The sequence below is a fragment of the Pseudomonas sp. G5001 genome (assembly GCF_013385475.1).
Classification (GTDB): Bacteria; Pseudomonadota; Gammaproteobacteria; order Pseudomonadales; family Pseudomonadaceae; genus Aquipseudomonas.
Genome location: NZ_JACAPZ010000049.1, coordinates 57,672 through 173,014, shown reverse-complemented (window position 1 = coordinate 173,014; position 115,343 = coordinate 57,672). Strand labels below are relative to the sequence as shown.

Genomic DNA, 115,343 nt, shown 5'->3' with positions numbered 1-115,343 from the left:
TTCACCATGCCGATCCGCGAGATCTGGGACATGCAGGAGCGCCTGCCACGCCGCAGCGGCAAACGCGCCGATCTGCTGCTGGACAACCCGCGCTTCCGTGCCGGCTATGACTTCCTGCTGCTGCGCGAAAGCGCCGGCGAACAGACCGACGGCCTGGGCGAATGGTGGACCGACTACCAGGACGCCAACGACAGCCAGCGCCGCGAGATGATCAAAGAGCTCAGCAGCAAAGGCGAAACCACCGGCGATGGCCCGAAAAAACGTCGCCGCAGCAGTGGCAGCAAGCGCAAACGCAGCGCTGGCGATTCATCGAGCGCGTCGGGCGAGTAAGCACGTGGAACGTATCTACGTCGGCATGGGCAGCAACCTGGCTGCCCCTGAACAACAATTGCGCGACGCCATCGAGGCCCTCGCGCAATTGCCGGACACCACTCTGGCGGGCGTCTCCGCCTTCTATCAAAGTGATTCCCTGCTCCCGGGCCAGCCGCGCTATACCAATGCGGTCGCGGCCCTGGACAGCGCCCTGGCACCACTGGAACTGCTCGATGCGCTGCAAGCCATCGAGAATGACCAGGGCCGCGAGCGTCTTGAGCGTTGGGGCCCGCGCACCCTGGACCTGGATATCCTGGTGTTTGGCGACCGGCTGATCGACGAGCCGCGCCTGAAGGTGCCGCACTATCAAATGCACCTGCGGGCGTTCGTGCTTTACCCGCTGGCAGAACTGGCCCCGGCCAGCCTGCAACTGGCCGATGGCCGCCTGCTCGGCGACCTGCTGGATGCCTGCCCGTTTGTCGGCCTGGAACGCCTGCCTTCAAACCTGTAGGAGCGAGCTTGCTCGCGAAAAACCTGAGAACACCGCTGGACGCCAGGCTTCCCGCGTCATCATTGACGACCTTCGCGAGCAAGCTCGCTCCTGCATTTACTACGCATCATTTACTGCTGAATCGCATCAGTAACAGCGGTAACACCACCGCCGTAACAATGCGGTAACACATCCAATTGACTTCCAGAGTCCTCCTCACGACTATAGGCGTCCCGCTGCCGCCTACCCGGCGCTAAAGGGCGCAATCCAGGCCTTATAAGCACTGATCCTTAAGAAAGTGCGCCTGTATAAACGAAGACTCACGCGCGTTACTCGCTGTTTCCAAGCGCCTGAATGAGGACCCTTTTCATGCCAAACGTTACCCTGAGCACCTTGCAGAGCCTCAAGCTCAAAGGTGAAAAGATCACCATGCTGACCTGCTACGACGCCACTTTTGCCCAGGCCAGCAGCCAGGCAGGAGTTGAAGTGTTGCTGGTGGGGGACTCCCTGGGCATGGTTCTACAAGGGAATGACAGCACCCTGCCCGTCACCAATGATGAAATCGCTTACCACACGGCCTGCGTCAAGCGCGGCAACGAAGGCGCCTTCATCATTGCCGACCTGCCCTTCATGGCCGATGCCACCATCGAACAGACCCTGACCAACAGTGCTCAACTGATGCGTGCCGGTGCACACATGATCAAGGTTGAAGGTGCCGCCTGGCTCGCCGAGTCGATTCGTTTGCTGGCTGAACGCGGCGTGCCGGTTTGCGCGCACATGGGCCTGACGCCACAGTCGGTGAATATCCTCGGCGGCTACAAGGTACAAGGCCGCGGCGAAGCCCAGGCGCGCCAGATGCGGGCCGATGCCATCGCCCTTGAACAGGCCGGTGCGTGCATGATTCTGCTCGAATGCGTGCCAAGCGAGTTGGCAGCGGAAATCACCCAGGCCGTTAAAGTTCCGGTGATCGGTATCGGCGCCGGTTCTGCCACAGACGGCCAGGTATTGGTACTGCATGACATGCTGGGCCTGTCCCTTACCGGCCGCGTACCCAAGTTCGTGAAGAACTTCATGGCGGGCCAGGACAGTATCCAATCAGCCCTCGCCGCCTACGTCAGCGAAGTCAAAGCCGTCACCTTCCCGGGCGCCGAACACGGATTCTCCGCATGAACACCGTCAAGACCGTGCGCGAACTGCGCGCCGCCGTCACCCATGCCCGCAGCGCGGGCAAACGCATCGGCTTCGTGCCCACCATGGGCAACCTGCACAGCGGCCATGCCACGCTGGTCACCAAGGCTGCGCAACAAGCCGACTTCGTGGTGGCGAGCATTTTCGTCAACCCGCTGCAATTTGGCGCCGGCGAAGACCTGGACAAATACCCGCGCACCCTGGCGGCCGACCAGGAGAAGCTCTTGCAAGCCGGTTGCAACCTGCTGTTCGCCCCGACCGTCGAGGAGATGTACCCCGACGGCATGGCCGGCCAGACTCGCGTCAGCGTGCCGCAACTGTCCGAAGGCCTATGCGGCGCCAGCCGGCCCGGGCATTTTGAAGGCGTGGCCACGGTGGTCAGCAAGCTGTTCAACATGGTCCAGCCGGACCTGGCGATCTTTGGCCAGAAGGACTACCAGCAACTGGCGGTGATTCGCGCCATGGTCCATGACCTGAACATGCCGATCCAGATTATCGGCGAGCCGACCGTGCGCGCCGACGACGGCCTCGCGCTGTCGTCGCGCAATGGTTACCTCACCGACGAGCAGCGCGCGATCGCACCGGTGCTGTACCGCAGCCTCAGCCAGATCGCCGCCGCCATTGAAGCGGGCGACCGCGACTTCGCCAAACTGCGCGCCGCACAGGTCCAGCAGATCGAAGCGGCAGGTTTTCGCATGGACTACCTGGAGGTTCGCCAGGGCCTGCACCTGCGTCCGGCCACCGCCGAAGACAAGGACCTGGTGATCCTGGTCGCCGCCTACCTGGGCGCCACCCGGCTGATCGACAACCTGCATCTGCACCTGAACTGACCCCGCCGCACACCCCGCCTGTTGCACTGCCTGATCGGCCGGTATAAAAAAGTACCGGCCACAGCGCAGACAAAGCCAAGACAGATCGACACGCTAGGTTTAATGTATTCGCCCTACGCTCTTCGTTGGCGTTGACCGGAGCCTGTCATCTTCACAAAGACAGGACATTCCCGGCTTTCAAGTGTCCTAAAAGCAGTCCCAGCAATAAAAAGGAAACCCGCAGCGATGGCGTACTACCGCACTCCTCATGACGTTACCGCTCTGCCCGCCTGGCAAGCGCTCAATCAACATCGCCAAGCCATGCAGGATTTCAGCATGCGCGAAGCCTTTAATGCCGATCCCCAGCGCTTTACCCAGTTCACCTTGAGCAGCTGCGGACTTTTCCTCGATTACTCGAAAAACCTGATCACCAGCGAAACCCGCGACCTGCTGGTAGGCCTGGCCAAGGAAGTCGACCTTCAGGGCGCGATCAAGTCGCTGTTCAACGGCGAGCCGGTCAACTCTTCCGAAGGCCGCCCGGCGCTGCACACCGCACTGCGTCGCCCGGTGGGTGACAAGCTGTCGGTCAACGGCGTGAACATCATGCCGGACGTGCACAAGGTGCTGAACCAGATCACTGACCTGGTCGGCCGCATCCACGACGGCCTGTGGCGTGGCTACACTGAGAAGCCGATCACCGACGTGGTGAACATCGGTATCGGTGGCTCGTTCCTCGGCCCGGAGCTGGTGTCTGAAGCGCTGTTGTCCTACGCCCACAAAGGCGTGCGCTGCCATTACCTGGCGAACATCGACGGCAGCGAGTTCCACGAGCTGACCATGAAGCTGCGCGCCGAGACCACGCTGTTCATCGTCTCGTCAAAATCCTTCAACACCCTCGAAACCCTGAAAAACGCCCAGGCCGCCCGCGCCTGGTACCTGGCCCAGGGTGGCTCGGAAGCCGAGCTGTATCGCCACTTCATCGCCGTATCGAGCAACAACGCGGCGGCCGTGGCCTTCGGTATCCGCGAAGAGAACATTTTCCCGATGTGGGACTGGGTGGGCGGTCGTTACTCGCTGTGGTCGGCCATCGGCCTGCCCATCGCGCTGGCCATCGGCATGTCCAACTTCAAGGAACTGCTGTCCGGCGCCTACACCATGGACCAGCATTTCCAGACCGCTCCATTCGAGGCGAACATGCCGGTGCTGCTCGGCCTGCTGGGCGTGTGGTACGGCAACTTCTGGGGCGCGCAGAGCCACGCAATCCTGCCGTACGATCACTACCTGCGTAACATCACCAAGCACCTGCAACAGCTGGACATGGAATCCAACGGCAAGAGCGTGCGCCAGGACGGTACGCCGGTTTCCACCGACACCGGCCCGGTTATCTGGGGCGGCGTAGGCTGCAACGGCCAGCATGCTTACCACCAACTGCTGCACCAGGGCACCCAACTGATCCCGGCCGACTTCATCGTGCCGATCGTCAGCTTCAACCCGGTTTCCGACCACCATCAGTGGCTGTACGCCAACTGCCTGTCCCAGAGCCAGGCCCTGATGCTCGGCAAGACCCGCGCCGAGGCTGAAGCCGAGCTGCGCGACAAGGGCATGGACGAAGCCGAAGTGCAGAAGCTGGCACCGCACAAGGTGATCCCGGGCAACCGTCCGAGCAACACCATTGTGGTTGAACGCATCAGCCCTCGCCGTCTTGGCGCACTGGTGGCGATGTATGAACACAAAGTGTTCGTGCAAAGCGTCATCTGGGGCATCAACGCGTTCGACCAGTGGGGCGTGGAGCTGGGCAAGGAGCTGGGCAAAGGCGTCTACAACCGCCTGACCGGCACCGAAGAACAGCCTGCGGACGATGCGTCCACCCAGGGGTTGATCAACTACTTCCGCGGCCGTCACCGCGGTTGATGGTATCAGCACTACAATGAGGGTCTGAACCTGCGGGAGCGGACCCTCGTAGGAGCTGGCTTGCCAGCTCCTACGAGGGTCGCAAAGCTCCCCTCTTGTCGCAAAAAACAAGAATAAGGATCCCTCATGTTCGATATCAGCACGTTCCCCACCGCCGATGCCGTCCGCCGGGCTGCGCAACTCAGTCAAGAGGACTACCAGCGCCTCTACCGCCAATCCTTCGAGCAACCCGATACGTTCTGGGCCGAACAGGCCAAGCGTTTTCTCGACTGGACCACGCCCTGGCAGACCGTCCAGAAATCCGACATCAAGACCGGCGCCGCCCAATGGTTTGCCGGAGGCCAACTGAACGTCAGTTACAACTGCATCGACCGTCACCTCGCGCGACGCGCTGATCAGCCGGCCTTCATCTGGGAGGGCGATGATCCTGCGACGTCTTCCAAAATTACCTACCGCCAGCTCCACCAAAACGTCAGCCGCCTGGCCAACGTGCTGAAAAGCCGTGGCGTGAAGAAAGGCGACAGGGTGTGCATCTACATGCCGATGATTCCCGAGGCGGCCTACGCGATGCTGGCCTGTACGCGGATTGGTGCGGTGCATTCGGTGGTGTTTGGCGGATTCTCGCCGGACGCCCTGCGCGACCGCATTCTCGACGCCGATTGCCACACGGTGATCACCGCCGATGAAGGCGTGCGCGGCGGCAAGCCGGTGGCGCTGAAACAGAATGTCGACAAGGCTCTGGCCAGTTGCCCGGGTGTCAGCACGGTACTGGTGGTGCAGCGCACTGGCGCGGCAGTCAATTGGACTGAAGGGCGCGACCTCAAGTATCAACAGGCCCTGGATGCAGCCAGCGACGACTGCCCGCCCGAGCCGATGGATGCGGAAGACCCGCTGTTTATCCTCTACACCTCCGGCAGCACCGGCAAACCCAAAGGTGTGTTGCACACCACCGGCGGTTACCTGCTGCAGGCTGCGATGACCTTCAAGTACGTGCTCGATTACCGCGAAGGCGAAGTGTTCTGGTGCACCGCCGATGTCGGCTGGGTCACCGGCCACAGCTATATCGTGTACGGGCCACTGGCCAATGGTGCGACCTCGCTGATGTTCGAAGGCGTGCCGAGCTACCCGGACAGCTCGCGGTTCTGGCAGGTGATCGACAAACACAAGGTCAACATCTTCTACACCGCGCCGACCGCGTTACGCGCGCTGATGCGGGAAGGCCACGGCCCACTGGAAAACACTTCCCGCGCCAGCCTGCGCCTGCTGGGCAGTGTCGGCGAGCCAATCAACCCGGAAGCGTGGGACTGGTACTTCAATGCCGTGGGCGAACAACGCTGCCCGATTGTCGACACCTGGTGGCAGACCGAAACCGGCGGCATCATGCTCAGCCCGCTGGTCAGCGCCCAGCGCATCAAGCCCGGCTGCGCCACCCAGCCGATGTTTGGCGTGGTGCCGGTGCTGCTCGACGAGCAAGGCAAGGAAATCAGTGGCGCCGGCAGCGGCGTGCTGGCGATCAAATCCAGCTGGCCAGGGCAGATCCGCAGCGTGTACGGCGACCCGCAGCGGATGATCGACACCTATTTCAAACCCTACCCCGGCTACTACTTTACCGGCGACGGCGCGCGGCGCGACGAGGACGGTGACTACTGGATCACCGGCCGCATCGACGACGTGATCAACGTTTCCGGGCACCGCATCGGCACCGCCGAAGTCGAAAGCGCCCTGGTGCTGCATGATCAGGTCGCAGAAGCCGCGGTGGTCGGTTATCCACACGACGTGAAAGGCCAGGGCATCTATGCCTTCGTCACGCCCATGAATGGCGTCGAGCCCGACGACGCGCTGAAAAAGCACCTGCTGGACCTGGTCAGCAAGGAAATCGGCAGCTTCGCCAAGCCCGAGCTGATTCAATGGGCGCCGGCCTTGCCGAAAACCCGCTCAGGCAAGATCATGCGGCGGATCCTGCGCAAGATTGCCTGCAACGAGCTGGACAGCCTGGGAGATACATCCACACTGGCCGACCCGAGCGTGGTGGACGGCCTGATCGACAAGCGCCTCAACCGCTAGGAACCCATGGAATTCATTCGCAGCCGCATCGAAAACCAGCTGATGAGCCTGACCGGCTTGTCGCTGGGCCAACTCGACCTGGAGAACCCCAAGGGCGATCCGGGTCTCTTTGGGCCGAACTCGGTGAGCTGGAAGGTCCATGGCGACTTCAGCAGCATGTTGATCGGCGGCATCAGCGCGTTGATGTTGCAGGCATTGCACCCGCTGGCGTTGGCCGGCGTGTGGGACCACTCGAACTTTCGGCAGGACATGCTGGGGCGGTTACGACGCACCTCGCAGTTCATTTCCGGCACCACGTTTGGTTCGCGGCGTGACGCCGAATGGCTGATCGAGAAAGTGCGCACCATTCACCTGCAAGTGGTCGGCCATGCACCGGACGGCCGACCGTATGCCGCCAGTGATCCCGAGTTGCTGACCTGGGTGCATGTGGCGGAGGTCAGCAACTTTCTCGCGGCCCACCTGCGTTATCGCAACCCGGATTTATCTGCGAGGGATCAAGACCGGTACTACAGCGAAATCGCCCTGGTGGCCGAGCAATTGGGCGCGCGCCATGTGCCGCGTTCGCGCCAGGAAATTTCCGATTACCTTGAGCGTATCCGTCCGCAACTGCTGTGTGACCAGCGCAGCCACGAAGTCCTGCGCCTGCTGCTCAATGCGCCGTCTCCCAGCACCCTGGCCAAGCCGTTTGGCTCGCTGATGATGCAGGCCGGTATCGACCTGCTGCCGGACTGGGCCAGCGACATGCTCGGGCAGAAGCAAAGCCCGATCCAGCGCCAGATGATTCGTGCCGGGGTCAGGCGCAGCGCGCCGTTGTTGCGCTGGGCCATGCGCAATGGTTCGGTGCAGCGGGCCCACAGGCGAATGGGCCTGCTGGAGCCATAACTGTTAAACTCCCGCGCCCCAATTACTCTGCAAGGCGCGCACTATGTCTTCCTTGAATCAGGCGCTGCGCGCCGCCCTCGATCATCGCCAGGACCTGCTCGCCGAGCTGCATGCACAAGGTACCGATTGCTATCGCCTGTTCCACGGCAGCCAGGAAGGCGCCGGCGGCCTGACGATCGACCGCTACGGCCCACAACTGCTGGTGCAGAGTTTTCACCAGTCGCTGGAAAGCGACGACCTGTTGCACCTGCATCAAGCAATCAACCAGCACCTGGGGCTTGAACTGCTGCTGGTCTACAACGACCGCTCCCGGGGCAACTCGCGCATCGACCGTGAAGACACGGTTTACCGTGCCGAGCCCGCAGCCCTGGAAGACCTGGTCGGCCACGAATGGGGCCTCAATTACCGCGTGCGCGGCCGCCATGCCGGGCAAGACCCGCTGTTGTTCCTGGACCTGCGCAACACCCGCGGCTGGGTCAAGGCAAACAGCGCCGGCAAAAGCGTGCTGAACCTGTTTGCCTACACCTGCGGCGTAGGCCTGAGTGCTGCTGCCGGTGGCGCTCGTGAGGTGTGCAACCTGGACTTTGCCGAGGGCAACCTGGCGGTCGGTCGCGAAAACGGTCAACTCAACCCGCAATTGCCGACGATGGAATTCATCCAGTCCGACTACTTCCCGGCAATCCGCCAGCTGGCCGGCCTGCCCATCAGCCAGCGTCGGGGGCAGAAGCTGCCGAGTTACCCGCGCCTGGAGCAGCGTCAATACGATCTGGTACTGCTCGACCCACCCGCCTGGGCCAAGAGCGCCTTCGGCACCGTCGACCTGCTGCGCGACTACCAGAGCCTGCTCAAGCCGGCGCTGCTGGCCACGGCCGACAACGGCGTGCTGATCTGCTGCAACAACCTGGCGAAAGTCGGCATGGACGACTGGCGTGACCAGGTCCTGCGCTGCGCGGAAAAGGCCGGGCGCCCGGTGCGCGACTGGCAGGTCATGACACCCGGCGCAGACTTCCCGTCCCACGACCAGCAACCACCGCTGAAGACCCTGATCCTGCAACTGTAGGACTTGTCCCAAAAGGGTCAGGGCGCAGTAATAAAGGCCCGGCTCTTCGGAACCGTAAACCCGTGCCATACTCCAAGGCACTCTTGATTGACATAGATGGCGTCACATATGCCCAAAGGATTGATTCGCGCCGCTGGCGCCTTGCTGACCGCCCTTGCCCTGTACAGTTTGCTGGGCTTCCTGATTCTCCCCGGTATTGCCCTTCGCGTGGCCAACCAACAGTTGGCCAACTACGCCACGGTGCCGGCGCGTGTCGAGCGTATCGAGCTCAACCCGTTCAGCCTCGAACTGACCGTGTGGGGCCTGAATATCGGTGAGCCGGGCAAGGAGCAAGTGGCCTTTGAACGCCTCTATGCCAACCTGCAGATCGACAGCCTGTGGACCCGCGCCCTGCACCTGGCCGACGTACAACTCGACAAGCCCAAGACCGAGCTGCTGTTCGACAAATCCGGCCAGCTCAACCTGGCGCAGCTGTTCAAACTCCCGGCCAGCGAACCGACACCAACCGATCCGAACGCCAAGCCATTCCCGCTGCGCATCGATAACATCAAGCTGGCAGGCGGCTATGTGCACTTCCAGGATTTGCGCCCGAGCGAGCCGATCGAGTTTCTCTACGACAAACTCGATTTCGAGCTGAAAAACCTCAGCACGCTGCCCGATGACAACGCCGACATGACCCTGGTAGCAGCCGGCCCTGAAGGCGGCCAGATCGACTGGACCGGTAACTTCAGCCTGATCCCGATCGCCTCCGAGGGCAAACTCAAGGTTACCGACGGCAAGATGAAAGTCTGGTGGCCGTATGTGCGTGACGCGGTGCCGCTGGTTCTGGAAGACGGCATCCTCAACTTCAGCACCGACTACAAGCTGAGCCTGGCCAAGGAAACCGAGCTGAACCTGACCAACGTCGCCCTGAGTGTCGCGCCGTTTGCGATCAAGGCACCGGATGGCCGGCCGCTCGCGCGCCTGCAGAAGCTGGACGTCAGCGAAACCACCGTGGACCTGGCCAAACAGCAAGTGATCGTCGGCAAGATCCGCAGTAATAAACTCGAAACCTGGGCCGCCCTTGAAGCCGACGGCCAGTTGGACTGGCAGAAGCTGTTTGCCAGCCAACCGAGCAAACCTGCAACTGCACCCGCAGCCGAGCCAGCCACCGCACCCGCTACCGCCGACTCGCCAAAACCTGCACCGGCAGCGCCGAGCAAGCCTTGGCAAGTGCTGCTCAAGGACGTGCAACTGCGCGACTATCAAGTGCATCTGGCTGACCGCTCGGCCAAACCGGCAGTCGCCCTGGAAGTCGGGCCGCTGAACCTTGACCTGCAGGGTTTCGACAGCCTTAACCAGAGCCCTTTTACCCTCAAGCTCGATACCGGCGTAGGCAAACAAGGCAAGCTCGAGGCGACCGGCCAGGTCAACCTGAGCCCGGTCAGCGCCAAGCTGAAAGTGGACACCAAAGACATCGACCTGCGCGTCGCCCAGTCCTATATCAGCCCATTTATCCGCCTGGAACTGCGTAGCGGCATGCTCGGCAGCAACCTCGACGTGAACCTGAAAAGCACCGCCCCCCTGGCATTCCAGGTGACCGGCCGGGCCCAGGTCGACCAGTTGCACACCCTGGACACCATGAAGACCCGCGACTTCCTCAAGTGGCAGCGCCTGGTGCTGGAAGGCGTGAATTATCAACATGGCGACAGCCTGTCGATCGACAAGGTCAACCTGTTGCAGCCCTATGCGCGCTTCATGATCAACGATGACCGCACCACCAATATCGATGACCTGCTGATCCCGCAGCCGGCCAACAGCCCCGGCAAGTCTGCGGCGAAACCTGCGGCCAGCAAAGAGAAGCCCCTGGGCATTCATATTGGTCAAATTGCGATCAACGACGGCTCGGCCAACTTCGCCGACTTCAGCCTGACCCCGAACTTCGCCACGGCCATCCAGCAGCTCAACGGCCAGATCGGCACCATTGACAGTCGCCAGGCCAAACCGGCGAGCGTCGACGTCAAGGGCAAGGTTGACCGTTATGCACCGGTCACCATCAAGGGCAGCGTGAATCCGTTTGACCCGATGGCCGCACTGGATATCGCCACCAGCTTCAAACGCGTCGAACTGACCACCCTGACGCCATACTCGGGCAAGTTTGCCGGGTTCCGCATCCGCAAGGGTCGGCTCAACCTTGACCTGCATTACGTCATCACCAAGGGCCAGTTGAAGGCCGAAAACAAGGTGGTGGTCGAGCAACTGCAACTGGGTGAGAAGGTCGACAGCGCCGACGCCGTGGACCTGCCGATTCGCCTGGCGATAGCCCTGCTCAAGGACTCCGACGGCAAGATCTCGATCGAACTGCCGGTGACCGGCGACTTGAACAACCCGCAGTTCAGCGTCATGCCGATTGTCTGGCAGACCCTGCGCAACCTGGTAGTGCGTGCGGCCACGGCGCCATTCAAGTTCATTGGCGGCCTGATCAGCGGTGGTGGTGCCCAAGACCTTGGCAACGTGTCGTTTGCCGCAGGCTCGAGCGAGCTGAGCAAGGATTCCCAGTCGGCCCTCGACAGCCTGGCCAAAGCCCTCAAGGAGCGCCCTGCGCTGCGCCTGGAGATCGAAGGCACCGCCGCTGCCAGCAGTGACGGCCCGCTTTTGGCCGCACAACGGCTGGAACGCGAATACCAGTACAACTACTACAAGATCCTCCAGCGCCGTGGCGACAAGGTGCCGGCCCAGGCGTCGCTGCTCGAAGTACCGGAAAAGGAAAAGGCGCCGCTGCTGGAAGGCATCTACCGCACCCGCCTGAAACAACAGCCTCCGGCCGAATGGAAAGACCTGAGCAATGACGAGCGCACCGCCAAGCTGCGGGACGGTGTGATCAAGTTCTGGAGTGGCAGTGACGTGTTGCTGCGCCAACTGGGCCAGGACCGCGCCAGCGCGATCAAGGACTACCTGGTAGACAAGGCGCAGCTGGAAGATGAGCGGGTTTACTTTATCGATGCAAACCTTGGGGAAGCGGAGAAAGATGGTCGGGTGGTAACACCGATGCATCTGGATGCCGAATAAACCGGCACCCGCTGAGTACCTGTGGCGAGGGGGCTTGCCCCCTCGCCACAAGAGCCTCGCTGACCTCCCCACTTTTCTACCCACAATAGAACAGGCCCCGACACAATTGCCGGGGCCTGTAATGACCACATCCGTGTGGTCGGTCGCATGAACCTGTGAGGTGCATTGAGCGGATATCTAACTCGCTCGTGGCCGCCTCCGCCTAGCTCAGGCGATTCGTTAAGCGTTACTCTGCTTTCAGGCCGTCGGCCGATACAGCTTTAACGCCTTTGATTTTCTTGGTGATGTTCACCGCGGTGGTTTTCTGCGCTTCAGTCACTGCGACGGTCGACGACAGGGAAACTACACCTTTGTTGGTTTCGACTTTGATGTCGGTGCCAGGAATACCTTTCTCGGTTACCAGGTCAGCTTTCACTTTGGTGGTGATCCAAGTGTCCGAGGTGGACTCTTTGGCACCAGCAGCTGCGCTTTTGGTTTTGTCGACGTTATCAGCCTTGGTAGCGCCGCCAGCCATCAGGCCGTCAGCCGAAACTGCGGTTACGCCTTTGATTTTCTTGGTGATCGCTACAGCAGTAGCTTTCTGAGCGTCAGAGATAGCAACTGTCGAGGACAGGGAAACCACACCTTTGTTGGTCTCAACCTTAATGTCCGAACCAGGAATACCTTTCTCGGTCAGCAGGTCAGCTTTGACTTTGGTGGTGATCCAGGTATCCGAAGTGGACTCTTTAGCCTTGGTGACTTCACCGGCCGCCAGCGTCATAGGGGCTTGGGAAGTCTGAGCAAAGGCTACGTTAGCACCCATGGCCAGGGTCAGAGCGGTAGCAGTAGCGAGAGCGAACTTCTTCATACGAGTAACTCCTGTTTTATTAAAAGTCTGCAGTACGTAAACCTTGATGCTGCAGCGTTAACAGGGATATTGCAGACAGTGTGCCAACTCGATGCGAACAATTAAATCCTTATAAAACAATACGTTATGAAAACAGGTGATTTTCGGAATCGTGCAACTTGCATGAAGACGAACGTGCCTGCATGCAAGTTGCGGCTTTTGGGGTATGGCTAAACGCCTGATTTCGCGACAGTTTCCCGCAGGCATAAAAAAAGGACTCCGAAGAGTCCTTTTTCAGCTTGCAGCGACGGGGTGATTAAACGCCCGAAGCCTTGGCTGCTGCTACGTCCTTGATGGACAGCTTGATACGGCCGCGGTTGTCCACGTCCAGTACCAGCACTTCCACTTCCTGGCCTTCTTTCAGGATGTCGGTCACTTTCTCAACGCGAGCATCGCTCAGCATGGAGATGTGAACCAGACCGTCCTTGCCCGGCAGGATGTTGACGAATGCGCCGAAGTCGACGATGCGCTCAACCTTACCGACGTAGATCTTGCCGATCTCGGCTTCAGCAGTGATACCCAGGACGCGCTGACGTGCCGCTTCAGCCGCTTCCTTGGTTTCGCCGAAGATCTTGATCGAGCCGTCGTCTTCGATGTCGATCGAAGCCTTGGTCTCTTCACAGATCGCACGAATGGTCGCGCCGCCTTTACCGATAACATCACGGATTTTGTCGGTGTCGATTTTCATCGCGATCATGGTCGGAGCATTTTCCGACAGTTCGGTACGGGACTGGCCAATGATCTGGTTCATCTGACCGAGGATGTTCAGGCGCGCTTCCAGGGCTTGGCCCAGAGCGATTTCCATGATTTCTTCGGTGATGCCCTTGATCTTGATGTCCATCTGCAGCGCGGTAACACCTTTGGCGGTACCGGCTACTTTGAAGTCCATGTCGCCCAGGTGGTCTTCGTCACCCAGGATGTCGGTCAGGATGGCGAACTTCTCGCCTTCTTTAACCAGACCCATGGCGATACCGGCAACCGGTGCCTTCATCGGTACACCGGCATCCATCAGAGCCAGGGAAGCACCGCAGACCGAAGCCATGGAGCTGGAACCGTTGGACTCGGTGATTTCCGACACAACACGAATGGTGTACGGGAACACGTCGGCGGCAGGCAGCATGGCTGCAATCGAACGACGGGCCAGACGGCCGTGACCGATTTCGCGGCGGCCAGCGCCACCCATGCGACCACACTCACCTACCGAGAACGGAGGGAAGTTGTAGTGCAGCATGAACGGGTCTTTTTTCTCGCCTTCCAGGGTGTCCAGCAGCTGTGCGTCACGGGCAGTACCCAGTGTTGCAACAACCAGGGCCTGGGTTTCACCGCGGGTGAACAGGGCCGAACCGTGGGTTTTTGGCAGAACGCCGACTTCGATGTTCAGCGGACGTACGGTGCGGGTGTCGCGGCCGTCGATACGTGGCTTGCCGTTAACGATGTTTTCGCGAACGGTGCGGTATTCGATTTCGCCGAAGGCTGCTTTGACTTCGCTGGAAGAAGGCTGGCCTTCTTCACCGGAAAGCTTGGCAACAACCTGGTCCTTCAGTTCACCCAGGCGAGCGTAACGGTCGGCCTTGATGGTGATGGTGTAGGCGTCGGAGATAGCGGTGCCGAACTCGGAGCGGATAGCGCCCAGCAGTGCGGTAGCTTCTGGCTGAGGAGCCCAGGTCCAGGTTGGCTTGGCAGCTTCAGCGGCCAGCTCCTTGACAGCGTTGATCACAACCTGGAACTCGTCGTGAGCAAACAGTACAGCGCCCAGCATCTGGTCTTCGGTCAGCTCTTTGGCTTCCGATTCAACCATCAACACGGCTTCCGAAGTACCGGCAACGACCATGTCCAGGCTCGAAGCTTTCTGTTGTTCGTAAGTCGGGTTCAGCAGGTAGCCGGTGCTTTCGTGGAATGCAACACGGGCAGCGCCGATCGGGCCATCGAAAGGAATACCGGAGATGGCCAGGGCCGCCGAGGTACCGATCATCGCAGCGATGTCCGGATCGGTCTTCTTGCTGGTGGAAACGACGGTGCAGACAACCTGCACTTCGTTCATGAAGCCTTCTGGGAACAGCGGACGGATCGGACGGTCGATCAGTCGGGAAGTCAGGGTTTCTTTCTCGGAAGGACGGCCTTCACGCTTGAAGAAACCACCAGGGATCTTACCGGCAGCGTAAGTCTTTTCCTGGTAGTGAACGGAAAGAGGGAAGAAGCCTTTGCTTGGGTCAGCGGTCTTGGCGCCTACAACGGTCACCAATACGGTGACGTCGTCGTCAACGGTAACCAGCACTGCACCGGAGGCTTGACGGGCGATACGGCCTGTCTCGAGGGTAACGGTCGACTGACCGAACTGGAATTTTTTGATAACCGGGTTCACGGTGTCCTACCTTCTTTGTGGCTCTTGGGGAACTTGTCTTCTTGCGAAATTCTTGGGCAATGTCGGGAATCGGCCCAACGCCTGTCCAGGGTAAAACGTGTATCCAGATAAAACTTGAGGCTGGAAGCCTGCCATGGGCCAGCGGGAAACCCACTGACACACGACAGCCAACCAACCTCTAGCGCAATCGCTTATTAGCGACGCAGACCCAGGCGACCGATCAGAGTCTGATAACGACCCAGATCCTTGCCTTTCAGGTAGTCCAGCAGCTTACGGCGCTGGTTTACCATGCGGATCAGACCACGACGGGAGTGGTGATCTTTACCGTTGGCCTTGAAGTGACCTTGCAGCTTGTTGATGTTGTGGGTCAGCAGTGCAACTTGCACTTCTGGCGAACCAGTGTCACCAACAGCTTGCTGATAGTCAGCAACGATTTGTGCTTTTTCTTGAACGTCGAGAGCCATGAGGCAATCCTTTTTTCAGGAAACCACCCAAAGGGCAGTTTCAACAGGCCAGGGACAAATCCCTGTATCTAAAAATGAGTAGTGACCATGCCTGCTAACAGCCACCCTCGTTCCAGTTTGAGTAAAAGCTACTGCGCTTTTACCACAAACTGGTTTCGGTCATTCTGACCGAATCAGTCGACGCGGCGCGATGCGCCCGTCTTCGCTCACTTCACCGATACCGATAAAGCGACCGTTGTGATCTTGTACCCGCACCATGCCGAACTTCGGGGCATCCGGTGCACGTACCGGCTGGCCGTTAAGCCAGTAGAACGCGCTGTGCTCCGAGAAGTGCAGCAATGGCCAATCCAGTAAACCGCTGTCCGATGGCATCAGGAAGCGATCAACCGCTTCGTTGCCGCCTTCGGCATGCACTGCTTCCAGCTCTTCCAGCGTGACCGTCTGGGCCAGGGTGAAAGGGCCTGCCTGGGTGCGTCGCAGTTCTGCAACGTATGCGCCACAGCCTAGTTGCTCACCGATATCTTCCACGAGGGTGCGGATATAGGTGCCTTTGCTGCAGTCCACCGCCAACCGGGCAGTGTCGCCTTCAGCGGCGAGCAATTCCAAGCGCGCAATAGTAACAGAACGCGGTTCGCGCTCCACCACTTCCCCTGCACGTGCCAGCTTGTAAAGAGGCTGGCCATCACGCTTGAGAGCCGAGTACATCGGCGGTATCTGACTGATTTGCCCACGAAAAGCAGGTAAGGCAGCTTCGATATCAGCACGACCAACGGTCACCTCGCGAACCTGCAAAACATCACCTTCGGCGTCTGCCGTGGTGGTGGTCTTGCCCAGTTGCATCAGGGTCTCGTAGCCCTTGTCGGAATCGAGCAGGTATTGCGAAAACTTGGTGGCCTCGCCGAAGCACAACGGCAACACGCCGGTGGCCAAGGGGTCGAGGCTGCCGGTGTGCCCTGCCTTCTCGGCATTGAGCAGCCAGCGAACCTTCTGCAACGCCGCATTGGAGGTAAAACCAATGGGCTTGTCGAGCAGAATGATGCCGCTGACATTACGACGGATACGTTTGACCTGAGCCACCGATTACTCCTTGGCGTCTTCAGGCGTGGCGGATTCCGGGTGCTGATTGTCTTCAGCCACGGCCCGCTCGATCAGTGCCGACAGGTGCGCGCCACGCACGACACTTTCGTCGTAGTGGAAGTGCAACTGAGGAACGCTGCGCAGCTTCATTTCACGGGCCAACTGCATGCGCAGGAAGCCTGCGGCAGAGTTGAGCACCTTGATGCTTTGCGCGATTTCTTCGCTACTGTCCTGGCCCATCACGGTGATGAAGATCTTGGCGTGACCAACGTCACGGCTGACTTCAACGGCGGTGATGGTGACCAGGCCAACACGTGGGTCTTTTACTTCACGACGGATCAGCTGTGCCAGCTCACGCTGCATCTGATCGCCGATACGTTGGGTACGGCTGTATTCTTTTGCCATGTCTTGTTACCTGTTGCTGCCACACGGTGAAACCCGTGGGGTCTGAAAGCGGCAAACGCCCGGCCTGACAAAAGCCAGACCGGGCGTTGCGTTTAGAGTCCGGACACAGCGCCAGGCATTTGCATGCCCGGGCGCTGCGTGGCCCTTGAAGTACGCGAGTTAGAGGCTGCGAGCAACCTGGACCTTCTCGTAGACTTCGATCTTGTCACCCGCCTTGACGTCGTTGTAGCTCTTGACGCCAATACCGCATTCCATGCCGGCACGTACTTCGGAAGCGTCATCCTTGAAGCGGCGCAGGGATTCCAGCTCGCCTTCGAAGATAACGATGTCTTCACGCAGTACACGGATTGGACGGTTACGGTGCACAACACCTTCGATAACCATGCAACCGGCGATCGCGCCGAATTTCGGCGAGCGGAACACGTCACGCACCTCGGCCACACCCAGGATGTTCTCCCGGACGTCGCTGCCAAGCATGCCGGTGAGGGCTTTCTTGACGTCTTCGATGATGTCGTAGATGACGTTGTAGTAACGCATGTCCAGGCCTTCCTGCTCGACGATCTTCCGTGCGCCAGCATCGGCACGCACGTTGAAGCCGAACAGTACAGCGTTGGAGGCCAGCGCCAGGTTGGCATCGGATTCGGTGATACCACCGACACCGCCGCCGACCACACGCACTTGCACTTCGTCGTTACCCAGGCCATTCAAGGCGCCGTTCAACGCTTCGAGGGAACCACGAACGTCAGATTTGAGGACGATGTTAAGCGTCTTCTTCTCTGCCTGGCCCATGTTCTCGAAGATGTTTTCCAGCTTGCCGGCGTGAGCACGGGCCAGCTTGACTTCGCGGAACTTGCCTTGACGGAACAGAGCCACTTCACGGGCTTTCTTCTCGTCCGACAGCACGCTCATCTCGTCGCCAGCGTCCGGGGTACCGTCCAGGCCGAGGATCTCGACAGGGATGGAAGGACCGGCTTCCTTGATTGGCTTGCCGTTCTCGTCGAGCATGGCACGTACACGGCCATAGTTCGAACCGACCAGGACCATGTCGCCTTGGCGCAGGGTACCGTCTTGAACCAGAACGGTTGCAACCGGACCACGACCCTTGTCGAGACGCGATTCAACCACAACACCACGACCCGGGGCCGATGGAGTTGCTTTCAGTTCGAGAACTTCGGCTTGCAGCAGGACAGCTTCGAGCAGTTCGTCTACACCGGTACCGACTTTCGCCGAAACCGAGACGAATGGCGTATCACCGCCCCACTCTTCGGAAGTCACGCCGTGAACCGACAGTTCGCTACGGATGCGATCGAGATCGGCGCCCGGCTTGTCGATTTTGTTCACTGCAACAACCAGAGGAACACCAGCGGCTTTAGCGTGCTGGACAGCTTCAATGGTCTGCGGCATTACGCCGTCGTCCGCTGCAACTACCAGGATCACGATGTCAGTCGCCTTGGCACCACGGGCACGCATGGCGGTAAACGCGGCGTGACCAGGGGTGTCGAGGAAGGTGACCATGCCGCGCTCGGTTTCAACGTGGTATGCACCGATGTGCTGGGTGATGCCGCCGGCTTCGCCTGCAGCTACCTTGGCACGACGGATATAGTCGAGCAGCGAGGTCTTACCATGGTCAACGTGGCCCATTACGGTCACGACTGGCGCACGGGAGAACGTCTCGCCTTCAAACTTCAGGGACTCGGCCAGGGAATCTTCCAGGGCGGTGTCGCTGACCAGGGTCACTTTGTGGCCCAGCTCTTCAGCAACCAGTTGGGCAGTTTCCTGGTCCAGTACCTGGTTGATGGTCGCTGGGGTACCCAGTTTGAACATGAACTTGATGATTTCAGCAGCCTTGACCGACATCTGATTGGCGAGATCGCCAACAGTGATGGTCTCGCCGATCTGCACATCACGCACGACAGGGCCGGTTGGGCTCTGGAAACCGTGGGCGTTGCGCTTCTTCAGCTTGGCCTTGCCGCGACCACCGCGACGGAAGCTGTCGCTTTCTTCGTCGGTAGTACGTGGGGCAACGCGTGGCGCTGGCGCCTTCTCTTTGACCGAAGCACGATGTGGAGCGTTTTTGCGCTCACCATCGCCACTGCCACGACGATTGTTATCGTCGGCACGTGGTTTGTCCGGGCGGCGAGGTTCTTCGCGTTTGCGAGCGTCGGCTGCAGGAGCTGGCGCGGCGGCAACCGGAGCGGCCTCACGAACAGCTTCAACAGGCGCGCTAGGCGCAGCAACGGCCTCAGTGTTAGCAGGTTGCGCAGCAGCAGGCTGGCGACGCGCTTCTTCTTCGGCGCGACGCTTGGCTTCTTCTTCAGCCTTCTGACGAGCAGCATTTTCTACTGCGCGACGTTCTTCCAGTTCGCGTTTGCGCTCGGCTTCGATTTCTTCCGGGCTGCGCTGTACGAAGACTTTCTTCTTGCGTACTTCAACGCTGATGCTCTTGCTGCCAGCAACACGCAGGGTGCTGGTGGTTTTGCGCTGCAATGTAATCTTGCGCGGTTCTTCCACTTTCGCCTTGTGGCTGCTCTTCAAGTGAGTCAGCAAAGACTGCTTCTCACTATCGCTCACACCTTCATCGGCGGCGGTGTGCGGCAGACCTGCCTCACGCATCTGCTGCAACAGGCGCTCTACCGGTGTTTTGACCTCATCGGCCAGTTGTTTCACCGTGACTTGCGTCATGCACTTCTCTCCTCAGGCCGCGCCTAATTACTCGAACCAATGGGCTCGGGCGGCCATGATCAACTTGCCGGCACGATCATCGTCAATGCCGTCGATGTCGAGCAGGTCGTCAATAGACTGCTCGGCCAGGTCTTCGCGGGTAATTACGCCGCGCACCGCCAGTTCCATCGCCAAATCCTTGTCCATACCCTCAAGCGAGAGCAGGTCTTCGGCCGGATGGGCGTCTGCCAGCTTTTCCTCAGTAGCGATGGCTTTAGTCAACAAACGATCCTTGGCCCGAGCGCGAAGCTCGTTGACGGTGTCTTCGTCAAAGCCGTCGATGTTGAGCATTTCTTCCAACGGTACGTAGGCAATCTCTTCCAGGCTGGTGAAGCCTTCATCTACCAGCACCTGTGCCAGGTCTTCGTCGACTTCCAGCTCGTCGATGAAGTTGCGCAGGATGTCACCGGTTTCTGCTTGCTGCTTAGCCTGGATGTCCGATTCGGTCATCACGTTCAGGGTCCAGCCGGTCAACTGGCTGGCCAAACGTACGTTCTGACCACCGCGACCGATGGCCTGAGCCAGATTGTCTGCGCCAACGGCGATGTCCATTGCATGGGCATCCTCGTCAACGATAATTGCCGCCACTTCAGCAGGCGACATTGCGTTGATCACAAACTGCGCCGGGTTATCGTCCCACAGGACGATGTCCACACGCTCACCGCCCAATTCGCCCGACACTGCCTGGACGCGCGAACCGCGCATACCAATGCAAGCGCCTTGCGGGTCGATGCGTTTGTCCTTGGAGCGGACCGCGATCTTGGCGCGTGAACCCGGATCGCGGGACGCAGCCATGACTTCGATCAGGCCTTCGGCAATTTCCGGCACTTCGATGCGGAACAGCTCGATCAGCATTTCCGGCGCGGTACGCGACAGGATCAACTGAGGGCCGCGGTTCTCGGTGCGGATTTCCTTGAGCAGCGCACGCAAGCGCACGCCAACCCGGAAAGTTTCGCGGGAAATGATGTCTTCGCGGGCCAGCAACGCTTCAGCGTTGTTACCCAGGTCGACGATCACGTTGTCGCGGGTGACTTTTTTCACGGTGCCGGAGATGATTTCCCCCAAGCGCTCGCGATAAGCGTCAACGACTTGAGCGCGCTCGGCTTCGCGGACCTTCTGCACGATGACTTGCTTGGCAGTCTGTGCAGCGATGCGGCCGAACTCGATGGATTCGATCTTTTCTTCGACGACATCACCGACCTGGGCGCCCGGATGCGTTTCAGCAACCTTGCTCGGCCAGGTTTCGATGGCCGGATCATCAAGATCGGCTTCTTCGACGACCGTCCAGCGACGGAAAGTCTCGTAGGCACCGGTGTGGCGGTTGATTTCCACACGCAGATCAACTTCGTCTTCAAAACGCTTTTTGGTAGCAGTGGCCAGGGCCAGCTCCAGCGCTTCAAAAATCACGTTTGCCGGTACGCCCTTTTCATTGGATACCGACTCAACAACCAGCAGTACTTCTTTGCTCATCGTACGCCTCGCCTTTCGCAAGCCATTGGATCCGCGGGATCCGCGTCTCAGTCAAAACTGGGAATAATGTTGGCCTTGTCGATCATATCGATCGGCAACAGGAACTCATGGTCTTCTACCTGCACCACGACGTCCTGCTCTTCTACACCGCGCAGAAGGCCCTGAAAGTTGCGTCGCCCTTCAAAGGGAGAGCGCAGCTTGATCTTCACTTGTTCACCGGCAAATTTTGCAAACTGATCAATAGTGAACAGTGGGCGTTCCATGCCAGGCGAGGAAACTTCGAGGGTGTATTCAACGGAGATCGGATCTTCAACATCCAGGACACCGCTGATCTGACGGCTGACAATGGCACAATCGTCCACCAGCACGCCGCCCTCTTTATCGATATAAACGCGCAACATTGAGTGGCGACCTTGAGCCGAAAACTCAATACCCCAGCATTCATAGCCTAGGGCCACGACCACCGGGGCCAACAAGGCCTGCAACTCTTCTAGCTTGCTCGACACCTGAACCCCCTCGTGCATGTATGTGCATGCTGTGCAAAATAAAAAAATGGGCGAAACGCCCATCCTTGAAACGCCGTCGAACAGCGGCGTTGAAAGTGTCCAGCTAACAAAAAGCCCCTTAAAAGGGGCTCCGCTAAAACTGGTTGCGGGGGCCGGATTTGAACCGACGACCTTCGGGTTATGAGCCCGACGAGCTACCAGACTGCTCCACCCCGCGACAAAGCTGGGGCGGAAGTATACGACCGATCCCTTACAGGGTCAATGTAACCTTCCACCTACAAGAAAGCCCGCAACAGCGGGCTCTCCTGATAATTGGTACCGAGAAGGGGACTCGAACCCCTACACCCTATGGGCACAACCACCTCAAGGTTGCGTGTCTACCAATTCCACCACCTCGGCAATACAGCGTTTACAACCTTCTTACTTCTGCTCTTGAGCTGGAGGTACGTCAGTCGCTGGAGTAGCCGACTTTTGCTCTTGAAGCACCGGGACATCATCAGAAGCCGGTTTTGCTTTTGGTACTTCCAACACTGCTGGGTTTGGGAGACCTACTTGAGTCAGCACATGAGCTTTCTCTTTAGCAAAGTAACCTAACCCCAAGCTGGTTATGAAGAAACCGGCGGCAAGTATAGCAGTAAACTTACTAAGAAAGGTAGAGGAACCTTGGCTTCCGAACACAGTATTTGAAGCACCTGCCCCGAAAGACGCACCAGCGTCCGCACCTTTACCCTGCTGCAGCAAAACCAGAGCAACTACGCCCAGTGCACCCAGCAGATGAAAAACAACGATGACTGTTTCCAGCATTTTTTCAGTTTCCCGCGGCGCGACAAATCGCACCGAACTCATCTGCATTCAGGGAAGCTCCACCAATGAGCCCCCCATCGATATCCGGCATGCCGAACAGTTCGACCGCATTGGCCGCCTTCACGCTGCCGCCGTATAGAAGCCGCACACCTCGTGCGACCTCAGAATTCTCTGCCGCCAACTGCGCGCGGATGGCTGCGTGCACATCCTGCGCCTGTTGCGGCGAAGCAGTCAGCCCGGTGCCAATGGCCCAGACCGGCTCGTAAGCAATTACTGCATTTGCAAAGGCACCGACTCCCAGCTCCTCGATGATGCTGCCCAGCTGACGCCCGACAACCTCAAGAGTTTTACCGGACTCACGCTGCTCAAGGGTCTCCCCTATGCACAACACCGGAACCAAGCCGCAAGCCTGTGCCGCCGCGAATTTGCGATTGAGTGTCCCATCACGCTCGCCCATGATCTGGCGGCGCTCGGAGTGCCCAACAAGCACCAGGGAGCAACCCGCATCAACCAGCTGACTCGGTGCAATCTCACCGGTCAACGCACCTTGCATGGATTCCACCGCAGAGTTCTGCGCGCCGACCTGGATCGACTTGCCTTTCAAGCCATCAATCACTTGATTGATATACAAGCAAGGCGGGAATACCGCGACATCAACACCGCTAGGCAAGGCCAAATGACGAAGGCCATTGATCAGCTCAGCGACACTGGCGCGGGTACCGTGCATCTTCCAGTTACCAGCTACCATAGTGCGACGCATGCTGTACCTCGTCGGTCAAAGTGGGCGCAGATGTTACCCAACCACATCATCACTGGCAAGCCGAATTCAGGCGCAAACTTCAGTTACCAGTTTTGCCAGCTCTTCGGCATAGCCGCGAACCTGTGTTTCGTCCTCGCCCTCGACCATTACACGCACCAAAGGCTCGGTACCCGACTTGCGCAGCAAGACCCGGCCACGCCCCGCCATGGCGGCAGTCACGCGCTCACTGGCCTCTTTGACAGCTGGATGCTCGATAGGGTTGTCACCGCCTGCAAAGCGCACGTTGAGCAGCACTTGCGGGCACTTGCGCAACGCCTGCCGCGCCTGGGCCAGGCTTTCTTCACGGCGACGCAGCGCCAGCAGCACCTGCAGCGCCGCAATGATCGCATCCCCGGTAGTCGTGTGCTGGAAGCAGACGATATGACCGGAATTTTCGCCACCCACCTGCCAATTACGCTCCAGCAGGTCGGCAATCACGTAGCGGTCACCGACATTGGCGCGCACAAACGGGATCCCCAGATCTGCCAGGGCCAGCTCCAGGCCAAGATTGCTCATCAAGGTACCGACGACGCCGCCTTGCAGCTTGTTACGCTCATGCAGGTCACGGGCGATGATGAACAACAGGTCGTCGCCATCGACGATCGCGCCAGTGTGGTCGACCATCAATACGCGGTCGCCATCACCATCGAACGCGATGCCCAAGTCGGCATGCTCAGCCAGGACAGCCGCCTGCAACTGCCCCATGTGGGTTGAGCCGCAGTTGTCGTTGATGTTCAGGCCGTTCGGCTGCGCCGACAGTACAGTAACGTCTGCGCCAAGCTCCTTGAACACACTCGGTGCGACTTTGTACGTCGCGCCGTGGGCGCAGTCGATGACGACCTTCAACCCGGCAAAATTGGTGCTGCTAGGCACGCTGCTTTTGCAGAATTCGATGTAACGGCCGGAAGCGTCGTTAATCCGCGATACCTTGCCCAGCTTGCTCGATTCGACGACGGTCATCGGCGCATCCAGCAACTCTTCGATCATGTGCTCGATCTCATCCGGCAGCTTGGTGCCCTGGCCCGAGAAGAACTTGATGCCGTTGTCATCGTGGGGATTGTGCGAAGCGCTGATCACGATACCGGCTTCAGCATGAAAGGTACGCGTCAGGTAAGCGATCGCTGGCGTAGGCATCGGCCCCAACAGCATCACATCAGCGCCGGCAGCAGACAGACCTGCCTCCAGCGCAGACTCAAACATATAACCCGAGATACGCGTGTCCTTACCCACCAGGATACGGCAGGCCCCCATGCTGCGGAACGCCATGCCGGCGGCCCAGCCCAGCTTGAGCATGAAATCGGGAGTAATCGGGAATTCGCCGACCCGACCGCGAATGCCATCGGTGCCAAAATACTTTTTAGTCATAAGTGCTCCATCATTCTTATTCGGCTGATTCAACCGCTGCGATCATCCGCACTACATCTATCGTCTCGGCCACGTCATGCACGCGCAAGATGCGCGCACCCTTGACCACGGCAAGTGCCGCAAGCGCCAGGCCGCCATGCAGCCGCTCACCCACCGGACGATTCAACGCCAGACCTATCATGCTCTTGCGCGAAACCCCGACCAACAAGGGGCGACCAAGGGCATGCAGGGATTCCATATGCTTGAACAGGCTTAAATTGTGCTGCAAGGTCTTGGCAAAGCCAAATCCCGGGTCGAGGATTATCCGCTCGGGAGCAATCCCCGCCGCCGCGCATTGAGCCATGCGCTCGGCAAGGAAGCCTTTCACTTCACCGACCAGATTGTCGTAATGCGGGTCGTCCTGCATCGTGCCCGGCTCGCCAAGCATATGCATCAGGCAAACCGGCAGCCCCGTCGCGGCGGCCGCATCCAGAGCGCCATCGCGCTGCAAAGAGCGCACATCGTTGATCAACCCTGCACCCAGCCGCGCAGTTTCGCGCATAACGGCAGGGGTCGAGGTGTCGACAGAGATGATGACGTCCAGCTCTTGATGGATGCGCTCGACAATCGGAGCAACCCGTTCCAGTTCCTCCAGGGGAGAAACTGCGCGCGCGCCGGGCCGGGTTGATTCGCCACCGACGTCAATCAGAGTCGCACCGGCAGCCACCATCGCTTCCGCATGGCGCAACGCAGCATCAAGCTGACTGAAGCGACCACCATCGGAAAAGGAATCAGGGGTTACATTAAGAATGCCCATAACGTGTGTATGGGCCAAATCAAGAACCCGGCTGCCGCAAGGCAACCGGGTCGAGGACAACGCAGAAGTCATTTCAAACCTTAATGGTCAGCAGCCGGGCCGCCGATCGGGGCTTCAGGGCGTTCGTTCTGTACCACTGGCGGCGTGCCGGAAGTACCCGAACCACCTTCCCAATCGCGAGGCTCGCGAGGCGTACGACCGGCCATGATGTCGTCAATCTGCTCGGCATCAATGGTCTCGTACTTCATCAGGGCATCAGCCATGGCGTCGAGCTTGTCGCGATTGTCGGTGAGGATCTGCTTGGCCGTGCCGTAGCACTGGTCAATGATGCTGCGCACCTCGGAGTCGATCAGCTTGGCTGTCTCGCCGGAGAAGCTGGCAGCTTGACCACCACCACCGCGACCCAGGAATACTTCGCCTTCTTCCTCGGCATACATCAAAGGACCGAGTTTCTCCGACAGACCCCACTTGGTCACCATGTTCCGTGCAATCTGGCTGGCACGCATGATGTCGTTGGAGGCACCGGTGGTAACACCATCGAAGCCCAGGGTCATCTCTTCGGCGATCCGGCCGCCATACAGCGAGCAGATCTGGCTGATCAAGGCACGCTTGGAGAGGCTGTAGCGATCCTCTTCCGGCAGGAACATGGTGACGCCCAGCGCCCGGCCACGAGGAATGATCGATACCTTGTAGACCGGGTCATGCTCAGGCACAACGCGACCAACAATGGCGTGACCGGCTTCATGATAAGCGGTGTTCTGCTTCTCTTTCTCGGACATGACCATGGATTTGCGCTCGGCGCCCATCATGATCTTGTCTTTCGCCAGCTCGAACTCCTTCATTTCAACGATGCGCTTGCCGGTACGGGCGGCAAACAGCGACGCCTCGTTCACCAGGTTGGCAAGGTCGGCACCGGAGAAGCCTGGAGTACCACGGGCAATCACGGCCGGAGCCACGTCGTCGCCCATTGGCACTTTGCGCATGTGCACTTTCAGGATCTGCTCACGACCACGGATGTCTGGCAACCCGACAACGACCTGACGGTCAAAACGGCCCGGACGCAGCAAAGCGGGGTCGAGTACGTCTGGACGGTTGGTTGCAGCGATCACGATGATGCCGTCGTTCATTTCAAAGCCGTCCATCTCAACCAGCAACTGGTTAAGCGTCTGCTCACGCTCATCATGACCGCCGCCCATGCCGGCGCCACGATGGCGACCAACGGCGTCGATTTCATCGATGAAGATGATGCACGGAGCGTGCTTCTTGGCCTGTTCGAACATATCGCGAACACGGCTGGCACCTACACCGACGAACATTTCGACGAAGTCGGAACCGGAAATGGTAAAGAAAGGTACTTTGGCTTCGCCGGCAATGGCCTTGGCCAACAGGGTTTTACCGGTACCTGGCGGGCCAACCATCAGCACACCGCGAGGAATACGGCCACCCAGGCGCTGGAACTTGCCCGGATCGCGCAGGAATTCAACCAGTTCGCCCACTTCTTCCTTGGCTTCGTCGCAACCGGCAACGTCAGCCAGGGTGGTTTTCACCTGATCTTCGGAAAGCAGGCGTGCCTTGCTCTTGCCGAAGCTCATCGGCCCGCCCTTGCCTCCCGCACCACCTTGCATCTGGCGCATGAAGAACATGAACACGGCGATAATCACCAGTATCGGGAAGCTGGCCACCAGGAGCTGGGTCCAGATGCTCTGCTGCTCAGGCTGCTTGCCTTCGACAACCACGTGGTTATCCACCAGGTCGCCGATCAGGCCATTGTCCTGGATTGCCGGACGGATGGTCTTGAAGCTGTCGCCATCGTTGCGCTTGCCGGTAATCACGTAGCCATCAACCGCTACGCGCTCGACCTTGCCATCCTTAACTTGCTGGATGAAGTCGGAATAGTTGAGGGTCTGCGGCTCGTTAGGGCTGGAGAAGTTGTTCATCACCGTCACGAGGACAGCCGCGATGATCAACCACAGGATCAGATTCTTTGCCATATCGTTCAATTAACTACCCTCTGAAGCAAGCTCCGCTACTGGCGCGTGCTTCGCATGATATTCACCGGCCTAACTTACTACATTACCTACAACTCTGGCAGGCGCCGTCTGTAACCCTTTGTGAAACTTTGACTACACAATATTCGTAAAGCTTCGTGACGAAAGCGATATAAAAAAACCTATCGCCTCCGTCAAATTTCTCAAAAACGCTCTTCACTGGCAGCGCCTTCAATGCCACGGAAGCCGCGACCCAGCAAATACTGCTCGCGAGACCTGTCCCGGGAAGAGTCAGGCTTGCGTGTCTGTACCTTGTCGAACAGTTTGCGGATGTTCTTGTGATACTCGTCGAAGCCTTCACCCTGGAAGACCTTGACCAGGAAGTCACCACCCGGACGCAGTACCCGTCCTGCCAGGTCCAGTGCCAATTCGCACAAGAACATGGCTCGCGGCATATCAACAGCCGGTAATCCACTCATATTGGGGGCCATATCGGAAATCACAAGGTCTACCTGCGAATTTCCGACGGCCTCAAGGATCTGTGCCAGCACTTCGTCCTGGGTAAAATCGCCGTGAACAAAGGTCACGTCAGGGATGCTGTCCATTTCCAGGATGTCGGAAGCGATCAAACGACCTTGTCCACCAATCAGACGACTGGTCACCTGGGACCAGCCACCCGGGGCGGCACCCAGGTCGATAACGCTCATGCCAGGACGGATCAACTTGTCCTTTTCCTGGATCTCCAGCAGTTTGTAGCTGGCCCGGGAACGGTAGCCATCCTTTTGCGCCATTTTGACGTAAGGGTCGTTGAAATGCTCTTGCAGCCACTTAAGGCTAGTTTTGGAACGGGCCACGGGCCACCTCGAAAATAAAACGGGTCGTGATTAACTGGGCGGTCCCGGACTCGCTCGGGTAAACTGGCCGCCGCTTTTTACAAGATCAGACGCAGGGGTCAGATTATGCCGCTCACTCAAGAGCAGAAGAAACAGTACAAATCCATTGGCCACCATCTGAAACCAGTTTTGATTGTGGCTGACAACGGTTTGACTGAAGGTGTGTTAGCCGAACTTGAACGCGCATTGGGCGATCACGAGCTAATCAAGATCAAGGTCAGCATCCTTGATCGCGAGGCGCGCCTGGCAGCTATTGCAGAACTGTGCAAGGCTGGCAAAGCGGACCTGGTTCAGGTCATCGGCAAGATGGCGCTGCTGTATCGCAAGAACTTCAGCGCCAACAAGCAACTGTCGAACGTACACCGCTTCAAGTGAAACAAGGGTCACGGGCGTGCTTCGCACGCCCTGCCACTCCATCCTGGCGCCGGCTGTACAACCAGCACCAACCCGGAAAACCCTAGCACAAGATAGCTGAACAGCTGCCAGCGCAACGCCTCCGGCAGAAAGATGCGCACCACGCAAAACATTGCGCACGCATACAGCGCCATCAACAGCAGTTGCCCGCGAATATCCCGCCACAGACTCCCCAAGCCTTCGGCCTTGATCAGCACCAGCGCCTGAAGCGTCACGCACGCCGCTGCAAAACCTACCAGCAACGCGCTTAATAATCCGCTGACCTCATCGATCAGCAACGGTGCCAGGCCAATCAGGCCCAGCGCCGGCAGCACACCAATATGTAACAGCCATAGGCCGCCAACCCAAAGCATCTGGGCAAACTGCCAAAGCATGGCGCCCGCACGAAGCGGGCGCCGTCTTTCAGATGTGACGAACTTCGACAATCTCGTACTCGATCACGCCACCAGGCGTCTTGACGGCCACCACGTCACCCTCTTCCTTGGCGATCAAGGCGCGGGCCAGCGGCGAACCGACGGAGATCTTGCCGAGTTTGAAGTCGGCCTCGTCTTCACCCACGATGTGGTACACCACGCTTTCGTCAGTCTCGACGTTGGCGATTTCCACGGTGGTGCCGAAAATCACCTTGCCGGTATGCGGGATGGTCGTGACGTCGATAACCACCGAATTCTGCAGGCGGCCTTCGATGTCACGGATCCGCGCCTCGACCATACCTTGCTGCTCGCGGGCAGCATGGTATTCAGCGTTTTCCTTCAGGTCACCCAATTCCCGGGCCGTACCGATGTCCTGGCTCAGCTTTGGACGGACGACCTTGGTCAGGTGGGCGTGCTCTTCTTCCAGGGCTTTTGCGCCCTGGACGGTCATTGGGTATTTGATCATGCCTTCAATCCTGCGTGTAGATCCTGCAAGCGACGCACGGTTTTTTCAGGACCGAACTTCAGCGCTTCGCAGATAGCTTCGCCAGCAGCAATGGTGGTGGTGCAGTAGATCTTGTGCTGCAAGGCGTTACGACGAATGGAGTAGGAGTCCGCGATCGACTGGCGACCTTCGGTGGTGTTGATGATCAGGGTGACTTCGTCATTCTTGATCATGTCGACCACGTGTGGACGGCCTTCCGTCACCTTGTTCACGCGACGCACTTTCAGGCCGGCAGCCTCGATCAGCTTGGCGGTCCCGGCAGTGGCCACGACTTCGAAGCCCAAGTTGATCAGATCACGGGCCACACCTGCAACCAGTGGCTTGTCATCATCGCGTACGCTGATGAACGCAGTACCGCCGGTCGGCAGCACTTCGCTGGCGCCCATCTGGGCTTTGGCGAATGCTTCACCGAAGGTATCGCCCACGCCCATCACTTCACCGGTGGACTTCATCTCCGGGCCCAGGATCGGGTCCACACCAGGGAATTTGGCGAATGGGAACACCGCCTCTTTCACACTGTAGAAGTTCGGAATGATTTCCTTGGTGAAGCCGATTTCCTTCAAGGTCTTACCGGCCATCACACGGGCAGCAATCATTGCCAGGGAAACACCGATGCACTTGGAAACAAACGGCACGGTACGCGAGGCGCGCGGGTTGACTTCGATGACGTAGATGTCTTCGCCTTGCAGCGCCAACTGTACGTTCATCAGGCCGACCACGCCCAGCTCCAGGGCCATTTTCTTGACCTGTTCGCGCATCTCGTCCTGGATGTGTGCAGGCAGCGAGTATGGCGGCAGCGAGCAAGCGGAGTCACCGGAGTGAACGCCAGCCTGTTCGATGTGCTGCATGATTGCGCCGATCACCACGTCGGTGCCGTCGCAGACCGCATCCACGTCCATCTCGATGGCGCAGTTGAGGAAGTGGTCCAGCAGCACCGGGCTGTCGTTGGACACTTTCACCGCATCACGCAGGTAGCGCTTGAGTTCGTCTTCTTCGTAGACGATTTCCATCGCCCGGCCGCCCAATACGTAGGACGGACGCACCACCAGCGGGTAACCAATCTTGCTGGCTGCACGAATCGCTTCGTCTTCGCTGCGCACAGTGGCGTTTGGCGGCTGACGCAGGTTCAGGCGCTCAACCATCTGCTGGAAGCGCTCACGGTCTTCGGCCCGGTCGATAGCGTCAGGGCTGGTACCGATGATCGGCACGCCAGCAGCTTCGAGTGCGCGAGCCAGTTTCAACGGGGTTTGGCCGCCGTACTGGACGATCACGCCTTTTGGCTTCTCGACACGGCAGATTTCCAGTACGTCTTCCAGCGTTACCGGCTCGAAGTACAGACGGTCGGAAGTGTCGTAGTCAGTAGAAACAGTTTCCGGGTTGCAGTTGACCATGATGGTCTCGTACCCGTCTTCGCGCAGGGCGAGAGCGGCGTGTACGCAGCAATAATCGAACTCGATGCCTTGGCCGATACGGTTTGGACCGCCGCCCAGGATCATGATCTTGTCGCGGCCCGACGGCGCGGCTTCGCACTCTTCCTCGTAGGTGGAGTACATGTATGCGGTGTCGGTGGCGAACTCGGCCGCACAGGTATCAACGCGCTTGTAGACCGGGAAGATGTCCAGCTTGTGGCGATGGGTGCGCAGGTTCTTCTCGGTCACGCCCAGCAGCTTGGCCAGACGCATGTCGGAGAAACCTTTGCGCTTGAGGCGGAACATCAGGTCGCGGTCGATGGAGGACAGACCGAGGGTCTTGACCTTCTCTTCTTCCTTGATCAGATCTTCGATCTGCACCAGGAACCACGGGTCGATCATGTTCATGCCGAAGATGTCTTCGACGGTCATGCCGGCGCGGAAAGCATCGGCCACGTACCAGATACGCTCGGCACCCGGCACGGTCAGCTCGCGCTTGAGCACGCTCATGCTTTCCGGGTTGCTCAGGTCGAGCTTCTCGTCCAGGCCGCAAACGCCCACTTCCAGGCCGCGCAGGGCTTTCTGCAGGGACTCCTGGAAGGTCCGGCCGATGGCCATGACTTCACCGACCGACTTCATCTGAGTGGTCAGGCGGGCGTCGGCTTTCGGGAATTTCTCGAAAGCGAAGCGTGGCAACTTGGTGACGACGTAATCGATCGACGGCTCGAAGGAAGCCGGTGTTGCGCCGCCGGTGATTTCGTTCTGCAGCTCGTCCAGGGTGTAACCGATCGCCAGCTTGGCGGCGATGCGCGCAATCGGGAAGCCGGTAGCTTTCGATGCCAGCGCCGAAGAACGCGATACACGCGGGTTCATCTCGATCACAACCATGCGGCCAGTGTCCGGGCAGATGCCGAACTGGACGTTGGAGCCACCGGTTTCCACACCGATCTCACGCAGCACCGCCAAAGAGGCGTTACGCATGATCTGGTATTCCTTGTCCGTCAGGGTCTGTGCCGGCGCAACGGTGATCGAGTCACCGGTGTGCACGCCCATCGGGTCGAAGTTTTCGATCGAGCAGACGATGATGCAGTTGTCCTTCTTATCGCGGACAACCTCCATCTCATATTCTTTCCAGCCGATCAGGGATTCGTCGATCAGCAGCTCTTTGGTCGGAGACAGGTCCAGGCCGCGGGCGCAGATTTCTTCGAACTCTTCACGGTTGTAAGCGATACCGCCGCCGGTGCCGCCCATGGTGAAGGACGGACGGATGATGCACGGGAAGCCCAGGCGCTCCAGGACCGCGTTGGCCTCTTCCATGCTGTGGGCGATACCAGAACGCGGGCAATCAAGGCCGATGGACTTCATGGCCTTGTCGAAACGCGAACGGTCTTCAGCCTTGTCGATGGTGTCGGCATTGGCGCCGATCATCTCTACGCCGAACTTCTCCAGGACGCCTTCGCGCTCCAGGTCCAGTGCGCAGTTCAGGGCGGTCTGGCCACCCATGGTTGGCAGCAGTGCGTCCGGACGCTCTTTCTCGATGATCTTGGCAACGGTCTGCCACTTGATCGGCTCGATGTAGGTGGCGTCGGCCATGTCCGGGTCGGTCATGATGGTGGCCGGGTTGGAGTTCACCAGGATGACGCGGTAGCCCTCTTCGCGCAGGGCTTTACAGGCCTGGGCGCCGGAGTAGTCGAATTCGCAGGCCTGGCCGATCACGATCGGGCCAGCGCCGAGAATCAGGATGCTTTTTATGTCTGTACGTTTTGGCATGGGTTTGTCACTCAAATCCGCAGGTCAGTCGGCAAGCCGTCTTGAACAATCTTTGAAGAGCCCGAGGGGGCCGCCGGTTTCCCGGGCCGCCCTCAGGCCGCTCAGTTAGCGTCGCTTGGCCATCTCATTGATGAAACGGTCGAACAGCGGCGCTACGTCGTTCGGGCCCGGGCTTGCTTCAGGGTGGCCCTGGAAGCTGAACGCGCTCTTGTCGGTGCGCTCGATACCTTGCAGGGAACCGTCGAACAGCGACTTGTGAATCGCCCGGACGTTGCCCGGCAGCGTCGCTTCATCCACCGCAAAACCGTGGTTCTGGCTGGTGATCATCACGACGCCAGTGTCCAGGTCCTGCACCGGGTGGTTGGCACCGTGGTGGCCGTGCCCCATTTTCAGGGTCTTGGCGCCGGAAGCCAGGGCGAGCAGCTGGTGGCCGAGGCAGATGCCGAACACCGGGATCTCGGTTTCCAGCACTTCCTTGATCGCCTTGATGGCGTAGTCGCAAGGCTCCGGGTCACCCGGGCCGTTGGACAGGAACACGCCGTCCGGCTGCAGGGCCAGTACGTCGTTGGCCGGGGTCTGCGCAGGCACCACGGTCACGCGGCAACCGCGCTCGACCAGCATGCGCAGGATGTTGTGCTTGATACCGTAGTCGTAGGCCACGACGTGGTACGGCAGTTCGGAAGCTTCGATGGTCGCGTGGCTGTCGGTCTTCAAGTCCCAGACGGTGGAGCGCCACTCGTACGTTTCCTTGGTGCTGACGACTTTCGCCAGATCCATGCCTTTCAGGCCAGGGAAACCTTGGGCCGCTGCAATCGCTGCTTCTTCGGAGATGTTGTCACCGGCCATGATGCAGCCGTTCTGCGAGCCTTTTTCACGCAGGATGCGTGTCAGGCGACGCGTATCGATACCGGCGATCGCCACAACGTTGTTGGCTTTCAGGTAATCGGACAGGGACATCGTGTTACGCCAGTTGCTCGCTACCAGTGGCAGGTCACGAATGACCAGGCCAGCCGACCAGACACGATCAGACTCGGCGTCTTCCGGTGTAGTACCGGTGTTGCCGATGTGCGGATAGGTCAGGGTAACGATCTGTTGGGCGTAGGAAGGATCAGTAAGGATTTCCTGATAGCCGGTCATGGCGGTGTTGAACACCACCTCTCCAACGGTCTGACCGTCGGCTCCAATGGCTTCGCCGCGAAAAATGCTGCCATCAGCAAGGGCGAGTATGGCTGGCTTAGTCAAGAAGACCTCCCGTAAATAAAGCCTGAAAGGGCGATCGCAGGTTGTAAAAAAGCGGAGTGACGTATGGACACGTCACCCCGCTTCTTCACTGAATTATTCTGCGCGCTTTTAGTGGACACACTAAAGCTGTAGCTTACAGAAAAAGGCTTTTTTGGTCCACCGCTAATGAGCCTTAAAGGCAGGGGAATGCGACAGGACGTCGCCTAGCGGGTAAAAACGGGGCCTCAGCATATTCCTGAGACCCCGTTTTAGCTACTTCTTAATGCAGGTCCAGCACGTCGCGCATGTCGTACAGGGCCGGCGTACGACCCTCCAGCCACAGCGCCGCACGTACGGCACCCTTGGCGAACGTCATGCGGCTCGAGGCCTTGTGGGTGATCTCAAGACGCTCACCCTCGGTTGCGAACAACACCGTGTGATCGCCCACCACATCACCGCCGCGAACGGTGGCAAAACCGATGGTGTCGTGGGCGCGAGCCCCGGTATGACCTTCACGACCATACACCGCCACCTTCGACAGGTCACGACCCAGGGCATCGGCAATCGCCTCGCCCATACGCAATGCCGTACCGGACGGCGCATCGATCTTGTGCCGGTGATGAGTCTCGATGATCTCGATGTCAGCCTCATCACCCATCACCCGCGCCGCCATGTCGAGCAGCTTCAGCGACAGATTGACGCCGACGCTGAAATTGGCCGCGAACACGATTGGAATATCCTTGCCCGCCTCCACCAGCAGCTGCTTTTGCTCGGCGCTCAGGCCCGTTGTGCCGATCACCATGGCCTTGCCTGCCTTGCGGCAGAACGCCAGGTTTTTCAGCATCACGTCCGGCAGGGTGAAATCGATCAGCACGTCAAACTCGTCGGCAACCTGCTCCAGATTGCCGGACAACGAAACACCGATCCGCCCCAGGGACGCCAACTCACCCGCGTCCGCACCTATCAAGGTGCTGCCGGGACGAACAATCGCCGCCGTCAGCCCGGAGGCCGGCGAGCGCGCCTGCACGGCCTCGACCAGGGTCTTGCCCATGCGCCCGGCAGCGCCCATCACCGCGATACGTCGCATACTCACTTCCTTACAGGTCGCCGAAGAAGCGCTTCACGCCTTCGAACCAGCCGGTGGTTTTTGGCGAATGAGTGTCATCGCCGGCCAGGGAGCTGCGGAACTCTTCCAACAGTTCGCGCTGACGACGCCCCAGGTTCACCGGCGTCTCTACCGCCACACGGCACATCAGGTCGCCAGCACCGCCACCGCGCACCGGCGCAACGCCTTTGCCACGGATACGGAACTGCTTGCCGGTCTGCGTACCCTCAGGGATCTTCAGCTTGACCCGACCGTCCAGCGTCGGAATCTCAAGCTCGCCACCCAGGGCCGCATCGACAAAGCTGATCGGCACTTCACAGAACAAATGCTTGCCGTCGCGCTGGAAGATCGAGTGCTCGCGCACATTGATCACCACGTACAGGTCGCCCGTCGGGCCGCCCTGAGTGCCCGCCTCGCCTTCGCCCGACAGACGAATGCGGTCGCCGGTATCAACACCCGCCGGCACTTTCACCGAGAGGGTCTTGTACTCTTCGACACGCCCCTCGCCGTGGCACGAGTCGCACGGATCGGAAATGATCTTGCCCTGGCCGTGGCAGCGCGGGCAGGTTTGCTGCACCGAGAAGAAGCCTTGCTGCATGCGTACCTGGCCGATACCGCCGCAAGTCGGGCAAGTGATCGGCGAGGAGCCTTTCTTGGCGCCCGAACCGTCGCACGGCTTGCAATTGACCAGCGTCGGAACACGGATATTGACGCTGGTACCGCGCACCGCTTCTTCCAGGTTCAGCTCCAGGGTGTAGCGCAGGTCGCTGCCACGCTGGGCACCGCCACGCTGGCCACCACGGCCGCCGCCAAAGAAGTCGCTGAACACGTCGCCGAAAATATCGGAGAAGTTCTGCCCGCCGAAACCCGCACCGCCGCCACCCATGCTTGGGTCGACACCGGCATGGCCATACTGATCGTAAGCGGCGCGCTTGTTCGGATCACACAGGCATTCGTAGGCCTCATTGGCCTCTTTGAACAGCTCTTCGGATTCTTTGCTATCCGGATTACGGTCCGGGTGGTGCTTCATTGCCAGGCGACGGTAAGCCTTTTTCAGGTCCGCCTCGCTGGAGCCGCGCTCCACACCCAACACTTCGTAATAGTCACGCTTTGCCATAAGTCTTTGCACTCTTAAGGACGTCCGGCAAAACCCTCCTGAGCCTTGCCAAACTCGTTGAGCCCCAATACAGGCCCGGACCCAACTCACGTCAATTCAACGATCCTGGTCGTTACTGCTTTCAACCGGAAACCGGCCAAAAACGCGGTGACTGTCGTCCGGAAAGCAGGAGCATTCCCGATCACACCGCCAGCATCCGAGCGTTGTCGCATGCTGTAAAAATTCGCGTACCCCAGACACGCCAACGCGGGAGCAAGCTCCCGCGCGGCGACATCCTACCAGTCACCGCTTGTGAGCGGTCAACCGGGCGACCAAGTTACTTCTGGTCTTTGACTTCTTCGAACTCGGCATCGACAACGTCGTCGTGCTTGGCTTCAGGTTCTGCCTGGTGTGCAGCACCGTCAGCCGGCTGGCCTTGTTCGGCGTACATTTTCTGAGCCACTGGCGCAGAGACTTTCGACAGCTCTTCAACCTTGGCTTCGATAGCAGCCTTGTCGTCGCCTTTAACGGCGGCTTCCAGGGCAACTACTGCGGCTTCGATTGCAGTTTTCTCTTCAGCAGTCACTTTGTCGCCAGCATCAGCGATCATTTTGCGAGTCGAGTGAACCAGTGCATCACCCTGGTTACGGGCAGCGGCCAGTTCTTCGAACTTGCGGTCTTCGTCAGCATTGGCTTCAGCATCACGGATCATCTGCTGGATTTCTTCCTCGGACAGACCCGAGTTAGCCTTGATAACGATCGACTGAGTCTTGCCGGTGGCCTTGTCTTTGGCGCCTACGTGCAGAATACCGTTGGCGTCGATGTCGAAGGTCACTTCAATTTGCGGCACGCCACGTGGTGCTGGTGGAATCTCGGCCAGGTCGAACTTGCCCAGGGACTTGTTCTGACCGGCTTGCTTACGCTCACCTTGCAGCACGTGAATGGTCACGGCGCCCTGGTTGTCGTCGGCAGTCGAGAACACTTGCGATTTCTTGGTAGGGATCGTGGTGTTTTTCTCGATCAGCGCAGTCATCACGCCGCCCATGGTTTCGATACCCAGGGTCAGCGGGCTTACGTCCAGCAGCAGAACGTCTTTCACGTCGCCGGCCAATACCGCGCCCTGGATGGCAGCACCCATGGCAACTGCTTCGTCCGGGTTCACGTCTTTACGCGCTTCTTTACCGAAGAACTCGGTCACCAGCTTCTGAACCAGTGGCATACGGGTCTGACCGCCCACCAGGATCACGTCGTTGATCGCGCCAACGTCGATACCCGAGTCTTTCAGCGCAATGCGGCAAGGCTCGATGGTGCGTTGAACCAGGTCTTCTACCAGCGCTTCCAGCTTGGCGCGGGAGATTTTCACGTTCAAGTGCTTAGGACCGGTAGCGTCTGCAGTGATGTACGGCAGGTTCACGTCGGTCGAATTGCTCGAAGACAGTTCGATCTTGGCTTTCTCAGCGGCTTCTTTCAGGCGCTGCATGGCCAGCGGGTCACCCTTGAGGTTCATGCCGCTTTCTTTCTTGAATTCGTCAACGAGGTAGTCGATCAGACGAATGTCAAAGTCTTCACCGCCCAGGAACGTGTCACCGTTGGTGGCCAACACTTCGAACTGGTGCTCGCCATCGACTTCAGCGATTTCGATCACGGAAACGTCGAAGGTACCGCCACCCAGGTCGTAAACGATCACAGTGTGGTCGCCCTTGGCCTTGTCCATACCGTAGGCCAGAGCGGCTGCGGTTGGTTCGTTGATGATACGTTTCACGTCCAGGCCAGCAATACGGCCGGCGTCTTTGGTCGCCTGGCGCTGGCTGTCGTTGAAGTAGGCCGGAACGGTGATCACCGCTTCAGTCACGGCTTCACCGAGGTAGTCTTCGGCGGTTTTCTTCATCTTTTTCAAGATTTCAGCCGAGATTTGTGGCGGCGACATTTTCTGGCCGTTCACTTCAACCCAGGCGTCGCCGTTGTCAGCCTTGGCGATTTTGTACGGGACCATCTTGATGTCTTTCTGTACGACTTCTTCGTCGAACTTACGACCGATCAGACGCTTCACCGCGTACAGGGTGTTATGCGGATTGGTCACAGCTTGACGCTTGGCGGACTGGCCCACCAGGATTTCGCCGTCGTTGGCATAAGCCACGATGGACGGAGTGGTGCGTGCGCCTTCGGCGTTTTCAATAACTTTGGATACGCCGTTTTCCAGCACGGAGACGCAGGAGTTGGTAGTCCCCAGGTCGATACCGATAATTTTGCCCATGATTTACTCTCCCGAAACTTAGATTTTTTTGCCGCAGCAGTGGTGGCTAACTGCGGCAGTACTTAAACGCTTGACTTATAGATGGGGCCGTTACGACTTATTTCAAGCCTGCTCATCAATAGAAGGTGCAACCGGTGCAGGAGCCTTGCTCACCACAACCATTGCCGGGCGCAGCAAGCGACCGTTGAGCTGGTAACCCTTCTGGAACACCTTCAATACGCTGTTCGGCTCAAGATCAGCGTTTTCCTGCATCGCCATTGCCTGGTGATGCTCGGCATTGAACGGCTCGCCGCCTTGCGGATCGATGGCTTCCAGCTGATAACGCTTCAGGGTGTCCTGGAACATTTTCAGAGTCAGTTCGATCCCTTCGCGCATTGGGCGGATGTTTTCGTCGTCCGGATTGGACAGCTCAAGGCCACGCTCCAGGCTGTCGATGATCGGCAACAGATCACCGGCAAATTTTTCCAGGGCGAATTTGTGAGCTTTTTCTACATCCTGCTCGGCGCGGCGGCGGACGTTCTGCAGATCAGCGGCAACACGCAACGATTGATCCTGCGCGCCTGCCAATTGCTCTTCGAGCACTTGCACACGAGCGGCCAGGTCTTCACCTGCGGCCTGGTTGGCGTCTGGATTTTGCGTATCCTGCGTCTGTTCGTCAGCCATAGATTTCTCCTTTCAAAATCATGCGCGAACTCGACTCGCGCTTCTGTTCCGGTATATGGGGCCACAATTTTCAGGTTCAAGGGTTGAGGCGTTACCAAAAGTCTTTCACTTGTCCTGGATCAATTCTTATCAATCATTCCCTGTTGCGCTTAAAAATCCAGTTATTCAAGCAAATCGGACTAAGCATCAGGATTGTCACCTCCAAACAAAACACTGTATAAATAACCAGACCTAAAGCCTGGGAGCGGCCGTCATGCTGGTGCACCTGTCCGTACATAACTACGCCATCGTTGAACATCTGGATCTTGAACTGGATCGCGGGATGAGCGTAATCACAGGCGAAACCGGCGCCGGCAAGTCGATCATGCTCGACGCTCTGGGCCTGACCCTGGGTGATCGCGCCGACAGCGGGGTGGTACGCCCGGGCGCCGACAAGGCCGATATCCTCGCCACCTTTGACCTGGCCGATATCCCGGAAGCCGAGGCCTGGCTTGCCGAGCGCGACCTTAACAATGAAGGCCCGTGCATCCTGCGCCGGGTGATCACGGCCGAAGGGCGCTCCCGCGGCTATATAAATGGCACGCCCTGCCCGCTCGGCGATTTGAAAGCCCTGGGCGAACTGCTGATCGATATCCACAGCCAGCATGAACACCAGTCCCTGCTGAAAACCGACACCCATCGCCGACTCCTCGACGAGTACGCCGGTGCCACCGATCTTGCGCGCCAGGTGCAATTGGCTGCGCAGCGCTGGCGCCAGACCCGCCAGGAGCTGGAGCGCCTCTCCAACTCCGGCGACGAGCAGCGCGCCCGTCACCAGTTGCTCAGCTACCAACTGGAAGAACTGGAAAGCTTGGGGCTCGGCGAGACGGAACTGGAGCAACTGGAACAGGAACACAAGAACCTGACCAACGCCGAAACCCTGCTGGGTATCTGCCGGCAAGTGGTGGAGCAGTGCAGCGAAAGTGATTCCGGCAATGTGCTCAACGCCCTGACTGCAAGCCTGAACCGACTATCCAGCGTGAATAACGCATCAGGCTCGCTGAACGAAGCCACCACCTTGCTGACCAGCGCGCAAATCCAGGTAGAAGAAGCCGTGGGCGAACTGAACCGCTTTCTCGATCACTTCGATGCCGACCCAGCCCGCCTGCAGGATATAGAAGAGCGCCTGGACACCATCTACACCCTGGCGCGCAAACACCGGATCCAGCCGACCGAAGTCGCAACCATGCAGCAAAAGCTGCTGGATGAAATTGAAACCCTGAACGCCAACGACGAATCCATCGAGCGACTGGGTGAAGAGTTGGCGTCCTTTGCTCGCCATTATCACGAGAAAGCCCGAGAACTCAGCGACCTGCGCCATCAGGCAGCGACCGGCCTGGCCAGCGCGGTGGAGCAGGAAATCCAGCGCCTGGGCATGCCCGGCGGGCGCTTCACCATCGAGTTGCACACTAACACCAGCAATGAACTGCTGCCCAACGGCCTTGAACAGGTAGAACTGCTGGTCAGCGCGAACCCGGGCCAGCCACTCAAAGCACTGGCAAAGGTAGCTTCCGGCGGCGAGCTGTCGCGGATCAGCCTGGCGATTCAGGTGATCACCGCCCAGACCTCTCGCGTGCCAACACTGGTATTCGATGAAGTGGACGTAGGGATCGGCGGCCCGACGGCCGAGATCGTGGGCCAGTTGCTGCGCCGGCTGGGCGATCGCGGCCAGGTACTGACCGTTACCCACTTGCCACAAGTAGCCGCCCAAGGGCATCAGCACTTGTTCGTGCACAAGGTGCGAGGCAGCGATGCGACCCATACCGCCGTGTCCAAGCTGAACAAGACCGAACGGGTAGAAGAAGTGGCGCGGATGCTCGGCGGCATCGACTTGACCAAGGAGTCCTTGGCTCACGCGAAGAAAATGGTGGTAACCGCGAAGGCCTGAAGCCTGGCTTACTGAGTATTTTCTTTCTATAGAAAGCACGAAGGCGACCCTAGGGTCGCCTTCGATCGTTTCGCAGAGCGAATCTGCGTAGCTTTCTTACTTTTTCTTACGTATGTAGAGAACCAGATTGTGGTCCACCAAATCGAATCCATGCTGCTCAGCGATCATGTGCTGGAGCTTCTCGATTTCCGGACTGGTGAACTCGATAACCTCATTGGTATCCAGGTCAACCATGTGGTCGTGATGACCGCCGTCGGCCAGTTCGAACACTGCATGACCGCCGTCGAAATTATGACGAACCACCAGTCCTGCTGCTTCAAACTGGGTCAGAACACGGTAAACCGTGGCCAGGCCGACGTCCTCGTTAGACTCCATCAGCGCCTTGTATACATCCTCGGCACTCATGTGGCGCTGCTCAGCAGAATCGAGCATTTGTAGAATCTTGACTCGTGGCAGAGTCACTTTAAGACCGGCTTTGCGTAGTTCGCTATTTTCAACCATGGTTAGCTTTCTCGCGGATGCTGCTTCGCAGCTTCTCTTAATACGGGTATGATCGGCGTTTACGTTGTCCCAGCCAAGATAGTGGAAGTCGCCCACCGATGCAAAACACCAAGCTCTTGCTAACCAGTTTCACCTTTGTGGGACTGCTCGCACTCGCCGGTTGTTCATTCCCCGGGGTTTACAAAATCGACATCCAGCAGGGCAATGTCGTCACGCAGGACATGATAGACCAGTTACGCCCGGGAATGACCCGACGGCAAGTACGGTTTATCATGGGCAATCCCCTGCTGACCGACACATTCCATGCCGATCGCTGGGATTATCTCTATAGCATCCAACCTGGTGGCGGTGAACGCCAGCAGGAGCGGGTCAGTGTCATCTTCAATGGCAATGACCAGCTCGTCAGCCTGTCGGGGGACTTCAAACCGGGCGTAAGCCGCGATGAAGCCTTGCTGGGCAAGGACAACGGCACCACCGCTCCTGCGCCCGCGCAGAACGAGGAGAAGCCCAAGTCCGAGGTACCGGCCAAGCCCGGCTCCTTGCTGGACGAGATCCAGAAAGGCGTCGACGGCGTGCAAACCGTTCCGGTGCCGACTCCAGAACCCCTGGATGCCAGCCCGCAATAAGTTTGCAGCGCTCGATAAAAAGCCCGGCATGCCGGGCTTTTTGTTGTCTGCCGTTTCTCAAGCTATGAATTCTGCTGTTTTGCCTTGGCAGCCTTGGCTGCACGCAAACGACGTATCTCCATCGGATCTGCGAGCAATGGCCGATAGATCTCGATTCGGTCTCCAGCCTGCACCACACGCACGTCAGCGTCCGCTACCACCTTGCCGAAAATCCCCAAGGGGCAATCCTGCAGATTCAGCTCCGGAAATTGCGCAGCCATCCCCGAGCCCAACACTGCGGCCCTGAGGGTTGAGCCCGGTGCTACTGCCAGGCTCATCAACACCTGGCGATCCACCGCGGCGTACACCACCTCGATTTCAACCAATGGCTCAGCCATGCATTTGCTTGGCGCGCTGGCAAAACGCGTCCACCAGTGTATTGGCCGCCTGATTGAACAGTGGCCCCAGGGTGGCACGCACGATAGGGCCGGCATAGTCGAACGACAGGTCCAGGCTGATCTTGCAGGCTTTCTCGTTCAACGCCTTGAACACCCACACACCGTGCAACTGAGTGAACGGACCTTCTTCGAGATTCATCTCGATGGACTGCCCGGGCACCAGCGTGTTGCGCGTGACAAAGTGCTGGCTCAAGCCGCCCTTTGCCACCCCCACGCTGGCAACCATGTGCTCATCACTGCTCTCCAACACCTCGGCAGTCGAACACCAAGGCAGGAACTCCGGGTAACGCGCCACGTCGTTGACCAGGTCATAGAGCGCCTGTGCCGGATAAGGCAGCAGGGCCGAACGTTGAATATGCGTCGTCATGTGAGCGTTATTTCCACAGCTGAGCGGCAAACATCGCGAAAGGACAACAGGATTCGCGAAAGAAAAAAATCAAAAACCAGCCTGCATTGTCCGGGATTCATTCAACACGCTCAAGCACGCAGGTTGACCGTAGCCGACGCGCTCGCAACTCCCTATAATGCCGCCCCTATGGCTAAACAAAAGAAACACCCAACAGGGACCATCGCGCAAAATAAAAAGGCGCGACACGATTACTTCATCGAACATCGTTTCGAGGCTGGTCTGGTCCTGGCCGGCTGGGAAGTAAAAAGTCTGCGTGCCAGCAAGCTGCAGCTGGTCGACAGTTATGTGCTGCTCAAAGACGGCGAGGCATGGCTGCTCGGCAGTCATATCACGCCGCTGATGACCGCGAGCACCCACGTGATCGCCGACCCGGTGCGCACGCGCAAGCTGTTGCTCAATGCCCGCGAGCTGGAAAAGCTCCACGCCGCCGTGCAGCAAAAGGGCTACGCCTGTGTCTGCCTGTCGTGGTACTGGAGCAAGCACCTGGTCAAGTGCGAGATCGCACTGGGCAAGGGCAAGAAGGAATACGACAAGCGTGATACCGAGCGCGAGCGCGATTCCAACCGGGAATTGCAGCGTGCCGTGCGCAACAAGGGCAAGGAAGACTGACTTTCTTGTGACTTGATGTGGATGACGGAGCCCGCTCCCTCATCCACAGCATTTGCTACATCCCTTTGCGCCGTTCCGCCCGGGCCATGCGCTGAACCTCCTGCCGCACTTCCTCCAGCACTTCCTGCACATACAGCAGGTGACGTGTTGAGACTTCCCGTGCCTGCTCGGCACGCCCCTCGATAATCGCCAGGTACAGGTCCCGATGCTGATTGATCAGCATGTCGCGGGTCTCCGTACGCTGCTGGTACATGCCGCCAATATTGGTCACCACATTACGCTTGAGCAGGTCGAACAGGCCGCGAATGGTGTGCAGCAATACCGCGTTATGGCTGGCCTCGGCGATGGCCAGGTGAAACCTCGCATCCGCCGCGCCCTCTTCCGCCCGACTCACTTCATCCGACCGCGTGTAGCAATCCTGCAACTCCTCGAACGCCGCGGTCAGCCGCTCGCGGTCCACCTCAGTGGCACGCAACGCTGCGTAATACGCGCAAGAGGCCTCCAGGGTCTGACGAAACTCCAGAAGATCACGCTGAGCCTCCGGATTATTTTCCAGCAGATGCAGCAGCGGATCACTGAAGGTTGAACCCAGCGACTCCACCACATAATTGCCACCACCTTGGCGACTGATCAGCAAACCTTTTGCCACCAGCTTTTGGATCGCCTCACGCAACGACGGCCGCGACACCCCGAACTGCTCGGCCAGTGCGCGCTCGGCCGGCAAGCGCTCGCCCGACTTCAGCGTGCCCTCAAGGATCATGCCCTCAAGCTGCTCGACGATGTCGTCAGACAAACGGCGCTGACGCACCTGATCAAACCCCATAACTCACTCTCCACCATCCCGACCACTCGCCGGGGCCCCTATTCTGGCCTATCGCCGAGTATCCGGCACCTATCAGAACGCCCTCGTTTAAGCCAATCAGCCCCCACCAACCCCGACCTACGACCAAAGATTCACAAGCGGCAAATTGACACATCCCCCAGAAGGCTTTTAACCTAGCCAACGGTGATTGTAAATTGGTAATACCAATTACCCAAATCATCCAAGCAGTGCCTGACCAACAACAATTAGGGGCCACCCCATATGCAAACCTGGCAACAGCTCTACAGCCCGCTCGGCAGCCTCGGCCTGTCCGCACTGGCCGCCGTCATTCCCATCGTATTTTTCTTCCTGGCCCTGGCGGTGTTTCGCCTCAAAGGCCACGTTGCGGGCAGCATCACCCTGGCACTGTCGATCCTGGTGGCGATCTTTGCCTTCCAGATGCCGGTCGACATGGCGCTCGCCGCCGCCGGTTATGGCTTCGCCTACGGCCTATGGCCAATCGCCTGGATCATCGTCGCCGCCGTATTCCTGTACAAACTGACGGTCAAGAGCGGCCAGTTCGAAATCATCCGCAGCTCCGTGCTGTCGATTACCGACGACCAGCGCCTGCAAGTGCTGCTGATCGGCTTCTGCTTCGGCGCGTTCCTGGAAGGCGCCGCCGGTTTCGGCGCACCGGTGGCGATTACTGCCGCACTGCTGGTAGGCCTGGGTTTCAACCCGCTGTATGCCGCCGGCCTGTGCCTGATTGCCAATACCGCCCCCGTTGCGTTCGGCGCACTGGGGATTCCAATCATCGTGGCCGGGCAGGTGACCGGGATCGATGCATTCAAGATCGGCGCCATGGCCGGTCGCCAGCTGCCGCTGCTGTCGCTGTTCGTGCCGTTCTGGCTGGTGTTCATGATGGACGGCCTGCGCGGCGTCAAGGAAACCTGGCCTGCCGCGCTGGTTGCGGGCCTGAGCTTCGCCGTAACCCAGTTCTTCACCTCGAACTTCATCGGCCCGGAACTGCCGGACATCACCTCGGCCCTGGCCAGCCTGATTTCTCTGACCCTGTTCCTGAAAGTCTGGCAGCCCAAGCGTAGTGCCGGCGCGCAAATCGTTGGCGCAACGTCCGGCACTGCCGTCACTGCCAGCGCCGGTGGCTTTGGCCTGCCTCGCAACACCCTGGCTTCGCCTTACAGCCTGGGGGAAATTTTCAAGGCCTGGTCGCCGTTCCTGATCCTGACCGTGCTGGTCACCATCTGGACCCTCAAGCCGTTCAAGGCGATGTTCGCCGCCGGCGGCGCGATGTACAGCTCGGTATTCAACTTTGCGATCCCGCACCTGGATCAACTGGTGATCAAGGTCGCGCCCATCGTTGCCACCCCGACAGCCATCCCGGCGGTATTCAAGCTTGATCCGATTTCCGCCACCGGCACGGCGATTTTCTTCTCCGCCCTGGTATCGATGCTGGTGCTGAAGATTGATTTCAAAACTGGTCTGACCACCTTGAAAGAAACTTTTTATGAGCTGCGCTGGCCGATCCTTTCCATCGGCATGGTGCTGGCCTTTGCCTTCGTCACCAACTATTCGGGCATGTCATCAACCATGGCCCTGGTGCTGGCGGCTACCGGCGCGGCATTCCCGTTCTTCTCGCCATTCCTTGGCTGGCTCGGAGTGTTTCTGACCGGCTCCGACACCTCGTCCAACGCGCTGTTCAGCTCGCTGCAAGCCACTACCGCGCACCAGATCGGCGTCAACGACACCTTGCTGGTAGCGGCAAACACCAGCGGCGGCGTGACCGGCAAGATGATCTCGCCGCAGTCGATCGCCGTGGCATGCGCCGCGACTGGCCTGGTGGGCAAGGAATCCGACCTGTTCCGCTTTACCCTCAAGCACAGCCTGTTTTTCGCGACGATCGTCGGGCTGATCACCTTGGCCCAGGCTTACTGGTTCACCGGTATGCTGGTGCACTAAGACCTGCACGCGATAGGGTAAGAACCGACGCCGGGCAGCGATTCCGGCGTCTGCTATTTCTGGAGGACCGATGAGCCTGCCTGCTGCTTTTCTGAGCGACGCCGCACAACTGATCCCGAAAGATCGTCGTTTCGACGATCCACTTTCCACCCTCGCCTTCGGCACCGACGCCAGCTTTTACCGACTGATCCCACAACTGGTAATCCGGGTTGAATCGGAAGATGAAGTGGTGGCCCTGCTGCAACTGGCCCAGCGCGACCGCGTGCCGGTGACCTTTCGTGCGGCGGGCACCAGCCTTTCGGGACAGGCCATCAGCGACTCGGTACTGATCGTGCTGGGGGACAATTGGAACGGGCGTGAGATTCGCGGCCAGGGCACACAAATTCGTCTGCAGCCCGGCGTGATCGGGGCGCAGGCCAACGCCTGGCTGGCACCGTTCGGGCGCAAGATCGGCCCGGACCCGGCGTCGATCAATGCCTGCAAGATTGGCGGCATCGTCGCCAACAATGCCAGCGGCATGTGCTGCGGCACGGCGCAGAATACCTATCACACCCTGGCGGGCATTCGCTTGGTGCTGGCCGACGGCAGCCGCCTGGACACGGAAGATCCGGCCAGTGTTGCGGCCTTTCGCCAACGCCATGGCGAGCTGCTTGACCGCCTGGCGGCACTCGGTCGAGAAACCCGGGCAAACGCTGAATTGGCTGCAAAAATCCGCCACAAATACCGTCTGAAAAATACCACCGGGTTGTCACTCAACGCCCTGGTGGATTTCGACGAGCCACTGGATATCCTCAGCCATTTGCTGGTCGGCTCCGAAGGCACCCTGGGCTTTATCAGCGCAGTGACCTACGACACGGTGATCGACCACCCGAACAAAGCCTCGGCCCTGATCGTGTTCCCGGATGTGGAAACCTGCTGCAACGCGGTGACCGTACTCAAAACCCAACCTGTTTCAGCGGTTGAACTACTGGACCGGCGCAGCATGCGTTCGGTGCAGGACAAACCCGGCATGCCGGCTTTCGTACAGCAGCTATCGGAAAATGCCTGCGCCCTGCTGATCGAATCCCGCGCCGCCTCGCCCTCGCTGCTGCATGAGCAACTGGCGCTGATCATGGCTTCCCTGGCCAGCTTCCCAGTGGAGAAACAAGTCGACTTCACCGAAGACCCGGTGGAAAACGCCCGCCTGTGGGCGATCCGCAAAGACACCTTCCCCGCCGTGGGCGCCGTGCGTAAAACCGGCACCACCGTAATCATCGAAGACGTGACCTTCCCGGTGGAACAACTGGCCATTGGCGTTAATCGCCTGATCGAGTTGTTCGACAAACATCACTACGACGAAGCGATCCTTTTCGGACACGCCCTGGAAGGCAATCTGCACTTTGTGTTCACCCAAGGCTTCAACAGCGCGGAAGAAGTCGCGCGCTACCAGGCGTTCATGGACGACGTCGCCCAGTTGGTGGCCGTGGAGTTTGGCGGCTCGCTGAAGGCCGAGCACGGTACCGGTCGCAACATGGCGCCCTTTGTCGAACTGGAATGGGGCAGCGATGCCTACCAATTGATGTGGCAGCTCAAGCGCCTGCTTGACCCCAACGGCATTCTCAACCCGGACGTGGTGCTCAGCGAAGACCCGCAAATCCACCTCAAGCACCTCAAGCCACTGCCCGCCGCTGACGAGCTTGTGGATAAGTGCATCGAGTGCGGTTTCTGCGAACCGGTGTGCCCGTCGAAGGGGCTGACCCTGAGCCCGCGCCAGCGCATTGTGATCTGGCGCGATATCCAGGCCAGGAAACGCGCCGGTATCGACACCACTGAACTGGAAGAGGCGTATCAATACCAGGGCATCGACACCTGCGCGGCGACCGGGCTTTGTGCCCAGCGCTGCCCGGTAGGCATCAATACCGGCGACCTGGTGAAAAAGCTGCGCAGCCGCGACGCCGACCGTACGAAAACCGCCGAATGGCTATCGGCGCATTTCGCCACGGCACTGCAAGGTGCGCGCTTCACCCTGCACGTGGCCAACGGTGCGCGCATGCTGCTGGGCGCTCCGCGACTGGCGAAGCTCTCGGCCACGGTAACCCGGCTGTCCAAGGGGCAAATCCCCCAATGGACCAACGCCATGCCGCAACCGGAAAAGGCCATTCGCTTCAGCCCCGCCGTGAGCGATGAGCGACCCCGCGTGGTGTACCTCGCCGCCTGCGTATCACGCGCGATGGGCCCGGCAGCCGGCGACCACGAACAGATGTCGCTGTACGACAAAACCCGTGGCCTGCTGGAAAAAGCCGGTTATCAGGTAGTCTTCCCCGACAATCAGGACAACCTCTGCTGCGGCCAACCATTCGCATCCAAGGGCTACGCCGAACAAGCCGAACACAAACGCCAGGAACTGATCGGCGCCCTGCTCCACGCCAGCCGTGGCGGCCTCGACCCGATCTACTGCGACACCAGCCCGTGCACCCTGCGCCTGGTCCAGGACCTTGCCGAAACCCGTCTCGACCTATACGACCCCGTGCGTTTTATCCGCACGCACCTGATGGACCGCCTCGACTTCACCCCCCAGGAAGCCCCGATCGCCGTGCACGTCACCTGCAGCACCCAACACCTGGGAGAGAGCCAGGCGCTGATCGACTTGGCCAGGCGTTGCAGCAAAAACGTGGTGATCCCTGAAGGCATTCATTGTTGTGGTTTTGCCGGCGACAAAGGCTTTACCACGCCCGAATTGAATGCCCACTCGCTACGCACCCTGAAGGACGCCGTGCAGTATTGCAGCGAGGGCATCTCCACCAGCCGTACGTGTGAGATTGGCCTGACACAACACGGTGGAATTGATTACCACGGCCTGGTGTACCTGGTGGATCGAGTAACCCAGGCGCGCGCCCACTAGGGCCGCCCTCTTTGGGTGCAAAACCTAATGATTTCGGGGTTTTTCGACTAATCCAGCGACAAAACAGAACCCCTGCGCGCCGGCGTAGTCATCTGCATAGGCCTCGACAAACGAGGCTCATCAGTGACCTCGCTGGCTGCACGGAAAACCGGCAGCATCGAGCCCTATTTGCACAAGGAGATACCCATGAAGCGTTCCGCTCTTGCTGGTTTGTTCATTACCGCTGCGATGCTGGCGTCCCCCGCGTTTGCGGCCGGAACAAAAGACGATCTGTGCCAAATCAACCTGGACAAAATCAACAACGGTAAAGCGTTGCTCGCCACCGACACCAGCGGCAAATCTGGCGAAATCGACACCGCCGTTTCCCAAGCCAAGGCAGCCCATGCGGCAGGCGATGACAAGAAATGCATCGAGATCACCTCCAAGGCCCTGCAAAGCCTGCAAGACTCGGACAAAGGCGGCAATCAGTAACTCGCTGATTGCTCGAGGCCAACCTTCGGGTTGGCCTTCTGTGACCGATTGACGTACACTGCACAGGCTTGTCACTCACTAAGAAACAACGAGTTACAAGCACGGGGCCGTTTAGGATTCGACGCCGGTTGCGAAACTTTAGGTGCATGCCGAGTTGGTAACAGAACTCGTAAATCCACTGTTGCAACTTCTTATAGTTGCCAATGACGAAACCTACGGGGAATACGCTCTCGCTGCGTAAGCAGCCTTAGCCCTTCCCTCCTGGTACCTTCGGGTCCAGCAATCATCAGGGGATGTCTGTAAACCCAAAGTGATTGTCATATAGAACAGAATCGCCGTGCAGTACGTTGTGGACGAAGCGGCTAAAACTTACACAACTCGCCCAAAGCACCCTGCCCTTCGGGTCGCTGAGGGTTAACTTAATAGAAACGGCTACGCATGTAGTACCGACAGCGGAGTACTGGCGGACGGGGGTTCAAATCCCCCCGGCTCCACCAAATACACATCTAAAGACGTCCACGGACGTCTTTTTTTGTGCCTGAAATCCAGTAAATACAAGGGTTTAGGGTCTATTAGCGTCCATAGACGTCCGACACAATCCGCGTTATCGGGTATTCCAGATGGTATTCCAAGCACTTCAGTGGTAATTTTTGGAATACCAATTGATGTCATGGAACACCTCATGTGCGCCCAAGCTACCCGCCTCTCTGACCGCCAGCTCAAAGCGGTAAAGCCGAAAGACAAGGACTACGTCCTCAGCGATGGAGACGGTTTACAGCTGCGCGTGAGGGTCAATGGCTCTACGCTCTGGAACTTCAACTATCGGCAACCGATCACCAAGAATCGCATCAATATGGGTCTTGGCACCTACCCGGAACTCTCGCTCGCACAAGCCCGGAAAAAAACGGTCGAAGCCAGAGAGCTTCTCGCCCAGGGCATCGACCCTAAAGAACAACGTAGCGAGTTGGAACAGACAAGAAGGCAAGCAACCGAACACACATTCGAGAACGTGGCATCTGCCTGGTTTGAACTGAAAAAGGATTCTGTAACTCAGGCTTATGCCGAGGACATCTGGCGCTCGCTCACACTGCATGTCTTCCCATCGCTGAGAACAACACCCATCTCGCAGATCAATGCCCCGGTGGTCATCGAGCTGCTACGCCCTTTGGAAACGAAAGGTAGTCTCGAGACAGTGAAGCGACTGACGCAACGACTTAACGAGATCATGACCTATGGCGTGAACTCAGGAATCATCTTCGCCAATCCGCTCAGCGGCATCCGGGCTGTTTTCAAGAAACCAAAAAAACAGAACATGGCCGCCCTTCGTCCTGAAGAGCTGCCAGAACTAATGATCGCCATCGCCAACGCGAGTATTAAAAGAACAACACGCTGCCTGATCGAATGGCAGCTCCACACCATGACCCGCCCCGCCGAAGCCGCCACGACATCTTGGGCTGATATTGATTTAGATAAGAAAATTTGGACGATCCCAGCGGAGCGCATGAAGAAGCGACGCGCTCACGTCATACCGCTGACCGACCATGCAGTTGCCCTGCTAGACACAATCAAGCCCTACAGCGGCCACAGAGAATACGTGTTCCCGGCCGATAGAGATCCACGAGATCACTGCAACAGCCAGACAGCAAACATGGCTCTGAAACGTATGGGCTTTGAAGGACGATTGGTCAGCCATGGCATGCGCTCCATGGCCAGTACCATCCTGAATGAGAAAGGATGGAACTCAGAGCTGATCGAGGTCGCGCTTGCTCACGTGGATAAAGATGAAGTGCGCAGCGCATACAACCGTGCGGACTACATTGAGCGCAGACGCCCAATGATGATTTGGTGGAGCGAACATATTCACCAGGCGGCTACTGGCAGTCTTTCAGTTTCAGCCGTTCAAAGTACAAGAGTCTTAAAATCGGTATCGATGGGATAGTTAGTTACAGCGAGCCTGACTATCCCCGATAGCGTTAACCAGTCGCAGAAGGGACAACAGTTAACAGTTACCTGCCCCCTCCTCACCGCACAGATTCGTACACGTTGAACTACCGCATGGGATCCTGCCTTGGGTAGCGGCTTTGTTCGCTCGACCGAAGACTTTACGCACAATTTAAGGGGGCGGTCGACTGCAAATGGTAGTTGCATTTTTACAATGCTCATTGCGAAAACGCCGGTTATGGCAATCGTTTTTTGCCGCCGATACTCCGTAAGTCAGCGCCTTAACTTTCGGAAAAATAATGACTAGAAGCTACCTTGATAACGAGCTCTCGCGATCTCCCGATATCCCTCAAATGCATGACCTGCAGAAACAGAGTTGGACCACGCAGCAGTTCGGGGGTTATGTCATATGAGACTTCGTAGCAAGGTAATCCTCCTGGCGCTTGTCCCTACCTTTATCCTCGCAGTGGCACTAAGTGCGGTGTCAATCACCGTGCTATTTCGCCTAGCGCAGGAGGAGGTAGAGCAAGCCCGGCAGCTACTGTTGAAAGAACGCAGTGCAGCGCTCGAAAACCACGTCCAGATGGCTGTCTCTTCTGTAAAAGCCATCTATGACACCTCGACCTTTGGCGACGTGGAGGCCAGAGATCGCGCGGTGCAAATCATGCGCAAGCTTTCCTATGGCGAACAGGGTTATTTTTTCGGATATGACCGAGACATCGTGCGACTGTTTTGGGCTAATAAGGATATCGATATAGGTGTTAGTTTTTATAACGCCATGGACGCTAACGGTGTTTACGTTATCCGCGAACTGAACCGTCTAGCGCGTGAAGGTAAACATTTCTTGCGCTACGACTGGCCCATGCCAGGCAGTGACAAACCGGTTCCGAAGCTCGGTTACTCAGTGCTCCTAGACAAGTGGGACATGATGATCGGTTCCGCAGTAAACCTCGATGACATTGAGGAGGAAGTCAGTCACATTGCGCAAACCCAATACGCTCGAATCAATACTCTAGCCACGGGTATTGTGATTGCTGATCTGGTGCTACTGCTCTTGATTGCAGTGATAGCTGTGATTCTAGGTAATTCTATTATCAAACCTGTTTTGGTTATCCAATCCAATCTCGATGATATCGCCGCCGGTGAAGGTGATTTGACTCGTCGCCTGCCTGTCAGCAGCAAAGATGAGCTTGGAGCCCTAGCTAACTCCTTCAACCAGTTTGTCGAAAAAATTCAAGGCGTAGTGAGGCAAATTGTCGAGGTCACTCGCGATCTTACTGAGCATTCAAAGGAAATGGCCGCCCAGGCACAACAAACTGAGCTCGTGATGGATCGCCAAAAACTGGAAACAGATCAAGTCGCGACGGCGGTGCATGAAATGTCTGCTGCGTCACACGAAATCTCTCGTAGCGCTCAAAGCGCTGCTACTGCCGCTAAAGAAACAGACGAGGTGGGGGCTGCTGCCCGGAATGTCGTAAACGGAGGGATCGCGAGCATTCATTCGCTGATTGAAGACGTGAATGTGACGAGCATGTCGTTAGACCGGCTTCAGCACGATGCGCAGTCGATTGTCGGTGTGCTTGACGTCATACGCTCAATCGCCGAGCAAACCAATCTGTTAGCGTTGAATGCTGCTATTGAAGCGGCTCGAGCAGGAGAGGCTGGCCGTGGTTTTGCAGTGGTCGCGGATGAGGTTCGAGCTCTCGCAAGCAGGACACAAAACAGTACCCAAGAAATTCAAGGCATGATCAATCGCCTTCAATCAGGTACGTCCGCCGCCGTGAAAGCGATGGTTAGCTCCAGTGAAAAAGGCAAAATTTCCGGAGGCCAAGCTAACGAGGCAGGTGATTCGTTAGACGCTATGGCTCAGCTAGTCAGTACGATCAATGGTATGAGTGCTCAGATTGCCACCGCTGCCGAGGAGCAAACAGCAGTCGCTGAAGAGATCAATCAAAGCATGACCAGTATTGCCCTCGCAGCTGAAATGGTCGCACAAGAAACTCAAAAGGGTGCCGCTACCGCTAGAAGTGTCGCTGGACTTGGTGACAGGCTTGACGCGCTCGTTAAACAATTCCGAATCTGATCCCGCTTTCTTGCAGCAGTGAGGGCCATTGGCCTGCCCCAGTTCTACTGAAGACGCTGCCCGATGCTTCGATGCACGGAGTCAGTACTCAATAAACCCAGTGATTGGGGCAATACAATGAACGAGGCTAGCCCTTCAGCGACGTAGAGCGTAGACGTCACAACCCTCCTCGGCGGGGTTGCATTGAGCAGGCTGGTATCGGCAACATCGGTGCGTTGTGTCCGATCAATTTCAGGATGTCCTGGGAAGCTTGAATTGCTAGGAGATCTTTTACTTCAGGGTAGTCGGCATCGTGACGGAGTCTGGAGTGAAACCGATGTCAGATGCCGGACTATCAATCGGTTTGGGCGAATAGTGGATCCTTAAGAAGGAGATTCTCGAGGAAACTGACCGTCGCTTTAACGCGAGGTATGTATCGTAGTTCATGGTGTACGCCTAGCCATAAGTCTCGGGTTACGCGGACGTCTTCAGCTAATAGCCGAAGTAGCCCGAAGCGGCTAGCGTCCGCGAACTCGGGTAGTAGCACTATTCCGACGCCCGCCGCGGCAGCAAACATTTGCGCGAGCATGCTGGAGGATTGGAAAGCATAAGTCGGTTTATCCACTACCTCTTCAAGCCAACGAACAGCATTGATATGAATCAGATCACCGATATAGCCCACAAATTTGTGCTGAGATAATTCCCCGGCGTTCTCAGGGGCGCCGTACTGCTCGATATAGCTGGGGGCAGCATACAGATGGAGTGAAAACCGCCCCATATGCTCAGTGTCGAGGCCTTTTCCATGGGGCTTGAAAAAGCCCAGAAATACATCAGCTTCTCGACGAGTGACATACAGCTGCTGCGCAGAGGTGACAAGTTCGACAGTTATGGCTGGAAATTCACGATTGAGGTCCACCAATCTGCTGCTGAGGTATAGCGATGCAATGCCCTCCATGGTGCCAATGCGCACTGGACCATGCAGAGCATTTGATCTCCGTTCAAGCGCTGCGGTCAGCGCCGCAAAGCCGTTGTCCATTTCTTGCACCGACTCAAGCAATTCTCCGCCAAATCCATTTAGAGCAAACCCCATGTGATTTCGCTCGAACAAACTGCCGCCAAGAATGTATTCAAGCTGAGCAATGCGCCGGCTGACCGTGGATTGGTCGATGCTCAGCTTGCGTGCTGCCTTCAGCAAGTTGCCAGTTCGCGCAACGGCCAGAAAGATCCTCAGATCGTTCCAGTTAAGATGGTCTAGAGACACAGAGTACCCTCGGTTACAGATTGAGTAGGACAAAGCACAAAGGTCCTGAAACAGGCCGAGCTTTTTGGAACAAAAAATTGCGCGAAAAAAAAGCCTCACCAACAGGTAAGGCTTTTTTTTCGCAGAGACGCCGATTACATAAAGCTGTAGGTGTAATTGAAGATCAGACGGGTCTGGTCCTGGGCATTGATATTGGTATCGCCACGATACGTGCCGTGACGCAGTGTCGTACCAAACCCTTTCAACGCTCCTGTTTGAATCACGTAATCAACGCGCAGGTCGCGCTCCCACTCGGATTGGTCGTTACCTATTCCATTGGTAGCTTTGATGTTTTCACCGCGCAGATAGGCGGCCGAAGCCTTCAGGCCTGGAATGCCCAGCGAGGCGAAGTCGTAGGTGTACTGACCGAAAGTGGTGTTTTCACCGGCACGGACGAAGCTGTTGATCATGGCGTCGGTGAACAGGTAGAAACTTGCACCACCGGCACCGTAATTGTGGCCGCTGTTATTGAGCAGGCTTCCCTGATTCAAATAGACGAAGCCGCCGTCATCGTTGACGCGCTGATGACCGACCAGGAAGGCGTTGCCACCCAGGGTGTAAGTGAACATGGCGCTCCAGGTCTTGTTATCGACCTCGCCTGGGTTCTTGGCGAACCCACCGTTGTTATTGAATGTGTAACCTGGATCGCCGTTCTTGCCATCGGAACTGCTATCGAAATAGCGAATGTCGGTCTTGAACGACTGGTTTGTGCTGATCGGGTAAACGTGCACCAAGCCAAGGAAGTTCTGCTTATAGTAGTCTTCTAGGTTCGCATAGTAGTACTGCAGCGTCAGGTCCTTGGTGACCTTCCAGTCAGCACCGGCATAACGGAACTGGTTACTTTCCTGGGTACCACCATTCACCGCCAGGCCGGTGCTGTTGCTCGAGGCGCGACCTGTCGCGTGCTCCAACTGACCCACGTTGAAGGTCACGTTGTCGATTTCCTTCGAGGTGACGGTGCCACCCTCGAAAGTTTGTGGCAGCAGCGAGTGTCGTTCGCAATTAGGATCGGCATGTTTGGCTGCAGACCACTACCGTAATGGGCCTCTGTCTTGGAGAAGCGAGCTTTGACGTTGCCCGCAAGGCGACTCCATTCATCCACTGCCGAGCCATCAGAATCGCTAGGAGAGAAAGAGTTATTGTCCGGGTGATGGCCCTTGCCACCGTCCAGATGGAAACCGACCAGCGCCTGGGCGTCAAAACCGAAACCGACGACACCTTGGGTGAAGCCTGACTGGAAATCGAACTTGAGTCCCTCAGCGGTTTCTCGCTGATTGTTAGCAGGAGTACTCGGACCTTCGCGAGCATCGGCGTTGTAATACATGGTTCGCGAACTGACGGATACCTTGCTGTCTTCGATGAAGCCTGCAGCGACTGCCTGCTGCGTCAAAAACCCCGCAGCCACGGCTAGGGTCAAGGTGAACTTGCTCATTTTGAAGCTCCTCTCGTTTTTATAGTTGTGTTCTTGGCCCAGATTCATTTCCACCGGCTCAGTGATTGGCTCTATTGCGTGAGTTATAAGTCTCTAGTTTTTACTTGTAAACCTATGGAATTAGTCAAATCAGCTGCCACTTGCCTTTAGGGTGTGATGAATCCGAAATAATTGGTTAGACAAGTTTTGATTTGTGTGTCGAGACGCGTGAAAAGGTGCTGGCTCCTTAAAGGATCGGGAGCCAGCATCGATGCCAAGTGGTAATTCGAGAGTGCGGTTGTGGTGCGCTTTGGGGATGCGGCCCTTCAGCTACCGCACCTACAACAACTTCCATGTGTTTTTTGTCGCTAAGAGTACAATGATGAAACATATTAAATCATGTTAATGATTAACAGCCTCTTCCACTCCGATACCACTGTCACGTCGAAACACTAGAGCCCGCCATTTCTCATCAGCATCTATCCGCCGCCGGTAGAGCAAAGATCCCAACACTAGAAAGAGTGCGCCGAGTGGAACAGAAATTATTCCTGGGTTTCTCAAACTGATCAGCGGCTTTTCCAAACCAACCAAACTTGTTGTTTGTGTGCCAGTAGCGTCAAATTTATCCTTGTTCGCCTGTAGATTTACGCGTGCCTTGGAAATTTTTGAAGTAAGGGCATCGATCTCGCTCTGGTTGAGGTTTGGCTCATCAAGATGCAGTTTTAGCGTCCGAATTTCCTCAGTTAGGTTATTCATAGCTAACGTAGTATCTGCTCGAATGGCCGATGGGTATTGCATGTTAGGCGAAACGAGTACAAGAGCTATTGCAGTTAACGTTCCACCAAGTACTCCACAGATAACACCAAATATGTTGCAGTGTTTCCAGTAAAGCGTACCTATCAAAGCGGGAAGGTTGGCAGATGCTGCAACGGCATAAGCAAGTGCGACCAACTGTGCCACATTTTGCCCTTTGGCTAACAGGCTCGCGAAAATAGCAACTGCACCTACAATAATCGCTGCAAGTTTCCCTGCAATCATCTGCTGCCGGTCTGTAGCTTCGCCCTTCTTGATTGCTCCTACGTAGATGTCGTGCGCCAGCGACGATGCAGCTGCGAGGGTTAATCCTGCAACGACCGCAACAATCGTAGCGAACGCAACTGCAGCTACTAGGCCAAGCAGTATGTTGCCTGATGCCGTAAGTGATCCGCCTCCGAGGAACTGCGCCAGTAACGGAGCTGCCAGGTTGCCGCCTTTCTCACCAGCGATGATGTTCGAGCTTCCCACATAATAAGCCGCGGCGAAGCCCAGGAAAATTATGAGTAAATGACATGCCCCAATCGCAAGCATGGCCCACAGCACAGACTTACGTGCGGTTTGTGCGTCACGAACAGTGAAAAAACGCATGAGAATATGAGGCAATGCGGCGGTACCGAGCGTAAGCGCCAAACCTAACGAAACTTGCTCCATTGGGTTTTTCAGGTACAAGCCCGGCTCGAAGAATGTTTTCGTGACGAGCTTTGCATCCTCACCCGTAACAAGTGCGCGACCATGCGCAAGATAATCGAATAGCGTAGTTTGATTTATCAGCGACTCGAAAAAGGCTGCGATATTGAGATGGAACGGTAAAAGCGCCAGAATTGTTAGCCCTGCACAAGCGGTAAGCAGCAGGCCAGCCTTGATAATTTGTACCCAAGTTGTTGCCGTCATCCCGCCAAGTGTAACGTATGCGAGCATCAGTACCCCAACGACGACGACGGAAACCTCATACTTCACGCCTAGCAAGGCATAGAGCAAGACCGCGCCACCAACAATTTGGGGGATCATGTAAGCAATTACAATTACCACGCTTGACGTAGCGGCCAGGATCTTAGACGTGCGAAAGTCATAACGATACGCAAGTACATCGCCAAATGTATAGCGACCAAGATTTCGACATGGCTCAGCAACAAATAGAAGAACAGGCATTAATGCTACAAAGAAACCTACAAGGTAAATGATGCCGTCAAACCCATAGAGTGCGATTAGACCTGATACCCCAAGAAACGCCGCGGCAGATAGATAGTCGCCAGCAATCGCCAAACCATTCTGAACCCCAGAGATTCCTCCGCCAGCGGTGTAGAAATCACGGGTGCTTTTTCCTTGCTTTGAAGCCAACCATGTGATGATTAGCGTCAGTAAAATGACCGTCAAAAACGCAGAAAACGCATGAGGCTTGTATTCTTCTGGTACCAAATCTGCTGCATTTGCATGGGCTGTTATTAGCATAACGCCACATCCGGCAGTACAGTGTTTAATTATGTTCATGGTCTGCTCTCCAGGTGCTGGCAAACAACTTTATCTGAGCATCAATGCGCTTCATGCGATATGCATAAATCAACGCGAGACCTCCAACAAAGAAATATTGCGACAATGCAAAGGCAGTTCCTATATTAAGCCCTCCAATCAGCGGTAATACATAGATATCTCGAAACCAGCCTGCGCCGATGATGAAAGCAAAATAGTAAGTGAAGAAGACCGCGCTGAGCGTTATCAACATTCTATTTTTCTCAGCCATGCACTTTTCGAATGAATCGACTGCTGACGATTTTTCGCCCATCCGTAAATCCGCTTGGAATACTTGATGAATGGTGTTCACGATTGCCAGTCCTCCAGAATTCTGGAATAAATATTTACGCACTCATGAATGCGCTCCACGCTGCACCATTCATCTGTTTGATGCGCACAAGAGGGCTCTCCGGGGCCTAGTACAATTGCTGGTACGTCGCCAAATACCTCTCTGAGTACAGGGCCGTCGGTAAAGAAGGCAACGGTTCGTGCCTGTGATTTCTCACCAGTAACTGACTCGACAGTTTCTGTTACCTGGCGAATCCATAGGTTGGAAAGATCGTTCGAAAGTGCCGGAACGTCGACATCCGTTGAGAGCTGCACTTTATCGCCGATATGGGCTCCAACCCTGCCGCATAAGTCGTGATGCGAGATCCCGCATACGGTGCGAATATCGATGGTGAAGGCGGAGATGTCGGGAACTGAGTTGACATTCATGCCTCCCGTGATCGTGCCAACATTCAAGGTAGGGTTGCCGAGCAATGGATCGACCGGAGTGTCAAAGTCGAATTGCCGCAATTTTTGGATCGCATCTACAGTGTGGTAGATAGCGTTATCACCAAGTTCAGGCATGGCACCGTGCGCAGTTTTCCCGTTTGCTTTGCCTGTTAGCCAGAGTGCGCCTTTGTGGCCAACAACACATCGGTTCGAGGTGGGCTCACCGATGAGCAGTGCACCAACGTCCATGCCGGGCAGGTCAAGCTCACATAAGCGCTTAGCCCCTTCGCAGCCAGTCTCCTCACCAGCGGTCAGTACGACCAAGACTGGTGGCATAAAACCATTCGTAGTCTTGAATCTTTCCAGCGCGCTAAGGAACGCTGCAATACCGCTTTTCATATCTGAAGAGCCGCGACCGTAAAGACGATCGCCTATCACCTCGCCACCTAATGGCTTTTGGGTCCATGGGGCAGCCCCCAATGGGACTGTGTCGAGATGGCCTGTGAAACACAATCTCGATCCGGACGCCGTGGCGTTCCATGCGAGAAGATTAGACCGTCCCTTTCCAATCGATTGGACCAGCGTTGCAAGTCCCAATGAGTTTAGAGCCAGCTCCAAAGCATTGACGAGCTCGCCTTCATTGCCGGGGGGATTGATCGTGTTGGTGCAAACCAGGTGTCGCGTCAGTTCTATGGGGTCACGCAGACTTAGGGGCACGATGGGATTCCTATGTTAGGAAACAAGAAGCCGAACCTAGACATGACGGCAGGAATAGCCATGTACTGGTACGTTATATTTTTTGTACCAGCAGAATTTATAGCGGCATGCCATTCAGGTCAACAGAAAAGGCACAAATGGTCGTCATCAAATACGACCGTATGTCTTAGGCATGAGTCGTGCACCTTTTTTGTCCTAGCATTTTGGCTTCATGCATCTGAACGGTGCGTCTTTGTGTGTAGGTTTGTCCCAGTTCGAGTTAGAGTATGTCTACGTGCCTAGGAGTCAGTCGTTCGCTAAACAAAATCCCCCGAGTGGGTTAAGCGATCGCAAAGAGTTAGTCGAGGATTTGTATGTTCAAGCTGCAACCCCATGAAATTGCTGAAGGCAAGGCAGAGTCGATTCGGCGTGCGATTGAGCAGGCCATCCTGGATGATCGTCTTAAGCCTGGTGAAAGCCTTCCCACAGTGCGCAGCCTTGCCGCTGACCTAGGCGTCAACAAAAACACTGTGGTTGTTGCTTATCGTCAATTACAGATGACAGGCTTGGTGGTGTCTGATGGGAGACGCGGTTCGATCGTCGCGAACCAGTCTTCGCCCGGCCCATCGTCCGAATCCGGCCCCCCTCAGATGATGTCGGTGCGTGACGGCAACCCTGATATAGCCTTTCTTCCCGACGAAAACGATATTCGCGACGCGTTCTCTCGTATGAATCTGGAGAATCACCTTTATGGTGAGCAACGGAATAACCCAGGATTCGTGAAGTGGGCAGTGGAATGCTTCTCGGCGGACGGTGTACCCGTGGATAAGGGCATTTTTGTTTCCGCCGGCGCTCTCGATTTGATCGAGCGCGCCCTCGACGCGGCCGGGCTCGTTCCGGGTGACAAGGTTGGTGTAGAGGATCCCGGCTATATGAGTTTGCTAGCCTTGACGCGCTTGATGGGATTTGAACTGGTACCGCTTGCGCTCGATCAGCACGGAATCCTGCCAGAAAGCTTGCAGTCAGCGCTTGATGGGGGCGTAAAGGCCGTTTTGTTTAGTAGCCGTGCACAGAATCCAACCGGCATCTCGACCTCGAAAGAGCGCGCATTGGCACTGAAAGAGATCGCTGCCAATGCCGATGATGTTCTGTTCATAGATGACGATCATTCCAGCCTTCTACAGCTTGCCCCTTACAACTCTTGGCATGTTCGGGATGATGGACCCTGGCTCGTTGTCAGGTCGTTATCCAAATTTTTGGGGCCTGACTATCGACTCGCAGTTTCAACTGGGGACGTTCAGACAATAGAGAGCCTCGAAAACAGACAGGCTGTTGGAATGGGCTGGGTCAGTACGTTCTTGCAACGTTTGGCTCTGCAGCTTCTCACTAGTCCAGCGATGCGCAGAAAATTCAGCACAGGTGGCGCAGCCTATATCGAGCGTCATACAGCGCTGCTTACTTTGCTGAGGAAAAAGGGTTTTCGCGTGCTTGGGGGTGCAGGGCTTAATCTGTGGTTACCCATCGCCGATGAGCGTGCAGTTGCTGAGCGGCTGTTTGATGCTGGTTGGCTCGTGCGTACGGGGCGTGATTTCTGTGTCGCCCCCCAGTCAGGCATTAGGATCACTTCCTCAAAAATGACTCCGCAACAGAGTATTGTGTTTGTTGACGCACTTCTCGCTGCGCGCCACGCATTGGCAACGACACTCTCCGCTTGAGCTAGAAGCAAAAAAAACGGTCAATGCCACCAAGTACTTCGGTTGGCATTGATCGCCTCGCTCTCCGTGTAGAAAGCTAACCCCCCGCCGTGAACCTACGCTTCGGCCAATGCTTTATTGGCTCGAGCGGCTTGATAAGCGCGAGCAGTTCCGAGACGCTTGGCCGTAATTGGCCCTGCCCGCTCTGTGACCGCGCGCAAGACATTTGAGGGGGCGCTTTTTGGTGAGCCCGCCTGAAATGGCGGTTCCGGATCGTAAGCCATATAGAGTTGTAGCTCCTGGGCTACCGTGTCTCCTCGCAACAACGAAGCCAGTACCAGCGAACCATCTATCCCGGAAGTCACTCCGCCAGCGCTGACAAGTTTCCCGTCAATGACAACGCGCTCATCACTTGGGATGGCTCCAAAATACGGGAGTGTTTCCATGGCAGTCCAATGGGTTGTCGCGCGCTTTCCCTCAAGCAGTCCAGCCCCGCCGCACAACAATGCGCCGGTACAAACTGAGAAAACGTACTTTGCGTTTGCGGCTTGCTTTCGGAGAAAAGACAGTACGACCTCATCGTGCATTAAGTCTTCCTGGCCATATCCGCCTGGAACAAGCAGCACGTCGAGTTGTGGAGCCTCATCCAACGTCGTGTCAGCCAGCAACAGCATTCCGAAAAGATCACGAACCGGCTCCTTGTCCTTCCAAATAGTCAAAAAGGTCGAATTTGGCACACGCGCCAACGCTTCGAACGGGCCGGTGAAGTCGCACTGATCCATGTTCGGAAAAATCAGGCCGCCGATAGTCAGATGGGTTTCTAGTGGAATGGTCATGCTTGCTCCGACATCATCAAGGTTTGTGGTACAACGTGAGTTATGTACCAGTACAATTATAGGCTATCGTCTTATCTGTCAATAAATTTTGACTCGGCAGCCATGGCGTACCAGAAATTTCGGCATGAGGTTTTGCCTCTCAGATCACTGAGGCCGGGCTACTACACCGGAATATCGATAACAGCTTTTCGCCAAGTCAAACGCACCCTCGTTAGGTCACCTATGCGCATCCACGTCACTTTCATCGATCGAGTTGGTATCACCCAGGAAGTACTAGCCCTGCTTTGCGGGCGAAGTTTCAATTTGGATGCTGTGGAGATGGTCCCGCCGAACGTTTACATTGATGCTCCGACGCTTGGTGTCGAGGTGTTGGAAGAGTTGCGAGAGGCCCTTCTCGGAGTGCAGGGCGTGCAGGCGGTGAAAGTGGTCGACATCCTTCCTGGACAGCGTCGACACTTGCAGCTCGATGCGTTGCTTGCCGCCAGTTCCGACCCGGTGCTGGCGGTAGATGAATGCGGCCATGTGCTGCTGGCCAACCCTGCGCTGATTACTTTGTCCGGGTGCGAGCCTGCGGGTGAGTCACTGGCCAAGCTGTTCAATGATTCTGATTTGTTGACTTCGCTGATCGAACACGCTTTTCGCTTGCCGATGCGAGAGGTTAGCCTCGGTGGGCAGACCTTGTTGCTCGATGCCATGCCGATCACTGAGGCCGGCGCTTTAATAACGCTCTACCAGCCGAGCCGAATCGTCGAGCGTCTGTCGGCGCTGCGCCATGACCATGCCGATGGGTTTGATGCGCTGCTCGGTGATTCCCCTCCCATTCATCTACTCAAGGCTCGCGCCCATCGCGTGGGAGTGCTCGATGCACCGCTGCTGATTCAAGGCGAAACTGGCACTGGTAAAGAGCTGGTCGCCCGCGCCTGTCATGCGATCAGCAGTCGGTGTGACGCGCCGTTCCTCGCTTTGAACTGCGCGGCATTGCCAGAGAACCTCGCCGAGAGTGAGCTGTTCGGCTACGCCGCGGGCGCCTTCACCGGCGCGCAACGGGGCGGGAAGCTTGGCCTGCTGGAACTGGCCGATCAAGGTACGGTATTCCTCGACGAAATCGGGGAAATGTCGCCGTATCTGCAAGCTAAGCTGCTGCGTTTTCTGAGCGATGGGTGTTTCCGTCGGGTTGGCGGGGATCGAGAGGTCAAGGTCAACGTAAGGATCCTCAGTGCGACACACCGCAACTTGGAAAAAATGGTTAGCGAAGGCCATTTTCGCGAGGACCTGTTCTATCGCCTCAACGTGCTCAACCTGCAGGTGCCGCCGCTGCGCGAGCGCGGCAACGACATCCTGTTGATGGCCCAGCACTTCATGCGGCAGGCATGTGCGCAGATCCAGCGTCCGATTTGCCACCTGGCACCCAGCACCTTTCCCACCCTGCTCGGCAATCGCTGGCCGGGCAACGTGCGACAACTGCAAAACGTGATCTTCCGGGCGGCAGCCATTTGTGAAACCCCTCTGGTGGATCTCGACGATCTGGACATTGCGCGCACGGCGGTGGAGCGGCACAGCACTGCAGAGGTAACGAGCTTGGAGGAGGCTGTCGCAGGTTTTGAGAAAAACCTCCTTGAGCAGCTTTACAGCAGCTACCCCTCCAGCCGGCTACTGGCGGTGCGTTTGCAGACTTCACACAGTGCGATTGCCATCCGACTGCGCAAGTACCGTATTCCCGGTAGGCCTTGAAGTCTTGGGCGGGGTGCATGTTCGTTGCGACCAAAAGAACACTGTACGCAAATCAATACGCAGTATCGAAATCACGACAAAACCTTTGCGACCTGTCTACCTCGGCTTTCGCTTTCTGCCAGCCCGGACAATTGTATTTATTTCAATACGGCTAATTCTAATTAATGCCTTTAAAAACTCATAACTATATGATTTAAAAGAACTAATATTAGTTGGCATTGCCCTTGCTAATTCCTCACCGGACGCGCTCGCTACCTAAGTCGAGCCTGCCTATCGCCATCCACCACCCGCCGTGGATGAGTCAGAACAATGAGGATTAGATATGAGCGAATTGCGTTTTACTGAAGATCACGAATGGCTGCGTATCGAAGCTGACGGCACTGTCACCGTCGGTGTCACCGCCTTCGCCCAGCAGGCGCTGGGGGATGTGGTATTCGTCCAGGTCCCGGAGTTGGGAAGTTTTAAAGCCGGTGCTGAGGTCTCAGTGCTTGAATCCGTCAAAGCCGCTAGCACCATCGGCATGCCACTCGCCGGCGACATCGTCGAAGCCAATTCAAAGCTCATTGACACCCCGGAACTGGTCAACGAAGACCCGTTCGGCGAAGGCTGGTTCTTCCGTTTTCAACCTACTGATCCGGCTGCGCTTGCACGAATGCTTGACCAGGTCGCCTACAACCAACTGATCCAAGACCAGGCCGACGAGTGAGGATGCCCCATGACTGCGCTCCTCGACACCCGTAATGAATTCATCGCTCGCCATATCGGCCCTCGCGCCGATGACGAGCAAGCCATGCTCCTCAGTCTCGGTTTTGAATCCCTGGAAGAGCTGACTGCGAGCGTGATTCCGGACAGTATCAAAGGTACCAGCGTGCTCTGTTTCGAGGACGGCCTGAGCGAAGCTGACGCCCTCGCCGCAATCAAGGCCATCGCTGGCGAGAACCAGTTGTTCAAGACCTTCATCGGACAGGGTTACTACGGTACCTACACGCCGTCGCCGATCCTGCGCAACCTGCTGGAGAACCCGGCTTGGTACACCGCTTACACCCCATACCAGCCGGAAATTTCTCAGGGCCGTCTGGAAGCGCTGCTGAACTTCCAAACCCTGATCAGCGATCTCACCGGCCTACCAATCGCCAACGCCTCGCTGCTCGACGAAGCCACCGCTGCTGCTGAAGCGATGACCTTCTGCAAACGCCTGAGCAAGAACAAAGGTAGCCACGCGTTCTTTGCCTCCGTGCATTGCCACCCGCAAACCCTTGACGTGCTGCGCACCCGTGCAGAGCCGTTGGGCATCGACGTAGTAGTTGGTGACGAGCGTGACCTGAGCGACGTAACACCGTTCTTCGGCGCATTGCTGCAATACCCGGCGAGCAACGGTGACGTGTTTGATTACCGTGAACTGACCGAACGCTTCCATGCGGCTAACGCGTTGGTCGCGGTGGCGGCCGACCTGCTGGCCCTGACCTTGCTGACTGCACCGGGTGAGTTCGGCGCTGACGTCGCCATCGGTTCGGCGCAACGCTTCGGCGTGCCACTTGGCTTCGGAGGCCCGCACGCAGCGTATTTCTCTACTCAGGAAGCGTACAAGCGAGACATGCCTGGCCGTCTGGTTGGCGTATCGGTGGATCGCTTCGGCGAGCCTGCCCTGCGCTTGGCGATGCAAACTCGCGAGCAACACATTCGCCGCGAGAAAGCCACCAGTAACATCTGCACCGCACAGGTATTGCTGGCCAACATCGCTGGCATGTACGCCGTGTATCATGGCCCGAAAGGCTTGACGCAGATCGCGCAGCGTGTGCATCGACTGACCGCGATTCTGGCCAAAGGTTTGAGCTCTTTGGGTTTGAACGTCGAACAAGCCAGTTTCTTCGACACGCTGACGATTAAAACCGACGCGCAAACCTCATCCTTGCATGAGCGTGCTCATTCACAACAGATCAACCTGCGCGTAGTGGATGCTGAGCGACTGGGCTTGTCTCTCGATGAAACCAGCACCCAGGCCGACGTTGAGAATCTGTGGAGTTTGCTGGCTGAAGGCAGCGCGCTGCCGGACTTCGCCACTCTTGCTGCGAGCGTGCAAAGCACCATCCCAGTGGCCTTGGTGCGCAAATCTCGAGTCCTCAGTCACCCGGTGTTCAACCGTTATCACTCGGAAACCGAGCTGATGCGCTACCTGCGCAAGTTGGCGGACAAGGACCTGGCATTGGATCGCACCATGATCCCGCTGGGCTCGTGCACCATGAAACTCAACGCTGCCAGTGAAATGATCCCTGTGACCTGGGCCGAGTTCGGCGCCCTGCACCCGTTCGCTCCGGCCGAGCAAAGCGCCGGCTACCAGCAACTGACCGATGAACTGGAAGCGATGCTCTGCGCGGCCACCGGTTACGACTCGGTCTCGCTGCAACCGAACGCCGGTTCCCAAGGCGAATACGCCGGCCTGCTGGCCATCCGCGCCTATCACCGGAGCCGTGGCGAAGACCGTCGCGACATCTGCCTGATCCCGTCGTCTGCCCACGGCACCAACCCGGCCACCGCGCAAATGGCTGGTATGAGAGTCGTGGTGACCGCCTGCGATGCTCTTGGCAACGTCGACATCGAAGACCTGCGCGCCAAGGCCATCGAGCACCGCGAACACCTCGCCGCGCTGATGATCACCTACCCGTCGACCCACGGCGTGTTCGAAGAAGGGATCCGCGAAATCTGCGACATCATTCATGACCACGGCGGTCAGGTGTACATCGACGGCGCCAACATGAATGCCATGGTCGGTCTCTGCGCGCCTGGCAAGTTTGGCGGCGACGTCTCGCATCTGAATCTGCACAAGACTTTCTGCATTCCCCACGGCGGTGGAGGCCCAGGCGTCGGCCCGATTGGCGTCAAGTCGCACCTGACGCCGTTCCTGCCGGGCCACGGCAAGATGAAACGCAAGGAAGGCGCGGTCTGTGCGGCACCGTTCGGCAGCGCGAGCATTCTGCCGATCACCTGGATGTACATCCGCATGATGGGTGGCGCGGGTCTCAAGCGCGCTTCACAGTTGGCGATCCTCAACGCCAACTACATTTCTCGTCAGCTCGAAGAGCACTACCCGGTGCTGTACACCGGTAGCAACGGTCTGGTGGCGCACGAGTGCATCCTGGATCTGCGCCCGCTCAAGGACAGCAGCGGTATCAGCGTCGACGACGTGGCCAAGCGCCTGATCGACTTCGGCTTCCACGCCCCGACCATGTCATTCCCGGTGGCCGGCACGTTGATGATCGAGCCGACCGAAAGCGAATCCAAGGAAGAACTGGACCGTTTCTGCGACGCCATGATCCGCATCCGCGAAGAAATCCGTGCGGTGGAAAACGGCACCCTGGACAGGGATGACAACCCGCTGAAAAACGCCCCGCACACCGCTGCGGAACTGGTTGGCAAGTGGTCGCACCCGTACAGCCGCGAGAAGGCGGTTTACCCGCTCTACACCTTGGTCGACGGCAAGTACTGGCCGCCGGTTGGCCGGGTGGACAACGTGTTTGGCGATCGCAACCTGATCTGTGCCTGCCCGTCCATCGCCGACTACGCCTGAAAACAACAGAGGATCACACCATGTTTAGCAAACACGACCAGATCAAAGGCTACGACGACGAACTGCTAGCCGCGATTAATGCCGAGGACGTGCGGCAAGAACATCACATCGAGTTGATCGCCTCGGAAAACTACACCAGTCAACGGGTGATGGAGGCGCAAGGCAGTGGTCTGACCAACAAGTATGCCGAAGGCTATCCCGGCAAGCGCTATTACGGTGGTTGCGAGCACGTCGACGTGGTCGAACAACTGGCCATCGACCGTGCAAAGCAATTGTTCGGCGCCGATTACGCGAACGTCCAACCGCATTCCGGCAGCCAAGCAAACGCGGCAGTGTTCTTGGCGCTGCTCCAAGCCGGTGACACTGTGCTGGGGATGAGCCTGGCCCATGGCGGGCATTTGACCCACGGCGCCAAAGTGAGTTTTTCCGGCAAACTCTACAACGCTAAGGAGTACGGTATCGACGTCCGTACCGGACTGATCGACTACGATGAGGTCGAGCGCTTGGCCGTCGAGCACCAGCCGAAGATGATCATCGCCGGCTTCTCGGCTTACTCCAAAACCCTGGACTTCCCGCGCTTCCGCCAGATTGCCGACAAGGTCGGTGCTTACTTGTTCGTCGATATGGCCCATTTCGCCGGGCTGGTGGCGGTCGGGTTGTACCCGAGTCCGCTGCCTTACGCCGACGTGGTCACCACCACGACCCACAAGACTCTGCGCGGACCGCGCGGTGGCTTGATTCTGGCCAAGTCCAATCCTGACCTGGAGAAAAAGCTCAATGCCGCCGTATTCCCCGGTGGCCAGGGTGGCCCACTGATGCACGTGATCGCCGCCAAAGCCGTGTGTTTCAAGGAAGCGTTGGAGCCGGAGTTCAAGTCCTATCAGGCGCAGGTGATCCGCAATGCCCAAGCCATGGCGAACGTATTTATCGAGCGCGGTTATGACGTGGTGTCTGATGGCACCGACAACCATCTGTTCCTGGTTAGCCTGATCCGGCAGCGTCTGACCGGCAAGGACGCCGATGCGGCCCTAGGTCGCGTCGGCATTACCGTGAACAAGAACGCAGTGCCCAACGATCCGCAATCGCCGTTTGTGACCTCCGGGTTGCGCATCGGCACGCCAGCGATTACCAGCCGCGGCTTCAAAGAGGCCCAGAGTATCGAAGTGGCTGGCTGGATTTGCGACATCCTCAACCACCTCGGCGATGCTGATGTCGAGGCCCACATCGCCCGACAAGTCGCTGCCTTGTGCAGCGACTTCCCGGTGTATCGCAGCTGAGTTACTGAACTCCATAAGCGCAGGAACGAGTTGAGCCGTTCCTGCACTCGAACTTCATTTTGGAATTATTCGATGCCACGAATCATCAAGCGTGAGGCGGTTAATCCGCTCCCACAAAAATATGGGTCAAACCGAAGATTGCGCCAATTCCTCTAATAAGAAATCGGAGAACAACCATGTCGTTAAGCGTGTTCGACCTGTTCAAGATTGGCATTGGCCCCTCCAGCTCCCACACCGTCGGCCCGATGCGCGCGGCTGCCCGTTTTGCCGAAGGCTTGCGCCGTGAAGGGCTGCTGGCCGCTACCACCTGCGTCAAGGTCGAGCTTTACGGCTCACTCGGCGCCACCGGCAAAGGCCACGGCAGCGACAAGGCTGTGCTGCTCGGCCTGGAAGGTGAACACCCGGACACCGTGAACACCGAAACCGTCGCCGCCCGTCTGCAAGGGATTCGTGGCAACGGACGCTTGAACCTGCTCGGCGAACACAGCATTGCGTTCAACGAGAAAGAACACCTGGCGATGATTCGCAAACCGCTGGCTTATCACCCCAACGGCATGATCTTTCGCGCCTTCGACGCGGCTGGCCTGCAAATCCGCAGTCGCGAGTATTACTCGGTGGGCGGTGGTTTCGTGGTCGATGAAGACGCCGCCGGCGCCGATCGCATCGTCGAAGACGCCACTCCCCTGACCTTCCCGTTCAAAAGCGCCAAGGACCTGCTCGGTCATTGCGCCACGTATGGCTTATCGATCAGCCAGGTGATGCTGACCAACGAAAGTGCCTGGCGCCCGGAAGCGGAGACCCGTGCCGGCCTGCTGAACATCTGGCAAGTGATGCAGGACTGCGTCGACGCCGGTTGCCGCAACGAAGGCATCCTGCCCGGCGGGCTGAAGGTAAAACGTAGAGCGGCGGCGTTGCACCGGCAACTGTGCAAGACCCCGGAATCGTCCCTGCGCGATCCGCTGTCGGTGCTCGACTGGGTCAACCTCTACGCCCTCGCGGTCAACGAGGAAAACGCCAACGGCGGGCGCGTGGTCACGGCGCCTACCAACGGCGCAGCGGGCATCATCCCGGCCGTTTTGCACTACTACATGCGCTTCATTCCCGGCGCCAACGAAGACGGCGTCGTGCGTTTTCTGCTGACCGCCGCCGCCATCGGCATTCTCTACAAGGAAAACGCCTCGATCTCCGGTGCCGAAGTCGGCTGCCAGGGTGAAGTCGGCGTGGCTTGCTCCATGGCGGCCGGTGCCTTGTGCGAAGTGCTGGGCGGCACCGTGCAACAAGTGGAAAACGCCGCCGAAATTGGCATGGAACACAACCTCGGCCTGACCTGCGACCCGATCGGCGGGCTGGTGCAAGTGCCTTGCATCGAGCGTAACGCCATGGGTTCGGTGAAAGCCATCAATGCGGTGCGCATGGCGTTGCGCGGCGACGGTCAGCACTTTGTCTCCCTCGACAAGGTCATCCGCACCATGCGCCAGACCGGCGCCGACATGAAAAGCAAATACAAAGAAACCGCCCGTGGCGGATTGGCGGTCAACATTATCGAGTGCTGATGCGCGCATCAGCCAACTTTTTCAGGAGCTGGATATGTCCACCGAACAACTGTTGAAAACCCCGTTGCACGCACTGCACCTCGAACTCGGCGCCCGCATGGTGCCGTTTGCCGGCTACGACATGCCGGTGCAATACCCGCTAGGAGTGATGAAAGAACACCTGCACACCCGCGACCAGGCCGGGCTGTTCGATGTCTCGCACATGGGCCAGATCCGCCTGACGGGTGTTAATGCCGCCAAGGCCCTGGAAACCCTGGTTCCGGTGGATATCATCGACCTGCCGATGGGGATGCAACGCTATGCGCTATTCACCAACGACGCTGGCGGCATCCTCGACGACCTGATGGTCGCCAACCTAGGCAACGACGAACTGTTCCTGGTGGTCAACGCGGCCTGCAAGGATCAGGACCTCGCGCACCTGCGCAAACACATCGGCGAGCAATGCAACATTGAACCGCTGTTCGAAGAGCGCGCGCTGCTGGCGTTGCAAGGTCCGGCCGCCGTCACCGTGCTCGCGCGCCTGGCACCGGAAGTGGTGAAGATGACCTTCATGCAGTTCGCCCGCTTGCAACTTCTGGGTGTGGAGTGCTTTATCAGTCGCTCGGGTTACACCGGCGAGGACGGTTTCGAAATCTCCGTACCGGCCAATTACGCTCAGCATCTGGCCCGCGCCCTACTGAATGAGCCGGAGGTTGAGGCCATCGGCCTTGGCGCCCGCGACTCATTGCGCCTGGAGGCCGGCCTGTGTCTCTACGGTCACGACATGAGCATTGATACCACCCCGATCGAAGCCAGCTTGTTGTGGGCCATCTCTAAGACGCGACGAGCCGATGGCACCCGTGCCGGTGGCTTCCCGGGCGCTGAAACCCTATTCACCCAACTGCAAGCCGGTGTCAGCCGCAAGCGCGTAGGCCTCTTGCCGCAGGAGCGTACGCCAGTTCGTGAAGGGGCACAGATTATCGATATAGCTGGCGACGTTATCGGGATAGTTTGCAGTGGAGGTTTCGGCCCAACGCTAAATGCTCCTTTGGCGATTGGCTATGTGAACAGCGCCCACTTGTTAAGCAACGACGATGTCTGGGCGGTAGTGCGCGGAAAACATGTTCCGATGAAAATTGCCAAAACACCGTTTGTACCACAACGCTACTTCCGAGGCTGATGCCTCATTGTTATGAGTTGATGGAGAGCGTATGAGCACACTACAAAAAACATCCCAAGTGTCCCAAGTGAAAGTGGAGGTAGGGGTTAAATTACGTGGCGCGGAAAAGGTCGCTCGAATTCCGGTTAAAATCATTCCAACCGATGAATTTCCACGTAAGCCGGATTGGATACGAGTACAAATTCCGGTCAGTCCCGAGGTAGAGCGTGTTAAGCAAATTCTTCGTAAGCACAAACTACACAGTGTGTGCGAAGAAGCCTCCTGTCCGAACTTGGGTGAGTGTTTTTCTGGAGGCACGGCAACCTTCATGATCATGGGTGACATCTGCACCCGTCGCTGTCCGTTCTGCGATGTCGGTCACGGTCGCCCAAAGCCCTTAGACGCTGATGAACCCCGCAACTTGGCGATTGCCATTGCTGACCTGCGCCTGAAGTACGTGGTCATTACCTCGGTCGATCGCGATGACTTGCGCGATGGTGGCGCCCAGCACTTTGTCGATTGCCTACGCGAAATCCGTAAGCTATCGCCAGGTGTTCAGCTGGAGACCTTGGTCCCGGATTATCGTGGCCGTATGGACGTCGCCTTGCAGATAACAACCAGTGAGCCACCCGACGTATTCAACCACAACCTCGAGACTGTACCGCGCCTGTATAAAGCGGTACGACCGGGTTCGGATTTCGAGTGGTCCCTGGATCTCTTGAAAAAGTTCAAGCTGCTAGTACCAAATGTACCGACCAAGTCAGGCCTCATGCTGGGGCTTGGGGAAACCAATGAGGAAGTCATCGATGTCATGAGACGCCTGCGTGAGCATGACGTTGACATGCTTACCCTTGGCCAGTACTTGCAGCCTTCGCGTAATCATTTGCCAGTTCAGCGTTTTGTTCATCCGGACGAATTTGCCTGGTTCGCGGAGGAAGGTAGCCGGATAGGCTTCAAGAATGTTGCATCCGGACCGTTGGTGCGCTCGTCCTACCATGCCGATCAACAAGTTGAAAAAACCAAGAATCGATAGCCTGATTTGCCATTAATTTTCTCGGGTTAATTGTATAGATCGGTTGCTGCGACGCTCACAGCCAAGCTACACATGCGAGTGCTGTGGGGGGGGGGCCAAAACCGCCGCCCCTGGCTACCCGTCACATGAAGTTAGTCCAGCTAAGAAAAATTACCTCGCCTACAAATAAACGCGGCACGCATCGACATAAAGAATCACCTGCGACAACTCGCCACAGATAGCGCGCCTGGCTCTCAGGCGCACCTCACCTCAAAGATTAGGCCGTCTGGTGCGGCGGCCTGTCGCACTTGGTGTGTCAAAACACTCTTATTAAACTCAAAACGCCTTCGTGATGTGCTTTCTGCCAAGCGGAGAATGAACTGGTAATGCTCATCCGCAACGGATTGACTCTGCCCCTGCGAAGGCGTCGCGTGATTATAAAAATGCCCAACGAGGTCCACCGTGAAAAAAATATTGGCAGCTGTTTGTTTACTCGTACTTTCAAATGCTTATGCCGCCCAAGAGCCTGAAGCGGTGTTCAGCCGCTCCTGCACTATGTGCCATAACGGCCAGTCACCCATGGCTCCAAAAAAAGGTGATCAAGTGGCTTGGAAACCACGCTTGGAGCAAGGCACCGACGTATTGGTCAAGCACGTGACCGAGGGTTTTAAAGCCATGCCACCACGGGGATTGTGCACGGACTGTAGCGCCGAAGATTACAAAGCCGTGATTGCCTGGATGTCCAAGTAGGGTTAGGGGTAGGGATGGCAGCTTGCTGCCACCCACTCGCTAATATCTGTGACTGCGGAATTACCGCGTATCGATCATGATGGTGTCCTTAGAAACTGGCCGTCAGCGTCAGGTACGCTGAACGTGGTTGAGTGGGTAGAACCACTGGGGAGCCCATATATTGATAGGTTTCAAAGACTTTGCGACCTGTCAGGTTTACCGCCGAAACCGAGATCGTGTAGCGGTCGAAATCGTAGGAAGTCTGCGCATCCAGCAGTGCGTAGCCTGGTACGGATACCGTATTAGGCAGGGTCAGCTCACGCGCACTGACTGCCGTAATACCGGCACCGAAGCCCAGTCCTTTAGCGGCGCCATCAAGTATCCGATAGCGGGCTGCGAGGCGACCACTGTGCCGTGGTACGCGAGGCAGTCCATCACCGACCGGAATCGAGTTGTCCTCTGTGATTTCTGCCTGGGTGTAGGCGTAGTTACCCAGCAATGAAAAATCGGGGGTCGGTTCCCAAACCAGATCCGCTTCTACCCCGCGAGCGCGTTGTTCGCCGCTCTGTACCGAGTAACCCAGAATCGCGTAGGTAGGGTCAGGATCAGGGGTGGACACATTACGACGCGTCTGCTCGAACATGGCGAGAGTGCCAGAAATGCCCAGATCGTTGAACGCCAGTTTGACGCCCGCCTCATAATTGCGAGACAGCTCAGGCTTGGGTGTCTCGTTACCAGTGAAGTTGAACGCCCCCCTGAAACCGGTGGAATACGACGTGTAGAGCGCAAGACTTTCGGTCAGGTCATAGCTGATGCCAAACCGTGGTGTCAAACGACGATATGAAGTATCTACACCTTGCTCTTGTTGGTTGATGTCGAGCTGGGTCAATCGCAACGACTCCAACAAGTGCAAACGGCCATAGGTCGCTTGATCCTGAACGTATAAGGCCTTCGTCTCGTAACGGTTGGTCTGGGACACGATTGTTTCGGGCGTCGCGCCGTAGGAAATACCATATCCCGGATTGGCAAGGTCAAGCTCACCGATGGGTTCAACGCCGGACATCCCCGAGTTGAAGTGAGTGTTGTCGTAATTGATACCAACCAGTAACTCATGATCTCCGCCCAGTGCTTCGACTTTGGAGCCTAGGTTGGTATCCAGTGTGCTTTCCCGGATGTTCGTGGGCAGGTAAAGCTTGAATATCGGGTAAACCGTGGGTGTCGTGGGATTCGGTCCCAGAAGGTCCGGATATACAAGGCTGCCATAATCACGAACTTTGCCCTCGTAATACTGAGCGCTGACGGTCAGTCGTGTGTCGTCATTAAGCTCATGCGTGAGCTCGGCGGTGGTTGTTCGATTCTCGATAGTGGTGTGAGGCTGTCCGTTGGTCGCTCCTGGGAAGGCGTTGCGATCAATCTGCCCGCTCAATGCTTGGGCGGCTGGCAGGCCGGAATATTCGAGCTGGCTGCGATTCTCGTATTGGCCGCGCAGTAACAGTTCAGTCTCTGGCGATAGCTGGAACGCGATGCTTGGTTGTATCGACCACTGATGGCCGTTGACGTGGTCAATCCAGCTGTCATTTTCTTGATAGTCAGCGGCAATCCGTGCGGCGACCTTGTCGCCGATGGGTGTGTTGAGATCCAGCGAAGGATTCACTGTGCCGAAGCTACCGGTGCGCATCGACAGCAGTGCACTTGGCTCGGTCTCGGGCCGTTTAGACACTACGTTGATCAAACCACCCAGCGGTGCGCCGATACCCCCGCCGTACAACGCTGATGTTGGGCCTTTGAGTACCTCAATGCGCTCGGTGCCTATGAGGCTGGTCGGGTCGATGCTCGCTGCCGTGCCGCCAAATGCAGGCAGCCCGTTCATGTAAATTTCCGCCGGAAAACCGCGCACAATTGGCTGAGCGAACAGTGCCTCTTGCGGCTTGGTTGCTCTTACCCCTGAGACGTTAACCAGCGCGTCAGCAAGCGAATGACTGTCCTGCTCCTTGAGCATCGTTTGCGTTACAACTTGAACGGATTGCGGGACTTCGACCAGGGGCGTGTCGGTACGAGTGGCCGACGCAGAAGATGGTGCGCTGTAGCCTTCACGCGCCCCAGAAACGTTTATGGTTTCCAACGTCCAAATCTGTGATTGATCGGATGTTGGGGGTACATCCACGGCACCGTCTTGTGGGTGCGCAATGACCGGTAATGCTAGCCCCAGAAACACGCAAAAGGCATGGCGCCAACGCAGACGCGATGGATCAATGTAAAACAGCGGCCCGTTCTTGTCCGAGTACATGGGATCTTCCGATAAAAGTCATTTGAAGCAGAACGCGCAGAGGGATTCGGCGTCGGCGGACTCAAAAGCCGGTCGATGCAGAGTCGGCAATGCGCGTTCAGCCAAAAGTGGGTATGACGTTCAACGATCGAATCGGTGGCGCTCGGCTTCTTGCACCGAGGAATATCGGTGGCGCTGCTTGCTGGGGAATTAAGTGAGTAGAAAAAAGCTGTAACGGTGGAACATTAAGTTGAAACCTGGACAGGTTTGACTCGGCGAGAGCGGGATGCTGGAACAGAAGAGAGCAATATCCGCATTTTTCCCACACGACCAGATCATGGGTCTTGCCGGCAGAAGCATGGTGAGACTTCTGGCTCGTGCCAAGCATGTCGTGGCACTCCATGCCAGCCATGCTCATTGGTTGACTTTTGCCATGGGAAAGGCTGATCCCCTGACTGATCAGGGGGCCGGCAAAAATCATCAGTATGGCGAACAGGCTCAGCCATGCTCCGATAATGTGACGCTTACGCATTAGCAGGGCTTCTGCTCATCACGCGCAGCCTTCGATACCTGCGTCTGCCGCTCGTATTCGGGGATGGGCAACCACCGTCGAAACCCGGCACCCCCTTTCCCCGTCAGAGGACACCAGGAAAAATCCCAGAGTGCCGGTGGGAAATCCTCTTTTTCAGGGTCAACACCAGCGATAGAACGAGGCGCTACTTTCCAGTCAAACACCCTCATCGGCGAGCCTTGCCAAGCCAACACCAGTCCTCGTGCTTGGCTATCGTCAGTATTTATCCACCGGGCCGCTGCCGCAGTCATGAAGGCATCAATGTGTTCTTCGTGGATGTGCGCCCGATAGGTCGACGTGAGTAACCAACGGCAGACACTCAGGTAGTAAGTCCAATTCAGCGACGGATGATTGCGGTACGCCCAGGTCATAAAACTGCGAAATATGTTCAAGCCGTCTGGTGGATCTAGCTTGAGCAGCCCCGGACACACATCGAACAACGTATGCCAATAAGGCAGCAATCTGGCATCCAGTTGAACAAAGCTGCGTGCGTTGCAGGGATAGTCTGGAAACGGCAATAGGTAGTCGCCACGACTGTTTATGCGCGACGTTTTGCTAACCAGCCGCGAAACGCCTGAAGGAATAACTACAGAGCGCATAGCAGCCTCCATGCCATCGCCGCTTGCGATTTATTGAATGCAGGAAAACTGAAAGTCAGACCTTCGGGAGCACTGGAACTGCAACCGGAGTGATTAATAACGCGAGACATACTGCCTTCTCTACAAGACGATTGGAGGGCGTTCAACGGCAGTCGCTGCAGCGACGACCTAGCGTAAACGGACGACAACAAACGAGCGGTGGCGGACAAATCGAGCCAGCCCCCGTGGAAGCGTTAACTGAGGGAAAGCTCGAGGATGGGCTGAGGATCAGGAGTATCCAGAGGGTTGCCTTGCAGTGCATCTCGCGACTAGAGCGCGGCTTCTGTCCAATTCGTAGTAGCGAGGTCAGGCAGAAAAGTAAGGCGATGCTCAACTTCGCCACAGGACAGAATAGACAGCAAAGACTACCGGCCCAACCACGGGTTGAACGGTCAGTGAAGTCCATGCTCTGTGCCGGATTATGGCTGCCCGATGCAGAGCAAACTGACCGCCACCAACAAGTTCGAGCCCTATCATCTGCTATGCCCTAAGCCGAATCACCACGTGGAAAACTGCTGCTACAGGACCTTTTTTCACTATGGCTTAACACCCTCAGATCCGGCCATTAACGTTAGACATGCTGGCCACCGTTAACGTGAATCTCTGCGCCGTTTACATAAGAAGCGCCACCGGTGCAAAGGAAGTAGACGAGCGAGGCAACTTCTTCAGGTTTGCCCAGCCGGTTCATCGGCACTAGCCGTTCAACGATTTCCGCAGTGCCTGCGGACAGTATTGAGGTTTCGATTTCTCCAGGTGCGATAGCGTTGACCCTTACGCCATGTCGGCCAAAATCAAAGGCCATTTCCCGAGTCAGGGCGGAGAGCGCAGCTTTGGATGTGGAATAAGCGACACCTGCGAACGGGTGCACTTTGGATCCTGCAATAGAGGTAACGTTGATGATGCTGCCTTTTGCAGCTTTCAATTCATCAAACAGCCCCCGCGCAAGGAGGGCCGTAGAAAACAGATTGACATTGAAGACCTTGATCCAGGTTGCATAGTCGGACTCCAGAACACCAAGGCGTGTCCCCTCCGGCCCCTTTGGCGAAACTCCGGCATTGTTTACCAATGCATCCAAGCGCCCGCCCAATTTTTCCCTGATGGCCGCCAGGCTGTCACTGACGCTATCAATATCTTCGAGATCAAGATGAATGTGGTTGAGTAAGCCCTCGGCCCATGGGCATTCAGCGACCCAGTCCTGGCGAGAGGCGGTGAAAATCCTCCACCCAGCGGCTTGAAAGTGTTTGACGGTGGCATGGCCTATGCCACGACTGGCACCGGTCAATAACAATGTCTTCTCGCTCATACATGCATTTACCTATTAGAAAGTTTCGCTTTTTTTTTAAACGGTCTAGGTCAAAAAATCGCAATCTTCAATGTGCTACTTTTTGGCAGGGTGTCATGAGTGGCCATGACTCTCAGAGCCGCTTTTGTTCGCTGCAAACATCGGGTGATCCGCTGGGCCCCCAAGCACTTTTTGGCCATTTCTCGTTTCCTTGCGTTGAAGCGCCTGAACGGCGATGAGCGTCCTTCTCCTGGATGAGGATGAGTCAATCTTACTGTTCGAACGTTCGACTCTACGTCTGACTACAGGAGGCGGAAACGACATTTTTCCCTCATTACCGGTCACGGGATGGCCCACTTACGGCGGCACCAAACTGCAGGTTTCTTCCGTCAAGAATCCGTGCTTCGAGGAGCTGAGCCCTAGCTCAGAATCGTAAGTTCGCGAAGGGTCCAAGACCAGTTCCGGCTGGCTGCGGTTTGTTAGGCACGGCACTCGATTGGCGGCTTGTACGAAGTTGAGCTAATCGCCCGGGATATGAGAATGAGGATCGGCGGCGCATATCTGCTTAGTCATGCAACGTGACTTCGGCGGACGCATACGAACTGACCTCACAGCTCTGTTGTAGTCCGGCCGAGGCTCCTTGCTTGATCATTATTCGTGCTCATGGACTCTCGACAAGCTTGCATTCCATAGGCTCACTTCGTAACACTTGAGTTGCGTAGCTGCCACCTCAATGGTCGGTACGCGCTAATATTTGCCAATCCAAGGAGCGATGAATGCGTGTGCGTCCAGCGATAACGGGTGACTCTGAGAGCATGAGTAGAATCGCAAAGGCTACCTTTTCACTGGCGTGCCCAGCAGACACTCCAGCAGAAGAATTGGAGCGCTACATCAGCGAAAATCTGACCGCGCGTTGTTTTCAGGCCGCGCTGGATACGTCAAGCCAAGAGGTGCGAGTGTTGGAGGAAGCCGGAGATATCGTGGGTTTCAGTTTGGTCGACTACAAACCAGATCGATTAAACATCCCACTGGCGGATGGCATCCCTGAGTTAAAGCGATGCTATGTCGATTCAAAACACCATGGAACCGGTGCCGCACAACTCCTCTTAACTGCGACGCTTACTGGTATTTCAGATCGTATCCGGCTCACGGTGAATGATCAGAATGCCCGTGCAATAGGCTTCTACCAACGTAATGGATTTTTTACAGTAGGAGAAACCAGTTTTCAATGCGGCGATGATGTCCACCGAGACTTGGTGATGGTACGTGAACTGTAGGGTTGCGGTTTTTGCGTAGGCGTTCCGGGAAACCAGATTGCGAGAATCCTGCATTCAGGCGATCGGTGCCGAGTACCTAGGTCAGGTCGCCGGATGCTCACAATGAAAGGTCAAATCGAATGCAAACGCGTAGTCAACTGGAGTGCAATCTTGCGACAGGTAGGCACCCGTCTAATTAGGCAAGGTGTGTTGAGCGGACGCTTACTGCGGTTTGGCTCTGGCCGGGAAATTTCCGTTGGGTTTGAAGCATAAAAAGCGGGTCAAGTTGACCCGCTTTTTATGAGCAATTCAAAGCCGTTCAGGCTGCGTGATCACCGCTAACGCCCATTGGAGGCAATGTTAGCGTCGGCTCGGTCCCACCCCCCACCTAAGGCTCTAATCAGGCTCACCGTTGCAATGGCCTGAGTGCCCGTCAGACGGCTCAGTTGCAGTTCGGTTTGTAAGACCTGGCGCTGAGCATCGATAACTTCCAAATAGCTAATTTGCCCCTCTTCATACTGAGTTTTAGAAAGTCGCTCTGTCCGTATTGATGCTGCAACAGCTTCGCTTTGATTACCTTTCTGATCATCGAGCAACCTCAGATCTGCCAGGTTGTCCTCTACCTCTCTAAACGCCACCAATACTTGCTCCCGATACTTCGCAACCTGCTCGTCGTATCGAGCCCTTGCAGAGGCGAGATCTGCTTTCCTCCGACCACCATCAAATATCGGTAACGTCAGCGCTGTTCCCGCAAGGGGGCCTAGTAGAAAAGACCGAGTCGACCAGTCGAACAGATTCCCCAGCGATGACGACTCGAAGCCGGCGGCGGCATTTATGTTAAGCCGCGGGAAAAATGCTGATTTCGCCAATCCGATTTGTGCGTTAGCCGCGGCCATAGCTCTCTCGGCGGCAGCAATATCTGGACGGCGCTCCAGTAGGGCTGATGGTAACCCGATAGGCACCTGGGTCGCGATGGGCTCTATAGGTGAGTCAGGGAAGTCGAAGTCGGCAGGAGACTTACCCAACAACACTGCAAGACTATGTTCTGACGTCGCACGCAGCCGTGCGATCCCTACCGAGTCCGCCCTCGCGGTAGATAGTTCGTTGCGCGCTCGCGAGAGGTCAAGTTCGCTTATGTCGCCCTCTTTGAATCGCCCCTCTACTAATTTCAGGGTGTTTTCACGCAGGGTGACCGTGCGACGAAATAGTCGAAGTTGGTTGTCGTACTCACGCAGCTCGAAATAATTTTTAGCCACGTCAGCTTGGAGGGCTAACAGCACAGAACGATACAGCGCCTCGTTCTGTGCTTGATTAGCGAGCGCGGTGTTCACTTGTGAATCCACCTTCCCGAACAGGTCTACCTCGTAAGAGGCTGTCGCCTGCGCCCGCCAAAGAGTCTGCGTGGACCCACTCGCATCGTCAGACAACAATTGTGAGGCAGGAGACAGGCGTTCACGCGTAGGACCAAATCCCGCATCTAGGGACGGGAACCATCCCGCTCGGGCTGATTGGGTCAAGGCTCTCGATTGCTGTACTCGTGCGGCAGCCGCCTTCAGATTCTGATTAGCCTCTGCGGCTTGCCGCTCCAGGTCGTTTAGCACCGGATCGCCAAAGACTAGCCACCATTCCCCACGATGCTCGGCATCGGCTGGTTCAGCGTTTTTCCAGGCGCTATCTTTGGGCAATGATGCTTGCTTCTGTTCAGTCGAAGCTTCCTTGAACGCCTGCGGAGTCGGAACGTCGGGGCGGTTGTATGTCGGCTCCACAGAGCATGCTGATAGCAGCGAAAGCAGCGCTGAGGAAGTTAGCAGTCCAAAAATAGACTTTTTGGGTAATTGGATCATTCGTTTGGCTCCGATCATGCGTCCAATGCTTCCGTTGTCAGGTGAGGCGCGTCTTTTTGAGCCACGTGTACTTTGCCACCTGCCAGCGTACGCAGGACTACGTAGAAGACAGGTGTCAGTGCGAGACCGAACAGGGTCACGCCCAACATGCCGAAAAACACCGAGATCCCCATGGCTTGGCGCATTTCTGAGCCCGCACCAGTGGAAAACACCAGTGGAACAACGCCCATGATGAAGGCGATCGAAGTCATGAGAATTGGTCGGAGACGCAAGCGGCTCGCTTCAATGGCTGCCGTCAGCGGCGTGTACCCGTCATGCTCTAGTTCTCTGGCGAACTCGACGATCAAGATGGCGTTTTTAGAAGCCAATGCGACCAATACCATCAACCCGATCTGGGTAAAGATGTTGTTGTCTCCCTGCGTGAGCCACACCCCCGTGAGTGCGCACAAGATGCTCATGGGAACGATCAGGATTACCGCCAAAGGGAGGGTCAAGCTTTCGTACAGTGCGGCCAGTACGAGGAATACGAGCAGGACGCTGACAGGGAAGACCCACATACCGGCATTACCTGCCAAAACCTTTTGGTAAGTCAGCTCAGTCCACTCGAATTTTACGCCTTGAGGCAACACCTCGGCTGCAATGCGCTCTGCTGCTGCTTGGGCCTGGCCAGACGAATAGCCCGGCGCTGGGCCGCCGTTAATATCCGCTGCGGTGTAGCCGTTATACCGAACCACCATGTCCGGACCGTAGGTTGGGGTGATACGAACCAGAGACGATAGGGGCACCATTTCTCCACGGTCGTTTCTGGTTTTCAGCTGAAGGATGTCATCTGCTCGCTGACGAAACGGTGCGTCGGCCTGCACTCGTACCTGATATACACGGCCAAAACTGTTGAAGTCATTCACATACAAGGAGCCAAGGTATACCTGCATGGTCTTGAATACATCGGTAACGGACACGCCCAGCTGTTTGGCTTTCACACGGTCTAGCTCGACGTTTAGCTGCGGGAAGTTGATCTGATAGTTTGTCAGTGACCCACCAAGCTCCGGGGTCACTGCAGCCTTGGCCATGAATGCTTGAGCGGCCTTGTTAAGCTCCTCATACCCGAGGCTACCTTGGTCTTCCAGCTGCATTTTGAAGCCACCCAGTGTGCCAAGCCCGAGTATTGGAGGCGGTGGAAAGGCTGCGACATAGGCTCCTTTGATACTGGCGAACTTGTGGTTAAGGGATGCGACGATGGCCGCGGCGGACTCATCTTTCGATGTACGTTCGCTGAGAGGCTTGAGGGGGACAAAGACAATCCCTGCGCTAGAACTGTTCATGAATCCGTTAACGGACATGCCAGGGAAGCCGACTGCGTGAGCTGCGCCCGGCTGCTTCATGACTATTTCGCTCATCTGGCGAATCACTTCTTCCGTACGGTCAAGAGAAGCGCCATTGGGAAGCTGGGCGATGGTGACCAAGTACTCCTTGTCCTGCATGGGAATGAACCCAGCAGGCACAACGTTCCCCATAACCGCCGTGAGTCCCAGAAGAACCACATAAACAACCAGCATGCTGCCCTTGCGCTTAAGGACGCCTGTTACGCCTTTCGAGTATTGCTCCGAGCCACGATTAAAAACCTTGTTGAATGCTCGAAAAAAACCGCCCAGTAGCTTATTCATCACCCGCGTTAAGGCGTCTTGCTTAGCGTCGTGGCTACGCAAAAGTAGTGCGCTGAGGGCTGGAGAGAGCGTGAGTGAGTTGAAAGCAGAGATCACCGTAGAGATCGCAATGGTCATTGCAAACTGCTTGTAGAACTGGCCCGTGAGACCGCTCATAAATGCCAACGGTACAAATACAGCAACCAACGTGAGTGCGATAGCAATGATGGGGCCGCTGACCTCTTGCATGGCTTTATACGTGGCGTCCCTCGGGGTCAGACCGCTGGCTATGTTCCTCTCCACGTTTTCAACCACAACGATGGCATCGTCAACGACGATACCAATGGCTAACACCATTCCGAAAAGCGACAGGGCATTGATCGAGAAGCCGAAGGCCAGCAAGAGCGCAAAGGTACCGATGATGGACACCGGTACAGCGATCAAAGGAATGATCGCTGTACGCCATGATTGGAGGAACACAATGACGACCACGACCACCAGTGCGATGGCTTCGAGCAGTGTTTCTATAACCGCCTGAATGCTCGACTTCACGAAGCGAGTGGGGTCGTAGATAAGCCTATAATCCAGGCCGGGAGGGAAATCAGCGCTGAGATCTTTGAGTGCAGCGCGGATTTGATCAGAGATCTCCAGCGCGTTAGCGCCAGGCAATTGGTAGATGGCGAGGGAGACGGCGGGTTTGTTGTCCAGCAGCGCACGCAATCCGTATTCAGCCGCAGAGAGTTCGACTCGGGCGACATCCCGCAGATGAGTAACTGCGCCATTCGGGCTAGTTTTGAGAACGATGTCGCGGAACTCGTCGACGGTCTTCAAGCGACCCTGGGCATTGATTGTCAGCTGTACTGCAGTACCCGGCGAAGAGGGCGCAGCACCAACGGCACCCGCAGCAACCTGAATATTCTGTTCTTGAATGGAAGTGACAATCTCCGAGGCGGTGAGATTACGCTGTGCTACCTTCTGCGGATCAAGCCACACACGCATTGCGTAGTCACCTGCCCCCCACATATCGACACGGCCAACGCCAGGTATCCGCTCAAAGCGCGTTTTGACGTTCCGTAGGCCGTAGTTTCTCAAATACGTTGTGTCGTACCGATCATTCGGCGACACGAGGTGCAGAAAAAGAACTAATGAAGAAGAGCTTTTGAGCGTAGTAACACCCAATCGCTGTACATCTTCGGGCAGTCGTGGCAATGCTTGATTGACTCGGTTCTGTACCAACTGGGTAGCCAAGTCCGGGTCAGTTCCTAATGCGAAAGTTACAGTGATGGTCAGGTTACCGTCACTGTTCGCTTGAGACTGCATGTACAGCATATTCTCAACGCCGTTGATTTTTTCCTCAAGCGGCGCAGCAACTGTCTCGGCAATGACTTTTGGGTTCGCTCCAGGATACTGTGCGCTGATTGTGACCGAGGGCGGAACGACCTCTGGATACTCAGAAATCGGCAGTTTAAATATTGCTATCAACCCTGCAAGCAGGATCACCACGGATAGTACGCCCGCAAAGATCGGACGATCAATGAAGAACTTTGATATGTTCATTAATGACTCTTTAAGTGAGGCGGCTACTTTCTCTCAGCGCTGCTTGAGGGTTAAAAAGACAACAGGACGCTTAAGGATGCACTCTGTTTTATAATCAATGCACGGACCAATAAATCCTAAGTGCCTGAGGGGCATTCATTGTTTATTGGTGAATTTTAGTTAGTGCTGTCGTGGGTCAGTGAGCGTTTCTAGCCTGAGCGTCACTTTGGGGAATTATCTTTCCTAGAACCTGCTCCCCTGGACGGACTCGCTGAATACCGCCTACCACCACCCGTTCGCCCTCTTCGAGTCCGGACGTGATAATGCGATCATTGCCTTGTAGATTTCCCAGCGCTACCGGGCGATAAACAATATGGTCATCCTTTCCCACGACCAAGACAAATCGCTTATCTTGATCGGTGCCAATTGCCGCATCATCAATAAGGAGGGCCGCGTATGGCTCACTGCCGCCCACTTTTACACGCGCATATAGCCCCGGGACCATGGTGCCATCAGCGTTGTCAAACCGTGCACGCATGCGGATAGTGCCTGAGGTAGTGTCGAGTTCATTGTCTACGGATTGGATGACTCCCCGGCGCGAATACCCTGTCTCATCTGCAAGCCCTAGATCAACCGGAACAGTAGCCTTATTGCCGATTCTGTTGATATACTTAAGATAAGTCTGCTCATCAGCGTTGAACTCTGCATAAATGGGGTTCACAGAGACAAGCATCGTTAAAGGCGCCGCGCCTGCTCCGGCGTTTACGATGTTTCCAAGTGTTATTTCTGCCCGCGATACGCGACCAGAAATTGGAGCTGTAATCTGGGTATGGCCGAGATCAATTTTAGCGGCATCCAGCGCCGCTTCAGCAGTCTTAAGATTGGCACTGGCCTCCAATGCTGCGTTGTTTTTTTCATCGTAGTCACGTTTCGCTATTGCATTTTCGGCAATTAGGCGCTGTGCCCTCTCCCAGTCGCTTTTCGTGTACGCGGCGCGAGCCTGAGCTGCTGCAACCTGCCCCTTAGCTCGTTCGACTTGTGCTTGGTAAGGTCGTGGATCGATGACGAACAGAGTGTCCCCTTTTTTAACCAATTGGCCGTCATGTATGTTGACGTCCGTTATGGTTCCTGCCACCAGCGGCCTAACCTCAACTTTTTCCACCGCTGCTAATCGGCCAGAATAGATTTGCCAGTCGGTAACGGTTTCTCTTTTAACGACCGCGACATCTACCTCTTGGATTGGGAGCGGGCCTTCCTGTGCTACAGCTTTCTCTGAGCTATCGACCACACTAAAGGCAATGACTCCGGAAATACAAAGCATGCCTGCCGAATAAAGTGCCAGCCTAATGCGGGGTTTGGAATTAGCGCTCATAATTACTCCGAATTTATTCCTGTTCTAGCTTGACTGTTGTGTGAATGCCAACTTCCGATGGCTAATTCGCATGAAATATGAAATGGCGCTTCTTGGAAGCCAAGGTTTTTGCTTCTCCAGCAACACCGCGACTTTTTTACAGTGCACGGCATGCGTGAAAAATCACGTCATCGACCTGTTTTCATTGTCTAGAACGCGTTCGCCATTGGCGATTTTTGTTCTGCGGTCGGCACGCATCCACCTTAAGGTAATAACCGCGGATACCGCGATTAGCGGAAAAACAATATTATTCATGCCCTTCCAGCCAAGTAATTGCAATATGGGGCCGGCGGCCAAAGTGGAAAATGCAGTGAATGTATATTGAATAAACTCTGCCACTCCCTGCACCCTGGCCTTTTCGGAGGGGTGGTAGGAGGAAGTCAATAAGGTTGTGCCACCAACAAACATAAAATTCCACCCGACGCCTAAAAAAAGAAGCGCGATATAGAACGCGGTCAAGCTGTCCGAAAACTGTGCAATCAATCCGCAAGCTGCACTTAGTGCCATTCCCAGGAATAAAATCGGAGGCAATCCGAATAGGGCAATCAGGCGCCCAGCGAATAGTGACGGCGCGTACATACCCACTAAATGCCATTGAATAATGCTGGCGCCATCATTTATGGAGTGATTGCTGGCGACAGCAGCCAGCGGTGTCGCGGTCATGATGAACATCATCACCACGCCGCCAATAACGTTATTCGAGAGTGCCGCTAGTGAAATAGGTTGCTTGAATATTGTGAGTAATTTGCGTGGCGGCTGTTCGTGGTCATGCAGTTCCAATGGTTCTGGAAGTGCATCTTGGTAACCCAGCCAAAGTAATGCTGCGGAGGCAAGGCCCAGCAGGCATACCATCAAGTACGAGCCGGCGAATAGGACTGGGAACAAATCTGTGCTCCAACTCGCCAACAAAGGCCCAAGAAAAGCGGCGATCACTCCGCCCGCAAGCACCAACGAGATCGCGCGCGCTTTGCGATTGTCAGGTTCCGAATCTGTCGCAGCCAATCGGTAATACTGGGCAAACGCTTGAAAAATACCTACGGCGGCTGTCCCCATGCAAAACAGCCAGAAAGAGTTTAGGAAAACTGCCCATACGGAAATCAATCCGCCTATCGCGCCGGTGAGGGCACCTAGTACAAATCCACGCCGCCTACCTATTTTCTGCATCAGAGTAGAGGCGAAATATGTCGCAATCGCGCCTGCTACGGTGATGAGTGCAAAGGGCAGAGTCGCAAGCGATTTATCGGGTGCGAGCTGATATCCCGTCAAACCGGTCAACGTGAGATCGATTGCGATGGCTGCCGTGAACAAACCCTGGGCTATTGCCAGCACAGCCACATTCGACGGGCTTGATGACTTTTCTAACGCTGAAATGTCTTCCGATAATTTTGATGTGCTCATTGTGTCCGCCTCCAGTCAAGACGGTTCGAGCTGTCTGCCCTTACAACCATGACGACTCTCCTGTTGAGAAACTGGAGCATTCTCTACGTCACTTATGGTGGGAGAAAGGACTTAGTTCCCTCCTTTTTGGTCGTCGGATTACATTAGGAGCAGGTGTCACAAACAGGAAGGCTGATAGCGAAGCGGGACTGAGAGGCGAACAAAAACGATGACGTTTTTTGAGGGTTTTTTGCTCTTTTCGCCATAAAATTTTTAGAGGATGATTTGGGGCCAGCGTTACGAAAATCGGCCAATAGGACGCTGGCGGGGAACAGTAATTCCGAGCAGGATCTATGATTTTTTAAGAAGGTAATTCCATGCGTGACATCGCTTTCCTGGTCTTTCCCGAGTTTCAGATTCTGGATCTCAGCGGTCCGCTGGCGGCCTTTGAGATCGCTAAAGAGATTGGGGTACCAGATCCCTACTGCTGTTCGGTGGTTTCGTTGTCGGGCGGTCCTGTGATGAGTTCGTCTGGTCTAGAAGTAAGGAGTCAGAAGATCAGATCAAGCCCGTACGATACGTTGATAGTGGTCGGCGGTAAGGCTTTTTCCAAACCCTATGACCTCCCCATGGTGTCGGACCACCTCGCTAATGCGGCCGCGAAAGGTACTAGGCGAGTTGCGAGTGTTTGCACCGGGGCTTTTCTATTGGCTTCGGCGGGCCTGTTAGACGGTCGCAGGGCTACTACACACTGGAGGCAGACCGCGCGACTGCAACGCAATTTTCCGAAGGTGCGGGTACAGCCCAATCATATATTTACGAAGGATGGTGGCATCTGGACGTCTGCTGGCATCTCTGCGGGAATCGATCTGGCGCTGGCCATGATTGAGGAAGATCTGGGAAATGCTGTTTCCCATGAGGTCGCCCGCGCCATGGTCGTGTACCACCGTCGGCCAGGAGGGCAGTCACAATTTTCGGCCATGGCCGATATGGAGCCGACGACGGATCGCATGAGGGAGGTGCTTTCCTACATGCGAGAGCATCTAAACGAACAGCTATCAACAGAGCATTTGGCATCAATTGCTTGCCTCAGCTTGCGCCAATTTGGTCGAGCCTTTCTGCTGGAAACGGGGGAAACACCCGCTAAAGCTGTGGAGCGTTTGCGTGTCGAGGTCGCGAGGCTGCGCGTTGAACGTGGGGCGGAACCGATCGAACTGATAGCACACTCGGTTGGCTTCAAGGATCCGGAGCGGATGCGCAGAGCCTTCATCAGAGTTATCGGGCACCCTCCTCAAAGCATCAGACGGCTGGCCGCACATCAGGGTGTTAGCGCTTATGAGGTTACGGTTGAGGCTGAAGTGTCTTAACTGCCCGCTCAGGGTTCATTGCGCTCGGCGCAATCCCCGTTGCAACGGCGTATTTGAGCGCTGTACCGAAAGTCTATTCCTCTTAAAGCCGCCTCATCAGTAGATTCTAATTTCGGAAGGGGAAACAAGTTCGACTAAACCGTATGGCGTAAATCGAGGGGACTAAGTCGTTTTGCAAAGCGCTAGTGACGCTTAAGCTTCAGCTTCTGGGTTTAGTGACCCCGAATGGTCGCGGTAAATCTCAAATCTACTAATGGGACAGTCATGAAAGAACTTTCAGGCAAACGTGCATTCATCACTGGCGCTGCACGTGGTATTGGCGCAGCTATCGCTATCGAGTTGGCAGAAAAAGGAGCTGATATTGCTTTCAGCTATGTTCGCTCTGGGGATGCGGCGGAGGAACTGGCCAGAGAAATTGAGGGATTGGGTGTTAAAGCCTTCCCTATCCAGGCCGATAGTGCGGATCCCCAAGCAGCTACGCGTTCTGTACATGAGGCAGCTAGGCTTTTAGGAGGGTTGGACATACTAGTAAACAATGCGGGCGTCGCTTTTATTTGCCCGCTAGAGACAATGCCGCTGGATCAGATAGACCAGATCATCGCCGTAAACATTAGAGCAGTGATCTTGGCTTCTCAAGCAGCCATTACCTATCTTGGAGAGGGCGGAAGAATCATCAATATCGGTTCCTGTCTGGCGGAGCGTGTGGCCTTCGAATCGGTCACAGTCTATTCCATGTCCAAGTCCTCCCTACTTTCCTTTACACGAGGACTTGCTCGTGAGCTAGGACCGCGTGGCATCACCGTTAATACTGTGCATCCTGGACCTACGGACACTGATATGAACCCAGCCGATGGTGATGGTGCCGATGCGATGAGGGCTCATTCAGCATTAGGCCGATACGGTACTGGGAAGGATGTCGCAGTGGCGGTCGCGTTCATCGCAAGCCCAAGCGCTAAACACATCACCGGCACCGGGTTAAGCGTGGACGGGGGCGTAAACGCGTAGTCCTGATTTATCTACCTACAGACTCTCTGACTAGTTACCCCAGGCACCTTGCTAGTAAGACTGAACGCCATTACGGGGCTAAAGAACTTGGTAGTTCGGGCTGATTTCCAGCAGTCATTCTAGTTGGGTGGCCGGCGAACTTAAATCTTCTTTTCGCGAACGCCTGGTTAGACGAACCACGTTTTACAGTTGAGGCGCCGTCAAAAGCATTAGAGACAACACCCTCAATTCAATCGCACTAGTGATCAGCTCGACCTGAACCGATGTATTTATCCATCGGCAGCACATGATCAATGTATGAAGTAATAATTCAAAGAAGACTTGCTAATCCAATTTTTGGTTTTTTCGTATAAAGAGGCTTGAATCAATGAGCGTTTTGTTGACTCGCCGCAAGGTGATTTCAGGTATGGGACTTCTAGGTATCGGCATGCTGGCAGGATGCGATACCCGAGGTGAGCTATCGTACAAATACGGCAAAGACTTAAGCAATAAAATTCTTGGGCGCACATTCCGGCTAAAAGACACCGACGGCGAGGTAAGAACGCTTTCAAGCTATCGAGGCGTGATGCCCATGATTTTTTTTGGATTCACTCAATGTCCGGCAGTCTGCCCCACCGCCTTGGCTCGTGCAGTTAAAATCAAAAAAATGATGGATAAGGACGGCTACTTTCTTCAGGTTATCTTTATTACGCTCGATCCCGAGCGGGATTCACCAGCCGTCCTAGACGCCTATGTAAAAACTTTTGATCCGTCATTTATCGCTCTTTACGGAACGCTAGAAGAAACAGCGGCTACAGCCAAAGAGTTTGGCGTGTTTTACGAGAAAGTACCGATTGGGTCAACATATACACTTACTCATTCATCGACAAGCTATGTGTATGACTACCAAGGAACGCTACGCCTTGGATTTTCTCAAGCACTTTCGGCACAACAATGTGCAGAAGATCTGATTACACTCATGGAGATTTGCTAATGTATTCAGGTCCAGATTTGACCAATATAAATCAACACGTTAAACAGATCGTACTTGGGTTTTCTCTACTAGGGCTGGCTTTCCAGGTTTCAGCCCAAACGCAGATAGAGGGCGCATGGGTTCGCGCGACAGTGCCAGGACAACAAGCGACTGGTGCGTTCATGACGATAACTGCAAGCAGCGACAGCAAGCTGCTCAGTGCCCAGTCACCGGTGGCGAAAATCGTGCAAGTTCACCAGTCGACAATCAAGAACGACGTGATGCGCATGCAACCAGTAGAGTTCGTCGCCTTGCCTGCTGGCAAAGCAGTCATCCTGGATCCCCACAGCTATCACATTATGCTTATTGACCTGGTGAAACAGGTAAAAGAAGGTGACCAGGTGCTTGTGAATCTTACGGTAGAGAATGCCAAGGGCGAGAAGGAATCGATCAAGGTTGAGGCCACCGCGCGAGCTTTAAATATGGCTGATGACGCAAAATGAATCGATAGTTTCAACGATGAGCGCCAGTAGATAAAAGTGGCTGACCGTGACGAGCGTTTAAACTGGGCGACGCCGCCAGCCACGTTGTCGGATTCGCTGGCCGCGTTTATCGAGTAGATTCGGCATGAAGCTAAGGCAAAGAGTTTTTTTGCCTTAGCTACCTTCGTGCGTGTAACACAACAAAAAATTGCTGGCTTATCTCAGGTGACCTCGCGCGCGACCCTTGTCTGGTTGCGATGCACCTCAGGTTAGCGCGTTCAAGCCTTTTAGCATCGGCTTAGAGGAAGAGGATCTTGCATCTGACGGGCTAAATTTATCCGATGCGGCTCCGTCGCTTGCTTAGGCGTATCGTTGGAATATCTTCGAGATTATTTTCCACTGACCGTCGATCTTGAGCAGCGAAAGAAAGTCGTGGAAGCTCGCGCCCAAAACGTCATTCTCCATGTCCACTCGGACAACTGCAGCTGTGGGTGCGATAGCCAAGATATCCAGGCGACTGCGGGTGTTCGGCGAAGCGCCCAGTGCTTTGAAGAAACTAGCAAATACAGGAACAGCTGGACCTTGAAGCAGCTCATCGCCGGTGTAGCCCCACATTATCGCGTCTTCGTGGAAGGCTTTCTCAATTCCAGCGATGTCCCCAGAGCGATAACCGTCAATATAAGCTTGAGCTGCCTGAATTACATCGTCGTATTCAGTCGTGGCGACTGGTTTTATATGCAAAGTCATGTTGAACCCTCGTAGCTGCCTAGCGAAATGTGCGTGTTTATGGGCCTCGCAGAGTCACGTACCGCGATCACCAAAATGTTTGCTACAACGAGTGCTCCTCCCCTGGCTTGGAGACGATGCATTCATACGTAGCGGGCCCACTCCTGAGTAAGCGTACTCAAGCCGTTGCCTTACGAGCATTGGACTAAAACATTGGTGATTCTTAGTGCTCTACTGCGCCGCCTGCGAACCTGTAAAAGCGAGCATTACAACCGTCGCTCATGGTGTGCGTGTCACCAACTTTACGTAGGAGTATGGGAAACGAAAACGACGTTTATCCCTCACTTTAAGCCAATAAATCTCGCTACTAAAAGCCATGAAGGGCGCCAGGCTCCGTGGTATTACACTAGGGTTCCCGTTAATCTGAGACTTAAAACGCTGGAGCTGAGCTGCGATGTACCGAATTGGATTTTTTGTCTGCCCTGGTCATGATGCCCTCGATCTTGCTGGGCCACTGTCTGCATTCAATCAAGTGGCGACGGCTGTTGGTCATAAGCCGTATGAGCTTCGTGTCGTATCGCACTCCGGAGGATCGGTTATTGGTAATTCAGGCCTTCCGGTCGAAACTACTCCAGTTTGCCAGCACACCTTTGACACCGTGATTTTTGTGGGTGGCGAAGTCGAGCCAATGCTGACAGCAGAGAATCTCGCCGCAGCAAGGCAATTGATCGTCAACGCTTCGCGAGTCGCCAGCGTGTGCACCGGGGCGTTCTTGCTTGCGGAAATCGGGCTGTTGAACGATCGGCGGGCCACGACGCACTGGAATCACACCGCACTACTGCAATCGCGTTTTCCCCGCATCAAGGTTGAGGGGGACAATATTTTTATTGAGGACGGGCACATCTGGACGTCGGCCGGCATCGCTTCCGGGATCGATCTGGCCCTCGCCCTGATTGAGAAAGATATGGGCGTGAATGTAGCGCGCGATGTCTCCAGATTGCTGGTCGTTCCATATCGACGGCCTGGTGGCCAGTCACAGTTTTCCGCGATGTCACAAATGGAGCCAGAGTCAGATCGCATCCGTATTGCGCTGAAATTCGCGAGAGAGCATCTGGCCGAGGAGTTGCCCATTGAGAGACTCGCCGATGCGGCGAGATTGAGCCTGCGACAATTCGGACGAGCGTTCCGCCGAGAGACAGGTGAAACACCAGCTAAAGCAGTGGAACGCTTGCGCGTCGAAGCGGCGTGTTTACGTCTGCAAGAAGGCAGCGAGCCGATCGAGCAGATTGCTCAGGCGGTCGGTTTTACTGACCCAGAACGAATGCGTAGGGCGTTCGTTCGACTGCATGGATATTCACCGCAGTATGTCCGCCGCGAGAATCGGTTGAGTGTTGAGTGCTCGATAATCAATAGCGGTACATAGCGAAGCCGAACTCATCCTGGATGCACCCGCTGACTTATGGCTCTTGAGAATGCTGAATCCATTCATTCAAAAGGAGCCGAAACGTGCGAAGGATTGTAAAGATGGCATTCACGTGGGTGCTTACAAGTGGGCCACTAATGAGCCAACTCTAAACGTAAACCCCCCGTGCGTAGGTACGCGCGGGGCTATATGCTTGAACTTGACGCCAGCTTAGGAACTGACCCTAGAGCGACCCCGCGGCATGGCGCAGAAATGACTGATCAAGGTCCGCCGAGAACAATGTTACAGAGCAACGATCACGCGGGAGCTAGTTTTGATAACTGCGCTCGACGCTTCATATGCTCATTCGCGACTCTCACAGCCTCGTCAGTTCTCCCCCACAGCCCCTTTATCTGTGCGACGATCTCCGGCCGCGCGGTACGTGGATTCCCCGAGTTCATTGTCGGCTGCGGGTCGTACTCGAGCACAAGCTGAGTAAACTCTGCCGCATCCTGGCCTTTAAGCTCGGCGATGACCTTCAGCGCAAAGTCGATACCTGCCGTTACACCGCCACCTGTGATTCGGTTCCTGTCGACGCATACCCGTTCGTAGCTCGGTTCGATACCCAGTGCGATAAGGGGTTCGTAGAAAGGCCAATAGGTCGCTGCACGGTAGCCCTCCAATAGTCCCGCCATAGCAAGAAGTACAGAGCCTGTGCATACAGCGGTTACATAGGTGGCAGTCTTGCCTGCGCGAGCAATAAAATCGAGCAGCTCCTGGTCCTTCATGATTTCAGGCGTTCCTCCGCCACCTGCGACAAACAGCACGTCCAGGTTATCTGGAACGTCATCAATCGTGATCGTGGGGTTCATGGTGACGCCCATATCCGTGGGAACGGGCTCCAGGGTCTTCCAGATTATGTGGGTTTTGGCATGAAGGCCGAATGCCGTCTGTGGGCCGGCCAAGTCCTGCAGAGTGAAACCAGGAAAAATCACCATGCCAATCTGCAGTTGGCGGCCTTCACTCTCATTGCTCATCTCATCAGACATTACCGTCTCCTCTCTTCGTACTTGACTAAAAGAGTATTCCTGCCGGACGCTGCACGTGAGTGGCTTAAATGACATCAAGCGATCGTTTTCTGCCAGTTATTTTGATTGTGAGAGCGGAGGTCGACGCCGTGCATAAAATTGCGGTTCTGGTATTGAATGACGTGGTGCCGTTGGACTTTGGTATCGCTTATCAGGTTTTCGCTTTGGCTTCTCAGGTTGATGGGAGCAAAGCTTACGAGGTGGAGGTGTGCGCACCCGAGCGGACAATTCGGGCCACTGGTTTTGATATGCATGTGCGGTACGGCCTCGACCGTCTTGAGCTGGCCCACACCATTGTCATTCCCGGGTGTGAAGACCCGTTTGGAGAGGTTCCAGAGGCGGTAAGAATTGCTCTTCGCCAGGCACATGCTCGTGGTGCAAGATTAGCGTCAATCTGCACAGGAGTTTTTATCCTTGCCGCGAGCGGTCTTCTAAGCGGAAAGCGCGTCACGACGCATTGGCGCTTCGCCGAGGACTTGGCCAGGCTTTACCCAGTGATAACAGTAGAACCTAATGTTCTATTCGTTGATGAAGGTAGCATCGTGACTTCGGCGGGTGCGTCAGCAGGATTGGATATGTGTTTGCATCTCGTGCGACGCGATTATGGTCAGTCTGTTGCGGCAAATACTGCCCGTCTAGCGGTCGCGCCACTGTACCGTGATGGTGGTCAGGCCCAGTTTATTCGTCAGGAGCTTCCAGGCTCTCCTACGAGCTTGGCGCCGTTGATCGAATGGATACGGGACAATTTGAACAGTTCGCACACGGTCGATAGTCTTGCGGCTCGCGCCAACATGAGCTCCCGCACCTTCGCTCGGCGATTTCAAGAACAGACTGGTACTACTCCTTTACAGTGGCTTCTGACCGCTCGTATTGATCGAGCGCGTGCATTGCTTGAGGAGAGCGAGATATCGATTGATCAAACGGCATTTCTTTCCGGATTCGGGTCTGCGGTGACCTTCCGGTCGCGGTTCCGAAAAGTCGTTGGCCTCACGCCAACTGAGTACCGTCGTCGTTTCAGCTCAGTAAACTAAAATCCAAATACCCGCAGACCATGGGTTTGGATTTTCAGGACGACCGACACGCTCACATTGATGCGTCAATCGCCAATCCCGCTGGCGATCAATGACAGTACCTCGCTCGGCACATTTTTCGGGGCACAACAAATTCGGGATGGGAGCGCTGTAGTTTCACTACGGCGAATCAAGAACTTCCCATGGACAAATGCTAGAAAATCATGCCCATATGCCAGCACCTTAGCCTGAGTCTTTACTGTCGTAACGCTGGGCGCTATCAATGGATTTCTGGTCCGAGAGACCCGATAGTCGGTCAGTTGTAGGGCGGGTTTGCCTCATACTCCCTCCTGCTCGAGTGTCGCACTGTTCAACTGCTGATCTTGCCAGGCCGCGCAGGTCAGCCCAGTGCCTTTCCACCGTCCATTCTGTATGACCATTGGCTGTGCGCCCGTGGATAATCAAAAATATTTCAGACCTATATCACCTCTATGAACGCCCGCCTGTATCGACTGCAGTTGGGATTTTGGCGTGCCTGCACTTCGCTTAGCACGCTCATCATTTGAGAGGATCTGCGTATGTATAGCCCTTGCCCAAGTTGTAACTCTGGACGCATCGTCACGAAAAATATTGGGAAACAAGCAGGCGGTTTGATCGGTGCCGCAGGCGGCGCCGCCAGTGGTACAGCTGGCGCTCTGTCCGGCGCCGAAGCTGGAGCTGTTTTAGGTGTCGCCGGAGGCCCAATAGGCATCGCGATCGGGAGCGTCGCTGGGGCGATTTTAGGGGGGTTGTTTGGAGGGGTCGCTGGCGGTATCGCCGGGGCCACGCTCGGTGAACAGATCGATGACAAGGTACTGAATAACTATCAATGCCTAGAGTGCGGTTACAGCTTCAGCGCTAATCGCTAAATCATCGAGTCAGCCCCTGTTTCTCATGCAAACAGGGGCTTCCCCTTTGTCAAAGGACCTATTCCCATGGCTCATCTCATTGAACAAATGGCTTATGTTGGCGCAACTCCCTGGCACGGTCTGGGTAGTCGCCTTTCTCCGAAACAACCCATCGAAATCTGGCAGCGCGAAGCGGGTATGGACTGGAAGATCCAGGACAGCCCGGTGCATTTCAAATCCGATAGCATCGGTGCACTTGGCTCAATTCACACCTTCCCTGACCAGAAGGTTCTCTACCGCTCCGATACTAAGGCCCCGTTGTCCGTGGTTTCTCAGCGCTACCAAGTCGTGCAGCCGCGCGAGGTCTTGGAGTTCTATCGGGACCTCACTGAAGTATCGGGCTACGAGCTGGAAACGGCCGGCGTACTCAAAGGCGGTCGCAAGTTTTGGGCGCTGGCCCGCACTGGCCAAGGAACGACCTTGAAAGGCAACGATCAGGTCAATGGTTATCTCCTGCTGGCCACCTCCTGTGACGGTACCTTGGCTACCACGGCCACACCTACAACTGTGCGGGTAGTTTGCAATAACACGTTGACTATTGCGCTGGACGGTTCGTGCAAAGCGATCAAGGTGCCGCACAGCACGCGCTTCGATCCACAGGCAGTAAAAAAGCAACTCGGTATCGCTGTCTCGCAATGGGACAACTTCATGCACCGGATGCGAATGCTATCTGAACGCAAAGTTCAGTGGCATGAAGCCATGGGATTCTTCATGAACGTGCTGTGTGATGCCAATCCGAACATGCCACTACCGGCAGTACTTCCCAACGAGCGGGCACTACGCAAGGTGCAATGCCTGTATGAAGGTCAGGGTCGCGGGTCAACCCTGGAGTCAGCTCAAGGAACCGCCTGGGGCCTGCTCAACGCCGTGACGGAGTACGTCGACCACGAACGCCGTGCGAGAAGCATCGAGTACCGTATGGACTCTGCCTGGTTCGGGCAAGGAGCACAGCTCAAGCAACGGGCGCTGGAGGCGGCGCTACAACTTGCAGCTTAGGCCTAGTTTTCACTGTCCTCATAAACCCCTTCCCCATTCTGTTCTTCCACTCCCTAAACGCCTGATCAGCTTCGTGCTGGTTGGGCGTTTTTTATGCCTCAAGGAAATGATTATGAGCACTCAATCCCTACTACATCTCAGAACTAAACCCCGTCCTGCCTTACGCTTGGTCGGCACCAAACAACTGCCGCGTGAGGACTGGTTGACCGTGCGCAAGCAAGGCATCGGCAGTTCGGATGCCGCCGCCGCTGTGGGCCTGAACCCTTATAAATCACAGCTGGAACTCTGGATGGAAAAAACCGGGCGTGACACTTTACTGCCCATGATCGATCCGCAGGATGAGGAAAACCCCGCGTACTGGGGCAACATCCTGGAGCCGATTGTCGCATCCCATTACACCCGGCGCAGCGGTCATCGGGTCCGCCGGGTCAATGCGGTTCTGCAGCATCCTGATCCCAAACTGGCCTGGATGCTGGCCAATATCGACCGTGAGGTTATCGGTGCGTCAGAAGTGCAGATTCTCGAATGCAAAACCGCCGGCATAAACGGCGCACGTCTCTGGAAAGAAGGCGTGCCCGAGTATGTGCAGTTGCAGGTCATTCACCAGTTGGCCGTGACTGGCAAGCAGGCGGCGGATGTGGCGGTACTGCTCGGAGGTCAGCACCTGGAAATTCATCGCATTGAACGCGATGAGTCACTGATAGCTCGGTTGATTGACCTGGAACGGCTCTTCTGGGATTACGTCGTCAGTGACACCCCGCCGCCAGCAGACGGTTCTGCCTCGGCGGAGCAAGCTTTGCGCTGTCTGTATCCGCATGACAATGGACAAATCCTGGATTTTAGCCACGACACACTGCTCTGCACGGCCTTTACCGAACTGCAGAACGTGCGCAAGTCGATTGCTCTGCAGGAGAAGCAGGAAGCTCAGCTCAAGCAAACGTTGCAACAGGCCATGGGCGATGCCAGTCGGGCGACCTTCGCAACCGGCAGCATCACGTGGAAGAAAGCCAAAGACAGCACGGCCCTGGATATCCCCCGCCTGCTGAAAGAAAAACCCCACCTGCAAGTACGCTACTCGACCACAAAAACCGGCAGTCGACGTTTTCTGCTGGCCTGAACGCTCGCTCGCGCTTCCCTTATTCCCATGCCCTTTCTCTCCAACGCCACCCTGGCCGTTTACGCGGTCTCGGTGGCATTTTTATTTCAGATACAGGAGAACTCCCATGCTCAAAGGTTTAGCCATCACTCCGCCGATTTTGGGCCGAATATCCATTGGCAAGCTCGTCGAAAAGAACGGCAAGCGTCTACCGGAAAAGGACGATCAATTCACCCTTACCTCCCAAGTACAGAGCCGTGACGGCTGGCTGCTGCACCCCCTCAATGAGGAGCTGCGTAATGGCCAGGACGGCAAACTGCGCAGCATTCCGATCCGGCTGCTGTTCAACGAGCCGGACCTCAACTTTCGAGCCGACTACAGCCTGTTCGACCGCAACACTGGTCGCCCGCTGTGCGTCGGCAATGGTGAGACCTGCAAGCGTCTGACCAAGGATGGCATTCAGTCGTTGCCCTGCCCTTCCCCGGATGGCTGTTCACTGGCCCAAGGCAGTGCCTGCAAACCTTACGGCCGGCTCAACGTGGTGATTGGCGATGACGATCCACTTGGCAGCTTTGTCTTTCGCACTACCGGCTACAACAGCATCCGCACCCTCGCAGCGCGACTGCATTATCTGCAAGCCATCTCCGGCGATCGACTGGCCTGCTTGCCGCTGGAGTTGCGTCTTCGCGGTAAGTCCACTCGCCAAAGCCACGGTGTACCGATTTTCTACGTAGACATCACGGTACGCAGCGGTCTGGGCATGGAGGATGCCTTACTTGCAGCCAAGCAATTGGAGGAGACCCGTCAAGCCGCAGGCTTTGACCAGAGCGCCTTGGATCAAGCGGCACGGCAGGGTTTTAACAATGGGGCCTTTGAGGACACCGTGGAGGACACAGGTGCCATCGTCGAGGAGTTCTTCCCTGTCATTGAAGATCAGCCCAGCCGTATAGAACTCAACCCCCCTCCACCGGCAGCGCCCGCCAAACCCTCACTTGCCCAGAAGCTGGAATCGCGAGCCTCGCAGCACAAAAGCAGGTCTTCGGTTCAGTAGCCATCAACTCTTCTGCGTTCTTCCCTATTCGCTCAGGAATACCCGAATGAAATATCACAAGCTGATAGCCGGTGAAACAATCGGTACCTATGTCATGGAATCCCCGGTTACCGAGGCTGACATCCTGCAGATGGCACAACAATTGGCAATGAGCCGTCTGTCTAAAGGCCGGGCATTAACGGAGCCAAAGCAGGTTTTTAGCCACCTGCAAACACTGCTGCAGTACCACGAGCACGAGGTCTTTGCGCTACTACTGCTCGACAGCAAACATCGAGTGATTGCCTTCAGGGAGCTATTCAGAGGCACACTGGATGGCGCCAGAGTCTACCCGCGAGAAGTGGTCAAGATTGCGTTGGAGCACAATGCGGCAGCGGTGATTTTGGTACATAACCATCCATCCGGCGACCCTGAACCCAGCCAAGCTGATCGCACGCTAACCCAGGCGCTCAAGAACGCCCTCAGCATGATTGGCACCCAGACGTTGGATCACATCGTTGTAGGTCATGAAGGCTGCGTATCGCTGGCTGAACGAGGTTACCTTTAACTCCAATGTACACACCGTCCGATGGACCGCCTTTGGCATTGCCAGGGTGGTCGTCGGCACGGTGTCCTTCTATTTTTTTGTCGTGATTCAGCGTTGTGCTCAGGTTCTGCTGCACCCGAAACCATGGGAACCATCCCCAAAAACCTTCGTGCTCGACTTACACAGGTAGCTCGCACGATGGAAGAAGGCTGCCTGTCCGGCTATCTCGTCGCGATACAAGTGATAGTAAGGATTTTGTGGAATCTCGACCAATCCCCTGACAGCCTCTACTGATAACCCTAAAGCGCTTGCCCACGCTCCTTCCAAGCGATTAAACATGTTGTCTCTGCCTGATTCGAGCTTACCCAGCGCATTGAATGCATCGTAGTTCAGCAAGATCGCAAAGTGATGATGTGGTCGCGCGTGCTGCCCTTGTTCCCTAGCCCAGACGTAACGCACCTTGGTGTCGTGAGCGTACTTATTCACAAGTTTCGCCATTTGGCGATTGTGCTTGATTTTGGCTTTAAAGGATTCGATGAAGCGGTCAATAACTTCGTTCGTGAAAGCGTAATCGGGCAATTGATTGTTAGCTGGTAGCCGCAGGTCAAACCTGAATGCGAACACACGAGGGTACTGATTAAGCGCTCGAGATACCGTCTGATGAAGACGGTTTAGGTACTCTTGGATGAAGGGTCCCTTATCCACTTGCACGGTCAGGCCTTGATAAGAACCTTCGTAATGAAGGGTTAAGTTCGTGTTGCCTGGATATTTAGCCATGATGGAGCTCCGAGTATTTAGTTTCATATAGTCAGGCCCACTAGTACATTTTTACTTACACCTAAGAATGTAGAGCACAGTACTGCTCTGCTTAGAGTGCCTACCTTCCCTCCGACACACCCCTACACCTAACCAGTACAGACAAGCCAAACTCACAATAGAGATACTGTATAAGCATAGTACCAATACCGAAACTTTCTGACGGCACGACACTAGATAAAACACCCACAAGCCCTGTTAAAAAAGATACATTACAGAGAAACAACAACTCTGGAAAAACACCATGAAGGATAAGTTCCTTCATGGTGTTAACTAGAACCGAGCCAGTGAAATTCACAAAGGCAAACGCAGCAGATCCTCAAGCATCATTCTTCACCAACTGATCCCGCTCTTTAACTTTACTTAGTATCCAATCGTGAACTTCACTTTCCAGCCAACCTACACAACGGTCCCCCAAGGAAATAGGTTTGGGAAATGAATCTCCCGAAATAAACTTGTAAATCGTAGATCTAGCAAGGCCAGTTAGATCCATGACCTCTTTCAATCGAATTATCCTCATGAACGCATCTCCTGTATTCGTCCAGAGGATTGGCAAGGTCAGTAGAACTTTACTGAGGGCCACGAAACTCCTGTCTACTGGCGAGTCAATGAACCACTCAGAGACTAGAGAACGGACATGGTAAGAAGCGACCCTTCCTTGCCATGGGCGGCGGCGTTGACGGATTTTTGAAGACCTTTCGGCAGCCGCCCCTTGTTGACCTCAAGGCGGTTCAGGCCCAGCAGCACTTCAGCGGCTTGTTCACGGGTGCTCAGTTGGGCGACCTCCATGGTGCTGATGCCTTAAACACCGCATAATTTCGGCCCTATCATCAAAAATATCTACTATAAATATTCTAGCTAAACACTATAAAACTCATGCAAAATCTCTATGTTTGTGCTATAACGCTACTGAATTTTTTCTAGAAGACTTATAAAATGGCCATCAGAATCAATGATAATCTTTCTCAGCTCTGGGGAGACAATTTAGTCAATGACCGCAGGGATATTTGGCTATGGAAACGCCTCCAAGAATACGGGCTCAATATTGGCCCCCTCGACAGAGCGCCGCGAGAGATGCGCAACATAATCGCAGAGTGCTTGAGCTTAAACCCACACATCGCTGAGACTTTGAAACAACAGGAAGCGGCAAAACTACTTCATCAGGATCACTTCAAGTGGATACATGAGGGCAAACGCCAAATCTCATGGGTAAGTAATCGATTACTTAGCGCTTCAGGACTTATTCCATTCATGATCCCAACAAACCTACATGGAATAGACAGGCTGTATTACATCGCAGACTGCTGGGAAGCCGACATCACCTACAAGCGTATTGAACTAAAGAACATAGAGGAACTGTGGAGATCACAAAAAAACACTGACAAACCTTTCAGATGGTTTAAAGACGACAACCAAAAAATCTTGCTCGCGTGGGAATGGCTTACAAAGAACACTCAACTCAATCTCTCACGCCCCCCATTTGAAGACTATGAAGACCTTTTAATATATTTTGACGAAAACCTTATCATCAACGAACAAAGAGAGCTCTACCTTACTAAAATTAAAGCACGATGGAGCCAGCAAAAATACAGAAGCAACCTATCAGGAAAGTCTCAGTACAACTTTATACTTTCCGACAAGGCCATTCGAAGTTTAGACAAAATATGCGAACAACATGAAATCAGTCGTGCTCGAGCAATAGAAATCCTCATAGCGCAAGAAGAGATAAACGCTACGTACATTGCTGAAAAACTGAAAAACTCCAAACTACTCAATCAAGATTAGTGGACTTTGCAGAAATAGATACCTGATAGATCTCCGGTCAAGACCCGACCTCACTCTCGGATTATTTTCCGCCCCAGCAGGATCTAGCTCAAGAGAGCGATACAATGGCTGCTCTCTATTTACATGCTCTACATCGTGCCAATCCATGCTGTGACGCAGCTGTTATGCAGAGCATATTGTACGGCCTGGGTCCGTCCTCCCCGACTGAACTAGTATGGGCTCTCATAACTCACGCAGGCAAAGAAACTGGGCCCAGCGCCAAACCTGGCACATCTTGCACTACAACGTAGTTTCAAACTTCTAACCGGCAATCCAGGCATTGTCGACATCGTTGACGCCAGGACTCACCACGTATTGAATGTTTGGCCGCGCTGTCAGCCACTTGCTGACCAGGAAGTCGTAGTAAAGCTCCACTTTGGATGTAGAACATCCCGGGTGGATGTAGCGATCGATCTTGTTGGTGGCCTTGTCATGCACAGTGGCGTCGCTAAACAAGGTCAGCGCCCGTGCCGGGTTGGTCGCATCCTTGTAGACCTGATGCTGCACCACCCACTAGGCGCCGTGTTTGTTGTTGTGGGATTTGAAGCCTGTATCGCTCAGCGGCTCCTGTGCCACGTCCGCAGCAAGATAGAAATCGTCAGCCTTGGTGGTACTGTAGTAGCCGCCGACGCGGTATTCGCCGGGCGTTGGAGCAGGAAGTAGTAGAGACCGCCCATTTGCCGTACTCGAAGGCAATATGGCATGTGCTGACTCGCCAGAGCGAGTGAAGGAATGCACAATCGCCAGCAATGGCTATCAGAAGCCGTTGGCTCCGCTCAAAAGTGAGATCCGACGAACAGCTGTGGAATTGAGCATTGATCGACGCAAAGGTAGGAATTTAAGAAGATTCGCGAATGGTATTCCAAAAGGTATTCCAATAAAAAATTTAACCGAAAACAATCTATAATAATCAACATGTTATAGAATCAATTCAGATTACCCCGGCCCACCATATACGAAGCACCACCAAAACCCGCCTTGTACGGGTTTTGTTGTTTCTGGGCTCCTGAAAACACACCGCCGAATGAGCCTTCGGACTTTTCCCGCAAGACATCGCGCCCTTGGTGAACTGGTGCTCATCAATCGACACGACTAGCCTTGAAACGTCGCTGCAAAATCAGCGACCGGGTTTAGCAGCTCGGTTAATATCAAGGCATGCTATGCCACCATCCGTTCAAGCGAAGCATCTTGCGTCCGCTTGTCCACGTTATGGCGGCTGTGCGTGGGGCACTTTCGAGTGCGCTGGGTTCCTTGATTCCTGGTCTGCTAACCCGCGTACGGTCGCCACCCTTTTCGTTTAGCAGCGATGTCTGGCGACTCCACCAGTCAAGGAGTTGCACTCATGAAAAAGAACAGTCCCAATCCTCCGAGCCCGGGCCAATCCTGCACGGATATCTTCTGCATCGCTCAAGGCATCGACCTCGAAACCCTGCTCGTACAGGCCTGCGAAACCCTCGCCTCGCTAAACGCGCTCACTACTGACCTGGCTTTCGAACTTGACGGAGCCTTTCGCCATAAACTTCTGGCCACCCAACAATTGAGCGTCCTGGGTGAGTTGCTGGTGACGCGCGCACTGGACATTCTCGTGCCAACGGCAGATTCGAAAACGCAGGAAAGGACAGCTTCAGAGTATTAAAAATAGCGATCCAGCAGGAGATCGCCAAAAAGTAACCAAAGGGTGAGCGGGCTATTTTCTTCGAAAATAAATCCGTCACCTTTTTCTATTACGGATGGTTGTGATACTTCTCCATCCCGTGCCCAGCACAGCTCCACCTGAATTCGCCTCTATCAGACAACCGGAAGTCCGATACCTCATGCTCAAGCCCTGTTTATTCCTGGCCCTCGCCACGCTCTCCACGATCGCCAACGCCGACCTCGGCGGGGTCTGGCAAGGCACGCTCGGCAAGACGCCGATCACCGCCTGTTTCAACGCCGCGCCCAACACAGGCGGCAGTTACTATTACCAGCGATTCCTGACACCGATCCAGCTCACCCAGGAAACACCCGATGCTCTCTGGGTCGAAGAAGGCAACAGCGGTGTTTGGCAACTGGAGATGCCACAGGGCGAATCGCTCAAGGGCGTCTGGAGCAAAACCAAGGGCAGCAATCCACTACCCCTGGCATTGCAGCGCGTAGCAACGCCACCCGAAGGTTGCGCCAGCGATGCTTACAACACGCCCATGGAAACCTCGCCCCTGCCGGTCAAGACGCAGAAGCAGTCCTTCGCCGGGCACAGCTACCAGATAAAAACCCAAGGCGCCCAGGTGACGCTCAAGCTTGAGGGCGACAGCCCGGCAATTCAGAAGATCAACCGGCAGTTGGCAAGCCTGGCCGTCAGCGCTGAGGATCAAGCCAATTACTTCAGCGAACGACGGGAATACCTTGGACGCAACGGTGCGGCCTATACCAGCGAAATCAGCGTCGAACCCACGTACTGGTCATCCCAGTGGATCACCGTCAGGTTTTACCGATGGGCCGCCGGTACGGGCGCCAGGGGTATCAGTTGGGGGCTGCATTCCTGGAACCTGCAAACCGGCGAAAGCGTTGACCCATGGACTTGGCTCGGCGGGCATCAGGAATGGTATGACGCTTACTCCGGCCATCTGAAACTGCCCGCCACATTCAGCGCATGGCTGGAGAAGCAAACCACCACCGATGAAGGCTGCCCGGCGGTCACCAGTTACTCGACGTTCGACCTGAGCTTCGACACTCAAGGCATGAAGCTATCCACGCCCGCCAATGGCGACGGTTGCGACAATGACCTGAGTTTCACCTGGGAGCAGTTGGAACCTGTTTTGTCGGCCAAGGGTAAAGCCACACTTGCCAGCTTGAAGACGCCTTGAATGCGTGACCAGCATACGATGGTCCAGACACTGATCAGCAGCGATGCCCAACGCTGGCACCTACTGGACATCGTCCGCTCCCTCGCCCTCCCCGACTGCTGGATCGGAGCCGGCTTCGTACGCAACGCGGTATGGGATCACCTCCACGGTCGCCCCCTATCACCACTGACCGGTGACGTCGACGTACTGTGGTTCGACGCCACCTGCACCCGCCCCGACGAAGACCGCCGCCTCGAAGCCCTCTTACACGCAGCCGAACCCTCCATCGACTGGTCCGTCAAAAACCAGGCCCGCATGCACCTGCGAAACGGCGACGCGCCTTACCGCAACGCCAGCGACGCCATGCGCTTCTGGCCCGAGACCGCCACCGCAGTAGCCGTCAGAAGAACCGCAGAAGACCTATGTGAAGTTTCAGCCCCTCTCGGCCTGGAAGACCTGTTCAATCTCCAACTCAAACCCACTCCCCGCTTCACCCAGGAAAAACACGCCATCTACCAACAACGCATCACCTCCAAACGCTGGCTAACCCAATGGCCACTGCTGAAACAATCCTGACCCTACAAAAACCTCACATTCATTCACGAATTATTAAGAATCGCCCTCGTATACTCACCGATCGCCCGGACTGTTCCCCCGAACGGCCCCCTGCCCCGGTAGCCAGAATCCATGACGCGTTCCGCTCCTCTGCTGCTCCTGCTCGCTGCGCTGTTGTTTTTCTTTGCCCTTGGCAATCACGAGTTGCAAGGCTCGACCGAGGCCCGTGTGGCCGGGATCGCCATGGCCATGCACCTGGATAACGATTGGGTGGTGCCGCGACTGTTTCGTGAACCCTTCCTGGAGAAACCGCCGCTGAGCCTGTGGCTCGACGCCGGTGCGATTCGCCTGTTTGGCGGTACCACATGGGCAGTGCGCCTGGCGTCGGCGTTTGCCGGGCTGTTCAGTGTGATGCTGCTGTACGGGATGCTGCGCAAGTTTGGCCGGCCCAAGACGCTGGCGTTTGTCGCGGGCCTGATGCTGGCGACCATGGCCAGTTACTGGAGCAACGTGCGCGGTGTGGGTGAGGATTCGCTGCTCACCCTCGGGGTCACCATGGCCCTGCTGGCGTTTTATCAAGCCAACCGCCCCGAGTCGGAGCGCGACCGTTCCAACCTGAGCACCTGGTTGCTGTTCACCTTTGGGATGGTCATCGCCACCTTGAGCAAAGGGGTTCTGGGCCTGGCCATGCCTGGCGTGGTGATCTTCGTCTATCTGGCCAGTACCAGCCTGATGGACAAACAATTCAAGCTGGGCGACTGGATCAAGCCCGGGCTGTTCACGCTGCTGGCGCTGGTGCCGCTGATGATCTGGCTGGGTTTCCTGTACCAGCGCGACGGGTTGCAGGGGGTACGTGAAGTGCTGCTGACCAACAGCGTCGGGCGCTTCAGCGGTTCGTTTGTCGAAGCCGGTCACTACGAGCCGTTCTATTACTACATCGTCAAACTGCCCGAAGCCTTTTTGCCCTGGAATATCCTGGTGTACCTGGGGCTGTGGCACTTCCGCAAAAGCCTGGTGCGCAACCGCTACCGGCTGTTTTTCAGCGTATGGCTGGTGGCGCAGTTCACCCTGCTGACGTTCGCCTCCAGCAAGCGCACGGTTTATCTGATGGCCTTGACGCCCGCCGCGGCAGTGCTGGCCGCCGAGTATGGCGGCGTGCTGCTGGGCTGGCTGAAAAGTCGTGGGCAGGTTTCACACGTTGCCGAACACGTTTATGAAAACCGACGGGGTCTGGTAGGTGGCTTCTTCACCGTGGTAGTGGCCTGCTACCTGATTGCCGCTTTCTGGTTCGCGCCCAAGGCCGATGTGCGCCAGTCGTTTGTGCCGGTAATCAGCCAGATCCAGGCGATGCAGGCGCAAGGCAAAGAGGTGGTGTTGTATCAGGCCAACGAGCGGATCGCCGGGGCCGGGGTGTTTTACATGCAGGGTTATTTGACGATTCTGCAAACGCCGGAAGAACTCAAAAGCTACCTCGCGGCCAAGCCCGGCAACGTGGCCCTGGTGGACAATACTGACCGGCTGAACGTCCCGGTGACGGTGGTCAAGGAGATGGCGATCAACCGTCAGCCGTACTATTTCGTCGAGCAGTGATGAAAGAGGCGCCTGCCACGAGTAACTAACTACCGCCATCGACACTGCAAGACTGCGCACCCTCAGGGATCAATCAACCCTGAGGACCGGCCATGCCCGCCCAGCCCCCGAACACATCACCACTTACCCCGGAACAACTGAACGGCTACCTGCTGCAAATCGGTCATCGTCTACAGATTTTCCCCAACGGCCACGCACCGGCAGCGCAGTCTTCTACCGAGTTGCTGGAGGTGCAGGCATTGCACACCGCCCTGGCAGAAGAAAGCCGCTGGAGCCTGCAGAACGCACAAGTGCATTACACCGTTCCCGGCGACTGGGTGATCCAGGGCGAGCCCGGCCGGTTGAACCGCACGCGCATCAGCCAGGCATTGCACAAGAAGCTGGCCGCCCTGGAAATCGAACGGCGGCCCAACGGCCATCTACGCAAGAACTGGATACTCGACAGCCACCAGCCGATGCTGGAGGCCGAGGCCAGGCTGAAGGTCAAGGATCGCCTGCTCAGCCCCGCCGACCAGTTGCTGGTGACGAATATCGTCAGCGGCCCCGAGCTGCGCCCGGGTATCCATCGCCTGACGTTTCGCTACCGCCAGCAGACCATCGAGTTCGCCGGGGCGTTCGCCCTCACCCGCAGCCAGACACCGGTCACCCACCTGGAGATCGAGGACGGCGATGTGTTGCTGTTCACCCCTTCCCGAGGCCTGGAGGCTTTCACCTCGCTCAAACACCTGGATCGCACGCTGCAAGAGCGCATGAAGCAGTCGGCCTGGCGCCAGGAACTGCTGCAACACTTGCCGCGCCGTTACCAGCACTTGCGCGCGGCAAGTATCTGGCCGCTGGTGCCAGAGCCTATCGACAGCCTCCCGCTGAACGAACACACCTACAACGCCCTGCAGGACAAACAACATCAGGACATCGCGTTTGCCCTTGGCCTGGACGGCCATCCAGCGCCGACAGACGTCGCCAGAATGACCCTCGAACTGGACCAGGCGCTGCGCTGCTCGCCTTGGGACTTGTCCTCGCGCCTGGAACTGCGCGCGCAGCAGTTACTGGAAAAACTGCTGCACGAATCCGCTCCCGACTGGTACCGCAGCGCCAATGAGGCCCAGCGCAAAACCCTCGCCGAGCACCTGCGCACCTATGAACACCTCAGCCTGCAAGTGCTGGCGCTGCTCGGCCCGGCGGCCTCGCCCGAGGCCATGGCGCGCCTGCAATTGCTTGAGCACCTGGACGACGACCTGGATATCCAGGGCCTGATCCCCGAGCAACTGCAGATCAGCACCGAGCGCACCCTTAAGTCAGGCAACTCGTACAACCAGCACAACAACCTGGTGCAACTGGCGGTACGTGGCTTGCACCGTGGCGATGAGCACGCCGGTTCCGAGTTTCTCGAGCACACCCAACTGACCTACGCCCAGCAGCCATTGCCGCCCGAGTTCCAGGACGTCACCCCGGCTTACCTCGCCGAGCTGCTGGCCAAGGTTCAACCAAGCCTGAGCTTCGCCGAAGAACAAAAGCGCGCCCACAGTTTGCCCGCCGTACAGGAAGCCATGCAGCAGATGCTCGACAGCCGCCTGCACGCGCTGGCCTACAGTGCATCGTTGCAAAACCATATCAGCGCGGACGACTACGCACTGCTGCAGACCCTGAGTGAAGGTCCATCGCCCACACTTACCGCCTGCTGTCTGTTCCTGCACAAGGCTCCGCTCAAGGACCTGTGGGTGCTGCGCCAGACCGATGCAACGGGCGCGGTCAAACGCTTGCTGCTGTGCACGCCTCACGCGCCACGCGCCGAACAGTTCCAGGCCTTTGGCAGCGAGCGGGAATTGCAGGCGCATATCCTCGGCTGGAGCCAGGAGATAGCGTCCGCTCCCGGTTCGCGCAGCATGAAAGACTACCTGCTTGAACAGTTGGTCAGCCGGATCCGGCCCAAATACAGCGCGATGCTTTCCGCCCTGGGTTTTGCCCCGGCCAGCCTTGAGTATTTGATGATCAGTTTCGGCGCGCCCTCCAACTATGAAGCCTGCCTGGTGGAAATGAGTACCACGACGCTGGCCATGCAGGCCGATGAATACCTGCATCAGATGCCCAAGTGGCTGAGCCAGGCATCGGCAGCCGACCGACAGAAACTCGCCGACCTCAAGGAACAGGCACTGGGCGCGGCACAGGCCTACGCCGCAAGCCCGGGTAGCCCACAACAGTTTCCCGACTTCGACAGTTACTTGCACAAGGCGGCAAAAGCCGCCCTCAACCAACTGCTCGGCAACCCGATCCCGGCGGTAGACCCAAACCTCGTGGGCGTGATCACCCCGCGCGAACGCGTCAGCTACACCACGCTGTACCGCAACGGCTACGACGCCAGCCTGGGCTTTATCAACCCCGACGCCAGCACCACCGCGCAGTTCAAGGGACCGCCCGGCGTCGACCTGAGTCGACTCACCGCGCAAACGGTGAGCAACTCGGTCAGAGGCACCTGGATCGGTGACCGCTATGTCGCCGAGGTCGAGAAAACCCTGCTGGACCCGCAAGGCCCCCACTATGCATGGCGCCGCAACATGGCCCTGGAGGTTGCCCAACTGCACATGCACGTCGCCGCACTCGAGTGCTGCCTGCAAGGCTGCCTGGCAACAAGCGACCTGGCCTGGCTGGAAAAAAGCATCGACAGCCTGGCCGATAACAGCGATGCCGTGCGCAATCGGTATCGGCTCTATCCCCTGCACATCAGCGGCCAAGTGATCGATGGCTGCTACCTGTTCCACCACGCCAACGACCTGCCCCTGCTCTACACCCCGCACGCACCGGATGGCATCGACTTCAGGCCGCAACGGGAATTCAACGAACGCCTGAAAAACCTTGAAGGCATGGACACCTACTACATCAGCCGGGTCGCCAGCGTTGAGCGCGCGGCGTTCGAGCCGAGGTTGCATGCGTTGGTGGCCGGCCTGCCGGCACAGCTCAAGGGGCTGTATTCCAAGCCGGTGTTCGACGAAGTGCCTCGCACCGCACTGCCGCTCAAGAACCTGCATTACCACACCTACGACAAAAAGCTGCGTCACCGTATCGACGAAGTCAAAAGCACCACCACCGGACGCTTGCAGATGATCATGGAGCTGGTCAGCGTGATCGGCGAAATCACCATTGCCGTGCTGACCGCGCCCTTCCCGGCACTGAGCCTGGCCTTGGGCGGCTTGCTGGTGTTCAAGGATTCGATGCTCGCCCTGCATGCCTACAGCCGCAACGACACCGCCGCCGCGCTGGGACACTATCTGGGTGCGCTGCTCAATGCCGGCGGGACGTTGTTGACCGACCTGCGGCCCCTGCTGTTCGCCCCCGTCAAGCTCGCCCGTCCGCCGTTGCGCCATATTGCCCGGGTGCCCAAGGACCAACAGGCCATGACCTTGATCAAGCAACTGCAACCGCAACCCCCATTGCCCCAGGGCATGCAGCCCGTGCTGTTTGCCGGCGACAGCCTGTGGGCCTCGCACACCCCGGACAGCCTGGGGCGATTCCTGTTGTTTCGCTACGACAACACCAGCGGGCAATTGCGCTCAACCGGCAAGCTGGTGAACCATACGGTGGACGGCCAGTGGCAGCGCTCCGGTGTCATCGGTGGCATGCCTGGCCCTGAAAGGCTCGGGCAGCCCTATGAGTTGTCGGAAAAGTTTCGCCGGGACGTATCGGCCGTCATCGCCCCCGAGGACCGGTCGGCGCTGTTCCTGCAAATCGCCTACCTGGATCGAGACCTCAATACCCACAGCATCTGGATCTCGCGTCGGCAACTCGCCCCGGCACTCAAACAGCACCTGGACAATGTCAGGGCCCTGACGGATGACGCCGACGCGTTTTTTGCACGGTTGCCCGCCGTGGTTCCCCGGGCCGAAACCCTGAACCCGGCGCCAGACATCGCCCTGCGTGATTTGCTCAAGCTGCTGATCGATGACGCGCACCACCTGGTAGTGGGCGAGGCACCGTTTTCCACCGCAGCTAAACAGGTGCTGATCGAAAACATGCAATACCTGCGCGAACTGAACGTGACGGTTCTCTATATCGAGCCGCTGTGGCGCGATATTCATCACCTGAAAACCCACTCACGGTTTTCCAGTGGCTTCTCGAAACGGGCCGAGGGCCAGCTCAAATCCATCGACAAGGAAAATTACCGCGACCCCGAAGGGTTGTACGGCCACTGGATGCTGGTAAAGACCGCGCAACAGCACGGAATTGAGGTCAGACCGTTGAACGCCTCAAGCTCCTACGACCTGGAAAACACCCTGTGCCTGTTTGATTCACGCCCGGCCCCGATTCGCGCCAACCGGCTGACCAACTTTTACTCCCACACCCTCATCAACGATGACCAGGCGAAAAAACCGGGCGAGCGCTGGATAGCGTTGGTTGATCAAAAACGCATGAGCACCTATCGCGGCACGCCGGGCCTGGCCGACCTGCAAAAGAGCATTGCCCTGCGGGTCGACGACGCCTTCGACCAACCCACCCGAGTCATCGCGGATGTGGCCGGCGGCATTCCCGGCGATGCCCTGGCCAAGGGCGACCTGAAGCTGTCGCTGCACACGGCACGCCAACCGGCGCCGCACCCGGGGCCCTCGGTGGAGCGCTCACACGCGCTACGGCCAACGCGCCCTCTGCCTGTTGAGGCGCCGCGCCACTTCAGCACCTTTGACCTGCCCCATGAACACCTGGGCCTGATCAGCGAGGAAATCACCTTGCCGATAGGCACGCGTGAAGCGCTCTTCGCCACCGCCTACAGGGAGACCGCCAGCAGCCGTCGCGCAGCGCAAACCACCTTCGACCAGACCCGCAAAAAACTTCAGGATCAGGCCCAGGCGTTTTTTACCGAACACACACCGCCTGCGCGGGGAGCACTGCCTGCGGTCGACCCGGCCCTGGATGAGGCGAAATTTATCGATCAACTGCTGGACACCGCCGATGGCCTGGTAGTCGGCGAAGCCCACGCCGGTACGTCGAGCAAAGGCTTCCTCAGCCGGCACATGGAATACCTGAAAGGCCAGCGCGAAGTAAAAACCCTCTACATGGAGCAACTCACCACCGAGCTGCATCAAGCCGACCTGGATATCGTCCACAGCCTGGGCTTTATGCCAGATGAACTGTGGAGCTACCTCAACGCATTGGACAAAGGCCACGGCGTACCGGCCGACAGCCCCTACGGTTTTGTCAGCCTGGTGCAGGTGGCGATGAAGCATAACGTGCGGATCCGCGCACTCGACTGTGTCGCCAGCTTGCGGGTGGACGGCATGCCCGCCTCCAGGACATCAATGTTCAACTACTTTGCGACCCAGGTGATCCGCGCCGACCAGCTTCAACAGGGGCCACACAAGTGGGTCGCGCTGGTGGGCGAAACCCACGCCAATACCCATCGCGGCGTACCGGGCATTGCCGAGCTCAACAACGGCATCAGTCTGCTGCTGGACGATGTGCCTCCCGGCTCGGCCAGCGGCTTTGTGCGTGAGCCCGCCAGCGTCCAGGCGCTGCCGCGCGAGCAGCAATGGCCACTGGTGCGCTACGACTTCAAGAAAAACGTCGAAGTCGCCGGTGCGCCATTGCCGCTACCTGCCACGCCCGCACCACCCCTCAGCCTCGAACAACGCCTGCGGCGCAAAGGCGACTACCTGCTTCAGCGCACCCTGGACGACGGGTTGGAGATGGTCCATAAAAGCCGCGACGGCGTACTGGTCCACACCGCGTTGCAGCAGGATGCCAGGGGGCACTTCGTCAATCGCTGGAACCTGGATGACCGCCGTTTCAGCAGCAGGGAAGCGTTGATCGACATCATCACCACCAGCAAAAGAATGCGCCAAGTCCACTGATCCTCGCACCGCCCTCTGCATGAGGGCGGTGCGACCGCTCGTCGCTCACGTTCCATAAATCCTGCCCTCACGAAAAAACCGTTTCAGCTCTCGCCAGGGCTGCCGATACCTCCTGACTACCCATCGGCTGGTCGCTACTTCCAGCAACCGGATGTACCCGCAAATCTGTTCCTGGAGGAATGCGATGAATAGTTGGTTCGGCAACATCAGCGTCAATATGAAACTGGGCCTGGGCTTCGGCCTGGTACTGGTCCTCACCTCGATCCTCGCGCTCACCGGCTGGACCAGCCTGGGCGGCCTGATCGACCGCAGCAACTGGATGAGCGACATCACCCAGCTCAACGCTTCACTGACCAAACTGCGCATCGTGCGCCTGCAATACATGTTGGCCAACGGTGACGAAGCCGTGGCGCAAAACGTGCAGACCAACCTCGACAGTTTTGTCGCCCAGCAACAGAAGCTGCTGGACAGCTTCAAGAGCCCGGACAACCTCAAGCTGCTCAATGAGCAAAAAGCGATCATCACCGCTTACCAGCAGTCCTTGAACAAAATGCGCGAGGCCTACCGCAACGGTAACGCCGCGCGCCAGGTCATGGGCGACAAGGCTGACATCGCCAATGCGCAGATCAGTGCCCTGGACGCCAGCGTGCGCCAGATGCCCGAGAGCACCGAGCGCTTTGCCCAGTTCGAGGCCGTGACCAGCGCCAAGGAACAGTTCCAGTTGGCCCGCTACGAAGTGCGCGGCTACACCGGTAACGTCAACGCCGAGACTGAAGCCCGCGCCGCCGCGCAGATCGAGAAAGCCATCGACGGTCTGAAAGGCCTGCACGCCGCGTTTGGCGCCAGCCAACAGCCTGCACTGACCGCCCTGGAAACCGCCCTCGGTGCTTATCGCAGCGCGGTGCAGAACTACAAGGCGGCCAACGCCAACATCGTCTCGGCCCGGGCAGAAATGACCACCCAGGGCACCGACATTGTCACCATCAGCGACAAGCTGTACGACATCCAGCTGCAACGTCGTGACGCGGAAAGCGCCCAGGCCCGCAGCCTGCAACTGATCAGCACATTGCTGGCCTTGCTGGTGGGCATCGTGGCTGCGGTGATCATCACCCGCCAGATCACTCGCCCACTGCGCGAGACCCTTGCCGTGGTGGAGCGCATCGCTTCCGGTGACCTGAGCCACAACATCCAGGTGACCCGCCGCGACGAACTCGGCGTGTTGCAGCAAGGCATCCAGCGCATGGGCACTACCCTGCGTGAACTGATCAGCGGCATCCGTGACGGCGTGACCCAGATCGCCAGCGCCGCCGAAGAGCTGTCGGCCGTGACCGAACAGACCAGTGCCGGGGTCAACAGCCAGAAGATCGAGACCGATCAAGTGGCCACCGCCATGCACGAAATGACTGCCACCGTGCAGGAAGTCGCACGCAACGCCGAACAAGCGTCCCAGGCTGCCTCGGCCGCCGACGGTGAAGCCCGTGCCGGTGACAAGGTGGTGGCCGAAGCCATCGCCCAGATCGAACGCCTGGCAGCTGAAGTGGCGCGCTCCACCGACGCCATGACGCATCTGCAACAAGAGAGCAACAAAATCGGCAGCGTGATGGACGTGATCAAGGCCGTGGCCGAGCAGACCAACCTGCTGGCGCTCAACGC

General features: G+C 56.7%; 90 protein-coding genes, 2 tRNA genes, 1 other RNA gene and 4 pseudogenes (2 of these 97 cut by a window edge). 49 read left to right on the top strand and 48 right to left on the bottom strand.

Features of this window, described 5'->3' with window-relative positions; genetic code table 11:
* The 9 genes from HX805_RS30145 to HX805_RS30105 all read left to right on the top strand — a co-directional run.
* Nucleotides 1–330 carry the 3' end of a polynucleotide adenylyltransferase PcnB gene (locus HX805_RS30145; RefSeq protein WP_177081384.1) on the top strand. The gene continues 1,077 nt to the left of window position 1, outside the view, so the window shows 330 of its 1,407 coding nt (coding positions 1,078–1,407); its start codon lies beyond the left edge, outside the window; it ends in the stop codon at nt 328–330.
* A gap of 4 nt (nt 331–334) precedes the next feature.
* The gene (gene folK, locus HX805_RS30140) at nt 335–823 is read left to right on the top strand and encodes a 2-amino-4-hydroxy-6-hydroxymethyldihydropteridine diphosphokinase (RefSeq protein ID WP_003212163.1); all 489 of its coding nucleotides are present in this window, start codon (nt 335–337) and stop codon (nt 821–823) included.
* A 348-nt stretch (nt 824–1,171) separates the two neighbouring features.
* Complete coding sequence (panB, locus tag HX805_RS30135; protein ID WP_008436874.1) at nt 1,172–1,972, top strand: 3-methyl-2-oxobutanoate hydroxymethyltransferase; 801 nt, start codon at nt 1,172–1,174, stop codon at nt 1,970–1,972.
* Nucleotides 1,969–2,820 (top strand): pantoate--beta-alanine ligase, encoded by an 852-nt coding sequence (gene panC, locus HX805_RS30130; RefSeq protein WP_003212166.1) that lies wholly within the window; start codon nt 1,969–1,971, stop codon nt 2,818–2,820. Before panB ends, panC begins: the two co-directional genes overlap by 4 nt.
* 225 nt (nt 2,821–3,045) lie before the next feature.
* Nucleotides 3,046–4,710 (top strand): glucose-6-phosphate isomerase, encoded by a 1,665-nt coding sequence (pgi, locus tag HX805_RS30125; RefSeq protein WP_003212168.1) that lies wholly within the window; start codon nt 3,046–3,048, stop codon nt 4,708–4,710.
* Nucleotides 4,711–4,836: 126 nt separating this feature from the next.
* Nucleotides 4,837–6,774, top strand: coding sequence for an acetate--CoA ligase (gene acs, locus HX805_RS30120; protein ID WP_177117576.1), 1,938 nt, complete (start codon nt 4,837–4,839; stop codon nt 6,772–6,774).
* A 6-nt stretch (nt 6,775–6,780) separates the two neighbouring features.
* Nucleotides 6,781–7,656, top strand: coding sequence for an oxygenase MpaB family protein (locus HX805_RS30115; protein WP_102604509.1), 876 nt, complete (start codon nt 6,781–6,783; stop codon nt 7,654–7,656).
* A gap of 43 nt (nt 7,657–7,699) precedes the next feature.
* Complete coding sequence (locus HX805_RS30110; RefSeq protein ID WP_087693397.1) at nt 7,700–8,716, top strand: class I SAM-dependent rRNA methyltransferase; 1,017 nt, start codon at nt 7,700–7,702, stop codon at nt 8,714–8,716.
* 108 nt (nt 8,717–8,824) lie between these two features.
* Nucleotides 8,825–11,764 carry a DUF748 domain-containing protein gene (locus HX805_RS30105; RefSeq protein ID WP_003212176.1) on the top strand — a complete coding sequence of 980 codons (2,940 nt, stop codon included), beginning with the start codon at nt 8,825–8,827 and terminating at the stop codon, nt 11,762–11,764.
* 226 nt (nt 11,765–11,990) lie between these two features.
* On the opposite strand, the gene HX805_RS30100 is transcribed toward HX805_RS30105, so the two are convergent.
* The 16 genes from HX805_RS30100 to rlmE form a co-directional block, all read right to left on the bottom strand.
* A complete protein-coding gene (locus HX805_RS30100) occupies nt 11,991–12,611 on the bottom strand; it encodes a BON domain-containing protein (protein ID WP_003212178.1) in 621 nt (206 codons plus the stop codon).
* A gap of 295 nt (nt 12,612–12,906) precedes the next feature.
* Entirely contained in the window at nt 12,907–15,012 is a 2,106-nt protein-coding gene (pnp, locus tag HX805_RS30095; protein ID WP_003212180.1) for a polyribonucleotide nucleotidyltransferase, read from the bottom strand.
* Nucleotides 15,013–15,206: 194 nt separating this feature from the next.
* Complete coding sequence (gene rpsO, locus HX805_RS30090) at nt 15,207–15,476, bottom strand: 30S ribosomal protein S15 (protein WP_003177875.1); 270 nt, start codon at nt 15,474–15,476, stop codon at nt 15,207–15,209.
* A 159-nt stretch (nt 15,477–15,635) separates the two neighbouring features.
* Entirely contained in the window at nt 15,636–16,553 is a 918-nt protein-coding gene (gene truB / locus HX805_RS30085; RefSeq protein ID WP_003212182.1) for a tRNA pseudouridine(55) synthase TruB, read from the bottom strand.
* Nucleotides 16,554–16,556: 3 nt separating this feature from the next.
* Nucleotides 16,557–16,958 (bottom strand): 30S ribosome-binding factor RbfA, encoded by a 402-nt coding sequence (rbfA, locus tag HX805_RS30080; RefSeq protein ID WP_088423539.1) that lies wholly within the window; start codon nt 16,956–16,958, stop codon nt 16,557–16,559.
* A 159-nt stretch (nt 16,959–17,117) separates the two neighbouring features.
* Nucleotides 17,118–19,640, bottom strand: coding sequence for a translation initiation factor IF-2 (gene infB / locus HX805_RS30075; RefSeq protein ID WP_003212186.1), 2,523 nt, complete (start codon nt 19,638–19,640; stop codon nt 17,118–17,120).
* Between the two features lie 27 nt (nt 19,641–19,667).
* Nucleotides 19,668–21,149 (bottom strand): transcription termination factor NusA, encoded by a 1,482-nt coding sequence (gene nusA, locus HX805_RS30070; RefSeq protein WP_003212187.1) that lies wholly within the window; start codon nt 21,147–21,149, stop codon nt 19,668–19,670.
* Nucleotides 21,150–21,196: 47 nt separating this feature from the next.
* Nucleotides 21,197–21,655: a ribosome maturation factor RimP gene (rimP, locus tag HX805_RS30065; protein WP_003235029.1), complete on the bottom strand. Its 459-nt coding sequence runs from the start codon at nt 21,653–21,655 to the stop codon at nt 21,197–21,199.
* A gap of 140 nt (nt 21,656–21,795) precedes the next feature.
* Nucleotides 21,796–21,872 (bottom strand) — tRNA-Met (locus HX805_RS30060).
* A gap of 96 nt (nt 21,873–21,968) precedes the next feature.
* Nucleotides 21,969–22,054 (bottom strand) — tRNA-Leu (locus HX805_RS30055).
* A gap of 21 nt (nt 22,055–22,075) precedes the next feature.
* Nucleotides 22,076–22,459 (bottom strand): preprotein translocase subunit SecG, encoded by a 384-nt coding sequence (secG, locus tag HX805_RS30050; RefSeq protein WP_026078118.1) that lies wholly within the window; start codon nt 22,457–22,459, stop codon nt 22,076–22,078.
* A gap of 4 nt (nt 22,460–22,463) precedes the next feature.
* Nucleotides 22,464–23,219, bottom strand: coding sequence for a triose-phosphate isomerase (gene tpiA / locus HX805_RS30045; RefSeq protein WP_003212194.1), 756 nt, complete (start codon nt 23,217–23,219; stop codon nt 22,464–22,466).
* A 66-nt stretch (nt 23,220–23,285) separates the two neighbouring features.
* The gene (glmM, locus tag HX805_RS30040) at nt 23,286–24,623 is read right to left on the bottom strand and encodes a phosphoglucosamine mutase (RefSeq protein ID WP_003212196.1); all 1,338 of its coding nucleotides are present in this window, start codon (nt 24,621–24,623) and stop codon (nt 23,286–23,288) included.
* Between the two features lie 16 nt (nt 24,624–24,639).
* Entirely contained in the window at nt 24,640–25,491 is an 852-nt protein-coding gene (gene folP, locus HX805_RS30035; RefSeq protein ID WP_102368079.1) for a dihydropteroate synthase, read from the bottom strand.
* A gap of 8 nt (nt 25,492–25,499) precedes the next feature.
* Entirely contained in the window at nt 25,500–27,410 is a 1,911-nt protein-coding gene (gene ftsH / locus HX805_RS30030; protein ID WP_008436840.1) for an ATP-dependent zinc metalloprotease FtsH, read from the bottom strand.
* Between the two features lie 200 nt (nt 27,411–27,610).
* Nucleotides 27,611–28,261 (bottom strand): 23S rRNA (uridine(2552)-2'-O)-methyltransferase RlmE, encoded by a 651-nt coding sequence (gene rlmE / locus HX805_RS30025; protein ID WP_003212203.1) that lies wholly within the window; start codon nt 28,259–28,261, stop codon nt 27,611–27,613.
* Nucleotides 28,262–28,366: 105 nt separating this feature from the next.
* On the opposite strand from rlmE, the gene yhbY reads away from it, so the two are divergent.
* Nucleotides 28,367–28,675: a ribosome assembly RNA-binding protein YhbY gene (yhbY, locus tag HX805_RS30020; protein ID WP_003212205.1), complete on the top strand. Its 309-nt coding sequence runs from the start codon at nt 28,367–28,369 to the stop codon at nt 28,673–28,675.
* Between the two features lie 8 nt (nt 28,676–28,683).
* Here the strand turns inward: yhbY and HX805_RS30015 are convergent, their stop codons facing one another.
* From HX805_RS30015 to grpE, 8 genes are all read right to left on the bottom strand, one after another.
* On the bottom strand, nt 28,684–29,088 hold the full coding sequence (locus HX805_RS30015) for a hypothetical protein (RefSeq protein ID WP_003212207.1): 405 nt from the start codon (nt 29,086–29,088) through the stop codon (nt 28,684–28,686).
* A gap of 28 nt (nt 29,089–29,116) precedes the next feature.
* The gene (gene greA / locus HX805_RS30010; RefSeq protein WP_003212209.1) at nt 29,117–29,593 is read right to left on the bottom strand and encodes a transcription elongation factor GreA; all 477 of its coding nucleotides are present in this window, start codon (nt 29,591–29,593) and stop codon (nt 29,117–29,119) included.
* Nucleotides 29,590–32,811 carry a carbamoyl-phosphate synthase large subunit gene (gene carB / locus HX805_RS30005; protein ID WP_003212212.1) on the bottom strand — a complete coding sequence of 1,074 codons (3,222 nt, stop codon included), beginning with the start codon at nt 32,809–32,811 and terminating at the stop codon, nt 29,590–29,592. Before carB ends, greA begins: the two co-directional genes overlap by 4 nt.
* A gap of 105 nt (nt 32,812–32,916) precedes the next feature.
* The gene (gene carA, locus HX805_RS30000; protein ID WP_003212214.1) at nt 32,917–34,053 is read right to left on the bottom strand and encodes a glutamine-hydrolyzing carbamoyl-phosphate synthase small subunit; all 1,137 of its coding nucleotides are present in this window, start codon (nt 34,051–34,053) and stop codon (nt 32,917–32,919) included.
* Nucleotides 34,054–34,312: 259 nt separating this feature from the next.
* Nucleotides 34,313–35,119, bottom strand: coding sequence for a 4-hydroxy-tetrahydrodipicolinate reductase (gene dapB, locus HX805_RS29995; RefSeq protein WP_134325716.1), 807 nt, complete (start codon nt 35,117–35,119; stop codon nt 34,313–34,315).
* A gap of 10 nt (nt 35,120–35,129) precedes the next feature.
* Entirely contained in the window at nt 35,130–36,254 is a 1,125-nt protein-coding gene (dnaJ, locus tag HX805_RS29990; RefSeq protein ID WP_003212219.1) for a molecular chaperone DnaJ, read from the bottom strand.
* Nucleotides 36,255–36,570: 316 nt separating this feature from the next.
* Entirely contained in the window at nt 36,571–38,487 is a 1,917-nt protein-coding gene (gene dnaK, locus HX805_RS29985; protein ID WP_003212222.1) for a molecular chaperone DnaK, read from the bottom strand.
* 102 nt (nt 38,488–38,589) lie between these two features.
* Nucleotides 38,590–39,150, bottom strand: coding sequence for a nucleotide exchange factor GrpE (gene grpE, locus HX805_RS29980; protein WP_003212224.1), 561 nt, complete (start codon nt 39,148–39,150; stop codon nt 38,590–38,592).
* A gap of 253 nt (nt 39,151–39,403) precedes the next feature.
* On the opposite strand from grpE, the gene recN reads away from it, so the two are divergent.
* Complete coding sequence (gene recN, locus HX805_RS29975; RefSeq protein WP_008436836.1) at nt 39,404–41,077, top strand: DNA repair protein RecN; 1,674 nt, start codon at nt 39,404–39,406, stop codon at nt 41,075–41,077.
* A 96-nt stretch (nt 41,078–41,173) separates the two neighbouring features.
* On the opposite strand, the gene fur is transcribed toward recN, so the two are convergent.
* A complete protein-coding gene (gene fur, locus HX805_RS29970) occupies nt 41,174–41,578 on the bottom strand; it encodes a ferric iron uptake transcriptional regulator (RefSeq protein ID WP_003212228.1) in 405 nt (134 codons plus the stop codon).
* Between the two features lie 98 nt (nt 41,579–41,676).
* Between fur and HX805_RS29965 the strand changes: the two genes are divergently transcribed.
* Nucleotides 41,677–42,204 (top strand): outer membrane protein assembly factor BamE, encoded by a 528-nt coding sequence (locus HX805_RS29965; protein WP_003212232.1) that lies wholly within the window; start codon nt 41,677–41,679, stop codon nt 42,202–42,204.
* A gap of 62 nt (nt 42,205–42,266) precedes the next feature.
* Here HX805_RS29965 and HX805_RS29960 read toward each other — a convergent pair whose 3' ends face one another.
* Entirely contained in the window at nt 42,267–42,581 is a 315-nt protein-coding gene (locus HX805_RS29960; protein WP_177009217.1) for an RnfH family protein, read from the bottom strand.
* Nucleotides 42,574–43,008 carry a type II toxin-antitoxin system RatA family toxin gene (locus HX805_RS29955; protein ID WP_003212236.1) on the bottom strand — a complete coding sequence of 145 codons (435 nt, stop codon included), beginning with the start codon at nt 43,006–43,008 and terminating at the stop codon, nt 42,574–42,576. Before HX805_RS29955 ends, HX805_RS29960 begins: the two co-directional genes overlap by 8 nt.
* Nucleotides 43,009–43,176: 168 nt before the next feature.
* Between HX805_RS29955 and smpB the strand changes: the two genes are divergently transcribed.
* Nucleotides 43,177–43,659 (top strand): SsrA-binding protein SmpB, encoded by a 483-nt coding sequence (gene smpB, locus HX805_RS29950; protein WP_003212238.1) that lies wholly within the window; start codon nt 43,177–43,179, stop codon nt 43,657–43,659.
* A gap of 55 nt (nt 43,660–43,714) precedes the next feature.
* On the opposite strand, the gene HX805_RS29945 is transcribed toward smpB, so the two are convergent.
* Nucleotides 43,715–44,482 carry an FCD domain-containing protein gene (locus tag HX805_RS29945; RefSeq protein ID WP_003212240.1) on the bottom strand — a complete coding sequence of 256 codons (768 nt, stop codon included), beginning with the start codon at nt 44,480–44,482 and terminating at the stop codon, nt 43,715–43,717.
* A gap of 261 nt (nt 44,483–44,743) precedes the next feature.
* Between HX805_RS29945 and HX805_RS29940 the strand changes: the two genes are divergently transcribed.
* The 7 genes and pseudogenes from HX805_RS29940 to HX805_RS32705 form a co-directional block, all read left to right on the top strand.
* A complete protein-coding gene (locus HX805_RS29940) occupies nt 44,744–46,438 on the top strand; it encodes a lactate permease LctP family transporter (RefSeq protein ID WP_134325713.1) in 1,695 nt (564 codons plus the stop codon).
* 70 nt (nt 46,439–46,508) lie between these two features.
* Entirely contained in the window at nt 46,509–49,319 is a 2,811-nt protein-coding gene (locus HX805_RS29935) for an FAD-binding and (Fe-S)-binding domain-containing protein (RefSeq protein ID WP_177117575.1), read from the top strand.
* A gap of 186 nt (nt 49,320–49,505) precedes the next feature.
* A complete protein-coding gene (locus HX805_RS29930) occupies nt 49,506–49,790 on the top strand; it encodes a hypothetical protein (RefSeq protein ID WP_008436825.1) in 285 nt (94 codons plus the stop codon).
* Between the two features lie 103 nt (nt 49,791–49,893).
* Nucleotides 49,894–50,287, top strand: a transfer-messenger RNA (tmRNA) gene (ssrA, locus tag HX805_RS29925).
* A gap of 185 nt (nt 50,288–50,472) precedes the next feature.
* Nucleotides 50,473–51,729 (top strand): integrase domain-containing protein, encoded by a 1,257-nt coding sequence (locus HX805_RS29920; RefSeq protein ID WP_177117574.1) that lies wholly within the window; start codon nt 50,473–50,475, stop codon nt 51,727–51,729.
* A 411-nt stretch (nt 51,730–52,140) separates the two neighbouring features.
* A pseudogene (locus HX805_RS32710) lies at nt 52,141–52,956 on the top strand (cache domain-containing protein); the annotation flags it as partial.
* A gap of 339 nt (nt 52,957–53,295) precedes the next feature.
* Nucleotides 53,296–53,814, top strand: a pseudogene (locus HX805_RS32705) (methyl-accepting chemotaxis protein); the annotation flags it as partial.
* A gap of 334 nt (nt 53,815–54,148) precedes the next feature.
* Here HX805_RS32705 and HX805_RS29910 read toward each other — a convergent pair.
* The 5 genes and pseudogenes from HX805_RS29910 to HX805_RS29890 form a co-directional block, all read right to left on the bottom strand.
* Nucleotides 54,149–55,054, bottom strand: a complete 906-nt coding sequence (locus tag HX805_RS29910) for a LysR family transcriptional regulator (protein ID WP_177117572.1) — start codon at nt 55,052–55,054, stop codon at nt 54,149–54,151.
* A 134-nt stretch (nt 55,055–55,188) separates the two neighbouring features.
* Nucleotides 55,189–56,525 (bottom strand): annotated as a pseudogene (locus HX805_RS29905) (OprD family porin).
* A 381-nt stretch (nt 56,526–56,906) separates the two neighbouring features.
* Nucleotides 56,907–58,808, bottom strand: a complete 1,902-nt coding sequence (locus tag HX805_RS29900; protein WP_177117571.1) for a cation acetate symporter — start codon at nt 58,806–58,808, stop codon at nt 56,907–56,909.
* A complete protein-coding gene (locus HX805_RS29895; RefSeq protein WP_168426229.1) occupies nt 58,795–59,139 on the bottom strand; it encodes a DUF485 domain-containing protein in 345 nt (114 codons plus the stop codon). The genes HX805_RS29900 and HX805_RS29895 overlap by 14 nt, the downstream gene beginning before the upstream one ends.
* Nucleotides 59,136–60,263, bottom strand: coding sequence for a M20 family metallopeptidase (locus HX805_RS29890; RefSeq protein ID WP_218167456.1), 1,128 nt, complete (start codon nt 60,261–60,263; stop codon nt 59,136–59,138). The genes HX805_RS29895 and HX805_RS29890 overlap by 4 nt, the downstream gene beginning before the upstream one ends.
* A 353-nt stretch (nt 60,264–60,616) precedes the next feature.
* Between HX805_RS29890 and HX805_RS29885 the strand changes: the two genes are divergently transcribed.
* A complete protein-coding gene (locus HX805_RS29885; protein ID WP_177117570.1) occupies nt 60,617–61,957 on the top strand; it encodes an aminotransferase class I/II-fold pyridoxal phosphate-dependent enzyme in 1,341 nt (446 codons plus the stop codon).
* Between the two features lie 95 nt (nt 61,958–62,052).
* Here HX805_RS29885 and HX805_RS29880 read toward each other — a convergent pair whose 3' ends face one another.
* Nucleotides 62,053–62,772, bottom strand: a complete 720-nt coding sequence (locus tag HX805_RS29880; protein WP_177117569.1) for a DJ-1/PfpI family protein — start codon at nt 62,770–62,772, stop codon at nt 62,053–62,055.
* 222 nt (nt 62,773–62,994) lie between these two features.
* Between HX805_RS29880 and HX805_RS29875 the strand changes: the two genes are divergently transcribed.
* The 8 genes from HX805_RS29875 to HX805_RS29840 all read left to right on the top strand — a co-directional run bounded on the left by HX805_RS29875 (nt 62,995) and on the right by HX805_RS29840 (nt 73,798).
* Nucleotides 62,995–64,503, top strand: a complete 1,509-nt coding sequence (locus HX805_RS29875) for a sigma-54-dependent transcriptional regulator (RefSeq protein WP_177117568.1) — start codon at nt 62,995–62,997, stop codon at nt 64,501–64,503.
* A gap of 322 nt (nt 64,504–64,825) precedes the next feature.
* Nucleotides 64,826–65,209 carry a glycine cleavage system protein GcvH gene (gene gcvH / locus HX805_RS29870; protein ID WP_177117567.1) on the top strand — a complete coding sequence of 128 codons (384 nt, stop codon included), beginning with the start codon at nt 64,826–64,828 and terminating at the stop codon, nt 65,207–65,209.
* 9 nt (nt 65,210–65,218) lie between these two features.
* On the top strand, nt 65,219–68,068 hold the full coding sequence (gene gcvP, locus HX805_RS29865; protein ID WP_177117566.1) for an aminomethyl-transferring glycine dehydrogenase: 2,850 nt from the start codon (nt 65,219–65,221) through the stop codon (nt 68,066–68,068).
* Between the two features lie 20 nt (nt 68,069–68,088).
* Nucleotides 68,089–69,345: a serine hydroxymethyltransferase gene (glyA, locus tag HX805_RS29860; protein ID WP_177054720.1), complete on the top strand. Its 1,257-nt coding sequence runs from the start codon at nt 68,089–68,091 to the stop codon at nt 69,343–69,345.
* A gap of 176 nt (nt 69,346–69,521) precedes the next feature.
* The gene (locus HX805_RS29855; RefSeq protein ID WP_177117565.1) at nt 69,522–70,898 is read left to right on the top strand and encodes an L-serine ammonia-lyase; all 1,377 of its coding nucleotides are present in this window, start codon (nt 69,522–69,524) and stop codon (nt 70,896–70,898) included.
* Nucleotides 70,899–70,932: 34 nt separating this feature from the next.
* Nucleotides 70,933–72,057 (top strand): glycine cleavage system aminomethyltransferase GcvT, encoded by a 1,125-nt coding sequence (gene gcvT, locus HX805_RS29850; protein WP_177117564.1) that lies wholly within the window; start codon nt 70,933–70,935, stop codon nt 72,055–72,057.
* A gap of 31 nt (nt 72,058–72,088) precedes the next feature.
* Nucleotides 72,089–73,069, top strand: a complete 981-nt coding sequence (gene lipA / locus HX805_RS29845; RefSeq protein ID WP_177117563.1) for a lipoyl synthase — start codon at nt 72,089–72,091, stop codon at nt 73,067–73,069.
* Between the two features lie 441 nt (nt 73,070–73,510).
* Complete coding sequence (locus HX805_RS29840; protein ID WP_177054724.1) at nt 73,511–73,798, top strand: c-type cytochrome; 288 nt, start codon at nt 73,511–73,513, stop codon at nt 73,796–73,798.
* Nucleotides 73,799–73,886: 88 nt separating this feature from the next.
* Here HX805_RS29840 and HX805_RS29835 read toward each other — a convergent pair whose 3' ends face one another.
* From HX805_RS29835 to HX805_RS29820, 4 genes are all read right to left on the bottom strand, one after another.
* Nucleotides 73,887–76,064 carry a TonB-dependent siderophore receptor gene (locus HX805_RS29835; protein WP_177054725.1) on the bottom strand — a complete coding sequence of 726 codons (2,178 nt, stop codon included), beginning with the start codon at nt 76,062–76,064 and terminating at the stop codon, nt 73,887–73,889.
* Between the two features lie 97 nt (nt 76,065–76,161).
* On the bottom strand, nt 76,162–76,575 hold the full coding sequence (locus HX805_RS29830; RefSeq protein WP_177054726.1) for a DUF2946 domain-containing protein: 414 nt from the start codon (nt 76,573–76,575) through the stop codon (nt 76,162–76,164).
* Nucleotides 76,575–77,213 carry a putative natural product biosynthesis protein gene (locus HX805_RS29825; RefSeq protein ID WP_177054727.1) on the bottom strand — a complete coding sequence of 213 codons (639 nt, stop codon included), beginning with the start codon at nt 77,211–77,213 and terminating at the stop codon, nt 76,575–76,577. Before HX805_RS29825 ends, HX805_RS29830 begins: the two co-directional genes overlap by 1 nt.
* Nucleotides 77,214–77,823: 610 nt before the next feature.
* Entirely contained in the window at nt 77,824–78,555 is a 732-nt protein-coding gene (locus HX805_RS29820; RefSeq protein ID WP_025110493.1) for an SDR family NAD(P)-dependent oxidoreductase, read from the bottom strand.
* Between the two features lie 755 nt (nt 78,556–79,310).
* Between HX805_RS29820 and HX805_RS29815 the strand changes: the two genes are divergently transcribed.
* Nucleotides 79,311–79,811, top strand: a complete 501-nt coding sequence (locus HX805_RS29815) for a GNAT family N-acetyltransferase (protein ID WP_177054728.1) — start codon at nt 79,311–79,313, stop codon at nt 79,809–79,811.
* Between the two features lie 317 nt (nt 79,812–80,128).
* On the opposite strand, the gene HX805_RS29810 is transcribed toward HX805_RS29815, so the two are convergent.
* From HX805_RS29810 to HX805_RS29795, 4 genes are all read right to left on the bottom strand, one after another.
* On the bottom strand, nt 80,129–81,634 hold the full coding sequence (locus HX805_RS29810) for an efflux transporter outer membrane subunit (protein ID WP_031320350.1): 1,506 nt from the start codon (nt 81,632–81,634) through the stop codon (nt 80,129–80,131).
* Between the two features lie 14 nt (nt 81,635–81,648).
* Nucleotides 81,649–84,834, bottom strand: a complete 3,186-nt coding sequence (locus HX805_RS29805) for an efflux RND transporter permease subunit (protein ID WP_177117562.1) — start codon at nt 84,832–84,834, stop codon at nt 81,649–81,651.
* 175 nt (nt 84,835–85,009) lie between these two features.
* Nucleotides 85,010–86,185, bottom strand: a complete 1,176-nt coding sequence (locus tag HX805_RS29800) for an efflux RND transporter periplasmic adaptor subunit (protein WP_177117561.1) — start codon at nt 86,183–86,185, stop codon at nt 85,010–85,012.
* 162 nt (nt 86,186–86,347) lie between these two features.
* Complete coding sequence (locus HX805_RS29795; protein WP_177054729.1) at nt 86,348–87,622, bottom strand: MFS transporter; 1,275 nt, start codon at nt 87,620–87,622, stop codon at nt 86,348–86,350.
* A 356-nt stretch (nt 87,623–87,978) separates the two neighbouring features.
* Here HX805_RS29795 and HX805_RS29790 point away from each other — a divergent pair, with 356 nt between their 5' ends.
* The 4 genes from HX805_RS29790 (at nt 87,979) to HX805_RS29775 (ending at nt 91,428) form a co-directional block, all read left to right on the top strand.
* A complete protein-coding gene (locus HX805_RS29790; RefSeq protein WP_016973808.1) occupies nt 87,979–88,968 on the top strand; it encodes a GlxA family transcriptional regulator in 990 nt (329 codons plus the stop codon).
* 264 nt (nt 88,969–89,232) lie between these two features.
* The gene (locus tag HX805_RS29785; protein WP_016973809.1) at nt 89,233–89,973 is read left to right on the top strand and encodes an SDR family oxidoreductase; all 741 of its coding nucleotides are present in this window, start codon (nt 89,233–89,235) and stop codon (nt 89,971–89,973) included.
* A 367-nt stretch (nt 89,974–90,340) separates the two neighbouring features.
* Complete coding sequence (locus tag HX805_RS29780) at nt 90,341–90,946, top strand: SCO family protein (RefSeq protein WP_016973810.1); 606 nt, start codon at nt 90,341–90,343, stop codon at nt 90,944–90,946.
* Entirely contained in the window at nt 90,946–91,428 is a 483-nt protein-coding gene (locus HX805_RS29775) for a copper chaperone PCu(A)C (RefSeq protein ID WP_177117560.1), read from the top strand. The genes HX805_RS29780 and HX805_RS29775 overlap by 1 nt, the downstream gene beginning before the upstream one ends.
* A gap of 339 nt (nt 91,429–91,767) precedes the next feature.
* Here the strand turns inward: HX805_RS29775 and HX805_RS29770 are convergent, their stop codons facing one another.
* Nucleotides 91,768–92,154: a nuclear transport factor 2 family protein gene (locus HX805_RS29770; protein WP_016973812.1), complete on the bottom strand. Its 387-nt coding sequence runs from the start codon at nt 92,152–92,154 to the stop codon at nt 91,768–91,770.
* 433 nt (nt 92,155–92,587) lie between these two features.
* Between HX805_RS29770 and HX805_RS29765 the strand changes: the two genes are divergently transcribed.
* Nucleotides 92,588–93,556: a GlxA family transcriptional regulator gene (locus HX805_RS29765; RefSeq protein WP_016973813.1), complete on the top strand. Its 969-nt coding sequence runs from the start codon at nt 92,588–92,590 to the stop codon at nt 93,554–93,556.
* Nucleotides 93,557–93,852: 296 nt separating this feature from the next.
* Here HX805_RS29765 and HX805_RS29760 read toward each other — a convergent pair whose 3' ends face one another.
* A complete protein-coding gene (locus tag HX805_RS29760) occupies nt 93,853–94,584 on the bottom strand; it encodes a DJ-1/PfpI family protein (RefSeq protein WP_177117559.1) in 732 nt (243 codons plus the stop codon).
* 68 nt (nt 94,585–94,652) lie between these two features.
* Here HX805_RS29760 and HX805_RS29755 point away from each other — a divergent pair, with 68 nt between their 5' ends.
* The 6 genes from HX805_RS29755 (at nt 94,653) to radC (ending at nt 100,267) form a co-directional block, all read left to right on the top strand.
* Nucleotides 94,653–95,654 carry a helix-turn-helix domain-containing protein gene (locus HX805_RS29755; protein ID WP_218167455.1) on the top strand — a complete coding sequence of 334 codons (1,002 nt, stop codon included), beginning with the start codon at nt 94,653–94,655 and terminating at the stop codon, nt 95,652–95,654.
* Between the two features lie 557 nt (nt 95,655–96,211).
* Nucleotides 96,212–96,541 (top strand): hypothetical protein, encoded by a 330-nt coding sequence (locus HX805_RS32500; protein ID WP_008436736.1) that lies wholly within the window; start codon nt 96,212–96,214, stop codon nt 96,539–96,541.
* A gap of 66 nt (nt 96,542–96,607) precedes the next feature.
* Entirely contained in the window at nt 96,608–97,576 is a 969-nt protein-coding gene (locus tag HX805_RS29750) for a DUF932 domain-containing protein (protein WP_016973816.1), read from the top strand.
* Nucleotides 97,577–97,688: 112 nt separating this feature from the next.
* Entirely contained in the window at nt 97,689–98,693 is a 1,005-nt protein-coding gene (locus tag HX805_RS29745) for a YqaJ viral recombinase family protein (protein ID WP_169893880.1), read from the top strand.
* A 106-nt stretch (nt 98,694–98,799) separates the two neighbouring features.
* Nucleotides 98,800–99,723 carry a hydrolase or metal-binding protein gene (locus tag HX805_RS29740; protein WP_169893878.1) on the top strand — a complete coding sequence of 308 codons (924 nt, stop codon included), beginning with the start codon at nt 98,800–98,802 and terminating at the stop codon, nt 99,721–99,723.
* A gap of 46 nt (nt 99,724–99,769) precedes the next feature.
* Nucleotides 99,770–100,267 carry a DNA repair protein RadC gene (gene radC, locus HX805_RS29735; protein ID WP_016973819.1) on the top strand — a complete coding sequence of 166 codons (498 nt, stop codon included), beginning with the start codon at nt 99,770–99,772 and terminating at the stop codon, nt 100,265–100,267.
* Nucleotides 100,268–100,366: 99 nt separating this feature from the next.
* On the opposite strand, the gene HX805_RS29730 is transcribed toward radC, so the two are convergent.
* From HX805_RS29730 to HX805_RS29720, 3 genes are all read right to left on the bottom strand, one after another.
* Nucleotides 100,367–101,023, bottom strand: a complete 657-nt coding sequence (locus HX805_RS29730) for an inovirus-type Gp2 protein (protein ID WP_177117558.1) — start codon at nt 101,021–101,023, stop codon at nt 100,367–100,369.
* A 358-nt stretch (nt 101,024–101,381) separates the two neighbouring features.
* A complete protein-coding gene (locus HX805_RS29725; protein WP_008436723.1) occupies nt 101,382–101,582 on the bottom strand; it encodes an AlpA family transcriptional regulator in 201 nt (66 codons plus the stop codon).
* A 104-nt stretch (nt 101,583–101,686) separates the two neighbouring features.
* Complete coding sequence (locus HX805_RS29720; protein WP_177054734.1) at nt 101,687–101,851, bottom strand: hypothetical protein; 165 nt, start codon at nt 101,849–101,851, stop codon at nt 101,687–101,689.
* A 147-nt stretch (nt 101,852–101,998) separates the two neighbouring features.
* Between HX805_RS29720 and HX805_RS29715 the strand changes: the two genes are divergently transcribed.
* The gene (locus HX805_RS29715; protein ID WP_177054735.1) at nt 101,999–102,847 is read left to right on the top strand and encodes a hypothetical protein; all 849 of its coding nucleotides are present in this window, start codon (nt 101,999–102,001) and stop codon (nt 102,845–102,847) included.
* Between the two features lie 300 nt (nt 102,848–103,147).
* Here HX805_RS29715 and HX805_RS29710 read toward each other — a convergent pair whose 3' ends face one another.
* Entirely contained in the window at nt 103,148–103,396 is a 249-nt protein-coding gene (locus tag HX805_RS29710; RefSeq protein ID WP_177054736.1) for a carbohydrate porin, read from the bottom strand.
* A gap of 832 nt (nt 103,397–104,228) precedes the next feature.
* Here HX805_RS29710 and HX805_RS29705 point away from each other — a divergent pair.
* The 7 genes and pseudogenes from HX805_RS29705 to HX805_RS32695 form a co-directional block, all read left to right on the top strand.
* Complete coding sequence (locus HX805_RS29705; protein ID WP_177117557.1) at nt 104,229–104,522, top strand: DUF6124 family protein; 294 nt, start codon at nt 104,229–104,231, stop codon at nt 104,520–104,522.
* A 178-nt stretch (nt 104,523–104,700) separates the two neighbouring features.
* Nucleotides 104,701–105,729, top strand: a complete 1,029-nt coding sequence (locus HX805_RS29700) for a hypothetical protein (protein WP_177117556.1) — start codon at nt 104,701–104,703, stop codon at nt 105,727–105,729.
* The gene (locus HX805_RS29695; RefSeq protein ID WP_256348350.1) at nt 105,730–106,284 is read left to right on the top strand and encodes a nucleotidyltransferase family protein; all 555 of its coding nucleotides are present in this window, start codon (nt 105,730–105,732) and stop codon (nt 106,282–106,284) included.
* Nucleotides 106,285–106,395: 111 nt separating this feature from the next.
* Nucleotides 106,396–107,853: a glycosyltransferase family 39 protein gene (locus HX805_RS29690; protein WP_177117555.1), complete on the top strand. Its 1,458-nt coding sequence runs from the start codon at nt 106,396–106,398 to the stop codon at nt 107,851–107,853.
* Between the two features lie 92 nt (nt 107,854–107,945).
* The gene (locus HX805_RS29685) at nt 107,946–113,690 is read left to right on the top strand and encodes a membrane-targeted effector domain-containing toxin (protein WP_177117554.1); all 5,745 of its coding nucleotides are present in this window, start codon (nt 107,946–107,948) and stop codon (nt 113,688–113,690) included.
* Between the two features lie 151 nt (nt 113,691–113,841).
* Nucleotides 113,842–114,939 (top strand): annotated as a pseudogene (locus tag HX805_RS32700) (methyl-accepting chemotaxis protein); the annotation flags it as partial.
* Nucleotides 114,931–115,343 carry the beginning of a methyl-accepting chemotaxis protein gene (locus HX805_RS32695; RefSeq protein ID WP_371132985.1) on the top strand. It continues 451 nt past the right edge of the window, so 413 of the gene's 864 nt are visible here — the first part of the coding sequence; its start codon is at nt 114,931–114,933; its stop codon lies beyond the right edge, outside the window. The pseudogene HX805_RS32700 and the gene HX805_RS32695, both read left to right, overlap by 9 nt.

Excerpts from the sequence above, each read along its gene's own strand:
- HX805_RS29790 (WP_016973808.1), top strand. The coding sequence starts at position 87,979 with ATGCGTGACATCGCTTTCCTGGTCTTTCCCGAGTTTCAGATTCTGGAT.
- ftsH (WP_008436840.1), bottom strand. The coding sequence starts at position 27,410 with ATGGCAAAGAATCTGATCCTGTGGTTGATCATCGCGGCTGTCCTCGTG.
- HX805_RS29685 (WP_177117554.1), top strand. The coding sequence starts at position 107,946 with ATGCCCGCCCAGCCCCCGAACACATCACCACTTACCCCGGAACAACTG.
- HX805_RS30110 (WP_087693397.1), top strand. The coding sequence starts at position 7,700 with ATGTCTTCCTTGAATCAGGCGCTGCGCGCCGCCCTCGATCATCGCCAG.
- grpE (WP_003212224.1), bottom strand. The coding sequence starts at position 39,150 with ATGGCTGACGAACAGACGCAGGATACGCAAAATCCAGACGCCAACCAG.
- HX805_RS29785 (WP_016973809.1), top strand. The coding sequence starts at position 89,233 with ATGAAAGAACTTTCAGGCAAACGTGCATTCATCACTGGCGCTGCACGT.
- fur (WP_003212228.1), bottom strand. The coding sequence starts at position 41,578 with ATGGTTGAAAATAGCGAACTACGCAAAGCCGGTCTTAAAGTGACTCTG.
- glyA (WP_177054720.1), top strand. The coding sequence starts at position 68,089 with ATGTTTAGCAAACACGACCAGATCAAAGGCTACGACGACGAACTGCTA.
- HX805_RS29855 (WP_177117565.1), top strand. The coding sequence starts at position 69,522 with ATGTCGTTAAGCGTGTTCGACCTGTTCAAGATTGGCATTGGCCCCTCC.
- HX805_RS29690 (WP_177117555.1), top strand. The coding sequence starts at position 106,396 with ATGACGCGTTCCGCTCCTCTGCTGCTCCTGCTCGCTGCGCTGTTGTTT.
- greA (WP_003212209.1), bottom strand. The coding sequence starts at position 29,593 with ATGATCAAATACCCAATGACCGTCCAGGGCGCAAAAGCCCTGGAAGAA.
- HX805_RS29725 (WP_008436723.1), bottom strand. The coding sequence starts at position 101,582 with ATGAGGATAATTCGATTGAAAGAGGTCATGGATCTAACTGGCCTTGCT.
- HX805_RS29745 (WP_169893880.1), top strand. The coding sequence starts at position 97,689 with ATGAGCACTCAATCCCTACTACATCTCAGAACTAAACCCCGTCCTGCC.
- gcvP (WP_177117566.1), top strand. The coding sequence starts at position 65,219 with ATGACTGCGCTCCTCGACACCCGTAATGAATTCATCGCTCGCCATATC.
- smpB (WP_003212238.1), top strand. The coding sequence starts at position 43,177 with ATGGCTAAACAAAAGAAACACCCAACAGGGACCATCGCGCAAAATAAA.
- HX805_RS29880 (WP_177117569.1), bottom strand. The coding sequence starts at position 62,772 with ATGACCATTCCACTAGAAACCCATCTGACTATCGGCGGCCTGATTTTT.
- folP (WP_102368079.1), bottom strand. The coding sequence starts at position 25,491 with ATGACTTCTGCGTTGTCCTCGACCCGGTTGCCTTGCGGCAGCCGGGTT.
- rbfA (WP_088423539.1), bottom strand. The coding sequence starts at position 16,958 with ATGGCAAAAGAATACAGCCGTACCCAACGTATCGGCGATCAGATGCAG.
- HX805_RS30115 (WP_102604509.1), top strand. The coding sequence starts at position 6,781 with ATGGAATTCATTCGCAGCCGCATCGAAAACCAGCTGATGAGCCTGACC.
- HX805_RS29760 (WP_177117559.1), bottom strand. The coding sequence starts at position 94,584 with ATGTCTGATGAGATGAGCAATGAGAGTGAAGGCCGCCAACTGCAGATT.
- HX805_RS30100 (WP_003212178.1), bottom strand. The coding sequence starts at position 12,611 with ATGAAGAAGTTCGCTCTCGCTACTGCTACCGCTCTGACCCTGGCCATG.
- glmM (WP_003212196.1), bottom strand. The coding sequence starts at position 24,623 with ATGACTAAAAAGTATTTTGGCACCGATGGCATTCGCGGTCGGGTCGGC.
- dapB (WP_134325716.1), bottom strand. The coding sequence starts at position 35,119 with ATGCGACGTATCGCGGTGATGGGCGCTGCCGGGCGCATGGGCAAGACC.
- HX805_RS29900 (WP_177117571.1), bottom strand. The coding sequence starts at position 58,808 with ATGAACATAATTAAACACTGTACTGCCGGATGTGGCGTTATGCTAATA.
- HX805_RS29820 (WP_025110493.1), bottom strand. The coding sequence starts at position 78,555 with ATGAGCGAGAAGACATTGTTATTGACCGGTGCCAGTCGTGGCATAGGC.
- HX805_RS29765 (WP_016973813.1), top strand. The coding sequence starts at position 92,588 with ATGTACCGAATTGGATTTTTTGTCTGCCCTGGTCATGATGCCCTCGAT.
- carB (WP_003212212.1), bottom strand. The coding sequence starts at position 32,811 with ATGCCAAAACGTACAGACATAAAAAGCATCCTGATTCTCGGCGCTGGC.
- dnaJ (WP_003212219.1), bottom strand. The coding sequence starts at position 36,254 with ATGGCAAAGCGTGACTATTACGAAGTGTTGGGTGTGGAGCGCGGCTCC.
- recN (WP_008436836.1), top strand. The coding sequence starts at position 39,404 with ATGCTGGTGCACCTGTCCGTACATAACTACGCCATCGTTGAACATCTG.
- HX805_RS29835 (WP_177054725.1), bottom strand. The coding sequence starts at position 76,064 with ATGTACTCGGACAAGAACGGGCCGCTGTTTTACATTGATCCATCGCGT.
- HX805_RS29740 (WP_169893878.1), top strand. The coding sequence starts at position 98,800 with ATGCTCAAAGGTTTAGCCATCACTCCGCCGATTTTGGGCCGAATATCC.
- HX805_RS29730 (WP_177117558.1), bottom strand. The coding sequence starts at position 101,023 with ATGGCTAAATATCCAGGCAACACGAACTTAACCCTTCATTACGAAGGT.
- HX805_RS29960 (WP_177009217.1), bottom strand. The coding sequence starts at position 42,581 with ATGGCTGAGCCATTGGTTGAAATCGAGGTGGTGTACGCCGCGGTGGAT.
- rpsO (WP_003177875.1), bottom strand. The coding sequence starts at position 15,476 with ATGGCTCTCGACGTTCAAGAAAAAGCACAAATCGTTGCTGACTATCAG.
- radC (WP_016973819.1), top strand. The coding sequence starts at position 99,770 with ATGAAATATCACAAGCTGATAGCCGGTGAAACAATCGGTACCTATGTC.
- HX805_RS29805 (WP_177117562.1), bottom strand. The coding sequence starts at position 84,834 with ATGAACATATCAAAGTTCTTCATTGATCGTCCGATCTTTGCGGGCGTA.
- HX805_RS29750 (WP_016973816.1), top strand. The coding sequence starts at position 96,608 with ATGGCTCATCTCATTGAACAAATGGCTTATGTTGGCGCAACTCCCTGG.
- panB (WP_008436874.1), top strand. The coding sequence starts at position 1,172 with ATGCCAAACGTTACCCTGAGCACCTTGCAGAGCCTCAAGCTCAAAGGT.
- HX805_RS29930 (WP_008436825.1), top strand. The coding sequence starts at position 49,506 with ATGAAGCGTTCCGCTCTTGCTGGTTTGTTCATTACCGCTGCGATGCTG.
- HX805_RS29935 (WP_177117575.1), top strand. The coding sequence starts at position 46,509 with ATGAGCCTGCCTGCTGCTTTTCTGAGCGACGCCGCACAACTGATCCCG.
- HX805_RS29830 (WP_177054726.1), bottom strand. The coding sequence starts at position 76,575 with ATGCGTAAGCGTCACATTATCGGAGCATGGCTGAGCCTGTTCGCCATA.
- HX805_RS29885 (WP_177117570.1), top strand. The coding sequence starts at position 60,617 with ATGTTCAAGCTGCAACCCCATGAAATTGCTGAAGGCAAGGCAGAGTCG.
- panC (WP_003212166.1), top strand. The coding sequence starts at position 1,969 with ATGAACACCGTCAAGACCGTGCGCGAACTGCGCGCCGCCGTCACCCAT.
- nusA (WP_003212187.1), bottom strand. The coding sequence starts at position 21,149 with ATGAGCAAAGAAGTACTGCTGGTTGTTGAGTCGGTATCCAATGAAAAG.
- HX805_RS29800 (WP_177117561.1), bottom strand. The coding sequence starts at position 86,185 with ATGAGCGCTAATTCCAAACCCCGCATTAGGCTGGCACTTTATTCGGCA.
- yhbY (WP_003212205.1), top strand. The coding sequence starts at position 28,367 with ATGCCGCTCACTCAAGAGCAGAAGAAACAGTACAAATCCATTGGCCAC.
- HX805_RS29945 (WP_003212240.1), bottom strand. The coding sequence starts at position 44,482 with ATGGGGTTTGATCAGGTGCGTCAGCGCCGTTTGTCTGACGACATCGTC.
- gcvH (WP_177117567.1), top strand. The coding sequence starts at position 64,826 with ATGAGCGAATTGCGTTTTACTGAAGATCACGAATGGCTGCGTATCGAA.
- HX805_RS29940 (WP_134325713.1), top strand. The coding sequence starts at position 44,744 with ATGCAAACCTGGCAACAGCTCTACAGCCCGCTCGGCAGCCTCGGCCTG.
- HX805_RS29775 (WP_177117560.1), top strand. The coding sequence starts at position 90,946 with ATGTATTCAGGTCCAGATTTGACCAATATAAATCAACACGTTAAACAG.
- HX805_RS29715 (WP_177054735.1), top strand. The coding sequence starts at position 101,999 with ATGGCCATCAGAATCAATGATAATCTTTCTCAGCTCTGGGGAGACAAT.
- HX805_RS30015 (WP_003212207.1), bottom strand. The coding sequence starts at position 29,088 with ATGCTTTGGCAGTTTGCCCAGATGCTTTGGGTTGGCGGCCTATGGCTG.
- HX805_RS30105 (WP_003212176.1), top strand. The coding sequence starts at position 8,825 with ATGCCCAAAGGATTGATTCGCGCCGCTGGCGCCTTGCTGACCGCCCTT.
- HX805_RS29815 (WP_177054728.1), top strand. The coding sequence starts at position 79,311 with ATGCGTGTGCGTCCAGCGATAACGGGTGACTCTGAGAGCATGAGTAGA.
- HX805_RS29810 (WP_031320350.1), bottom strand. The coding sequence starts at position 81,634 with ATGATCCAATTACCCAAAAAGTCTATTTTTGGACTGCTAACTTCCTCA.
- HX805_RS29955 (WP_003212236.1), bottom strand. The coding sequence starts at position 43,008 with ATGACGACGCATATTCAACGTTCGGCCCTGCTGCCTTATCCGGCACAG.
- HX805_RS29795 (WP_177054729.1), bottom strand. The coding sequence starts at position 87,622 with ATGAGCACATCAAAATTATCGGAAGACATTTCAGCGTTAGAAAAGTCA.
- HX805_RS29780 (WP_016973810.1), top strand. The coding sequence starts at position 90,341 with ATGAGCGTTTTGTTGACTCGCCGCAAGGTGATTTCAGGTATGGGACTT.
- tpiA (WP_003212194.1), bottom strand. The coding sequence starts at position 23,219 with ATGCGTCGCACTATGGTAGCTGGTAACTGGAAGATGCACGGTACCCGC.
- HX805_RS29920 (WP_177117574.1), top strand. The coding sequence starts at position 50,473 with ATGTGCGCCCAAGCTACCCGCCTCTCTGACCGCCAGCTCAAAGCGGTA.
- HX805_RS29755 (WP_218167455.1), top strand. The coding sequence starts at position 94,653 with ATGACATCAAGCGATCGTTTTCTGCCAGTTATTTTGATTGTGAGAGCG.
- HX805_RS29720 (WP_177054734.1), bottom strand. The coding sequence starts at position 101,851 with ATGGAGGTCGCCCAACTGAGCACCCGTGAACAAGCCGCTGAAGTGCTG.
- HX805_RS29705 (WP_177117557.1), top strand. The coding sequence starts at position 104,229 with ATGAAAAAGAACAGTCCCAATCCTCCGAGCCCGGGCCAATCCTGCACG.
- HX805_RS29700 (WP_177117556.1), top strand. The coding sequence starts at position 104,701 with ATGCTCAAGCCCTGTTTATTCCTGGCCCTCGCCACGCTCTCCACGATC.
- dnaK (WP_003212222.1), bottom strand. The coding sequence starts at position 38,487 with ATGGGCAAAATTATCGGTATCGACCTGGGGACTACCAACTCCTGCGTC.
- lipA (WP_177117563.1), top strand. The coding sequence starts at position 72,089 with ATGAGCACACTACAAAAAACATCCCAAGTGTCCCAAGTGAAAGTGGAG.
- HX805_RS29825 (WP_177054727.1), bottom strand. The coding sequence starts at position 77,213 with ATGCGCTCTGTAGTTATTCCTTCAGGCGTTTCGCGGCTGGTTAGCAAA.
- HX805_RS29695 (WP_256348350.1), top strand. The coding sequence starts at position 105,730 with ATGCGTGACCAGCATACGATGGTCCAGACACTGATCAGCAGCGATGCC.
- pgi (WP_003212168.1), top strand. The coding sequence starts at position 3,046 with ATGGCGTACTACCGCACTCCTCATGACGTTACCGCTCTGCCCGCCTGG.
- infB (WP_003212186.1), bottom strand. The coding sequence starts at position 19,640 with ATGACGCAAGTCACGGTGAAACAACTGGCCGATGAGGTCAAAACACCG.
- HX805_RS29875 (WP_177117568.1), top strand. The coding sequence starts at position 62,995 with ATGCGCATCCACGTCACTTTCATCGATCGAGTTGGTATCACCCAGGAA.
- HX805_RS29770 (WP_016973812.1), bottom strand. The coding sequence starts at position 92,154 with ATGACTTTGCATATAAAACCAGTCGCCACGACTGAATACGACGATGTA.
- acs (WP_177117576.1), top strand. The coding sequence starts at position 4,837 with ATGTTCGATATCAGCACGTTCCCCACCGCCGATGCCGTCCGCCGGGCT.
- HX805_RS32500 (WP_008436736.1), top strand. The coding sequence starts at position 96,212 with ATGTATAGCCCTTGCCCAAGTTGTAACTCTGGACGCATCGTCACGAAA.
- gcvT (WP_177117564.1), top strand. The coding sequence starts at position 70,933 with ATGTCCACCGAACAACTGTTGAAAACCCCGTTGCACGCACTGCACCTC.
- secG (WP_026078118.1), bottom strand. The coding sequence starts at position 22,459 with ATGCTGGAAACAGTCATCGTTGTTTTTCATCTGCTGGGTGCACTGGGC.
- HX805_RS29965 (WP_003212232.1), top strand. The coding sequence starts at position 41,677 with ATGCAAAACACCAAGCTCTTGCTAACCAGTTTCACCTTTGTGGGACTG.